The 115,343-nt window shown below is 40.8% G+C and carries 78 protein-coding genes (1 of these 78 running past the window's edge); 44 read left to right on the top strand and 34 right to left on the bottom strand.

Annotation, left to right across the window (positions count from 1 at the left end; genetic code table 11):
• On the bottom strand, positions 1-462 hold the 5' portion of the coding sequence (locus AACW45_RS09230) for a phosphoribosylanthranilate isomerase (RefSeq protein WP_190632754.1). The gene continues 177 nt to the left of window position 1, outside the view; only the first 462 of its 639 coding nucleotides appear in the window; the start codon lies at positions 460-462; its stop codon lies beyond the left edge, outside the window.
• A 128-nt stretch (positions 463-590) separates the two neighbouring features.
• On the opposite strand from AACW45_RS09230, the gene psaK reads away from it, so the two are divergent.
• A complete protein-coding gene (gene psaK / locus AACW45_RS09225; protein ID WP_096643669.1) occupies positions 591-845 on the top strand; it encodes a photosystem I reaction center subunit PsaK in 255 nt (84 codons plus the stop codon).
• Positions 846-1,035: 190 nt separating this feature from the next.
• Here psaK and AACW45_RS09220 read toward each other — a convergent pair whose 3' ends face one another.
• Complete coding sequence (locus tag AACW45_RS09220; RefSeq protein ID WP_190632707.1) at positions 1,036-1,323, bottom strand: hypothetical protein; 288 nt, start codon at positions 1,321-1,323, stop codon at positions 1,036-1,038.
• A gap of 523 nt (positions 1,324-1,846) precedes the next feature.
• On the opposite strand from AACW45_RS09220, the gene AACW45_RS09215 reads away from it, so the two are divergent.
• The 4 genes from AACW45_RS09215 to AACW45_RS09200 all read left to right on the top strand — a co-directional run bounded on the left by AACW45_RS09215 (position 1,847) and on the right by AACW45_RS09200 (position 7,574).
• Positions 1,847-3,043, top strand: coding sequence for a site-2 protease family protein (locus AACW45_RS09215; RefSeq protein WP_190632706.1), 1,197 nt, complete (start codon positions 1,847-1,849; stop codon positions 3,041-3,043).
• A 1,053-nt stretch (positions 3,044-4,096) separates the two neighbouring features.
• A complete protein-coding gene (locus AACW45_RS09210) occupies positions 4,097-5,545 on the top strand; it encodes a glycoside hydrolase 100 family protein (RefSeq protein WP_190632705.1) in 1,449 nt (482 codons plus the stop codon).
• A gap of 196 nt (positions 5,546-5,741) precedes the next feature.
• Positions 5,742-7,094 (top strand): 16S rRNA (cytosine(967)-C(5))-methyltransferase, encoded by a 1,353-nt coding sequence (locus tag AACW45_RS09205; protein ID WP_190632704.1) that lies wholly within the window; start codon positions 5,742-5,744, stop codon positions 7,092-7,094.
• A 57-nt stretch (positions 7,095-7,151) separates the two neighbouring features.
• The gene (locus AACW45_RS09200) at positions 7,152-7,574 is read left to right on the top strand and encodes a tellurite resistance TerB family protein (RefSeq protein WP_190632703.1); all 423 of its coding nucleotides are present in this window, start codon (positions 7,152-7,154) and stop codon (positions 7,572-7,574) included.
• Positions 7,575-7,667: 93 nt separating this feature from the next.
• On the opposite strand, the gene psb35 is transcribed toward AACW45_RS09200, so the two are convergent.
• Both psb35 and AACW45_RS09190 read right to left on the bottom strand, forming a co-directional pair.
• Entirely contained in the window at positions 7,668-7,892 is a 225-nt protein-coding gene (gene psb35, locus AACW45_RS09195; RefSeq protein WP_190632702.1) for a photosystem II assembly protein Psb35, read from the bottom strand.
• 253 nt (positions 7,893-8,145) lie between these two features.
• A complete protein-coding gene (locus AACW45_RS09190; protein WP_190632701.1) occupies positions 8,146-10,641 on the bottom strand; it encodes a transglycosylase domain-containing protein in 2,496 nt (831 codons plus the stop codon).
• A gap of 215 nt (positions 10,642-10,856) precedes the next feature.
• Between AACW45_RS09190 and folK the strand changes: the two genes are divergently transcribed.
• The 4 genes from folK (at position 10,857) to AACW45_RS09170 (ending at position 13,395) form a co-directional block, all read left to right on the top strand.
• Positions 10,857-11,402: a 2-amino-4-hydroxy-6-hydroxymethyldihydropteridine diphosphokinase gene (gene folK, locus AACW45_RS09185; protein WP_096643643.1), complete on the top strand. Its 546-nt coding sequence runs from the start codon at positions 10,857-10,859 to the stop codon at positions 11,400-11,402.
• An 82-nt stretch (positions 11,403-11,484) separates the two neighbouring features.
• Positions 11,485-12,033, top strand: coding sequence for an NUDIX hydrolase (locus AACW45_RS09180; protein WP_190547089.1), 549 nt, complete (start codon positions 11,485-11,487; stop codon positions 12,031-12,033).
• 9 nt (positions 12,034-12,042) lie between these two features.
• The gene (locus tag AACW45_RS09175; protein WP_190632700.1) at positions 12,043-12,885 is read left to right on the top strand and encodes an ADP-ribosylglycohydrolase family protein; all 843 of its coding nucleotides are present in this window, start codon (positions 12,043-12,045) and stop codon (positions 12,883-12,885) included.
• Positions 12,886-13,125: 240 nt separating this feature from the next.
• Positions 13,126-13,395 carry a hypothetical protein gene (locus tag AACW45_RS09170; protein WP_190632699.1) on the top strand — a complete coding sequence of 90 codons (270 nt, stop codon included), beginning with the start codon at positions 13,126-13,128 and terminating at the stop codon, positions 13,393-13,395.
• 274 nt (positions 13,396-13,669) lie between these two features.
• Here AACW45_RS09170 and AACW45_RS09165 read toward each other — a convergent pair whose 3' ends face one another.
• The 4 genes from AACW45_RS09165 to AACW45_RS09150 all read right to left on the bottom strand — a co-directional run bounded on the left by AACW45_RS09165 (position 13,670) and on the right by AACW45_RS09150 (position 17,673).
• A complete protein-coding gene (locus AACW45_RS09165) occupies positions 13,670-14,227 on the bottom strand; it encodes a DUF1634 domain-containing protein (RefSeq protein WP_190632698.1) in 558 nt (185 codons plus the stop codon).
• A 1-nt stretch (position 14,228) separates the two neighbouring features.
• A complete protein-coding gene (locus AACW45_RS09160) occupies positions 14,229-15,065 on the bottom strand; it encodes a sulfite exporter TauE/SafE family protein (protein WP_190632697.1) in 837 nt (278 codons plus the stop codon).
• A gap of 432 nt (positions 15,066-15,497) precedes the next feature.
• On the bottom strand, positions 15,498-16,139 hold the full coding sequence (locus AACW45_RS09155; protein ID WP_190632696.1) for a cadmium resistance transporter: 642 nt from the start codon (positions 16,137-16,139) through the stop codon (positions 15,498-15,500).
• Between the two features lie 79 nt (positions 16,140-16,218).
• Positions 16,219-17,673 carry an APC family permease gene (locus tag AACW45_RS09150; protein WP_190632695.1) on the bottom strand — a complete coding sequence of 485 codons (1,455 nt, stop codon included), beginning with the start codon at positions 17,671-17,673 and terminating at the stop codon, positions 16,219-16,221.
• Positions 17,674-18,313: 640 nt separating this feature from the next.
• Here AACW45_RS09150 and AACW45_RS09145 point away from each other — a divergent pair.
• Entirely contained in the window at positions 18,314-18,967 is a 654-nt protein-coding gene (locus AACW45_RS09145; RefSeq protein ID WP_190632694.1) for a hypothetical protein, read from the top strand.
• Between the two features lie 1,015 nt (positions 18,968-19,982).
• Here AACW45_RS09145 and AACW45_RS09140 read toward each other — a convergent pair.
• Positions 19,983-20,651 (bottom strand): hypothetical protein, encoded by a 669-nt coding sequence (locus tag AACW45_RS09140; protein ID WP_190632693.1) that lies wholly within the window; start codon positions 20,649-20,651, stop codon positions 19,983-19,985.
• A 2-nt stretch (positions 20,652-20,653) separates the two neighbouring features.
• Positions 20,654-22,351: a peptidoglycan-binding domain-containing protein gene (locus AACW45_RS09135; protein WP_190632692.1), complete on the bottom strand. Its 1,698-nt coding sequence runs from the start codon at positions 22,349-22,351 to the stop codon at positions 20,654-20,656.
• A 106-nt stretch (positions 22,352-22,457) separates the two neighbouring features.
• On the opposite strand from AACW45_RS09135, the gene AACW45_RS09130 reads away from it, so the two are divergent.
• From AACW45_RS09130 to AACW45_RS09100, 7 genes are all read left to right on the top strand, one after another.
• The gene (locus AACW45_RS09130) at positions 22,458-22,658 is read left to right on the top strand and encodes a hypothetical protein (protein ID WP_339381942.1); all 201 of its coding nucleotides are present in this window, start codon (positions 22,458-22,460) and stop codon (positions 22,656-22,658) included.
• A 446-nt stretch (positions 22,659-23,104) separates the two neighbouring features.
• On the top strand, positions 23,105-24,541 hold the full coding sequence (locus AACW45_RS09125; protein WP_190632691.1) for a hypothetical protein: 1,437 nt from the start codon (positions 23,105-23,107) through the stop codon (positions 24,539-24,541).
• A 114-nt stretch (positions 24,542-24,655) separates the two neighbouring features.
• Positions 24,656-25,957: a DUF1822 family protein gene (locus AACW45_RS09120; protein WP_190632690.1), complete on the top strand. Its 1,302-nt coding sequence runs from the start codon at positions 24,656-24,658 to the stop codon at positions 25,955-25,957.
• A gap of 58 nt (positions 25,958-26,015) precedes the next feature.
• Positions 26,016-28,433: a CHASE2 domain-containing protein gene (locus AACW45_RS09115; protein ID WP_190632689.1), complete on the top strand. Its 2,418-nt coding sequence runs from the start codon at positions 26,016-26,018 to the stop codon at positions 28,431-28,433.
• A complete protein-coding gene (locus tag AACW45_RS09110) occupies positions 28,426-29,151 on the top strand; it encodes a DUF928 domain-containing protein (RefSeq protein WP_190632688.1) in 726 nt (241 codons plus the stop codon). Before AACW45_RS09115 ends, AACW45_RS09110 begins: the two co-directional genes overlap by 8 nt.
• A gap of 114 nt (positions 29,152-29,265) precedes the next feature.
• Complete coding sequence (locus AACW45_RS09105; RefSeq protein ID WP_242045621.1) at positions 29,266-33,180, top strand: two-partner secretion domain-containing protein; 3,915 nt, start codon at positions 29,266-29,268, stop codon at positions 33,178-33,180.
• Positions 33,181-33,312: 132 nt separating this feature from the next.
• The gene (locus AACW45_RS09100; RefSeq protein WP_190632687.1) at positions 33,313-37,335 is read left to right on the top strand and encodes a two-partner secretion domain-containing protein; all 4,023 of its coding nucleotides are present in this window, start codon (positions 33,313-33,315) and stop codon (positions 37,333-37,335) included.
• Positions 37,336-37,395: 60 nt separating this feature from the next.
• Here AACW45_RS09100 and AACW45_RS09095 read toward each other — a convergent pair whose 3' ends face one another.
• Positions 37,396-37,701: a type II toxin-antitoxin system RelE/ParE family toxin gene (locus tag AACW45_RS09095; RefSeq protein WP_190632686.1), complete on the bottom strand. Its 306-nt coding sequence runs from the start codon at positions 37,699-37,701 to the stop codon at positions 37,396-37,398.
• A gap of 2 nt (positions 37,702-37,703) precedes the next feature.
• Complete coding sequence (locus tag AACW45_RS09090; protein ID WP_190632685.1) at positions 37,704-37,955, bottom strand: type II toxin-antitoxin system ParD family antitoxin; 252 nt, start codon at positions 37,953-37,955, stop codon at positions 37,704-37,706.
• 129 nt (positions 37,956-38,084) lie between these two features.
• Between AACW45_RS09090 and AACW45_RS09085 the strand changes: the two genes are divergently transcribed.
• From AACW45_RS09085 to AACW45_RS09070, 4 genes are all read left to right on the top strand, one after another.
• Positions 38,085-40,727 (top strand): CHAT domain-containing protein, encoded by a 2,643-nt coding sequence (locus tag AACW45_RS09085; protein WP_242045620.1) that lies wholly within the window; start codon positions 38,085-38,087, stop codon positions 40,725-40,727.
• Positions 40,728-41,002: 275 nt separating this feature from the next.
• On the top strand, positions 41,003-41,869 hold the full coding sequence (locus tag AACW45_RS09080) for a sensor histidine kinase (RefSeq protein ID WP_190632684.1): 867 nt from the start codon (positions 41,003-41,005) through the stop codon (positions 41,867-41,869).
• Positions 41,870-42,208: 339 nt separating this feature from the next.
• The gene (locus AACW45_RS09075; RefSeq protein WP_190632683.1) at positions 42,209-42,655 is read left to right on the top strand and encodes a histidine kinase dimerization/phosphoacceptor domain-containing protein; all 447 of its coding nucleotides are present in this window, start codon (positions 42,209-42,211) and stop codon (positions 42,653-42,655) included.
• Positions 42,652-43,302, top strand: coding sequence for a response regulator (locus tag AACW45_RS09070; RefSeq protein WP_190632682.1), 651 nt, complete (start codon positions 42,652-42,654; stop codon positions 43,300-43,302). The genes AACW45_RS09075 and AACW45_RS09070 overlap by 4 nt, the downstream gene beginning before the upstream one ends.
• 381 nt (positions 43,303-43,683) lie before the next feature.
• Here the strand turns inward: AACW45_RS09070 and AACW45_RS09065 are convergent, their stop codons facing one another.
• On the bottom strand, positions 43,684-49,176 hold the full coding sequence (locus tag AACW45_RS09065; protein WP_190632681.1) for a translocation/assembly module TamB domain-containing protein: 5,493 nt from the start codon (positions 49,174-49,176) through the stop codon (positions 43,684-43,686).
• Between the two features lie 468 nt (positions 49,177-49,644).
• Here AACW45_RS09065 and AACW45_RS09060 point away from each other — a divergent pair, with 468 nt between their 5' ends.
• The 7 genes from AACW45_RS09060 (at position 49,645) to AACW45_RS09030 (ending at position 62,654) form a co-directional block, all read left to right on the top strand.
• The gene (locus AACW45_RS09060) at positions 49,645-50,055 is read left to right on the top strand and encodes a DUF3110 domain-containing protein (protein ID WP_190632680.1); all 411 of its coding nucleotides are present in this window, start codon (positions 49,645-49,647) and stop codon (positions 50,053-50,055) included.
• A gap of 357 nt (positions 50,056-50,412) precedes the next feature.
• Positions 50,413-51,339 carry an N-acetylmuramic acid 6-phosphate etherase gene (gene murQ, locus AACW45_RS09055; protein ID WP_190632679.1) on the top strand — a complete coding sequence of 309 codons (927 nt, stop codon included), beginning with the start codon at positions 50,413-50,415 and terminating at the stop codon, positions 51,337-51,339.
• A gap of 871 nt (positions 51,340-52,210) precedes the next feature.
• Positions 52,211-53,407, top strand: coding sequence for a response regulator (locus AACW45_RS09050; protein WP_190632678.1), 1,197 nt, complete (start codon positions 52,211-52,213; stop codon positions 53,405-53,407).
• Positions 53,408-53,731: 324 nt separating this feature from the next.
• The gene (locus AACW45_RS09045) at positions 53,732-54,103 is read left to right on the top strand and encodes a response regulator transcription factor (RefSeq protein ID WP_190632677.1); all 372 of its coding nucleotides are present in this window, start codon (positions 53,732-53,734) and stop codon (positions 54,101-54,103) included.
• Between the two features lie 97 nt (positions 54,104-54,200).
• Positions 54,201-54,674: a chemotaxis protein CheW gene (locus AACW45_RS09040; RefSeq protein WP_190632676.1), complete on the top strand. Its 474-nt coding sequence runs from the start codon at positions 54,201-54,203 to the stop codon at positions 54,672-54,674.
• A gap of 103 nt (positions 54,675-54,777) precedes the next feature.
• Positions 54,778-58,680 (top strand): GAF domain-containing protein, encoded by a 3,903-nt coding sequence (locus AACW45_RS09035; RefSeq protein ID WP_190632675.1) that lies wholly within the window; start codon positions 54,778-54,780, stop codon positions 58,678-58,680.
• Between the two features lie 371 nt (positions 58,681-59,051).
• Positions 59,052-62,654, top strand: a complete 3,603-nt coding sequence (locus AACW45_RS09030) for a hybrid sensor histidine kinase/response regulator (RefSeq protein ID WP_190632674.1) — start codon at positions 59,052-59,054, stop codon at positions 62,652-62,654.
• A 230-nt stretch (positions 62,655-62,884) separates the two neighbouring features.
• On the opposite strand, the gene AACW45_RS09025 is transcribed toward AACW45_RS09030, so the two are convergent.
• The 4 genes from AACW45_RS09025 to AACW45_RS09010 all read right to left on the bottom strand — a co-directional run bounded on the left by AACW45_RS09025 (position 62,885) and on the right by AACW45_RS09010 (position 66,576).
• Positions 62,885-63,802, bottom strand: a complete 918-nt coding sequence (locus AACW45_RS09025) for an ABC transporter permease (RefSeq protein ID WP_190632673.1) — start codon at positions 63,800-63,802, stop codon at positions 62,885-62,887.
• Positions 63,803-63,836: 34 nt separating this feature from the next.
• On the bottom strand, positions 63,837-64,919 hold the full coding sequence (locus tag AACW45_RS09020) for a polyamine ABC transporter substrate-binding protein (RefSeq protein ID WP_190632672.1): 1,083 nt from the start codon (positions 64,917-64,919) through the stop codon (positions 63,837-63,839).
• 31 nt (positions 64,920-64,950) lie between these two features.
• Positions 64,951-65,325, bottom strand: coding sequence for a four helix bundle protein (locus tag AACW45_RS09015; protein ID WP_190632671.1), 375 nt, complete (start codon positions 65,323-65,325; stop codon positions 64,951-64,953).
• Between the two features lie 123 nt (positions 65,326-65,448).
• Positions 65,449-66,576, bottom strand: a complete 1,128-nt coding sequence (locus tag AACW45_RS09010) for an ABC transporter ATP-binding protein (protein WP_190632670.1) — start codon at positions 66,574-66,576, stop codon at positions 65,449-65,451.
• 441 nt (positions 66,577-67,017) lie between these two features.
• Between AACW45_RS09010 and mrdA the strand changes: the two genes are divergently transcribed.
• The 3 genes from mrdA to AACW45_RS08995 all read left to right on the top strand — a co-directional run bounded on the left by mrdA (position 67,018) and on the right by AACW45_RS08995 (position 71,612).
• A complete protein-coding gene (gene mrdA / locus AACW45_RS09005; protein WP_190632751.1) occupies positions 67,018-68,835 on the top strand; it encodes a penicillin-binding protein 2 in 1,818 nt (605 codons plus the stop codon).
• Positions 68,836-69,032: 197 nt separating this feature from the next.
• Positions 69,033-70,058, top strand: a complete 1,026-nt coding sequence (purM, locus tag AACW45_RS09000; protein ID WP_190632669.1) for a phosphoribosylformylglycinamidine cyclo-ligase — start codon at positions 69,033-69,035, stop codon at positions 70,056-70,058.
• Positions 70,059-70,925: 867 nt separating this feature from the next.
• The gene (locus AACW45_RS08995; RefSeq protein ID WP_190632668.1) at positions 70,926-71,612 is read left to right on the top strand and encodes a PHP domain-containing protein; all 687 of its coding nucleotides are present in this window, start codon (positions 70,926-70,928) and stop codon (positions 71,610-71,612) included.
• A 118-nt stretch (positions 71,613-71,730) separates the two neighbouring features.
• Here AACW45_RS08995 and AACW45_RS08990 read toward each other — a convergent pair whose 3' ends face one another.
• Together AACW45_RS08990 and AACW45_RS08985 are read right to left on the bottom strand one after the other, a co-directional pair.
• Positions 71,731-71,940: a hypothetical protein gene (locus AACW45_RS08990; RefSeq protein ID WP_199331101.1), complete on the bottom strand. Its 210-nt coding sequence runs from the start codon at positions 71,938-71,940 to the stop codon at positions 71,731-71,733.
• Positions 71,930-72,535, bottom strand: a complete 606-nt coding sequence (locus AACW45_RS08985; protein ID WP_190632667.1) for a TetR family transcriptional regulator — start codon at positions 72,533-72,535, stop codon at positions 71,930-71,932. The genes AACW45_RS08990 and AACW45_RS08985 overlap by 11 nt, the downstream gene beginning before the upstream one ends.
• Before the next feature lie 305 nt (positions 72,536-72,840).
• Here AACW45_RS08985 and AACW45_RS08980 point away from each other — a divergent pair, with 305 nt between their 5' ends.
• Entirely contained in the window at positions 72,841-74,781 is a 1,941-nt protein-coding gene (locus AACW45_RS08980) for an FAD-dependent oxidoreductase (protein ID WP_190632666.1), read from the top strand.
• 175 nt (positions 74,782-74,956) lie between these two features.
• Here the strand turns inward: AACW45_RS08980 and AACW45_RS08975 are convergent, their stop codons facing one another.
• Complete coding sequence (locus AACW45_RS08975) at positions 74,957-75,277, bottom strand: DMT family transporter (protein ID WP_190632665.1); 321 nt, start codon at positions 75,275-75,277, stop codon at positions 74,957-74,959.
• Between the two features lie 164 nt (positions 75,278-75,441).
• A complete protein-coding gene (locus tag AACW45_RS08970) occupies positions 75,442-75,675 on the bottom strand; it encodes a hypothetical protein (RefSeq protein ID WP_096643748.1) in 234 nt (77 codons plus the stop codon).
• A gap of 352 nt (positions 75,676-76,027) precedes the next feature.
• Between AACW45_RS08970 and AACW45_RS08965 the strand changes: the two genes are divergently transcribed.
• Together AACW45_RS08965 and AACW45_RS08960 are read left to right on the top strand one after the other, a co-directional pair.
• Complete coding sequence (locus tag AACW45_RS08965; RefSeq protein WP_190547161.1) at positions 76,028-76,615, top strand: Crp/Fnr family transcriptional regulator; 588 nt, start codon at positions 76,028-76,030, stop codon at positions 76,613-76,615.
• A 114-nt stretch (positions 76,616-76,729) separates the two neighbouring features.
• Positions 76,730-77,476 carry a DUF561 domain-containing protein gene (locus AACW45_RS08960; RefSeq protein WP_096643750.1) on the top strand — a complete coding sequence of 249 codons (747 nt, stop codon included), beginning with the start codon at positions 76,730-76,732 and terminating at the stop codon, positions 77,474-77,476.
• A 274-nt stretch (positions 77,477-77,750) separates the two neighbouring features.
• Here AACW45_RS08960 and AACW45_RS08955 read toward each other — a convergent pair whose 3' ends face one another.
• Positions 77,751-77,984 carry a hypothetical protein gene (locus AACW45_RS08955; protein WP_096643752.1) on the bottom strand — a complete coding sequence of 78 codons (234 nt, stop codon included), beginning with the start codon at positions 77,982-77,984 and terminating at the stop codon, positions 77,751-77,753.
• Positions 77,985-78,169: 185 nt separating this feature from the next.
• Positions 78,170-79,312 carry a DegT/DnrJ/EryC1/StrS family aminotransferase gene (locus AACW45_RS08950; protein ID WP_190632664.1) on the bottom strand — a complete coding sequence of 381 codons (1,143 nt, stop codon included), beginning with the start codon at positions 79,310-79,312 and terminating at the stop codon, positions 78,170-78,172.
• A 264-nt stretch (positions 79,313-79,576) separates the two neighbouring features.
• Here AACW45_RS08950 and AACW45_RS08945 point away from each other — a divergent pair, with 264 nt between their 5' ends.
• On the top strand, positions 79,577-80,353 hold the full coding sequence (locus tag AACW45_RS08945) for an ABC transporter permease (RefSeq protein ID WP_190632663.1): 777 nt from the start codon (positions 79,577-79,579) through the stop codon (positions 80,351-80,353).
• A gap of 336 nt (positions 80,354-80,689) precedes the next feature.
• Here AACW45_RS08945 and AACW45_RS08940 read toward each other — a convergent pair whose 3' ends face one another.
• Positions 80,690-81,115, bottom strand: a complete 426-nt coding sequence (locus tag AACW45_RS08940) for a hypothetical protein (protein ID WP_190632662.1) — start codon at positions 81,113-81,115, stop codon at positions 80,690-80,692.
• Positions 81,116-81,295: 180 nt separating this feature from the next.
• On the opposite strand from AACW45_RS08940, the gene AACW45_RS08935 reads away from it, so the two are divergent.
• The 3 genes from AACW45_RS08935 to AACW45_RS08925 all read left to right on the top strand — a co-directional run bounded on the left by AACW45_RS08935 (position 81,296) and on the right by AACW45_RS08925 (position 88,058).
• Entirely contained in the window at positions 81,296-81,649 is a 354-nt protein-coding gene (locus AACW45_RS08935; RefSeq protein WP_190632661.1) for a hypothetical protein, read from the top strand.
• 181 nt (positions 81,650-81,830) lie between these two features.
• Positions 81,831-83,132: a leucine-rich repeat domain-containing protein gene (locus tag AACW45_RS08930; protein ID WP_190632660.1), complete on the top strand. Its 1,302-nt coding sequence runs from the start codon at positions 81,831-81,833 to the stop codon at positions 83,130-83,132.
• Positions 83,133-84,029: 897 nt separating this feature from the next.
• Positions 84,030-88,058: a leucine-rich repeat domain-containing protein gene (locus AACW45_RS08925; protein ID WP_190632659.1), complete on the top strand. Its 4,029-nt coding sequence runs from the start codon at positions 84,030-84,032 to the stop codon at positions 88,056-88,058.
• Positions 88,059-88,683: 625 nt separating this feature from the next.
• On the opposite strand, the gene AACW45_RS08920 is transcribed toward AACW45_RS08925, so the two are convergent.
• Positions 88,684-89,571, bottom strand: a complete 888-nt coding sequence (locus tag AACW45_RS08920) for an alpha/beta fold hydrolase (RefSeq protein WP_190632658.1) — start codon at positions 89,569-89,571, stop codon at positions 88,684-88,686.
• Positions 89,572-89,723: 152 nt separating this feature from the next.
• Positions 89,724-90,215 (bottom strand): HugZ family pyridoxamine 5'-phosphate oxidase, encoded by a 492-nt coding sequence (locus tag AACW45_RS08915; protein WP_190632657.1) that lies wholly within the window; start codon positions 90,213-90,215, stop codon positions 89,724-89,726.
• A gap of 484 nt (positions 90,216-90,699) precedes the next feature.
• On the opposite strand from AACW45_RS08915, the gene AACW45_RS08910 reads away from it, so the two are divergent.
• From AACW45_RS08910 to AACW45_RS08900, 3 genes are all read left to right on the top strand, one after another.
• Complete coding sequence (locus tag AACW45_RS08910) at positions 90,700-91,536, top strand: hypothetical protein (protein WP_190632656.1); 837 nt, start codon at positions 90,700-90,702, stop codon at positions 91,534-91,536.
• Positions 91,537-91,747: 211 nt separating this feature from the next.
• Positions 91,748-92,272: a tetratricopeptide repeat protein gene (locus AACW45_RS08905; protein WP_190632655.1), complete on the top strand. Its 525-nt coding sequence runs from the start codon at positions 91,748-91,750 to the stop codon at positions 92,270-92,272.
• Positions 92,273-92,676: 404 nt separating this feature from the next.
• Entirely contained in the window at positions 92,677-93,006 is a 330-nt protein-coding gene (locus tag AACW45_RS08900; protein ID WP_190546634.1) for a hypothetical protein, read from the top strand.
• A 521-nt stretch (positions 93,007-93,527) separates the two neighbouring features.
• On the opposite strand, the gene AACW45_RS08895 is transcribed toward AACW45_RS08900, so the two are convergent.
• The 7 genes from AACW45_RS08895 to AACW45_RS08865 all read right to left on the bottom strand — a co-directional run bounded on the left by AACW45_RS08895 (position 93,528) and on the right by AACW45_RS08865 (position 109,114).
• Positions 93,528-94,049, bottom strand: coding sequence for a dihydrofolate reductase family protein (locus tag AACW45_RS08895; RefSeq protein WP_190632654.1), 522 nt, complete (start codon positions 94,047-94,049; stop codon positions 93,528-93,530).
• A gap of 528 nt (positions 94,050-94,577) precedes the next feature.
• Positions 94,578-97,565 carry an SdrD B-like domain-containing protein gene (locus tag AACW45_RS08890; protein WP_190632653.1) on the bottom strand — a complete coding sequence of 996 codons (2,988 nt, stop codon included), beginning with the start codon at positions 97,563-97,565 and terminating at the stop codon, positions 94,578-94,580.
• Between the two features lie 54 nt (positions 97,566-97,619).
• The gene (locus tag AACW45_RS08885; protein ID WP_190632652.1) at positions 97,620-99,869 is read right to left on the bottom strand and encodes an OmpA family protein; all 2,250 of its coding nucleotides are present in this window, start codon (positions 99,867-99,869) and stop codon (positions 97,620-97,622) included.
• Positions 99,870-99,901: 32 nt separating this feature from the next.
• Positions 99,902-103,615: a hypothetical protein gene (locus AACW45_RS08880; RefSeq protein WP_242045619.1), complete on the bottom strand. Its 3,714-nt coding sequence runs from the start codon at positions 103,613-103,615 to the stop codon at positions 99,902-99,904.
• Complete coding sequence (locus AACW45_RS08875) at positions 103,612-104,535, bottom strand: DUF11 domain-containing protein (protein WP_190632651.1); 924 nt, start codon at positions 104,533-104,535, stop codon at positions 103,612-103,614. Before AACW45_RS08875 ends, AACW45_RS08880 begins: the two co-directional genes overlap by 4 nt.
• A 1,612-nt stretch (positions 104,536-106,147) precedes the next feature.
• Entirely contained in the window at positions 106,148-107,545 is a 1,398-nt protein-coding gene (locus AACW45_RS08870) for an NF038122 family metalloprotease (protein WP_190632750.1), read from the bottom strand.
• A gap of 240 nt (positions 107,546-107,785) precedes the next feature.
• Positions 107,786-109,114 (bottom strand): NF038122 family metalloprotease, encoded by a 1,329-nt coding sequence (locus tag AACW45_RS08865; RefSeq protein ID WP_190632749.1) that lies wholly within the window; start codon positions 109,112-109,114, stop codon positions 107,786-107,788.
• 601 nt (positions 109,115-109,715) lie between these two features.
• Between AACW45_RS08865 and AACW45_RS08860 the strand changes: the two genes are divergently transcribed.
• The 3 genes from AACW45_RS08860 (at position 109,716) to AACW45_RS08850 (ending at position 111,085) form a co-directional block, all read left to right on the top strand.
• The gene (locus tag AACW45_RS08860) at positions 109,716-109,994 is read left to right on the top strand and encodes a hypothetical protein (protein WP_190632650.1); all 279 of its coding nucleotides are present in this window, start codon (positions 109,716-109,718) and stop codon (positions 109,992-109,994) included.
• Positions 109,995-110,074: 80 nt separating this feature from the next.
• The gene (locus AACW45_RS08855; RefSeq protein ID WP_190632649.1) at positions 110,075-110,887 is read left to right on the top strand and encodes a DUF1838 domain-containing protein; all 813 of its coding nucleotides are present in this window, start codon (positions 110,075-110,077) and stop codon (positions 110,885-110,887) included.
• A 72-nt stretch (positions 110,888-110,959) separates the two neighbouring features.
• Entirely contained in the window at positions 110,960-111,085 is a 126-nt protein-coding gene (locus tag AACW45_RS08850) for a hypothetical protein (protein ID WP_277880350.1), read from the top strand.
• Here the strand turns inward: AACW45_RS08850 and AACW45_RS08845 are convergent.
• Positions 111,082-114,318 (bottom strand): beta strand repeat-containing protein, encoded by a 3,237-nt coding sequence (locus tag AACW45_RS08845; protein WP_190632648.1) that lies wholly within the window; start codon positions 114,316-114,318, stop codon positions 111,082-111,084. The genes AACW45_RS08850 and AACW45_RS08845 overlap by 4 nt on opposite strands.
• Between the last annotated feature and the right edge of the window lie 1,025 nt (positions 114,319-115,343).

Genomic DNA, 115,343 nt, shown 5'->3' with positions numbered 1-115,343 from the left:
GGGGCTAAATTGTTGTAACATAGTCCAATCTAAAGTTTGACCAGTACCGCCCAATTGTTGGGGATGATAGGCATCTAGCAGTAATGTATCTATATAATTGCTATATTCTGCCACTTGCTGTAGATGCTCGCGGCTACGCACCCGAAAAGCTTTAATAATTTCTACTCCTGGTAAAGCTTGGCGCAGCTCTAAGCAAAATTCTGGTGATTCGTTCCCGTGCAACTGCACGCTAGTTAAACCAGACTCTAGAACTGTTTGCTCGATCAATGCAATACTGGTGTTAGCAAACACACCAATTTTGTCAATATTTTTTGGTAACGGTGCAATTGCGGCTTGAATTTGCGCTATGGTAACATAGCGCGGCGAAGTTGGCACACAAATAAATCCTAATGCCGTAGCACCAAGAGAAGCGATCGCTAAAGACTGCTGTGGTTGGGTAATACCGCAAATTTTCACTCGCATATTCATTGAGTTATCTCGGATAAATACCTACGGAAAGGTAGATCTTTTGTCCATATTTTTTAGTTTTTTCCTAATAAATTTTATAATCTTGATGGTTTATATGATTTTCCGATTTAGGAGATACAACCTTGAATCCATCAATTTTACTAGCTGCTGCTGCCTCTGTTCCTGCCACACCCGCTTGGAATCCTACCGTCGGAGCTATTATCAGCATCAGCAGCATTATCTCTGTGTTGCTGGCTACCAGAATTAAATATCCTAATGTCGGACCCAAATTTCCTGGTTTACCTATCAGTGCGACCACATTCATCGGTGCAATGGCTTTTGGTCATATTATCGGTGTGGGGATTGTTTTAGGATTGACTAATATTGGTCGCTTATAATTTTTAGGCATAAAAGCGGGACAATCCTGAAAATTTATTCAGGTTGTTTCTTACCTAAATTGATGCGTTGCTACCGTTTTCAGATTAACTTAACGCTAGATATATTCTGATTAACGGATTCTCTAGGCAGAAAACTAGGTGCTTAGAAGTGCTTAGTTTTCTGCCGATTGTGAATATTTAATATTATTCTTCAACTATTAAGTTTTCTGACAGCATCACAAACTATAAAAACTATTTTGTAACAAACCCAGCGAATTGGTTTGAGAATAAAAGTAAAGATAAAACCTTGAAAGGCTTCTTTCGCTGGTTCATAACAGTAATATAAAATCATCAGTAGCGGTAAAAATAGTGCATAAATACAAAAAGCCGGAAATACAGACATATTTCTAGCAATTTGACGCACTTGAATTTCACCGCGAGATAGATTTTCGCTGTCTATTTCATCTAGGCTTTCCATGTATAAAACTGGTAAAAGCATACTGTCTATCTCAAAAATATAGTATTACTAAATCCAGCGTTAACTTAACGCTAACATAATCTGTTTTATGTAAGAGTTCGGCTATTTACAAAAATGATAAAATGGGTAAATAAGCCGATACTTGAATTGTTAAAAGTCACAAAAAAGTACTGATTATTAAGTAGGGGATGCATTTATTTCAGCAGATTTGCCGAACAAGAGAGAAATTTGCTGTAATAAGTGCTGCAACAGTTTTAATAAATTTGATTAGTTTTACTGTCAGTCAAATTTGCAACTTGAGAAATTATGGTTGCTGACTGGGCACTTATCAGATTTATTGATTCTTGAGGAAGAATAAATTTATTTTCTCAAAGTGATTAAATATGATTAATTGTCTATTCTAGAAATGAGAGCATTACCCTCAAGACTTGGTATATCTGAGTTTTTAGCGATCGCTCGCCCATAGGCAAATATTGAGTATAAAAACGTACTTGTATTATTTATATCACTTGGAAATGTAAATATCTACTTTTAGGACAATGTCATGCAAACAAATTGGAAAATCGGATCTTTATTTGGCATTCCACTATTTTTAGATCCTTTGTGGTTCGTAATTTTAGGGTTAGCCACCCTCAACTTTGGGGTAGCTTATGAAGCATGGGGAAGCGTTTTAGCTTGGAGTGCGGGAATGGTAATGGCACTGCTGCTATTTGCTTCAGTGTTATTACACGAACTTGGTCATAGTTTAGCAGCGCGATCGCAAGGAATTCGAGTTAATTCCATTACCTTATTTTTATTCGGTGGAATTGCCGCGATAGAAGAAGAATCGAAAACTCCGTTTAAAGCATTTCAAGTAGCGATCGCGGGGCCTTTGGTAAGTATTGGGTTGTTTTTTATCCTGCGGGTGCTATCTTACGTCTTACCAGAAACTAGCCCCATTAGCGTCATGGTGAGCGATTTAGCGAGAATTAACTTAGTTGTCGCCTTATTTAACTTAATTCCCGGCTTACCCCTAGATGGCGGACAAGTCCTCAAAGCTGCATTATGGAAAATTACAGGCGATCGCTTTCAAGCGGTACACTTAGCAGCAAGGGCGGGACAAATTTTAGGTTATGGAGCGATCGCGTTAGGTTTTGCTATAGACTTTTTTACCAGAGAACTAGCCTTAGGTTTGTGGATTGTCTTGATAGGTTGGTTTGGAATTCGCAACGCCAACACCTACGACAGCGTCACCACATTACAAGAAACTCTGTTAAAAGTCCCAGCTAGCGATGCAATGACTCGCGATTTTCGCGTAGTTGACGCCGAGCAAACATTGCGTTCCTTTGCTGATTCCTATTTATTAGATAGTAATGCGCCACCAATTTATTTTGCAGCTGCTGATGGACGTTATCGCGGCATGGTTGCCATTGATGATTTACGCTTAGTAGAAAGAAGCTCCTGGGAAACCCAAACTCTTCAAAGTATCGTGCATCCTTTATCAGAAATACCTACAGTAGCCGAAGCTACTGTTTTAGCAGAAGTAATTAATAAAATGGAGAATGAACAGTTACCAAGGATTACCGTACTTTCTCCTGCTGGTGCAGTAGCTGGCGTCATCGATCGCGGAGATATTGTTAGAACAATAGCGCAAAAACTTAACTTGCGAATTGGTGATGCAGAAATTAAACGCATCAAAGAAGATGGTAATTATCCATCGGGTTTGCAATTAGGCGCAATTGCCAAATCAACTACAAATTAATCTCTGATACCAATTCTGGATGAATTTGCACTTCACTGATTACCTCTCTGTTTCTTGGCGCACTTGGCGTCTTCTCTGGGAGACGCTACGCTTTGGCGGAAGCCTCTCCCAGAGAAGGCGGTTCATTAATAAATATTAAGTGCATCTTTATCAAGGATTGGTATCAGTTGATGGAAAATATCTTTAGCCATTTGTAAAATTGACATTCAATAGACAATCAAAAGCAGTGCGATCGCAGGCAGTAGATAATTATATGGGTAACCCAACATCAAAGCGGCTTTGTTGGCTTACCCAACCTACAATTATCTTTCATTGAACTGTTTCAGTCTATAAGCGAAAGTTAACTAAAGTAAAATTGAATTTTTAAATTTTATTATTGTTACAATAAATACTTTAAATTTGCTGAATATCAGCTATTTTGGCTTTGTTAGCTACTATATATAGATTTGTGATTTCTAAGTCTAGTATAGATTGTCTTTTATCTACTGACTGCCAGTTGCTCGCCATTTTAGGGATAAGTAAGTTAAAATATATCATCCTGAAGATGGATGATTTTTGCAAAAATTTAATTATTTATATTGCACATTCTGAAAAAATATTATAAATTATTAACATATAGGGGAATAAAATAATTTTGTAGTTTCAAAAACTAAATCCTGCTTAATACAGATACTGTAACTAGTGAAATTTTTAAGTTAAATCTTAAACGTTACTAGGAATATATTTTTTATTGTCACATCAGGGTTTCGAGAAAGAAAAACTTGATTAACAATTGCCAAATATATTTTGCGTAACTGCCATAAAAGTAATATTATTGCTGGAGGTGAAAGATAAAAATTTGTCATTCACCAACACGATCGTTGCTGATAAAGCTTATTAACTGTCAGTCAATCTGCAAAACAAATTTGGCAGTTACAGATATTTTTTAAAGTTCATTATTTATTCCCAAATTCTATTTGCTATTAAAAAATCGTCTTTGTTACGATCGCAATAGCAGCATATATCAGAACGCATCTACCACAAATGTACAGTCCTTATGGAGTTATTCTGGCGATGCAACTAAACGAATTGGTAATATCTGAAAATATACAAGAAGAAGCTTGGCAAGCCTTAGAAAAGTCGATTATCTATTATCAAGGTCGTCCTGTTGGGACTTTGGCCGCATACGATTCTTCTGTAGAGGCGCTAAATTACGACCAATGCTTTATCCGAGATTTTGTATCTTCGGCGCTGATTTTTTTGATTAAGGGGAAAACAGAAATTGTCCGCAATTTTCTGGAAGAAACCTTAAAGTTACAGCCTAAAGAAAGGGCTTTAGATGCATATAAGCCAGGAAGAGGTTTAATTCCGGCTAGCTTTAAAGTTGTCTCTGTGAATGGAGAGGAATATTTAGAAGCAGATTTTGGCGAACACGCGATCGCCCGCGTCACACCTGTGGATTCCTGTCTCTGGTGGATTATTTTATTGCGTGCTTATGTTGTCGCTACCAAAGATTTTTCCCTAGCTTATCAACCTGAATTCCAAACCGGTATCAGGTTAATTATGGAAATCTGCTTGGCGAATCGCTTTGATATGTACCCAACGCTATTAGTTCCAGATGGCGCATGTATGATTGACCGTCGCTTGGGTATATATGGTCATCCCCTAGAAATTCAAGTTTTATTCTACACGGCTTTGCGTGCTGCTCGTGAATTACTAATTTGTCAAGGTAATCAAGATATTGTAGCCGCAATTGATAATCGCTTACCGCTTTTATGCGGTCATATTCGTCAACATTATTGGATAGATATTAATCGACTGAATGCAATTTACCGTTTTAAAAGTGAAGAGTATGGTAAAGGTGCAGTCAATTTATTCAATATATATGTAGACTCACTTCCTTATTATGAATTAGACAAATGGTTGCCAAGAAAAGGTGGTTATTTAGCTGGTAATGTAGGCCCTTCCCAACTAGATACGCGCTTCTTTTCTCTTGGTAATTTGATGGCGATTGTTTCTGACTTAGCAACTGACGAACAGTCCCAAGCAATTATGACTCTGATTACCGAACGTTGGGAAGATTTGGTTGGAGATATGCCAATGAAAATCTGTTTTCCAGCCTTAGAACATGAAGAGTATAGAATTGTCACAGGCTGCGATCCTAAAAATATTCCTTGGTCATATCATAATGCTGGTAGCTGGCCTGTGTTGATGTGGATGTTGGCTGCTGCTGCGGTAAAAACTAACAATCTAGAGTTAGGTAAAAAAGCGATTGAAATTGCTCAATCACGCTTGAGTGAAGATGAATGGCCAGAATATTACGATGGTAAAAAAGGTAGATTAATTGGTAAGCAAGCTAGGAAATATCAAACCTGGTCAATTACTGGTTTCTTATTAGCAAAAGAACTGATAGCTAACCCCAGCTATTTACGACTGGTGAGTTTTGATGAATTATCACCAGAATCAATTTCTCGTGCTTGTGAGTTTGAAATTAGCAGTATCGATCCATATCTTCCTAGATAGAAGTAAGGTTTTCTTGCTTAGGTAGAATAAATAAGCTTTTCAAAGCTCCTGTATATCAGGGGCTTTTATTTTAAAAAAACCGCCCAGACTGAGAGAGTAAAAATTTTGACGATCGCTTTGGGGTGATTTCTGCTCTTGGCGGCAATTCCTATGTCACGATGATTAATTGAATCGCTATCACATTTTTACTATTTCCATGATAAACCCGCGTCAAATAGCATTTTTAGCCCTGCGAGATGTTCACAAAGGGGCTTATGCTGATGTTGCTCTTGATAAAGTGCTGCAAAAAGTTAAGTTACAAGATAGCGATCGCCGTTTAGTTACAGAATTAGTTTATGGTAGCGTCAGAAGACAACGCACCCTTGACGCCTTAATTGACCAATTTGGCAAAAAGAAAGCCCATCAACAACCAAAAGACTTGCGCACGATTCTGCATCTTGGCTTTTACCAACTGTGCTATCAAGAACGTATTCCCGCTTCTGCGGCGGTAAATACTACAGTTCAACTAGCTAAGGAAAACGGCTTTCCCGGATTAACCGGTTTTGTCAATGGGATGTTGCGTCAATATATTAGACAAGCAGGGAAAAATGGGGAAATACCCTTACAATTACCAGAAAATCCGGCGGAACGTTTAGGGATTTTACACAGCTTTCCAGATTGGATAATTCAAGTTTGGCTAGAACAACTGAGTTTTACGGAAACAGAACAGTTATGTGAATGGATGAATCAATCACCCACCATTGATTTACGTATCAACCCGCTACGCACTTCGATTGATATGGTAGAACAGGCGTTAAAATCGGCCGATGTGTTAGTTAAGCGTCTGCCTCATTTACCCCAGGCTTTACGCTTAATTAGTAACAGTGGCGCGATTCAAAATTTACCCGGTTTTCGTGAGGGTTGGTGGGTTGTTCAAGATAGTAGCGCCCAATTAGTTAGTCATTTGCTTGACCCCCAACCAGGTGAGGTGATAATTGATGCTTGTGCTGCACCTGGGGGGAAAACTACTCACATTGCTGAATTGATGGGGGATAAAGGAAAAGTTTGGGCTTGCGATCGCACTGCTTCCCGATTGCGCAAACTCCAAGAAAATGCACGGCGCTTAAATTTACAATCGATAGAAATTTGTACTGGAGACAGTCGCGAGTTCTCACAATTTACTCATACCGCAGATCGGGTTTTACTCGATGCACCCTGTTCTGGCTTAGGAACTCTCCACCGTCATGCTGATGCGCGTTGGCGACAAACACCAGAAACAGTCCAGCAACTTTCTCAACTGCAAAAAGAATTAATATCACACACGGCAACTTTTGTCAAGACTGGCGGAGTTTTAGTCTACGCTACTTGTACTCTACACCCAGCAGAAAACGAAGCGGTAATTTCTCAGTTTTTAGCTGAGTCTCCCGACTGGAAAATAGAACCGCCGAGTGCAGAGTCACCAATATTTGCCTATTCTACCCCCCAAGGCTGGTGCAAAGTCTGGCCGCAGCGACATAATATGGATGGCTTTTTTCTGGCTCGCTTAAGAAAAACTAATGATTCCGGGTGATTACTGTAACGAGACTGTAGGATTTGATCGGGGTTAAAATCTCCCAGAGGATGCAGCATGGTTACTGATTCCAATGTGAAAAACTTAGTGAAAATCCTGATCGGTGCAGCCTGGATTGACGGTGTAATCCAGCCGGAAGAAAGACAATACCTGCGGGAAATAGCCCAAGCCAAAGGTTTAGCTACCGATCCGGAAATCAAGCCTTGGTTGTACGAATTAGTTCCGGTACAGCCAAAAGAGTGTTATAGCTGGGTGCAAGAATATTTAGGCGATCGCCCAAGTATTGAAGATTGCGTCAGCTTAATTGAAGCGATTAGTGGTTTAATTTACAGCGACGGCGATGTAGCGATCGAAGAAGCGCGACTACTGACAAAATTACAGGAGATTACCAAAGCTAGCGAGTCAACCCAAGCAGCCCACACTACTTTACTCAAACAAATTCAAAAGCTTTATCGGCGTTGGGTTGAAGTGCAAAACTAACTGAGATATATGATTGTTGAGTTAATCAGACGCGGTTGATCGCGCCTGTGGAAGAGTTTAAAATTTGCTAATTTAATTCAGCTTTTTCACTGCTTATGACTTCGGTTCGCCCAGACCCGGAGTTTCTTCTTTTTTCACTTGGGGAACAAAGTCAGGACGTTCTTTGCTTTCCCAACCGGGGGGACGCTTAGAATTATACCAAGCGATAGAACCGATGGTAACAGCAGCAATAAAACCAAATACATAAACAAAGGTAAAAGCAAACGGAAAATGGGGCCCCTTTACCGCCTGTGCTGCTGTCTGCATAAATAAAAGCATGAGTATATTCTCCTAGCTTAGGTAACGCTACTTAACAGACTATAAAATGAGCGTAACACCTAACATCCCCCATGAGTTTGAATCACTAGTCATTAGTCGTTAGTCATTGGTCATTAGTTATATTAATCCGCGTTTTGATACGTAATTAAGATTCTCGTAGGGGCGGGGTTTCCCCGCCCTTGTGTGAGTTTCAATGTTACGTTTTAGATTGCAGTTTAGTATCAACCGTCAACCGTCAACCGTCAAAAATTACTTACTGCGATGAAGATGGTCTAAGTCTTTCCCGCCAAGAAGGTTGTGATGGGGATGAATTACCCGAACTACCGGATGAACTACCACCGGATGAACTACCACTGGATGATGAAGACGATCGCCTAGATCTGCGAGGTGTGGAAGGCTCAGATGATTCTACGCGCCTGCGCCGTCTGGAGCGAGATTCGGAAGAATCGCTGTTATTGTTATTGCTAGATTCTTCGCTGCGATAGCGCCGCCGTCTCCGAGATGAAGATGAAGATGTGTCATTATCTTGCTGTTGGTAATAACGTCTGCGGCGTCTGGGCGTTTCTTGTTGTTGTTGGTCTTCTTGAGAATATCTGCGCCGTCTTCTTGATGAACTTTCTTCGTTATTATTGTCCTCGTCGTCATCTGAGGATATGGCTTTATTGACAATTCGTCCTGGTTTTATGGGTTTAGCTTTAATGGTAGCTTTACGACCTTCGAGTTTAGGACGTGCCGGAAACTTTTCTACTGGCATATCTTTGACAGCTTCTTCCATAAATTCGTGCCAGGTGTAAGCCGCACTACCACTACTACCCCAGGTAGGGCGATTGTTATCATTTCCTAACCAAACTCCAGTTACCAATTGGGGAATGTAACCAATAAACCATAAATCGCGGGCTTCGTCGGAGGTACCAGTTTTGCCTGCAACTTGTCTATTATTTAATTGGGCAGCAGCGCCCGTACCAGCTTCCACCACATTGCGGAGCATCCAAGTCATAATTGCGGCACTATCAGCATCAAGCACCCGCTTGGAGGCGAAATTTGCTGACCAAATTACTTCACCTTGGCGGTTGAGGATACGGCGAATACCATGTACTTCTGTGTGTAAGCCTTGGGTGGCAAAACTACCGTAGGCGCTAGTTATTTCTAGCAAATTTACTTCATTTGAGCCTAAAGCTAGGGAATATGTGGGCTTCAGTTGAGATTTAATGCCCATTTCTTGGGCAAGCTTAATTGTTGGCTCAAATCCCACATCAATTAAGGCTTTGACGGCAATGATATTAATAGAACTGGTGAGCGCATCGCGCATTGTCATCCAACCGCGAAATTTTTCGCTGTAGTTTTTGGGTTCGTAGCCATCGACTACAAGGGGTGCATCGAGGTAGCTTTGATAGGGACTTTTACCAGATGCGATCGCTGTTGCATAAACAAAGCTTTTAAAAGTCGAGCCTGGTTGGCGTTGGGCTTGTGTCACCCGGTTAAACTGGTTCTTACCAAAGTCTTTACCCCCAACCATCGCCTGAATTTCCCCATTGCGGGGATCGATGGCTACCATTGCGGCTTGTTTAAAGTTTTCCCAGCGTCCCTGATTTCTCAGTGTTTTGGCTACGGCTTCCTCTGCAAATTTCTGCCAAGTTGGGTTTAAAGTGGTTTCTACTACCAAACCCCCACCAGCTAACACATCAGCAGAAACATACTTAGGCAATTCTTGTTGAATAAAGGTAGTAAAGTAGGGAAATTCTACTTGCAGTCGCTTCGGTAAACTGCTGTTGAGGGTAAGGGTTTCTTGGCTGGCAGCTTCCCTTTCAGAGGCATTTATTATACCATCTTCCTGCATTCTTTGCAACACCAAATTCCGCCGAGCTTTGGCGGCTTGGGGATTTCTGTCTGGAGCATACAGGCTAGGGGCTGGCGCTAAACCGGCAATGGTCGCCATTTCTGGTAATGTCAGTTGATCTACGGATTTACTAAAGTAGACCCATGCAGCATCAGCTACACCATAAGCCCCAGATCCCAAATACACCAAATTCAAATAACGCTCAAGAATTTGGTCTTTTGTTAATTCTTGCTCCATCTTTTGCGCTAACCGCACTTCTTTAAGCTTGCGCCAGATAGTTTTTTCTTGTTTGATAAATAAAATCCGGGCTAGTTGTTGGGTAATGGTGCTACCGCCTTCTACAACATTTTGCGATCGCAAATTATTCCAAACAGCTCTAACTATACCTTGGGGATCGACGCCATTATGTTGCTGAAATCGCCGATCTTCGGAAGCAATGAAAGCTTGTTTTAACTTATCTGGTATTTGCTCTAGTTTGATCTGGTCTCTAGCAGCTTCCCCTTGCTGTTGTAAGATACTACCGTCTACCGCTTTAATTGTCAAAGTTTGTTCGCGGACAACAGCATTTAACTCTGATTTATCTGGTAGAGTCCGGTCTATGCTAGCAATTCCATAATTAAATGCAACGATCCCACCACCGATACTTAAGCTTCCCCAAAACCACAAGCGACGATAAAAGGGTTTTTCTTTGGTGGATAGTTTAGCAATTACTCCAGATGAGACTTTTTGCATCTGGCTAAGTACTTGCTTTCCTTTGTCCAGCTTTGTTGGTGGTAAGTTCTCATTTATAGATTCTTCTGGGACAGATTCTTCATTTTCGAGATGATTACCAGATGACAATTGTGGTTGCTCCTTGTCAGATGCACTTAAATCAGTTGTTCCTTGCTTGAACCAGGAGGTAAGTTTCCTCACGTTAGTTTCTCGCTCAAATGTAGTTGCTATCTAACCACCAGTATGGTTGGGGTTAGTGTATCGCCTTTGTGTTAGTATAATATCCCATAAATAAACAAGTGAATTTAGTAAAATACAATGTTTTTTTGGAATTCTTTAGATTTGATCCCGTAAATATTAATACAAAAATTTATGAATTTTCACAGCTAAAATACTGTGATTAGCAACTAAAAAATATGCCGCTAGGTATAAGCAAAAAGACAAGTAGCATATCTGAAACAGACAAACTCACCACAGATGCGATCGCAGCGATCGCCCTTGGGAGTAATATTGGCGATTCACAAGAAATCTTAGAAGCGGCGATCGCGACTTTAGCCAACACTCCAGGTATTTTTCTCCAGGCAAAATCACACTGGTATCAAACCGCAGCCATCGGCCCGCCACAACCAGATTACTTAAACGGCTGCGCCCTAATCAAAATATTCATGCTCCCGCATCTGTTATTAGAAACATTATTAGCAATCGAACAAAAATTTGGGCGTGTACGTCAAGAGCGGTGGGGCCCCCGTACCCTAGATTTAGATTTGCTGTTATATGATGACTTAATTATTGATACACCCACCCTGCAAATCCCCCATCCGCGAATGCGGGAGCGGGCGTTTGTTCTGGTTCCCTTGGCAGAAATTGCACCTAATTGGGTAGAGCCAGTATCCGGATGTGTTATTAAAGATTTGGTTAAAGAGGTTAACTGTTCTGATGTACATTTATTGATGGGCAGTTAAAATTACACCCCATAAACGCAGGAAACCTAGGCCTAACAAGCCTGAGAGTTGGCCTGTGTATCTAAAGACACTCAATTATACTATGCCACTAGGTAGAGAATTACCACAGCTGCTAAGACAACGTTTGTTCTATAAAGGACGCAAGTTTAACTTTGAAGTTAATCGCTTGCGCTTACCTAACAAAGCCGAGGGCGAATGGGAATGTATTCGTCACCCCGGTGGTGCGCTAGCTGTGCCTGTGACAGCCGATGGTAAGCTGATACTGCTGCGTCAGTACCGCTTTGCAATTCAAGGAAGAATCATCGAATTTCCCGCCGGTACTCTAGAACTCAATGAAGATCCCCTAGAAGCAGTACAGCGAGAACTTCAAGAAGAAACCGGTTATCGTGCCCAAAAGTGGGATAAATTAGGAGAGTTTTTCCTCGCTCCTGGATATTCTGACGAAATCCTCTATGCATTTCTGGCGCGAGATTTAGAAAAGTTAGAAACACCGCCAGCAAAAGAAGAAGACGAAGATATCGAAATTCTTTATTACACTCCCGAAGAACTGGAGAAAGCCTTTATCGATGGCGAACCAGTAGATGCGAAAACGATTTCTAGCTTTTTGTTAGCTCGTCCTTTCTTAACCTAAAGTGTTGATATGCTCATCGAATTAGCAATTGGCGACGCCTACGGTGCAGGCTTTGAATACGCTAATGAAGTGAGCGTCTATAACGATTTGAGTCGATACGTATCACATCCGCGTCATCGACTCATACCGGGTAGCTATACAGATGATACCCAAATGAGTATTGCGATCGCTGAAGTTATAGTATCCCTAGCACCGTGGACACCAGAAGTATTAGCACAGAGTTTCGTTACTTGCTTTAAACGCGATCGCCGAGAAGGTTACGCTAGTGGATTTTACCATTTTCTTCTCGAAATTCAAGATGGCAGCGAGTTTTTAGCCAAAATTCGCCCACATAGTGACAAAAGCGGTGCGGCAATGCGTGCAGGGCCAATTGGGATTTTCTCCACACCCGAAAAAGTCATCGAAGCCGCAACCATTCAAGCCGCTATTACCCACAATACACCAGATGGCATTAACGCCGCCGTTGCCGCCGCCTTAATGACGCACTATTTTATTTATAAACTCGGGCCGAAACGCAAATTAGGACAGTTTATTGAAAGCTATGTACTATCTGGCGAATGGTCAAAACCGTGGGAAGGTAAAGTTAAATCTAAAGGCTGGATGAGCGTCAGAGCAGCCATTACCGCAGTCATTCGCAACGATAGCATGAGCGAACTATTGCAAGATTGTATCGCCTTTACCGGCGATGTCGATACAGTTGCCACTATTGCCTTAGCGGCTGCTTCTTGCAGTCAAGAAATTGCTCAAGATATCCCTGCACATCTAGTTACAGGGTTAGAAAATGGAACCTACGGTAGAGATTATCTCATCGAATTAGACAAACAATTGATGAGTTTAGTAGGTAAAATATAAAGCCGATATCTATTGCGCTCTAACTCTTAAAACCCACATAACCAAGTAGACATTTCTCACCTAAAATCAAACATCTTAAGACAACATCTCATTAACTCATAGCTCATTCTCCGCGTACCTCCGCGCTTACCTTAGCGATACTTTGCGTTTAAATTTCAACTATCCATTCACAACGATTGAACCCTTATTAATAATTGCTATAATCACAATTACCAATGTTGCATTAATGTTGACAATAAAATGAACAGCTTACCGACAAATAACATATTTTTTATTTTAGGAATTATCTTTATCTTTATTGCTGTACTAGGACAAACTAAACTAGGTTTTGCCGAAATTAATCCCGGTTGTTTTGGCAGAATTTTAGCCTTATTTATAGGGTTATTCAGTTTAGCAATTGCGCTAGGTTTGGGAACCCCTTCTTTAGAAAGCCTAAATTTATTGATTCAATATCTCACTAATCAACTGCAAAACCTGGGCGGATTTGCTAATGATTTATTAGGCTCTTAAGCAAATAAGAGCAATTCAAAATTCAAAATTCAAAATTAAGAAACCAGACAGAATGAGAATTTGAAAAACCCAACAAACCCCTGGAAATGTTGGGTTTCACTTCGTACCCTTCGGGAAGCAAGCTACAACCCAACCTAAAATTATGCTTCACTGAACCTGATTGCATTCTAGAGGGTATGGCAGTGCCATACCCCTACAATTTTTCTCAAATTAATATACAGATGAAACCCCTTACTAATGACAAATGACTAATGACTAATGACAAAAAATTTTGTTAGTAATAAGCTCCTACCAAGCTATAAGTTAAACTAGCTAATACTATCAACGTGATAATTACATAAGCAAATTCTCTTCGCCAGATAAAAGTAAATAAAGAAATTACTACACGCAAAACAGGAATAGCTATTAATAACAGCAACCCTAGCTGAATAATACCGCGCCGGCTACCTGCTAAAACAGCATTAATCACACCTAATGGCGAACAAAACTCCGCAGGTTCTCCTTGAAAAAATTTATAGTTGACAGGTTCAGAACCATGCCGCATTAAGTAGAGAATTCCCCCTATAAATACCACAGTACTCGCTAGCAAAACGCCATATCTTAGCAAGTTGCTCAAGATGGTTTCTAGCGATAGTTCACCAAATGTTTTTGTAGAATTCTTTTTATGCTCAATTTCACTCACATGAGGTAACTTAACTACTATATTGGCTTGAGACTTTGGTAATTGTTCGATATCAGCATCTAAATCTTTTGATGGAAAAGCTATAGCTAATACTTCAGTATCGGGCTGTGGAGATGAGAGTGACTGAAAATTACCATCAAATTTATACATTTTACAGTCCTCCTATGACATTGTTGTAGACCATCTTCACAGCCATGATGACTAGTACTAGACTAAATACTAGGCGCAAAGTTTGCGTTTTAGTACCTAACAGCACTCTAGCACCCAAAAAAGCACCAGGTAATACTCCTAACATTACTGGCATTGATAATCCTGGATCGATGTAACCTCTGGCAAGGTAAACTCCAGCTGAAGCTGCTGCTGTGACACCAATCATAAAGTTGCTAGTGGTAGTAGAAACTTTAAAAGGTAAACGCATGGCTTGATCCATTGCTAATACCTTAAACCCCCCAGAACCAATACCCAGCAACCCAGAAAGCACTCCTGCTACTACCATGACGCTAAATCCTGCGGGAAGGGAATGAACTTGGTAAGACATCAACCCTTCTGAGGTGGGATAAGTGCTATTGAGTTGCAGATAATTAGCTAAAGGATCGGTTGGTTCGTTTTCAATTCTTTCAAGTCTTGGTCGTTGGGAAAGATATGCTGAATAAATTAGGACGATCGCTAATACAATAGTTAAGGCTTTGACAGACACAAAGGTAGCAATTAACGCCCCAACTATAGCGCCTATTGTTGTCGCAACTTCTAAAAACATGCCTAAACGTAAATTTGCATAGCCTTTTTTAATATAAGTAGACGCCGCACCCAAGGAAGTTGCGATTACAGATACTAGTGAAGCTCCAACAGCATAGCGAATATCAACACCAAAGACTGAAGTTAGTAAGGGAACTATGACAACACCCCCACCTAAACCAGTTAATGCACCAAGGAATCCGGCGATAAATGAACCTATCCAAACTAATAAGGAAAATTCCAGGATATTCAAATTTCATACCTCTTGCTTCGATATATATCAATGTACGATGAGATGTTTTTGTATATTGGTGAATTTACGTTGCATGTGAATTAAATCTGTTAACTCTTGTCATTTTGTCAATAATTAACTGGATGTGAATATTTATCCTTAATACAAGGCAAATAACAGAGAGAAAGAAGATTTTAGTAAACTTTACTTTTCGTAATATAGTTATTTAAAAATCTTAATTTTGCACATCTAAAAACTCTTAGATGAGCGGAGCTTTGTTAAATTCACATTAGACGTAATTTCAGCATTGGTTTATATAAATGATAATTGAACTATGGATTTCTGACAGGCTGATGCCAGATAAATATTATGCGGAGATAACATTTTAGTTTTCTGATACTTCTAGCAGCAGCCGATAAATTTTGAGCATCAGCTAAAAACAAGCGATCGCATTTAATTATTCAGTATATTTACCAGCTTTAGAGAGCCACTTTCTAACAAAATAAAAGCGCCTAATCCCATCAGGACAAAAGGCATAATATTATGTCCATAGCTGGCGAGAAGATCTGCGATCGCTCTATTATGAGTTAGTTTATACGCGGTATAGCACAAGCATCCCACCAGCAGAAAAAATACCGTTAAAATTACTAGTAAGCTTTCTGGGTTACTACTGGCAAATAAAGGAACATAAATGCTGATATTATCTGTACCATTAGCAAAAGTCACAGCCGCTACACTGTAAGTTTGGATGTTCAGAAATTTAGTTAAAAGTGAGTGGCGCGATTGTTGAATTTCTGTCTCTTCATCTTCATCATCATCTTCTGATTGTTTAATTAAAGCACGAATTCCTATCACTATTGGCACTATTCCAAATAGACCAATCCAAGGGCGGGGAATAATCAAACCGCCAAAGAAACCGGGAAGGCTAGCGATAATTAGGGCTGTAAAACCGAGATATTGACCAGCAATAATATGCCACCGTCGGAACGTCGCATTTGCTTGTGAGAAAAACAATGTCAGCATCAGCATATCATCAATATTGGTAGCACTGAAAGCAGCGATGCCGGTGTTAATTGCTGTGACTAAACCACTCATATCAATTTGGGATTTTGGATTTTAGATTTTGGATTTTGGATTGAAACTATAGAACCAAAGCAAGTCTGAAGAGATGTTGTTAAGGGACTTTTCTATCGTTAAATCTGGCGTGAATTTTTTCGACTTCTTGACGCATACCCACAATTAAGTTGGGAGAACGCAACCTTTTAATGTTGAACCATCCACAGGTAACAACTAGATACAGCAAGAAGATATAGGGAAAGGTATCATAAGGCGCTTCGGGAACCGGGAAAAGTGTGCTACCGGGAATTCCCACGCTTCCCAATACAGGAATCATCATGAATCCTATTCCCAAAATAGAAAAGACTATATCTCGCAGGCGCAATTGGCGAATGTGGTACAAGTAAACTGGCGCAGCAATGGAGATGAGAATATACACTGTTAAAAATCCATAGCTACAGATAGCACCCAAATAGCCCATACTCTCAAATAATTTGATTTGAAACACAGACATGACAGCAGGTACTAGAAATGTGAGTAAAGAACACATAGTCACTGCTACATGGGGTGTTTTGTTGGATGAATGCGCTGTACCTAAAGAAGAATGGAACAAACCATGACGCGCCATTAAAAAGAAGATTCTCGCTGCTGGGTTAATACTCCCCAGAATGCAAGCAAAGAAGCTAAGTAATGCACCTAAAGCTACTAATTCTCCTAAAAAACCCACTCCTACTTGTTGCGATAAAAAGCCTAGCGGTTCCTCCGTCGTGGTAATTGCAATTCCCGTATCTCTAAATCCCAGTACCTCTATATAGGTAGTTGCAATATAGAAAAGTCCTGCAAGTATCACGCTACCTTTGACAGCTTTGGGAATGGTTCCTAAGGGGTTTTTTGCTTCATCACCCAAGGATGTTGCACTTTCAAAGCCAGAAAAAGCAAACATCACTAAGACTAATCCTGTGGCTACGCTACCTGGAGTTGTTCCAGTTAAAGTCAATTGAGACATATCTAGCGCAAAGCCTTTATGTGCCCAGATGATGATGCATAAGATAGCAATTAATAAAATTGATAGAGCCTCTATCAATAGCATTGCTACGGCGGAAATTTGAATATCTTTATAAGCTGCATACCAGGAAATTCCTGCACCGATTGCTAAGAGGGTAATACTAGAGGGATGGATACCTAAATGGCCGATTAACATCCCACTAAAGTTAGCAAAACCGCAGAGTACTGACATCCCAGTCAATAAATAGGCTAAGACTAGACTCCAACCACAAATTACACCAGCCGTCGGGCCTAAACCTTTTGTGATGTACGAATAGAGGGAACCAGGAGACGCAGAACGGCTAGCAAATTGATTGATATTAATGCTGACAAATAATAGCCCAATTAGCCCAATTAAAAAGCTTAACCAAGTGCCATTCCCTGAAAGTGCAACTATCAAACCAATGTTAGATGCAGGTATGGTTGTAGGTGCAATGACAGCAAAAGATTGCGCTAAAACTTCTGTGAAAGAAAGACAATCTGGCTTTAAGCCATGAACACTGCGATGGGATGATATTTCCTGTTTCATATTGCTGCTTTGGCGAGGGAATAGTACATATTTCGGGGGGATTAGGGGTGTTTTTAATATTGCCTAAATCAAAATATCCCTATCAAGTAACCCCAAAGTTTGAGCATAATTTTCTGCTATATATCTCAACTCAACAACCTCTATCTTTGGTTGTATTTCTGACGATAGTGGTCATACTACCCCATGTATTTTCTGCAATCAAGTATCAGTAAAAAATAATTTTTAAATTTTGGTTAAAGAATGATTATTTACGATAACTTTATCGAGATTATGTAAATTATTTTTTTAGAAATAAATTATTAATTGATACATCAACTATTAAGATAAAACTAATACCCTATAAGATCGTGGGATTGTGGGGCAATTGATTGGCGACGATATTGGGATCAAGTAAATGTGGGAATTTAGCTGGCAATGGGCATTGTTACTACTTAAATATCAGAAGTATAAAACTCTATTAAAAGGCTAATGTTGTCAAGTAAGAGTTGAAATGGTAGGTTAAAATTAATCGATATTCTGAAAAAATCTGAGGTATTGTAGAAGGAGTTTTCAGAATAAATAAAATTGTTTTTTTGTTACAAAGATGACAATTTATTGAGATATACCTCAACAGCAATTTGTAAAAAGTAGGACATATAAGATGAAAACCTGCAAATATTTTTTGATGCTAGCGCTGTTACTAGTAAATTTAGTTATTGCGCCACCTTCATTTGCCGATCGCCCGAAATTTACGAAAAATCCTGATTATGTAGCGCTGACGAAAGAAATGGAGCGGTTGCAAACTGTGAAAAAGACACAATCTCAATTAGAGGGTTATACACCAGAACAAATTGATCAAGCTATTGATGAGTTAACTTTAGAAAAATATGTGTTTGAATCGGGAGTGGATTGGGGACAATGCACCAATGAAACAGGTAAAACTATTGGTGTATACGGGCCAGAACCAGGACTTGATGATGATGAATACTCCGAAGGATCTGCATTATATTTTTTAGCTAATGGACAAACAACTGAAGATCGATGGAATTGCAAGGGAATTTATCTACCAAATGATGTGAAGGTAACTGCTTTGAGTCAAGATGGACAAACTCAAGAAGTCGCTGGTGGTGTTGCAATTAAGATTCCAATTGGCGCTAACTTAGTTTTGAGAGCAAATCCCGATACTGGGGTGCTGGAATTTAATCAAGCTGGGACAAAAATTGTCAAGTCTGGTGATGTGAACTGGTTTATTCCCAATGTATCTCAAGCAATTGTAGATGCTAGGGTCACTAATGCACCTACTAACAAGGCGTGAAGTACCCACAGACAGGGAAGAGAAAGGGGACAAGGAAGACAAGGGAGACAAGGGGGATTAGTTTGTAGCGAGGTTATATTAACTGTAGACATCGTCTCGTTTAACAATATCATGGCATCGCCTGACAATACGATTGTAGGGGCATGGCAATACCCATTGGTGTCAACTTAATGCGAAACCCGCTTTGTAGCAAGGTTTTTGCCCTCACCCCCATCCCCTCTCCCAGTGGGAGAGGGGAGCAAGAGATTTAATTCCCCTTCTCCTGGGGGAGAAGGGGTTAGGGGATGAGGGCGAAAGTTTTTGTACAACACGCGCCGTATATAGCTTTTAGCTTAAGTTGACACGTATGGGCAATGCCATGCCCCCTTAGCGCATCCATAATTAACGCGAAATAGGCTGTATTTGGCATCAAAATGCGAAAATTGCGAAATAGCCTAAATTTTTTGCTGAAAATACGCCAGCTTTATCATTTACACATATTCAGTATTCATTTTTATATTTTTAGTAAACAAAAAAGCATTTCGCTTTCTCATGTATCTCAATCAAGTACTCATTTTCCTATTTTAAGTAAGCAAAAAGCCATTTCACCTTCTCGTTAAGCCTTAATGAGTTCTCATTATTGTGTTTTCCGCAAGTAAAATACTATTTCACCTACTCATTAAGCCTTTTCGCTTACTCGTTTCGGTAAATCACGCACTCATTTTAGTGTTTTCCGCAGATGAAAAAGTATACTGCTTACTCATTTAGGTAAATCGCGTACTTATTTTGGTGTTTTCCGCAGATAAAAAAGTATATTGCTGGCTCAAAATTGGCGATGTTTGACAATAAATTGCTGTGTAGCTAGGCTTTATTGTTTTTAGCAATCGCATTTGTTCTTAGGGAACTCCAAAAAATAAATTATCCCAAATTGTAGGGGCGGGAAAACCCCAACCCTACGAGTTGCAGGTGTGGTAAGTTAATAATTGGGATATTATGCCTAAAGCGCTTGGTGAGATTTTACAATAGAGCGATCGCTCTATGGTACGCGCAAAGGTCTAACTTGCTTCTGTAAGTGCGGGCGCAAATTACCCTCGTATTCTGATAAAGTTGTGGGTTGATACACAGCTATATGCAAGGCTTTATCAGCAGTGGTGTTAAGAAATACCGTAATCCCCCGTTCAGGATATACCCATTCACTAGTAGGAATGCTGAGAGTACCGTAATGCCAATCAAGGCGGGTGGCTGGTTCGCCTAAGTCTTGCTGTAGGGGCGCAAAACCGCCAGCTAAATCGGGATTCATGGCATCAAACATAATTAATTGATTATGGCGAAAGCTTGCCATTGGGCGATAATAACCTGGTAATTCTAATAAAACAAATGTTGCTTGGTTAAAATTGCTACCTAATGGTCTAACTGGGCGATCGCTTAAATCTGTGGGAATATTAGCAAATAAATCTTGGGCTGTGCATTCTGCTGGTAACCCACGCCAGCCGAGGAAATTTCTGGTTTCAATACTCTGGCGAATGCTTTCACAGTTGTTTGCCATAATTATCTTTCCTTTGGTTTGTGCAATCTGTGTATTGGCGATCGCGGGATTTAATATTTCCTGGCGTTGAGTTTCTTTGATTGCGCTGCTACAAGCAAAATTAATGGTATATACCAATATTAACCAAGCTATCCAGACCCAATATCCACGATAGCGCAAGGTTATTTGTCTCCTATTAATTTAACTTGGCCTTGGAAATAAGCAGCTTGGGCATTGCGAATCCCAACAATTGATACTACCTGTTCGGCTTGGGCAATGGATGGATAAACGCCAGGATTGATTGTGGGTGCAGTGGCTTTAGCATCATAATAAGGCCCTTCGACTTTCTGCCGCAGAGGATTTGTAATTTTCACTGTTTTGCGCACATTTTCTGTAAAGAAATCACAAAAGCCTTCGATTAAGGTGTTGTAGCGGACATCATCGCCTTTATTTTTAAACTTCTGGGCGTAATTTTGATAATCTTTATTTGCTAGGGAATGAATATACTCATGAATGCATGTATGGAATAATTCCCACAACTGCGCCCGATTCTTTTCATCTGTAGCTTGTTTATAGCGTTGGAGATAAACTACGCCTTCAAGTTGCGCACCTTCCCAACCGATATCTAAATCTAACATTGTCTGGACTTTAGCTGCGCTATCAACAAAGCTTTCGACTATCGGCTTGAGAATCGCTGATTCTTTGGTATCTGAGGGTACGGCTGAATGATCGGCGTTAATCTTGGAACAGTTGGAGACAATGAGATAGTTAACTTTGTCTGTAGCTTTTTGTTTTTTCTCTCCTGGTGATAAAGCACTATTACGGGCAACTTCATCTTCCCATTGGTCAACAAAGTTACCTGATGCTTGTGTCATTTTTGGCCCTGTAGCATAGGAACTGTAGAGATTATCGGTAACATCTTTCGATGCTTCTGCTGTGCTTTCTAACACATTCCAATCATGGAAGTTTTTCTTAGGATCGGCTCTGAGAGGTTCTTTATCTTCAAACAAGTCTTTATGTAAAAATTTAATCACCTTGGTTAGGCGATCGCGAATTTCATCGCCATATTTTTTCCCACCGACTTCTTCTTGAAAAGTTGCTGATTTACCGCCAACTCCTTGGGCGGGTTTCAGCGCATCATTCACAGCTTTGCGATCGCGGTTATTTAAGTTACGAATGCCTTTTTTGGGATCTGCTGGATCGAAGACAGCATTATCTATATAAGGTTGACGGGTATCGAATTTAGCATTCATCGCCGCGATCGTTGCTTGATCGAATACACCGGTTTCAGGAATTGCGGCATCATGCTGAAATTCTTTGAGGGCGGTTTGAGTTTCCTTCCCAAAGATGCCATCTACACCATATTTTGGCAGTTTATATCCCATGTCAATTAATGCTTGCTGCATTTTGACAACTTGAATATTATTACTACCTTTATTAATAGTTTCCGTGCCGTCGGAAATTTTTTCTAATTTGCGATCGCCTTCAAAGCGCGCGGAGTAATCTTTGTTAACTTTTTTGGTAGCATCATTATCCGTTGCGCGCTGAATTGTGGCAACATTACTCATCAGTGGATTTACTACCCCATTTGTCGCTTCGCCCTGGGGACGATGCAAAGGTATGCGACTGAAGTCGCGATTGAAAGTGCTTGGTTTAATAGTTGATAAAGATTCTTCCCCAGACGACTGCGCTTGTTGGTGATGGGAATCTGCAATTGCTGTTTGGATCGTGTTATTTGTCAGCGAACCAAAGCCACGCACCGGGTTTGCCAAAGTGGGAGTATGTGGCGAAACAAGAGATGGATTAGCAGAACTCGATGTATTTACTTTCTGAGCAGCAAACATCCGTCGCCTAGCGACTTTTCGATCGACATCACCCATCTTACCGTTCCTCCATCGATGGCTAAAGTCGTGGTTTATACTGAGATTTTTAGCATTCTCTGATATTAAATTTTATAATTTTTGCTGACGCGATCGCTACCGACCTTTGTCTAAATTTACAGAGTGGGGCATGGGGCATCCCTTCGGCTCCGCTCAGGGCGAGTGGGCATTGGGCATGGGGCATTGGGCATTGGGTGAGAATGCGATGGGATCGACTGCTGAAATTTACAACCTAAGGCTTTGCTGTCACGAATTAGCTTTTGTTTCAATCAAGGATTTCCAAATCAAAAAATATCCCAATCATTAACTTACCAAACCCGCAACTCGTAGGGGCGGGGTTACCCATTGGTGTCAACTTAACACCAAACCCGCTTTGTGCAAAGGTTTTGCCCTCACCCCCAGCCCCTCTCCCACAGGAGAGGGGAGCAAGAGATTTAATTCCCCTTCTCCCTGGGGGAGAAGGGGTTAGGGGATGAGGGCGAGAGTTTTTGTACTACACGCGCCGTGTATAGTTTTTAGCTTAAGTTAACACCAATGGGGGTAACCCCGCCCCTACAAGCGATCGCACTCCAAAAAAAATTGACATAACTAAATTGATTTTGCATAAGTTCCCCCTCGCCATAAATATAAAGAATTGTCGTCAAAAATCCCATGCCCAATGCCCCATGCCCCATGCCCCATACCCAACAAATTGCATTTCCCCAAAGGAGGTGAAAGAATAAAAAATGATTAGCTGAATTAAGTAAAAATACCGTGGTAGCAGCAAAATTCTGGGAATTTGTCAAGCTAGAGTCTACGAGTAAGCGCCGGGTGGAAATGATAGTTGCAGCTAAAAGTTATTTGCAAACACAATTAACAGATGGGGTTGAGCTTTCTGATGCTGCGATCGCTCGTCACTTGTGGCAACAATTACAACAGTCACATACCAGCGATACTGAATCAACTCACCTCGCAGAAATTTGTTTGCGCTGCTATATCTCCTACCAAGTCTACCAAGTTTGTCTTGATTTAGCGTTGCGCTTTGGCAGTCGTCACGGTTTTAGAGCAGAAGATTTGTTCCCTTTTGTTTTAGATGATGAAGTTATCTTAACTACATCCGAAAAACCAAGAGTCCGCAAATCAACTTATGAGTCTTTAGCAACCAAGCTGTTAAAAACATTCGATCCGACAAAAGGAACGCTGAATTCATGGGTAAATCGCTATGTCAAACAAAATCTAGAACTGAAGCGGTTTTTACTCCAGCATGGCGTGTTGTTAATTAGCGATTGGGCGCTGTTAAATAATACAAATCCCAAGCAATTACAACGAATTCTGGCAGAAATGTATCATTTAACGCCAGGGGAGATAGAGCAAATCTGTCAATTGTTGATAAGTTATCACGCAGTTTACCGTGAAGAACGCTTACAACAAAAATTGTCTGGGGTAAATGTTCGCTGTCAAATTCCCACATCGGAACAGTTAAGCGAGATTGCGCAAGACTTACAAAACCGAACTAATCGCAGACTTAGCGAAGAAGCAGTATTAAAACAACTGCAAGCAATAGCGCAAAAGCTCAGACAATACCGGATTGTAGCGCAAGGCGGACATATTTCCTCAGTAGCCTACGATCAACCAGAGATTCAACCAATTGTAGAGCGAAGCCTGCGGCAGGCTGCGCCAACGCAAATTACCCAAGATGACGAAACAGAAAAATTTGAATTTATTAACTTATATCAACAGCAATTTCTCGAAGCTTTAGATACAGCGATTTCTCAAGTTGTGGAAAGTTTTATTACTCAAATCCAACGCAAGCGCAGTGCAAATCAAGAAATTAGCCAATCATTTGTCACCGGATTACATCTTTTTCATTGTCAAGGTAAACCGATGAGCCAAATTGCTCCGGAACTCGGAATGAAAAAACAATATGAAGTGACAAGGTTATTAAAATTAAATGATTTGCGGGCAGATATACGCCAAAAACTGTTAATAATTTTACGCGATCGCGTTTTAGAAATAGCTGAACAATTTACAGATGCTCAACGCCTAGAAAATTTAGAAAACCAATTAGAAGTAATTTTAGACGAACAAATCACCACCATTATTGAAGAAGCCGAATCAGAAACCAGAAACCCCCAGCGAAATCAACCTTTATGTGGATTATTAGCCCGGAGATTGTGCCGTTATTTAGAAGCAAAAAGGGCAGACAAATAATTCAAAATTCAAAATTCAAAATTCAAAATTAAGAATTCTATTGTTCCAATGCCCAATGCCCAATGCCCAATGCCCAATCACAACTGACAACTGACAACTGACAACTGACCAACTATGATTAACAATCCTACACCAGATTTAGATTTGACTGATGATTTAGATTGGTATCCGCTAAATGAAACCCAAACGGAATTATTACCAGAACATTTAAATCAAGCCATCAGATTAAGCCAATCAATTCATCTCTCACAACAACGCTGGGAAGTTTACCTTTGTGCATTAGGAACTTTAGGATTTACCCAATGGTTAAAAGAACGCGCACCTGATTTAGAAATACATAGCGATGCTGCTTCAATTTGGCAACCAGCAACCGCGAATTTATTAGCCGCAGCTTGTAATATCCAAGTTGGTGCTTTTAAAATTTGTGTCATCACTGCCAGCGTTTTTAATGACAAACATAGCATTCCCCATGCAGTTTTGGAAATTCCCGATTTGGCGGCGCATTTTTATGTACTGATGCAAGTGCAGGAAGAAGAACAACAAGTTGCGATATCTGGATTTATGAACTACGAACAATACCGTAGTTACCAACAAACAGCTAGATTACAAATAGAGCGAGATTGGACATATACTTTACCTCAAAGTTGCTTTAATTCCAATCCTAACGCCTTATTATTAAATCTTCGCTGTCTCAATCCCGATGCAATTCACCTACCTGCAAGTATTCCTGTAGAAACTAACAAAGTTGTGGCTTTAAAACAAAAGTTAATTAGACTGAAACCACAACTAAAAAAACAATATCTCTGGGATTTACTTACAGTTAATGAAAGTATCACCTTATTTAGTAATCCCGATTTAATTAACTGGGTTTATCAAGCAGCGAAACCTTCACTCTTACAACCAATTATTAATGTTGGTGCATGGCTAAATAATCAAATAGATACAGTAACTCAAGAATTAGGTTGGCTATTAATGCCATTACCTGCATTTTCCGAAATGCGTTCATTGCGTTATATACAAGAAAGTTTTGACCCAATTCGCGCTAGTTTAGAACAGCAAGGAGTATATATTCCCGCATCAGCACGGGGGGCTTACCGCGATTTAGATAGCGAACATAGTAGCGTCAGAATGTATGCAATTACCTGGGAATTAACAGAAACACCAGATAATCCTGAATGGACATTATTAATTGTTTTAGGTTCTAAACCACAAGCAGCAATTCCCAACATATTAACATTAGAAGTCAGGGATGAAACACAACAATTATTCCAGCAATCTCTCACAGATACCAATCAAGGTATTCTCTACGCTCAAGTAATTGGCAATTTAAACGAACAATTTGCGGTAATAGTCACTGCTGATGATAATGTATTTGAAATTCCGCCTTTTGGCTTAGGGGTAGGGGCTAGAGGCTAGTATATCTTTGCATTCTTTCTTTGCGACTTGAAGACTTTGCGTGAATAAATAATTAACTATGAATAATAGCGACTATATTTTTAATTTAAAAGTTCAAAAAATTGACCAAATTTGTTTATTTGAACTCACTTGGGGAAAGGGACAAAGATTAAATACACAAATTAATTATCCCCCAGTATTAACTCAACTATATCAAGATTGGCGACGAGCATATTTAAACTTTTATCGTTCGGAAAATATGCGCGGGCGTACTGTTGATGGTGGTGTGGCTAAACTCACTGTTGATTTGCACGCAGAAATAGTGAAAGCCGAATCTAAATTTATGTATGAGTTTCATCGCTGGTTACGCAGTGCAGAATTATATGAGATTCGCGCCCAAATTGCCCAGACAAGTCAGCAATTTAGTAAAGATAATCCCGATACTAATATAGCTATCCAAATATTCCTTACCTGCGCCCCTTTAGAATTAGATCGTTTCCCTTGGGAAGCGTGGGAGTTAGGTAATGAATTTGCTACAAATGAAGCAATTCAAATTATCCGCACACCTTTAAATATTTCTACAGAATCTCAAGATAAACGGCAAGGTAAACCGCGAATTTTAGCAATTTTGGGTGATGATACTGGATTAAATTTTAAAGCAGAAAAAGAGGCTTTAAAATCACTCATGCGAATTGCTGATGTAGAATTTGTTGGTTGGCAACCACAATATACAGCTGCTCAAGTTATTCAAGAAATTACCGAAGCGATCGCCGACGATCGCGGTTGGGATGTATTATTTTTTGCAGGACATAGTAATGAAACAGAGCTAACAGGCGGCGAATTAGGGATTGCTCCTGATGTCTCCATCTCAATTAAAGAAATTGCCCCCCATCTCAGTGCTGCGAAAAAACGCGGATTGCAAGTAGCAATATTTAATTCATGTAGTGGTTTAAGTATCGCTGATGCCTTGATTGACTTGGGTTTTGGACAAGTGGTGGTGATGCGCGAACCTATTCATAATAGCGTCGCCCAAGGGTTTATGGTGCGCTTTCTGCAAGGATTAGCGAAACACTTGGATGTGTACGAATCTTTGACAGAGGCTAGACAATTTCTCAGGATGGATAAAAGCCACACCTACCCTTCATCCTATTTAGTACCTTCCTTATTTTGCCATCCGGGGGCGGAACTCTACCGCATCCCGGCTTTTCGCTGGCAACAACGCCTGCGTCAAAGTATACCCAATCGCTTAGAGGCGATCGCATTAGCCTTAAGTCTCAGTTTAGGTTTCCTCGTTCCCGTTCAAGAACTGCTGTTAGAAGCCAGAGTATTAACCCAGTCAGTTTACCGCAACGTCACAGCCCAAATCCCCACCGAACAAGCTCCCCCAGTCGCATTAGTGCAAATTGATAACCAATCGCTTTACCGTGCGCAAATGCCGAGTAACCAGCTTTTGCCAATGAACCGCAGTTATATCAGCAAATTGATAGATGGTACGCGCAAATTAAAAGCTTCAGTTGTCGGTTTAGACTTTATTTTTGATACACCACAAAAAGATCCAGCATCGGGAGATACAGATTTAAAAGCAGCAGTACATCAAGCAGTCGATGCAAATATGTGGTTAATGTTTGCAGCAAGTTTAGAACCTGACAGAGAAGTCGGCGTAAATGAAGCACTGGAGATTAATAAGTGGGATTGGACATTGCAAGGATACATCGATGCTTACCCCAACTTTGTGGAAATGCCAGATGCTAAACAAGATTGTCGCAAAACTTGTCCCTTTGCTTATTTGCTGTCGCTGGTATATTTAGCCAAAGACGAAATTGAGGGATTTCCCCAACCAAACACCAACCGACAGCAGAATTTACGGGCGGAAGTTCTCGATATTGTTCAAAAGCATAACAAACCCGGTAACTTATCTGCATTATCCCAATGGCGATCGCCTTTTGGTTTACAACCCATCTTAGATTATTCAATTCCACCAAAACAGGTGTATCAAACCATACCAGCTTGGCAATTAATCGAACAGCCAGATATTAACAAATTTCCTTTAATGTCCAAACAGGTAGTATTAATTGCAGTCGGTAGTGATGAACGTTTGGGGATTGCAGCAGGTAAACCAGATTTTTCACCCGCCCCAGCTGCCATCGGTTATTGGACGCAGCAAAAGCAAGCTTGGCTGACTGGCGGTGAAACATTAGCATACATGGTTCACCATTTCCTCACCAAACGCTTAGTGATTCCCATCCCGGATATTTGGATGATTGGGATTGCGATTATTCTCGGTAAAATCACGGTATTTATCATTAAAAATCAGTCGCGTTTAAGCCTCAGCCGACGCAGACAAATTATGGCAGGTTCCATAGGTGCAGTCACTCTCTACGGTATTGGCGGATTGCAACTATACATTTCCGGCGCGATTTTACTTCCCTGGTTTTTACCCTCAGCAGTGTTTTTAGCATACGTTTTACCAGCCACAAGGAGAAACAATCATGCGTAAATTATTGAGCTTGGCACTGATTCCCCTAGCGATCGCATCTGGCGACATGACTAGCGCCCAACAAATTCCCCAAACTGGAGACATCATCGCCCAAGCTACCAGTGGAATTAACTCGCTTTGGCAACGCCGCCCAAAAAGACGTCTAGCATCAAGAGGTTTTATGTGTCCAATTGCACCTGGGTTAGTCGAGACATATATTAGTTGGAGCGATCGCCCTTTATTTTTGTGGCAGTATTTCGGCACAGATCAAGAAGCAAAACTAGTGGTACGCGATCGCGAAACCGAAGAAATCATATGGGAAAAAACCGTCAAAGTTAGCGACAAACAAGCGGTTTACGACGCAGAAAAACCCTTAGAACCAGGCAAATCTTATCAATGGCAGTTATCAGTATCAAATAATTCTCCGTGGAACTGGTTTCAAGTCATGGAAAAAAGCGATCGCCAAAAAATTCAAACCGACTTACAAACATTAGAACAACAACTTAAAGCTAACAAAGCTTCATCAGAAGATATTGCCCTTGAAAAAGCCGATTACTTTCTCAATTACGAAATTAAACATCAAAGAGAACAAGGAAAATTTTACCTTTGGTCTGATGCTTTTCAGGCAATTCACCAAGTAGATAAACCCTCTCCATCCTTCGTTAAGCAACGCGAAGAATTTATTGCCAATATTTGTACAGCCAAGCCACCATCAGCCACCAATTCTCAAGTTCAATAAAGCATGTATTCATAAATTTTGTAGTAAGTACTTTAGTCCTTAATTTTTAAGCAATGAAGTGCTTACTACAAATTTATCAATTTTCTTTAAACCTAGTTTTTAGCATCAGCAGATATGAAAATACATAATGCGATGTCTTACGATAAGCCGCTACGCATCTACACCCGCATTCTTTCCTTCTGGCTACTGCCCTCTGCCCTCTTCGTTCTCTCACCAGCCCAAGCCCAAATCACCCCCGACAACACATTAGGCGCAGAAAGTTCTCGCCTGACACCCAACGTTTTAATTAATAATGCAAATGCCGACCAAATTGATGGCGGCGCTCAACGTGGTAGCAATCTTTTTCATAGTTTTAGTGACTTTAATATTAATAATGGGCAAAGAGTGTATTTTGGTAACCCCACTGGAGTGCAAAATATTCTCACGCGAGTAACAGGCGGACAAGCCTCAAATATTCTCGGCACATTAGGAGTTAATGGTAATGCCAATTTATTTTTAATTAATCCCAATGGCATTTTATTTGGGCAAAATGCGCGGTTAGATATTCGGGGCGCATTTACAGCGACTACAGCAAATAGCTTACTCTTTCCCAATGGAGTTGAGTTTAGCGCCACTAATCCCCAATCACCACCTTTATTAACTATTAATGTACCAATTGGCTTGCAGTTTGGTTCCCAAGCTGGAAGTATTACTAGTCAAGCTGTTAGTCGGGATGAGAACGGAAATTATGTTGATGGATTGGTTGCTGGCTCCGGTAGCACCTTAGCATTGATTGGCGGTGAAATTACCTTGGATGATAGTTTTTTGTTAGCTGAAAATGGACAAGTGAAATTGGGATCAGTTGGGGGAAATACAACTGTTGGGCTGGATGTCAATGGCTTCTCATTGGGTTTTAATTTCCCACAAAATATAGAAAGAGCAGCTATTAACTTAACAAATGGAAGTTTCATCGTCACAAGGGGGAATAGTGCAATTGAACTATTTGGGGGACAAATTTCGCTCAACGGTTCGTTTATAGCTGGTCGAAATGGCGGTTCAGTTGTCGTTGATGCGATTCAACTTAGTTTGAATGGTTCTGTAATTGAAAGTTTGACTAATAGTGCAACCAAGGGTGGTGATATTACTATAAATGCAACTCAACTTAGTTTGAATGGTTCTGTAATTGAAAGTTTGACTAATAGTACAAACAAGGGTGGTAATATTCAAATTCAAGCTAGAGATGCAGTAAATCTCACTAACAGCAGTAGGATTTCTTCCAAGAGCAATGCTTCAGCTACGGGTGCGAGTGGTGATATTACTATAGATGCAACTCAACTTAGTTTGAATGATTCTATAATTGCAAGTTCGACTAATATTGCAAGCAAGGGTGGTAATATTCAAATTCAAGTCAGCGATGCAGTAAATCTCACTGACAACAGCTTTATTGCCTCTGATAGCAGAGCTTCAGCTACGGGTGCGGGTGGTGATATTACTGGTGATATTACTATAGATGCGACTCAACTTAGTTTGAATAGTTCTGGAATTCTCAGCTTAACTAGAGGTGCGGCGAAGGGTGGTAATATTCAAATTCAAGTCAGCGATGCAGTAAATCTCACTAACAGCAGTAACATTTTTTCTAGGAGCCGTGATTCAGCTACGGGTGCAGGTGGTGATGTGACTATCAATGGCGGGAAAATCACAATAGAAAGTAGTAGTGGAATCTCGGCATGGACTGATAGTACTAATAGTAAAGGCAATGGGGGAAACCTCACCTTAAATGCAATCGAGTCTGTCAACATTAATGGTGGCATTATCTTTGTTGCCACTGAAAGTGTAAATAATGCAGGAAACTTGACAGTACGGGCAAAGGATGAAATTAATGTCACCAACCAAGGTACTTTATTAATTTCCAGCTCGAGTTCAGGTTCAACAGGTAACCTGCGGATTGAAACCGGCACTTTGCGAGTTCAAAATAACTTCCCAGGAGGAGGGGTGGCAGCAATTGCATTTGGTTCTGGGAGTGTTGGTTCTATTTCTATTCAAGCTCGCGATGCAGTAGAGGTAATTGATAGTCGTATTTTTACAAATGTTAGCCCAAAAAATATAAGTCCAGCAAAAGCGGGAGATATCACTATTGAAACCCAGCGACTCAATCTCAAAGATGGGGGTGATATCAGTACGATGACCTTTACCAGTGCAAATGCAGCTAATATCTTCATTAAAGCTAGTGAGTATGTAGAGATTAGTGGTGTCTCACCATTTGTTAATCTTAGTCGTGTGTCCAGTGCGACAAATAGCACAGCAAAGGGGAATGCAGGTAATGTAACGATAGAAACACCTCGACTCTCCCTAACTCAAGGAGGAAATATAAGCACCACATCTGTTAACAGCAATGGTAATGCTGGGAATATTACTATCCGTGCCAAAGATGTGGAATTGGATGGGTTTGTTTTCGTACCTAAAGAAAAGTTGAATCCACTAAATGACCCTGGTACGGCAGAATTGTTGTCTCAACCTTTACAACAAGAAATTCTGTCTCGGTTCGGGGGTTTTGATTATGCAAGTCGCATATTATCGGATGTGATTGGAAGTAATGCAGATGTGCGGGGGGGCACGATAACAATTGACACAGAACGATTGCGGTTGACTAATGGTGGAAATATATCAGCCTCAGTGTTAGTAGGACGAGGACAAGGTGGCAATTTGGTGGTTCGTGCCACTGATTCTATTAATATTACTGGGGTGGGTGAAGAACGACTAGATGGTTCATTTGCACCATCAGGTTTATTTGCTGAGTTGCAAACGGGAGGAATTGGTTCTGGGGGAAGCATTGATGTGACAACAGGAAGCTTAAACCTCAGCAATCAGGGAGAAATTTCTGCCTCCACATTAGGTCAAGGTAATGCAGGAAGTATTGGGATTAATGCCGCTCAAATTGATTTACGGGGAAATAGCAAGGTTAGAACTCAAGTTAACAAGGAAGCTACGGGTAACGCAGGCAATCTCAGCATCATAACTCAACTATTAAATGTACAAGAAGAATCACAGATAATATCAGGAACTTTCGGAAATGGAAATGCGAATAATTTAACGGTAAAAGCAGATAACATTATCTTGACAGGTTCAGACAGCGATCTCTTCACTGGAATCGCATCATCAGTTAGCGAAAGAGCTAATGGTAAAGGTGGTGATATAGATATTACTACCAATAATCTTCTCATACGTGATAGTGCTGCTATTGCCTCCAGCAGCGTAGGTACAGGTGAAGCAGGAGATATTAGACTTAATGCTAATTTTCTGGAAATTAATGGCAAAGGCAGTGGAATTGTTTCTTCAACAAATGCAGGTAATGGTGGTGACATCACTCTCGATATCGGTAATTTATTACTTTTGCGCCGTGGCGGTTTGATTTCCAGCACCGCAGGTAGAATACAAGCCGGCGGCGATGGCGGTAATATCACCATCAATTCACCCTTCATTGTCGCCATACCTAACGAAAACAGTGACATCAGGGCTAATGCCTTCACTGGTAAAGGTGGTAATGTTACCATCAGCACTCAGGCTATCTTTGGTATCGAAGCGCGTCCCCAGCAGACAAATCAAAGCGATATCACCGCAAGTTCTGACTTAGGCGTACAGGGACAAATCACCATCACTCAACCACAAGTCCAACCGCCGCAAAAACTCATCGAACTACCAACAGGATTGGTTGACGCTAGTACAAAATTTGCCCAAATTTGCCCTAGAGGCCGCTATGCTAAACCTTTAGGTTCCTTTGTCGTCACTGGACGCGGTAGTTTACCACTAAATACTTTAGAACCACTCACAGGTACAAATAACCTCAGTCCTTTAGCTACTTTGGATGGGGAAATTGTTAATAGTCAAAATGACGCGGGAACGCAAATAAAGCAAGACGCAGTGAATTATGCGCCAATTGTTGAGGCACAAGGTTTGGTGAAAACTGCTGACGGTAATATTATCCTGGTTGCACAAGCGCCAACAGCCACACCTGCGGCTACTAGTAGTTCTGCTGTATGTCCAGGATCTTAATCGCAGCGTCTGCTGTGCGATCGCAAAAACTAAAAATGTTCTGCAAATTATTGCGACTACTGCATAAGTTACACCTCCTCAGAAATACTGATAGTGTGAGTTCTATGTAGCCTATAATCCCAGCAATCAGCGATGAATCAGATACAGAACTGGCTCCAAGGTAATTGTGTCCTAGTGAAACGATGTAGAATAAAGCGATCTAAATGCGATCGCACTTCCTTTCATGAGGGCTTTTGGCGAATATTGGCAACAATCAGTCTGCAACCAAAGCTCATATTATGCAGCCTTATCTTCTTCAGCAGCGCCCCAGCCTACAGCCAAATCAACCCCGATAATACTCTAGGCGCAGAAAGTTCTCGCATCACACCCAATGTTTTAATTAACGGTGCAAATGCTGACCAAATTGATGGTGGCGCTGTACGTGGTAGCAATCTTTTTCATAGTTTTAGTGACTTTAATATTAATAATGGGCAAAGAGTGTATTTTGGCAACCCCGCCGGAGTGCAAAATATTCTCACGCGGGTAACAGGCGGACAAGCCTCAAATATTCTCGGCACATTAGGAGTTAATGGTAACGCCAATTTATTTTTAATTAATCCCAACGGCATTTTATTTGGGCAAAATGCGCGGTTAGATATACGCGGTTCATTTGTGGCGACTACCGCCAATGCTGTGCAATTGGGTAATCAAGGAATTTTCAGCGCCACCAATCCCGAAGCACCACCTTTATTAACTGTTAATCCTTCCGCGTTGTTGTTTAATCAAATTAATCCCAAACCAATTACCAACCGTTCCCGCTTCAGTGAGACTGATACTACAAATGCTGCCTTATTTTCGCCAGAACAGGGAAGCCGTTTTTTAGTAGGTGGAAATATCATCTTTGATGGTGGTCAAATAGGTGTGCTAAACAATCGCCTAGAATTGGGCGGACTAGCAGCAGTGGGATCTGTTGAACTGATTGGTAGCGGTAATGAGATGCAGTTAAGTTTCCCAGAAAATGTATCTAAAGCAGATATTACATTTCAAAATAATGCTGCTGCCGTCACAACTGGGGGTAGTCCAATTACTTTTAATGCTCACAACTTGAGCTTGTCTAATAATAGTTTAATTGGCGTAGGTCTTGCAGAAAGGCAGGGAACAGTAGGCATTGCATCAGATGACCTAACAATTAATGCGACAGGTACTGTTTCCATAGATGACAAAAGTTATCTTGTAAACTTTGGGTCACAAAATTCTTTGGGTGATACTGGAAATATTGCTATCAATGCTAAATCAATTCGTCTAAGTAATGATAGCCAAATCGCTACAGATGGTGAAAGAAATCGGGGCGATATTCGCTTAAATGTGCTTGACGATATCACACTCGATAGTAATAGCTTTATTAATACCTTTGGCAACAATGATTCTATTGGCAAATCTGGCGATATTACCTTTAATGCCAGAACGATCAACTTGAGCAACCGAGCAAGTATTAATTCTGGCAATATTGGGCAAGGACTAGGAGGGAAAATAACTCTGCAAGCCCAAGATTCTGTATCACTTTCAGGCAGTTCTAGTATTGCGAGTTCTTCTGCTGCATCTGCATTTGGCGGAGTGAATAACCAACCCAGTGGTGATATTGAAATTAAAGCGAGAACTCTTTCACTTGATGGACGAAATACTACAATTAGTTCTAGAAATTTTGATGAGGGTCAAGCTGGTAATATTCAAATTATTACTGATGATTTAATTTCGCTGAATGGGTTTGCTACTATTACCTCTTCTGTGACTGGTCAAGGAAATGGAGGTGATATTCAACTGCAAACGCGAGTATTAACACTCTCTAATGGCAGCAATATTGATACTTTGACACGAGGACAAGGTAAGAGTGGCAATTTATTAATTAACGCCTTAGATTCTGTTACTTTGACTGGGACAACAATGCTGGTTGACCCCCGAACTGGAGAAAACCTAATTTCTGGAAGTAGGCTAGGAACAAATGCTCAAGGTTCTGGAAACGGTGGAAAACTAACTATTAATACTGGACGATTGAGCATCCGCGACGGAGGAGATATTACTACAAACGCATTTGTGGGTCAGTCTGGTCGGGGAGGAGATTTAATAATTAATGCCAGAGAATCAGTAGAAGTCGTTGGCACTATACCCAATGGTCGTGCTAGTAGTGCTATTAGGAGTTCAACTTTTGGCTCTGGAGATGCTGGAAATATGACCATTACTACTCCCCGCTTGAGTGTGAGAGAAGGGGGAAGCATAAACACAGCAACAGAGAAAAGTGATAGCACTGGACGGGGTGGTAATTTAACCATTAATGCCTCAGACTTAGTTGAAGTTGTTGGAGTTTCACCTGATGGTCAAGTATTCAGCGATATCTTTGCTGGTACTACAGGGTCTGGGGATGCTGGAAATATGACTATTAACACAAGCCATCTGAGTATTCGTGGTGGGGCATTAGTAGGCACAAATACTCGTGTATCAAGTAAGGGGAAGGGCGGTAATTTGACCATAAATGCTTTAGATACAGTTGAGGTTGTAGGTACTAGCCCAGATAGTAAAATCATTAGTAGACTAACAACATCAACTGGTGGAACTGGCAATGCGGGTAACCTGACTATAAATACTCGCTTTCTCAGTATCCGGGATTTAGGACTTGTATCAGCAACTTCCAGCAGCACAGGAAACAGTGGTAATTTAACCGTCAATGCTTCCGACTCAGTAGATGTAATTGGTGCTTCTGCTGACGGGAAATCAGGTACTGTTCTCACAACTGCGACATCTGGAACTGGCAATGCTGGAAATTTAAATATCAATACTCGCCGCCTCAGTATTCTTGATGGGGGATTTGTCTCCACATCTGCTGCTGAAAAAACTACAGGTCAAGGAGGAAATTTGACAATTAATGCCTCAGATTTAGTGGAAATTGTTGGTCGATCTTCAGATGATTTATTTGGTAGCTTTCTAACAACTGGGACATCGGGATCTGGCAATGCTGGAAATTTAAGCATTACAACTCATCGCCTCAGCCTCAGCAATGGGGGATATATTAATACAACTACAGGTGGTGCAGGGCGAGGCGGTAATATTGATATCAACGCCACCAACTCTGTGGAAATCTTGGCAAACCCAGCAGACATAGATTTAGCTGATGGCATATTTACATCAACTGGTGGTGCTGGTAATGCTGGAGACGTAACAATTCGCACCCAAAGCCTCAGCATCCAAAATGGAGGGGTGGTTAGTGCAAGTACAGTCCCAGAAAGCACAGGGCAAGGTGGTAATGTTACTATTAACGCTTCTGATAGAGTTGAAGTTGTTGGAATTTCAAATAATGGTCTTCTTCCGAGCTTCATTTCCGTTCGTAGCCGAGGCGAAGGAAAAGCGGGAGATATCACTGTCAATTCACCATTAATCAAAGTTGAAAATCGCGGTGCAATTAATGCGGAATCTTTTGCCAATGATGGTGGTAATATTACGTTGAATAGTAATTTATTGTTGCTGCGCCGTGGTGGTAATGTTTCTGCTACTGCTGGTAATCAAAAAGCTGGTGGCAATGGCGGTAACATCAGCATCAATTCATCTTTCATTGTCGCTGTACCAAATGAAAACAGCGATATCTCTGCTGATGCTTTCACTGGTAAAGGTGGTAACGTTGACATCAAAGTGCAAAATATTTTTGGAACTGAAGCACGTTCCCAGCAGACAAGTCAAAGCGATATCACCGCTAGTTCTGACTTAGGGGTACAGGGAGAAATTACTATCTCGTCACCAGAAGTTCAAACTCCTCAAAAACTACTGGAACTACCTACAGGATTAATTGATGCTAGTACTCAATTTGCACAAACTTGTCCCAGAGGCCGCTATGCTAAACCCTTGGGTTCTTTTGTCGTCACTGGGCGCGGTGGTAGTTTACCGCCTAATACTTTAGAACCACTCACAGGTACAACTAACCTCAGTCCTTTAGCTACGTTGGATGGGGAAATTGTTAATAGTCAAACTGACGCGGGAATACAGGTAAAGGAAGACGCGGTGAATTCTGCACCAATTGTTGAGGCACAAGGTTTGGTGAAAACTGCTGACGGTAATATTATTCTGGTTGCGCAAGCGCCAACAGCAACACCTAATGCTACTAGTAGTTCTGCTATGTGTCCAGCATCTTAGTAGGGGCACGGCACCGATAATATATCTATTTTACCAAAAGTCTGTAGATGCCGTGCCCCTTCATTCATCATCTGAATCAGAAAATAATGATTCTAAATCTTGATAACCACTAACTACATGAACAACATCAATTCCATCTTCTCTAGGGTAATAAAATATCAAGTAGTCTTGAAAAACAATACCTCTTAAATTAGGTGCAAGCCTAGCATAACTTTTTCCCATATTGGGGAAATCAGCAACTAATTTACATTTTTGGCGAATTCGATCAAAAAGCTTGCTGGCTGATTTCGGGTTGTTGCGTCCAATATATTCACAAATTTCTTCTAAATCTTGAATTGCTTCATCAGAAAATGAATAATTACCCATGCTCAAGATTCCTCAGTCATAGCGCGAATCTTTTCTTGTAATCTCGCAAACACTATTTCACCATCTGTTACTTGTCCGTTAGCAATTTGTTCTGTACCTAATGCTATTTTTTGGCGTACTTTTTCTAGTCGATTAACTCGTAGTTCTAACAATTTAATTGCTTCATTAATGACTTCATCTACACTATTAAATTGTCCGTTAGCAATTTGCTCTTGAATAAATTTTTCATATTCTGGTTTTAAGTTAACGTTCATATTTCAACTGGAAATATAACTACAATGTCAATTTTATCAAAACTGATTTTTTTGTCTGCTATGTGTCCGGTAGTTCAGTGAACAGGATTTTTTTATATCACGCAGAGGCGCAGAGGCGCAGAGGGGAGTATGAAGAGAGTTAAAAGGTTTGTGGTGTTGATGGCGATCGCTCTTTTATTATCTATAACATCGCCGGGGTTAGCGCAAGTAACTAACATCGCTCAAGTTCCTGGTTTATCTGTGGAACAGCAAGCACGTAATTCCTACGCTAAGGGTGAGTTTACAGAGGCGGCGCAGTTATTTCAACAAGCAGCGCAAGCTTATAAAGCGGCGAATAAACCGATTCAGCAAGCGTTGAGTTTAAGTAATTTATCTTTGTGTTATCAACAGTTGGGAAAATGGGACGAGGCGCACCGTGCTATTACTGAAAGTGTTGCGCTATTAAATACTATTAAAGAAGCGAAATCAGATAAATCTTTGGCTTTAGCCCAAGCTCTGGATATTCAAGGCGGGTTACAATTGGCACGGGGTCAAGCGGAAGCTGCTTTGAAATCTTGGGAAGCGGCGACATCTATATATAATCAATTAAATAAACCAAATCGGGTACTGACTGCGCAAACTAACCAGGCGCTGGCTTTACAAAATTTAGGTTTGTATAAAAAAGCAATTTCTCTGTTAGAAACAGCGTTAAAGTTACCCCAGGTTGCAAATATAAACTCTGAACAACTCAAGCCTTTATTAGAAAAAGTTGCAGCGACACCAGAAACAGCTACGGCGTTAAGAACTTTGGGTGAATCGTTGCGGGTGGTGGGGAATTTTCCGCCAGCGACTTTAATTTTAGAGCGCAGTTTAGCGATCGCGAATCAATTACAATTACCTGAGGCGATCGCATTAACCCAACTTAGTCTCGGTAATCTTGCCCGTACTCAAATCAGCTTGACTAAAGCTAGCAAAAATCCGATTAATCCCCAAGTGGCGATCGCATTTTATCAACAAGCTGCTATCTCTGCACCCCTAAATTTAAAAGTACAAGCGCAAGTTAATCAACTTAGTTTACTGGTGGAGACTAATCAACTAGATGCAGCCAAGGCTTTACTACCACAGCTACAACAAAATATTGCAGCGCTACCACCTAGCCAAAGTGCGATCGCATCACGGGTAAATTTGGCGCAAACAATGATACAAATGCAAAAGCAACCAGACAGCCAAATTTCGGAAACAGATATCGCCAAACTTTTGTCAGTAGCGGTACAACAAGCCCAAGATTTAGGCGATATACGCATACAAGCTGATGCACTGGGTACTCTAGGTAACGTTTACGAACAAGCACAGCGCTGGCAAGATGCAGAGAAGTTAACTCAACAAGCCGTACAATTAGCACAACAAATCAACGCTGGCGATATTGCTTATCGTTGGCAATGGCAATTAGGTAGGGTATTAAAAGCGCAAGGTGAAACAAAAAGAAAAAGTGCGATCGCAGCTTATAAAGAAGCCGTAGGTACAATTAAATCATTGCGTGCAGACTTAGCCGCCGCCAATCCCGATGTGCAATTTTCCTTCCGCGAAGCAGTTGAACCAATTCACCGTCAACTCGTCGGCTTGTTAGTCGAATCCAATGAAAAAGATAATTTAAAAACCGCGCGAGATGTCATTGAAGGCTTACAGTTAGTTGAACTCGATAACTTCTTCCGCGAAGCTTGTCTCAATGGTAACCCGGAACAAATAGATAAAGTCGATCCCAAAGCCGCAGTTATTTATCCCATTATTCTCGAAGACCAACTAGCAATTATTGCCAGTTTACCAAACTCTCAAGCCAAAGACGACAAACAAGCAGAACGTGATTTTCGTTACTATAAAAAACCTATCAGTCGCCCAGCAATTGAAAAGCTAGCAAGCAGACTAGGAGAAGATTTAAAGCAATCAACAGCTTTTGATTTGACTCTGCCCCAACTGCAAGAAATGTATAATTTAGTTCTCAAAGATGCAGTCGCAGACTTAGAAACTAGTCAAGTAGAAACATTAGTCTTTGTCTTAGATGGCGTCTTGCGGAACATTCCAATGGCGGCGTTGCATGATGGTCAGCAATTCCTGGTAGAAAAATATAGTATTGCCCTCACACCCGGATTACAATTATTAGCACCGCGATCGCTCAAACAAGAACGCTTAGGAGCCTTAGTTGGTGGGTTAAGTGAAGCACGTTCCGGATTTACCGCCCTACCCAACGTTCAGCAAGAAGTAAACAAAATTCAATCAGAACTACCCTCTCAAGTTCTTTTCAACGATACATTTACAAATTCCGCCTTTCAAAACCAAATTTCTGCTGTTCCCTTCCCCATAGTCCACCTAGCCACCCACGGACAATTTAGTTCCCAAGCAGATGACACATTTATTCTCACCTGGGATGGCAAAATCAAAGTTAACGAACTCAGTGGAGTTTTAAAAACCGTCGAAGTCTCACAAGACAACTCCCTAGAACTCCTAGTTTTGAGTGCTTGCGAAACTGCCACCGGCGATAATCGTTCCGCCTTAGGATTAGCAGGCGTAGCCGTGCGTTCTGGTGCTAAGAGTACAGTAGCAACCCTGTGGCGAGTAGACGATGAAGCCACCGCAACACTCATGAGCCAATTTTACGAGCAACTAGTCAAAGCCAATCAAACAGGTATCACCAAAGCCGAAGCCCTACGCCGCGCCCAACTTAGCATCCTCAAGAATCCAGAATATCAAACCCCATATTACTGGGCACCTTACGTATTGTTAGGCAATTGGACTTAAGAAAGGGACAAGGAAGCAAAAGAGATATTTACAGCAGTTTTCACCTATTTAAACCACATCTGTCGTAGGGGCACGGCACCGACAATCTTTTGGTACATACAATAATTTTACTAGTGCCGTGCCCCTACAGCGTGGTCTATTTACCTGAAAATAGCTGTAATCAATGCCCAATGCCCAATGCCCAATGCCCAATACCCAATGCCCCATGCCCTATTGCATAAGTCCCCCCCACCCAGAACTATAGAGAGTCAGCTGGAAGTTACGGAGAGATTACCTTGGTAGAAGAACTATATACACCAGAACAACTCAATCACATGCATCAGCAGTTGTGGCAGTGCGTATTGGAATTTGCTAACCTTTCAGCCACACAAGAACGCAACCGCATTGCACGAGAGTTGCATGATTCGCTAGGACATGCACTAACGGCGTTAAATTTTCAATTACAGACAGCTAGTAAACTATGTAAACCCGATCCCAATCAAGCCCAAGAGTTTATTAATGAAGCACATCGGTTAGTTGCGATCGCAACTCAAGAAGTCCGTCAATCAGTCAAAGCCTTACGTAACGATCCATTAGCCACCCAGTCTTTAGAATCTTTGATTGAGTCTTTAGTGCGCGATTTTCATCAAACCACTGGTATTTTACCAGAAGTAGAAATTAATCTGCCCATAAGCTTATTACCCCACTTAACCGCCCAGCTTTACCGCATTATTCAAGAAGCCCTTAACAACATTCGTAAATATGCCCAAGCCACAGCCGTACAAATCCATCTCTGCACAACATCAACCGGACTGCATTTAACAATTCAAGATAACGGACGCGGATTTGAACCCGAAAACATCTCCGGTGGTTACGGATTGCAGGGAATGCAAGAGAGAATCGCCGTATTACAAGGTCATTTTCACTTAGAATCCCAACCCCAAGCAGGTTGTTGCATTAATATTTTCATTCCCATGCAAACATCTAATATAGCCGAAATACCAAAAATTCCTGAAATATCAAATATATCAATTATCTCTGAAATTTCCATTCCTCCCCAATCCATCATTATTACCCAAAACCAATCAGTAAAAATTGGCGAATGGCAACCCCTAAATTTAGATGAATGGCACAGCTTAGAATCATCAGAATATCTCTATTAAGTTGAACGCAGTTAATCGACTAACAGAAATACCATCATTACAACTAACAAATGATAAATGACCTATTAAACCTGTAGGGGCGGGTTCACAAATATCTTCACTGATTAATAATGATCTAAATAAACCCACCCCTACTGACAAATGACAACCAACAATTGTACAGATGCGATTCATCGCGTCTCTGACCAATGACTAATGACCAAAATACCTAAAACTTTCGATTGATGCGATAATTTTACTCACAACTAAAGTTGGTATTTTACCTTTATAGATAGTCAAATGCAAAAAATCAGGGTTTAATTATGGATGTAATATTTATTTCATCAAGTCGCCAAAACCATGATTACTGTTCTGTTGTTGATAATAGGAGGCTGCATACTAGTTTGGCAATTGCAGATTTTATATACATCTAGATGCAAAAATCAAGAATTGCTAGTGATACAAGAAAAAAATCATGAATTAATTGATGTGTATAAAACATTAGGACAGTCCATCATGGCTTTAAATATTCAACTACAAGCAGCGCAAAAATTATCGCATATTGACCCTAAACAATCACAACAATCAGTATCTCAAGCCTATCAATTGAGTAGCGAAGTAATGCAAGAATTACGCCAAATTCTCAGAAAAATGGATTCAGAATGTAGCCAAAGTACTAAGTTCCAAATTAGCCAGCAAAACTCAGATATTTTATATATATACCCTAATAAAATCACACCAATTGCTACAAACAAAGTTTCCTTAAAAACATCAACGCTGCAAAATATAAAATCTAAAATCCTATGATTCGCTTATTACTTGTAGACGACCAAAGTTTAGTTCGCCAAGGACTAAAAGCAATGCTAAATCTAGAATCAGATCTAGAAATTATTGGTATGGCAGAAAATGGAGAAGAAGCTATTACGCAAGTTGAACAATTACAACCAGATATTGTATTAATGGATTTGCGAATGCCAGTAATGAATGGTGCTACCGCTACTAAAATTATTTGTGAAAAATTTCCTCACATCAAAATATTAGTTTTAAGTACCTATGATGACGAGCGCGATGTAAGTGAAGCCATTCGCGCTGGTGCAAAAGGTTACCTTTTAAAAGATATGCCTTCCGAAGAATTAGTTAACGCCATTCGCAGCATTAATCGCGGATATGCACAACTCGCACCAGGCTTGTTAGAACGAGTTGTTAATCATCAATCCACACCAAAAACTCAAAGCGAATCTGTTTCCCCTGCATTAACTGGATTAACACCAAGAGAATTAGATGTTGCGCGTTTAGTAGCAATGGGAGCAAAAAATCAAGAAATTGCCCAGCAATTATTTATCTCAGAAAGCACAGTCAAAACCCATATTAACAGTATTTTTAATCGCCTCAATCTCAAAAATAGAGCGCAATTAGCAATTTATGCCAACTCTGTTTCTTTACCTAATACTTAATACTTATTCAATCTAAATATCCCATTTTTGTGGGGTGGGCGTCTCGCCCGCCCAATATATGCAAGATCATTGTAGGTTGGGTTCCATCTAGCTCCCATGCTCTGTGTGGGAGTGATGATTTGTGGGCTGCTGCCTCAATTTCTCAGCTTCCGAGGCAGAGCCTCGCAATACGCATTTCCAGCCGGAGGCTGGAAACAAGATAGAGAAAGGTTTTGAGCTTAACTTGACACCAATGGCGTCTCGCCCGCCCAACATTTTCAGGGGTTTGTTGGGTTTCACTTCGTTCAACCCAACCTACGCAGCTTATTCAATATGAATATTTATAAATAGGTCATAACCCAATGCCCAATGCCCAATGCCCAATGCCCAATGTCCATTTTATTAAAATCGCCGATCGTATTCAACTACAACACGACTATCATCAGTTAAATTAGTCGAACCGCGCAGGCGAAAAGTATCATTAATCCGGTAATTAATCCCCCACTGCAACGGGTCATTAGCTGTTAAAATTTTAATGCTAGAAACCGAAAACTTAGAAGAGATATCAACCCCAGCTTCTAGTGCTAATTCTAAAGTTGAATTACTCTTACCAGCTTCGGTATTATCAGAAATAATAGTTGGAAATAGCCGTAGTTCACTTAAACCAAAAGCACTACCAATTTGGTTAAATGTGCCTTGAAAATTGTTAAATACAGCAGAACCCGCAATATTAATCAACCCCAAAGTACTGTCACCACGCCCTTGAGTATCAATAAAACCACCGCCTAACAATGCTACAAGTTCCGTTTCACCACGCGCGGGACTACTAGTTAATAGCAAACTTTCATTTAATTTACTAGCAGGCCCTTTCACTGTCGCTTCAACGCGGATAGTTTCTAAGGTTGATAAACCTGTAGTATTTAGCTTACTAATATCACCAGTTAAATTACCATCCAATACTTTAGCATATAACTTAATATCTAAATTCGGGTCGCGTGGTTGGTCTTTTCTAAAAGTTGCTTTATGTTCATAACCACGAGCTAAATTAAACTGAGTAGTAAATAAATTTACGCCTCCGTTCTCTAACTTAATTGTACCATCTGGAACTGGTTGATTTAAGGAACCATTAACAGTAAGTGTACCCTTAGCTTGAAAATTCAAAATTGGCGGACGACTAATTTGCACATTGTTCCCCAATTCCAATTCTAAATTATTAAACCTTGTAGTTAAGTTCCTAGAATCATCTTTATTTTGTTTTTCATTTTTGATAAATGAAATATTAGCATCGCTATTATCAGATTTATTTGTATTAGCTGACTCTGCTAGTAACACCTGACCATTAAATAATTCGACTTTACCGCTCAGGATGGGACTCAGTGCTGAACCAGTAACTGTGACATTACCATTTGCATTACCTTGGTAAAGTCCTTTGAGATTTAAAGCTAATTGATTAAGGTTAACTTTTAGTATATCTTTAATGTCAACTTTTTTATTTTTATCAATATTGTTATCAATCGGAATTTCTCCCGATGCTGTTACCTGTCCTTGACTAAATTTTCCTTGCAAGCTTTCAACTATAATTTTTTTAACATCAAACTTGGCGCTTCCGCTAACTTCTGTCAGCTTTTCTGGTAAAGCTTGAGCCGAAAATGTAGCATTATTTAGTGTAGCAACTCCATTAATAACTAATTCTTTTTGGTTAGGAAAATATCCTCTAGCGCCTATTTGTATATCTAAATTTCCTTCGCCATTTTCAAAGGCAATTTGGTTAGTAAATAAGTTTAACAGCGCCAAGCCTTCGTTTTTAACTTTAATATCTAAGTTAATTTTATCGTCTTTGGGAGTAACAGCAGCAAAAGGTAGTTTATAAGGTAGGCTACCAGTAATAGTGACTGGTTCGGGGCCAGAAACTATAATATTACTACCAAAATTTAACCGCCCATCATCATAACTAAAACTAGCTGTAGCTGATTCTACTTTCTTCTGATTAATTGTACCTTCTAGAATTTGTATTTCTCCTCTAGCTTGGGGATTCTTAACGCTACCTGCAACAGCTACAGAAGTGTTGAGATTACCTGTCAATCCAATTGGCAGTTTGACAAAGTTATTTAATACTTGAATTGGGAAATTCCTGATTTGTAAATTACCAGATTGGTCATTACCACCAAGAGTACCTTTAAAAGCAATTAATTTATCTTTAGATGCAATGCGTAAAGGTAAGAATGTCACAATCCCATTTTCAAAACTACCTTTAGCAACTAACTGATCTGCACTATAAAAACGCCCTGGTTCGTCTTTTTCTTTCTCTTTACCCCAAGTCCAATTTTGACCAGCTAAGTTAAATTGTGCGGCAATGCCATTATTATTATTAAAAGCTACTTCCCCGTTAAAAGTGCCTTGGATGTCTGCTAAATCTGGTATAGGATTAGCCTCAATTCGTCGTTCTTGTTGCTCTGCTAATAAAGCATCAACTTGATATAAACGCTCGATTTGCGTTAATAATGGCTCATTGGGTAATCCTTGGGGAACCGTTACCAAATCTGCGGCTTTACCATAGGTTGGTTCTTGCAAACCACCACGCAAATCTTGTAATTCATATACCTGAATTGCTGCAAGAATATCTTGGACATTACCCTCATTGATGTTGAGTTTACCGAAGATTTGCGGCGTTTTTGTAGTTGTATTGATATTACCTGTAAAGGCGTAGCGGCTTTTACCTTTAACAAATGCACTCTCTGTAATGTTAGCCGTGCCATTACCATAGCCGAATTGAGCCGTTAACAGTTCTCCTTTAATCCGCCCGATCGCGGGATTTGCGATCGCCACATTTCCACTAGCTGCTAATTTATCCTGATTAACCAGTAAATTCCCGGTTAATGCCCCAGCTAAAGCAGTATTTCCCAGTCTAGTTTTCTCAGGCAAGGTTAAATTTAATACTTGCAATGGGAAATTATCTAATCTTAAAGCTAAATTCTCACCTTGGGTTTGACCTACAGCCGATGCTTCCTTCCACTTAACGAGGAAAGAGTTGGGGCGATTATTCGCATTGAGGTTAACAGTAATGCGATCGCTTGTGCCAGCAACGTCTAAATTAGTCCCTTGCCCTTGCACCGACTGAATATTACCACTTAACACAGGCTCAAAGGCAAACTTCTGCACCGTCAAATTCCGCAGCTTTAATTGTCCTTGGATATTTGGTAGAGGTAAGTTTCCGGCGATTTGTCCGGTAAAATCAGCTTTCCCCGCCAAATTCACAGCATTAGGTAGTTTAATTGGTAACTGTTGCAAGTCATAATTTTGCGCTTGCACATTCAGTTTTAAATCTGTAATTTGGGGTATGCCTGCGCCTTGGGCATTGGCTAAGATATAACCGCTAGCATTTAAATTTGCGCCTGTAGCCCGTTCAATATTCAGCCTTTGACCATCCCAAGCGATCGCCGCAGTTAACGGTTGCGCGATCGCCCCTATACCTTGGGAAAATTGTACCTGTCCCGCCGCCCGAATATCAGCTAATTTAGGCGATTGTACTGTCCCAGAAACTTGCAAATTCCCGCCAAACTGACCGCGCAACTGTTGATTTAACTGCTGTAACTTTACACCGGTCGCCGCCACCACAGCTTGATAGCTACCGTTAGCTAGTTGAATATTCGAGGCGGTAATTGTGCCATCAGCTACCTTCACCCGTGCCTGACCAGTGGCAACAATCGCCTCTGGTTTAAAGGAATTAACTGACCCAGCAACGTCAAAATTACCATTTAATCGTCCTGGAAATTGCTGAATATTCGGTGCTAATTGTTGCACAGCTAAATCATTAGCTTTGACTTGCGCTAAATACACGCCATCAGCGAGTTGAATATTTTTCGCCGTGACTGTTCCACCAGCCACAGCCAAGCTACCCTCACCAGTACCGCGCAGGGTTTGCAGGCTAAAATTATCGCGGTTACCTGCGATTTGAAAAGTACCAGCCACAGGCCCGGTAAAAGCTGCGGGAATATTCTTGAATATCCGTCCCAACCGCACATTATTGGCGACTAATTGGGCGGCGAAATTTTGGTCTTGCAGTTGAATATTGGATACTGCAACCGTACCGCCACCAATTTGCACTCCTGCGCCTTCAGTGCGGATCGAAGCGACTTTAAATGGTGCTGTGGTTCCCGCTAACAGTAAACGCCCGTTAAATTCTGCCCCAGTTAAGGAAACGTTTTGCAGTTTCTCTTTATCTACCAACCTTTCTACCTGAACACCTGAAACTTGGGCGACAGCTTGCCAACGTTGATTAGCGTAACTGCCCGCAGCCTGTACCTTACCGCCACTATAATTAGCAATGACATCGCGGAAGAAGACAGTTCTATCTGGGGCAATGGTAACTGTACCAGTTGCGGGATAGGTGGCGCTAGGTGCTTGCCATTTCACGACAGTTTGAACCTTACCAGCAACACCAGTTAACTGCCCTGTACCAGAGACATTACCGATTGTAAATGCTGGTTGAGAATTATAAACTTGAGCGATCGCATCCCCTGGTACATTCTCCGCCGTAAAATTAAAATCCAGTTGCGGCTGTTTCCCCAGTTGAATCTTCCCTGCACCCGTAACCTTACCGCCAACCGTCGGCGTACCTTGAATATCTTTGAGACTAATCAGGGAATTGCTCGTAGAAAACTCAAACTTACTGCTAAAATTCTGAAAATCAACCTTATCAACCCGCGCAGGCTTTAAAGTTGCTACTGTACCTGAAAGAATGGGTTTATTTGGTGCGCCGCCAAGCTCAATGTCAGCTTTCACTTCTCCCGCAGCCGGTAAAGGTAGTTTTACCTTGAGAGTCTCCAAGGCTGTATTCACATCTACCCGATTGATTTGTCCAGTCACCTTATAGCCAGTTTCTCTGTCAATAATCCCTGTAGCTACTACAGGAATTTTGCCGTAATTAGTCGCTATTTTCTCTAACTTAATTTCCGTGCCTTTAAAGCTGAGATTTCCTTGGGTATTGTTCAACAGTTGGGGTAAACGGGGTATTTGCAGTGCCACCCCTTGCAACAAAGCGCTACCATACAATAAAGTCTGCTGCTGTGGTATCAGTTGCACTTGCAAATCGCCATTAACCCGCCCTGCTTGTAATGTCAGAGGTAGCTGAATAATTTGCGTAATATCAGCAGCCAATAAATCTTGTGTGCGAATCTGTAAATTAGCAGCTTGTGTCTTTACACGTGTTTCGCCCTTTAGCGTCAAATTACCGCCATTATTCCCTTGGGCTGCAATATCAAACCACATCACCTGATTATTATCTAACAATTGGGCAGTCCCATTCAGGTGAGAAAATCCCACAGGTACGGTAGCAGGTTGAGGCGTGGGCGATTGTTGCTGGGCTTTGCGGGACAAGTCTAGTAAAACTAGTTTGCCATTGCGTAACCGCACTTTCTCCAAATCCGTTTTAATCGGCCCGCCTTTAGCACCAAGAGTGATGCGCGTAGTTAACCAGCGTCCTTGGTCATCCTTTTCAATATAAACATCCGGATTGACAAGAGTGACATCTAACTTGAGATTGCGGCTAAAAATTAACTTTAGCGGGTCAAAACCGACTTCTACCGCCTCCACTGTCACTTTATCGGGATCGGTGGCGGTAGCGGGAATCTCCGAAGCGCCAAACTTGACTCCCATTAACGAAAATTCTTTCACACCCCCAAGTTTGACTGGGCGGTTGATGGTGGTTGTGAGATTTTTTTCGGCTAAGGGTGCTAACTCTTTTTGAATAAAACTCTGTAATCGCCAAATACCCCCGCCGATTAACAGCAGCAATAGTCCGCCAAAAGCAATACCACCACGAGTCAACACCAGCAACCAGAAACGCTGACGATTTGAGGAATTGGAGCGATTAACTGAATCGGGACGTTTAGTCATTGGCTTTCACTCTTGATTTGGCGACTTTAGCTGACTTACTGTCGGCATCAATTAGTAATAGATTGCTCTGCCATTCTTAGAATACGTCAACTCAAGCTCTGGCAAAATCGCCAGAGTCGAGGAACTTGTTCTATTCAATAATATTGGCATTGTCAGGAATACCGTAATCAAGTAAACTACGCAAACTGTGCGAGCAAAAATTGCTCTACTAGCACTGTTTCTGTGCGCGTAGTTGAATATGCAAACTAGAGATAGCACCCTTGACTGGTTGAGGCTCGCCCAATAGCAACAACTTCTACCCCAGTGAGAATGCCCAACAGACAATTATTCAAGACGCCAGTATCTCGGCCAGGTTCCAGAAATATTTACTGTGAAAGAAAATCAATCAAAAGCTAGTCGATAGGTACAACCTAGAACTTTAATTAAGATAGACCAGAGAACCACCATTAAAAATAGACGATCACACCCATGCGCGTTTTTGTATTGATTTTCAATGCTGGAACTGAAAATGAGGGAATTCACACCGTGCGACTAGGCGATCGCAATAAAATTCTCATGTTTGAGTCCGAAGACGATGCCACCCGCTACGCTTTAATGTTAGAAGCTCAAGATTTCCCAGTACCTTCTGTAGAAGCGATCGATGCCGAAGAAATCAAAGAATTTTGTGCCAGCGCTAATTATGAATGGGAAATACTCACCGCCAACAGTAACGAACTAGTGACTCCCCCAGAGTTAAATGTCGAAGAAACCGACTGGAAACCAGAGGGTGAGCCAGAAATTCCCGAACCTTCCCGTTCTAATACAACAGAAGACACAGAACCAGATTTTTCTGATAGCGAACTAGAAAAGATTCGGCGCAAATTAGAAGGGCTATTGTAATTAGTCATTAGTCATTAGTCATTAGTCATTAGTTATACCAATCCACGTTCTAATACGTAATTAAGATTGTCGTAGGGGCGGGGTTTCCCCGCCCTGGTGAAGGTTTCAATGTTACGTTTTAGATTGCAGTTTAATACCATTAGGAGATTGTTCAATAACAGCTAACAACTAAGTAAGCCAGTAATTGCACCAAACTATATTACGAAACGTAAATAAACTTGAACTCCTTACCAATGACAAAGCGCAAAGTCTGATCGGAGGTTTCCTCCGATCAGAACTTTGTAAGAATGACAAATGACCAATGACCAATGACCAATGACCAATGACAACTGACAACTAAACAAAGGACAAAAATCAATGACAAATTTGCAGGAACGCGGCTATCTTCTCACCGAGCAAGTGAACTCTAATAGTCTGAATTTAGATCAGATAAGTTCTCTAGAGTTGGTAGAGTTGTTTAATAGCGAAGACCACAACGCAGTTGCTGCAGTAGCTGGAGCGAAAACGCAGCTAGCTGAGGCCATTGATAGTACAGCCGAACGTTTGCGCCAAGGGGGACGCTTATTTTATGTGGGTGCAGGGACAAGTGGCAGATTAGGAGTCTTAGATGCGGCGGAATGTCCCCCGACTTTTTGCACACCACCAGAATTGGTACAGGGAATTATCGCTGGTGGTGCTGGCGCATTAGTCCGCAGTTCCGAAGATTTAGAAGACCGATCGGAAGATGGAGAAGCCGCGATCGCTCAACGTCACATTACGCAGTTAGATGTGGTAGTCGGGATTACTGCTGGCGGCACTACTCCCTTTGTCCACGGAGCGCTGAACGCCGCCCGCCAACGAGGAGCCATCACAATTTTTATCGCTTGCGTACCGGAAGAACAGGTAAAATTTGATGCCGACATTGATATTCGCCTATTAACAGGGCCGGAAATTCTCGCTGGTTCCACGCGCCTGAAAGCCGGGACAGCTACAAAGCTGGCTTTAAATATTCTTTCTACCGGCGTGATGGTTAAACTAGGCAAAGTTTACGGCAATCGCATGGTAGATGTAGCTGTTACCAATCAAAAATTACGCGATCGCGCTTTGCGGATTTTGCAAGACCTCACAGACTTAAATCGAGAAGATGCAGGTATATTACTCGATCGTAGCGGTAATTGGGTGAAATTAGCCCTATTAATGCACTGGACTGGCTTAGAAAAACAACCCGGTAACCAACTTTTATCAGAACATCAAGGTAATTTGAAAGCCGCTATTGCTAGCTACAACAATCAGCATTCCTCATAAACCGTTCCCGCAGCGATTGTTGACTGTTGACTGTTGACTGTTGACTGTTAACCGTTGACCGTTGACTGTTAACTGTGAACCCTCAACAGTCAACGAGATAAAAAAATCAAACTATATTACGAAACGTAAATAGACTTGAAACTCTTACCAATGACAAATGACAAATGACAAATGACAAATGACAAATGACAAATGACAAATGACCAATGACAAATGACAAATGACCAATGACAGCCTTTACCAGCTATCTTTAATTGCACCACTCAAATTATTTAAAGTTTTATTTTATACAAAGACAGTTAAAATCTTAAACAAAGAGTCTTTTCACCACAAACACTCAAGCAAGCGTGAAAAACTGAATCATATTTTTTCACTACAATATCTTTTTTCGAGATAAATCAGTATAAATTCGGATCGTCATCAAACAAAAAATGAATAAGATCGTCTAATCACAACTACATACACTAGCCTTTTGGAATATCTAGTACAGGTTGGCGTCAATAAACATACCATGCCCAATAGCGCAAAAGCCTAGAACATAAGTCTATTGACTATTGACTATTGACTATTGACTTACTCGCCAAGCAGTACCAGCTTCCAAATGATTAGTTTTTGTTGGTAAAGGTAGAGTTAACAGCAGAGTAATGATTTTCTAGATTGCTCTGACAGAGATACTACTTTTGCCATTCTTTAGTATTTGTGATCGTCAGATTTGACTTAGCATCTCTATATCTAAGTTATACAGAAGCAATAGCAAACACCCGGACAATTTTGCCAAATATATGGGCAAGGTAGAATTTTTTGCTGGCTACGCTACTAAAGAATGAGGATAGCTTTGCCAAGGGCAAACTTGTTAGTAACAACATAATGTATGACTCAGGAAGAACTGATGTTATCAAATAATTTACTCAATGAGTTTAAAACTTGTACTCAATTACAATACAGTGGCAACTTAAATATTAAAAGTTCCAAAGGCAATCAATGGAATTTTTATTACCGACTTGGCAGAATAGTTTGGGCAACAGGAGGAATTCACCCCTTTCGCCGTTGGCGCAGACAAATGGCGCAACATTGTCCGCAATTTGATGCAGATAAAATTCGATTAAGTGCTAAAGAATTAGAGCTTGATTATTGGGATTACCGACTCCTAGAAATCTTATATAAAAAGCAAAAAATTCAGCGCGAGCAAATCAACATAATTGTAGAGAACACAATAGCAGAATTATTTTTCGATCTTGCACAAGAAGCACATTTTACTTCTGTCACTTGTCATCGCAGCCAACAAGCGATTTTAGAAATGCCAATGAGCTTTACCAGTGCAGATATTTTTTTAACACAGATGCAAGAATCTTGGAAATTTTGGTCAGAAGCGGGTTTAGCAAATCTATATCCCGATTTAGCACCAATTCTGCGCAAACCAGAACAACTCAAGCAGTTAGTCAATGCATCTGTCTACAATAATTTTGTGAATTTTATTAATGGCAATTATACCCTGCGAGATTTAGCCATAAAAATGAAGCAAAATGTCCTACCGGTTGGGCGTTCATTATTACCATATATCCTCAAAGGAATTATTGAATTAGTAGAAGTTCCCGATTTACCTTTAGCAGTTCTTGATACCACTCAAAATCACACAGTAGCAAAATCAAAATCTGCCTCTATCCCCTTGATAGCTTGTATAGATGATAGCCCCCAAGTTTGTAAAATTATGGAGGAAATTGTTACTTCCAATGGCTTGAGATTTATCAAGATTCAAGATGCAGTTCAAGCCTTACCAATTCTCATTCAAAATCAGCCAGATTTAATCTTTTTAGATTTGATTATGCCTGTAGCTAGCGGTTATGAAATTTGCACTCAGGTACGCAGAATTTCTAGTTTTGCTCAGACTCCTGTAATTATTTTAACAGGTAATGATAGCCTTTTAGATAGAGTTCGTGCTAAGGTAACTGGTTCTACAGATTTTCTCACTAAACCAGTAGCCAGCGATAAAGTCATGAGTATGATCCGGAGATATTTACAGACACCAACCTCATCAGTTAAATTGAGTGCTTCTGCAGTGGAGAAGTGATATTTTAAACTTCACTGCTTAACTATGTAATTCAGCATCTTACATAAAATCAAACTCAGAGATTTCTCGATTAATTTCATAGTCTCACTCAACTATTTTCTCCCAGGAACTAGGTAGAAAATACGGACAATAAAACCACAGAAGATACATCAGAATCAGCATGGCGGAAAGTTCTAATATTAGTCTTACCTAATTCAAACTTTCTTAAGAATGTATTAAATTTCTCCAAAGACACTTTTCTAAGTGCTTTTCCCGATGTTAAAACACAATCGATCCATCAGGATGATAATAGTAAACTTTGCTTAAATTTACTGGGAAACTATTATGACTACTGTTTTAGTTGTTGAAGATGGTTTGACCGATCTAGAAATTCTTACCAGATATTTGCAACAGGCTGGATACTCTGTCATCTGCGCTAAAAGTAGTGAAGAAGCTCAGGATAAAATCGTCAATTCTAGACCAGATTTGATTTTTCTGGATGTAATTTTACCTGGTAAAAGCGGCTATGAAATTTGTCGAGAATTAAAGAGCGATCCGACTACTAGTAAAATTCCTGTAGTTTTTTGTTCCACAAAAAATAGCGATGTAGATAAAATTTGGGGAAATATGCTCGGTGCAGAAGCTTATATTTCCAAACCAATTGATAAAGATGAATTGGCAGTAACTCTGCAACAAATAGTGAAACCTTCAAATTAGCATTTATGGCTAGAAAAATATAGTTAAAATTTGGTATTTCAATATGCAACTAAAGAGAGTAACTAGCGAAAAAATTAATTGATAAAGGATAAATACTTTGGAGACTAAGCATAAATTTTTAAGCTTTAATTTAGGCAGCAATGACTTAGCTGTAATTAATTTACAGCACATTGCAGAAGTATTACAAATTTCATTAACAGAAATTTGTGGTGTACCACAGATGCCAAATTGTGTCTTAGGTATTTACAATTGGCGTGGCGAAATGCTGTGGTTAGTTGATTTAGAAGAAATGCTAGGTTATCCACCATTATTGCAAGGTAATAATATAGCTGCAAAAATGATGGCAATTATCCTAGAACATGATGGTAAATATTTAGGATTATTAGTACGCCATCTCACAGATATTGAATCCCTAGATACTACAAAAATGAAATCTCCATCTGCGGAAATATTTTATTCAGCGATTTCTCCGTTTGTAGAAGGGTATTTTATCAATGCTGAAGAAGCAATGGTGTTTAATTTAAATGCACTGTCAATTCTCCAATCTCCGATGTGGGGACACAATAATTAAAGATGCAACCGCTAGCAACAACAGCTATTTGCGGTATTTATCATCTTTCTAAGTTATCAACCTCAAATTTTTCTTTAACCAAACAAGTTATCAGGGGTATAAAATGACCATTTCCTATAATAAGTCTCCGAAAGCTACGCAAGTAATTGGCAATATAGAAAATGAAAATGGCAGTGCTAATGTAGCCAATATTGTCACAGATCAATTATCTACATTAAATGCTATAGAAGAAGAATTTAGAAACTGGCGACAGCAGTTGCAATGCATTACTGCATCTCTACGTCAAGCCCCAGATATGGAAGCACTGCTGAAATTAGCTGTGGTACAAATTAGAGAAAAAGTTTCGAGCGATCGCGTTTTAATTTATCAATTTAAAACTGCTGATAGTGGTACTGTTTTAGCCGAGTCTATTGCTCTAGGCTGGACACCCACTATTGAAGAAACTCTGCCAATTCTTACCTTTGGTGCCTATACCAGCCAAGATTATTTAGAACCCTTAGTTATTAACGATATTACGGAAATAAAAGTCACACCTTATCAACAACAATTACTAGACAAGTTTCAAGTTAAAGCTAGTTTAAGTTTACCGATTATCGTTGAAGAACAAATTTGGGGCTTGTTGGTAGTCAATAATTGTGCTGCTCCTAGACAGTGGCAGGAATTAGAAATTACTTTAATATCTCAAATTACCACAGAAATAGCCTACAGAATACAGAACGTTGTTTCCCAAACACAAAACCAACAAGAACTCATAGCCCAGAAAACAATTACCAAAGTTATCGATAGAATTCTTCACCTTTCATCTATTGATAAAGTATTTCAAATTACAACTCAAGAAGTTAGGCAATTTATTCGCTGCGATCGCGTGTCTTTGTACCGCTTCCTTCCTAATTGGAGTGGAGAATTTATTGCCGAGTCAGTGGGTAATACTTGGGGAAAATTAGTAGACGCTAATGTCAAAACTGTCTGGGAAGATACACATCTACAAGACACTAAAGGCGGACGTTATGCCAAAGGCGAAACTTTAGCTATTAATGATGTCACTCGGGCAGGTCATTCTCAATGCCACGTTGATATTTTAGACCAGTTTGGCATCAAAGCTTATATTGTCGTGCCTGTATTATCCGGGCAAAAATTATGGGGTTTACTAGCAGCTTATCAACATTCAGGAACCCGTGAGTGGCAACCTTGGGAAATTAACTTTCTCAAAGATATTGGCGCACAATTTGGTGTTGCTATCTCCCATGCAGATAATTTGCAGCAGGCAGCAATCAAAAATAAGCAACTAGCGCAAATACTAGAACAAGAAAAAACCGTATCGAAAATAGCCAACCGCATTCGTAATTTCTCAGCTAAAGAAGATACCGACAGCCTGTTTAGAATCACAACTCAAGAAGTTCGCCAAGCTATACAATGCGATCGCGTCGCTATTTATCAATTTAATGATGACTGGGGTGGTGAATTTATTGCTGAATCTGTAATTTCTGGTTTAAATAGGTTTGTTAGCCCAGAAATGAAATTAGCTTGGCACGATACCTATTTGCAAGAAACCAAAGGCGGGAGATACGCTACAGGCGAAAACTCGATCATTAATGATGTCGAGCAAGTGAGCATTTTAGTCCAGAACGATATTTCCCAGAGTTTGTTTGCTCCTTGTCATCTGGAAATGTATCACCAGTTAGAAATTAAAGGCTTCATTATCGTTCCCATCTTTGTTAGAGAAAAACTCTGGGGCTTATTAGCAGCATATCAACATTCAGCAGTTCGGGAATGGCAGCCTTGGGAAGGAAATTTTTTGCGAGAACTTGGCTGGCAAATTGGCTATGCTATTTCTAAAGCCGATTCTCTAGTCCAAGCGCAAGTCCAAAATCAGCAGCTCACGCAAATAGTCGAAAAAGAAAAAACCGTCACCAAAATAGCCAACCGCATTTACCAATCCTTAGATGCAGAAAATATCTTGAGAATCACAACTCAAGAAGTGCGTCAAGCTCTACAATGCGATCGCGTGGTTGTCTATGAATTCAATTCTCACTGGGGTGGTGAGTTTATTGCTGAATCTGTAGTTTTTGGTTTGACTAAGTTTGTCACCCCAGAGACGAAATTAACTTGGTACGATACCTGTTTGCAAGAAACCCAGGGTGGTAGATATCAGAAAGGCGAACATTCAGTAGCTAATGATGTATCCAAAGCTGGGTTTAGTGCTTGTCACGTGGAGATGTATGAAGAGCTAGAAATTAAAGCCTTCATCATCGTTCCCATCTTCTTTAGAGACAAACTTTGGGGTTTATTAGCAGCTTATCAACAGTCAGCACCTCGGGAATGGCACAGCTGGGAAATTAACTTTTTAACCCAAGTTGGCTTGCAATTAAGTATCACTAAATCACAAATAGAATACTTCGACCAAGTAAAAGTTAAATCAGAAACACTAGCCCGGATAACCGAGCAAGAAAAAGCTTTTTCAAGGCTAGTAGATCGTATTCGTCAATCTTTAGATATGAGGGAAATATTTGAAACCTCAACTCTAGATCTACGACAATTACTCAAATGCGATCGCACGGTAATCTATCGCTTCAAGCCCGATTGGAGTGGCGAATTTATCGCTGAATCTGTAGATCGTGGTTGGGTGACTTTAGTAGGCCCCGATAAAAAAACTGTCTGGAAAGATACCAGAGTTCAAGAATGTGCTTACATTGGTAAATATCAAAAAGGTGACATTTTTTACACTCATGATATTTACACTGCCGGACATTCTCCCTGCCATATTGAAACCCTAGAGAAATATAATGTCCGCGCTTACGCCACAGTACCAATATTCTTTGGTGACCAACTTTGGGGATTGCTGGCAGTTTATCAAAACTCCGGGCCTCGTGTATGGGAAGAATCGGAAATTAGCTTGTTAAAGCGTATTACCGATCAGTTAGGGTTAGCACTCAAACAAACTGATTATTTGCAACAAGCCCAAACCAAGTCAACAGAATTAGCCGAAGTCGCTGCTAGAGAAAAAGCTGCTAAAGAATTATTACAACAGCGTTCTATTCAACTGCTAACAGCCCTCAGACCCGCCCTGAATGGTAACTTGACAGTAAGGGCACCGATTACAGAAGATGAACTCGGTACAATTGCGGATGCTTACAATAATACTCTGCAAGCGTTGCGACAAATCGTCATCCAAGTACAAACAGCAGCTCAACAAGTTGCTCACACTTCTGATACTAGCGAAGCTTCATTAGCTGGACTTACCAACTTAGCCAGTAAACAAACTCAAGAAATGGCTATAGCTTTAAATGATATTCAACAAATGGTTGACTCTACTAAAGCTGTGGTATCTAACGCTGAATTGGTGCAACTAGCAGTTAAACAAGCCAACCAAACCGTTGAGTCTGGGGATAGCGCCATGAACTTAACAGTACATGCTATCCAAGGAATCCGCGAAACTGTAGCCCAAACCAGTAAGAAGATTAAACGCCTGAGTGAATCTTCGCAAAAAATCTCTAAAGTGGTGAACTTAATTAGTAACTTTGCCACTCAAACAAACGTCCTAGCGCTGAACGCAGCGATTGAAGCCACTCGTGCTGGTGAATATGGTAAAGGTTTTGCTGTGGTAGCGGATGAAGTTAGATCTTTATCTCGCCAGTCAGCCGCCGCAACTATCGAAATTGAAAAATTAGTCCAAGAAATTCAAGCAGATACTGGAGAAGTAGCCGTAGCTATGGACATCGGTATCCAACAGGTAGTGGAAGGGACAAATCTAGTAAATGATGCACGACAAAATTTGAATGCTATTGTCAGCGCCACCGCAGAAATTAGTCAGTTAATTGAGCGCATTACCGCAGCTACCCAAAAACAAATGGATCAGTCTGTGAAGGTAACTACGAGCATGAAAGATGTTGCGCAAATTTCTCACCAAACTGTCGATGAATCTAATGAAATTGCTGTTGTCTTTCAAAAGCTATCAGCAATGGCAAAAGAACTATTAGCAACGGCGAGTAAGTTCAAAGTGAATTAAGAACCACAAACTAGTAGTCTGTCAGGGTTGAAATGAGGGACAGTAGTGTGAGCGTCTCGCTCACGCGGGCAAGACTTCGGCGTGAGCGCTCAGTCGAACGCTGCCCGCACTACCAAAAACCCCTCAAAACAAAATTGCCAGACTACTAGTAATAGTTGCTAATAAAGGGATGAGGGAATGAGGATGATAATACTCAGTATTACTTCTCATAATTCCTGATTCCCTATTCCCTTTAAAACATGAATAATAATCAATTCAACCTGTACGGGCAAGTTAACAGATATCCTCAATAATAAATAAAGCTCTCAATAAATCCGCCCCTACTAACAAATGACAAATGACCAATGACAAATGACCAATAACTAAAAAATATGACTTTAGATAATGATATTCGCGAACAGGGTTACATTTATTTTTTAGCTGAAGCTCCAGAATTACTGCAAACTATTGAAGAAGAATTGTTTAGTTTGTCAGAGGATTTTAGTACAGCTAAAGTGCATAATTTAATGCGCTCGACTCATACAATTAAAGGTGGATCTGCTAATGTTGGGCTAGAGACAATTAGCTCTATTGCCCATTCTTTAGAAGATGTATTTAATGCTTTACATAACCCCAGTGTAGTTGTTGACGATCGCCTACAATCACTGATACTACAAGCTTATGAATGCTTGCGGTTAGCACTCACCGCAGAACTAACAGGTAGTACGGTGAATGGTGAAGAGATCCTGCAAAGAGCGGCTGCGGTTTTTGCTCAGGTGCAAGAAAAACTGGGTGATGCTTTTGGTGGTGAAGCTTATATCCCAACTTCGGAAGAATTGGGTTTTGATATTGTGCAATCTATTTTTGAAGTTGGAGTACAGCAAAGAATAGAAAGTATTGCTGATGGACTGAAGAATATAATAGAGCCAACACAATTGACTGAGTTATTAACTTCTGAAGCGGAAGTATTTATTGGTTTAAGTGAGTCTTTAAATTTACCTGGATTTGGAGCGATCGCGCACACAATTCTTGCTGCCATTCAAGCTCAACCTAACCAAGTACAGGAAATTGCGGAAGCTGCTCTGCATAATTTACAACAAGCTCAAGCCTCTGTATTCGCAGGCGATCGCACTTCTGGCGGCGAACCTTCACCAGAATTGCTGCGTTTCACACAAATAGTTACAGATGAATTACCCCTAGAACCAAAAGAATCTGAAATTCCTCTGGTTTTAGACAATGAACTTCAGGCATTATATAAATTTTTAACTACATCTAGTGATAGCCAAGCACAGGTACTTAATCCGGCTAGAGCGCAGTTTTATCTCAAGATAGTTCGGTTTATTCTTGGCTGGTTTAATCACCATCGCCAAATTAACAAAGAAAACCTCAATTTGGCGCTCATGGTAACAGCTAACGGGGAAGATACTGTTAGTTATATTGAAACTTGGTTTAAGGAATTTTTAGAATTTATCCAAGTAGCAGCAGATAGCCCCAGCTTGCGTTTATATCGCCAAGGCGTAATTTTGACAATCATTGTAGCTGTTGTCAAATTTTATTATACAAATGAGCCGCTCAATCGAGATGTATTTGTTATTCAAGTACTGCAACAGAAAATTAAAGAACTAGCTCAAGAATATAAAAACTTTGCGCCAATTACAGAAGCAGAGAAAAATTGGTCAGAGCATCCTCAATTACAAGAATTGTTAGTTTTTCAAGAACATGTTTTAGATGAAGCTAATTATCTTTTAGAGTCAATTTGGGGAGGAGAAACTAACGATAATCATATCCATCAGATTGCAGAACCTCCAGCGATCGCAGAAAATACAGAATCATTAACCTTTAGCGAGTCGGCGTTAACAGATATTGCTACTACACCTAATATGGCAATTGCTGAATCAGCTATTCCAAACAACGAGCAAATTACAGAACAATTATCATCTTCCTCGGCAAAAAATGCTCGTACTGCTTCATTTGTGCGTGTAGAAACAGAAGGATTACACCGTCTGAACTACCTAGCTGGTGAACTACTGATTAAGCAAAAACAGCGCATGTTATATGATGAACAACTTAAAGGCATCATTGAGCAATTAAACGACAGACTAAATAAACAACAAACGATTTTAAATCAGTTAAATGATTTACCCATGCAAACCCAGAGTCATGCTTTACAGCAGAACCAAAATTTTGCATCTGTAAAATTTGACTCTTTAGAAATGGATGCATATACAGAATTTCAAACAAAGTTACATGAAGCTGTAGCTGAAAGTTTGCAAATCCAAGAAATCATTGAATCCCTAGATTTATCCTTAACACAAGCGATTCAGCTAAGTGATAAAACACAGCGATTAACCCTAAATATTATTGATAATTTAGTCGAAGCCAGGATGACTCCTTTAGGAAACATCCTCAATCGTTTTCCCCCAATGCTGAAAAAAATGGCGAGCGTTCATGCCAAAGTTGTAGAATTGCAACTATTTGGTACTGATGTACTGGTAGATAAAGCGATCGCCGAAAAAGTCTATGAACCTCTGCTACATTTAGTCCGGAATGCTTTCGATCATGGGATTGAAACGCCGCAAGTTCGTCAATCGCTAGGGAAGCCAGAACAAGCTTTAATTGAAATTCGGGCTTATAACCAAGGTAGCCAAACTATTATTGAAGTGCGCGATGATGGACAAGGTTTGAATTTAGAAAAAATTCGCAAAAAAGCCATTGAACAAAATCTGATCTCAGCAGAAGAATCAGTTAGAGGTAATAATTATCAAGCCACAGAAGCGAAACTTTTAGAGTTAATGTTTTCCCCAGGATTTACCACTACCGATAAAGTCAGTGAAATTTCTGGACGCGGTATGGGCTTAGATATCGTCCGTGCGCAAATCCAAGCGCTCAATGGTTCTTTATCTGTAAAATCCTTGCCTAATCAAGGTACAACATTTATACTCAAGATTCCTTTTTCTATGACTACTGATAAGTTAATGTTAGTCCAAGCAGGTGGTTTTGTTTACGCCTTGTTATTGGATAATTTGGAAAAAATATTAGTGCCCTCAGAACAGCAAATTAAACAATTTAAGGGCAAGAAAGTATTATACTATCAAATTGATGAAGATGAACGGATAGTCAGCCTTCGCCATATTTCTGAGTTAATGGATTATAACGGTTCATCTTTCAATTGCATTAGTTATAATAATCAACTCTCTGCCCATGAAACAGGAATTATGAAAAATCCTGTGTTATTACTACGACGGAATCAAGAAATTTATGGTTTAGAAGTCGATCAAATTATTGGCGAACAAGAATTAGTAATTAGGCCTTTAGGAAATGCGATCGCTCCCCCAAGATATATTTATGGTTGTAGTAATTTAGCTAGTGGTAATCTCATCTTAGTTATCGATCCCATGCTGTTGCTATATTATGAGGAGATGCAAGCCACACTGGAAACAGCTGTAATATCAGCAGATTATGCCACAAATCAACCAGCTTTAAATGCATCAGGCGTAATATCTAATTCTACACCTCTACTGGCTCCCGCTAATCCTACAAATAAAACTTCCAGCCAGCAAAGTCACTCTTCATCCGCAAATCACAATTCATCTAAAGTGCTGTTAGTTGTAGATGATGCTCTGAGTTTGCGTCAAACTCTCTCGTTAACATTACAGAAGCATGGCTATCAAGTATTACAAGCACAAAATGGTGTAGAAGCTCTAGAAAAATTGCAGGCTTATCCAGAAATTAAAGTAGTAGTTTCTGACTTAGAAATGCCAAGAATGAACGGTTTTGAACTGTTATCTCATGTACGTAAAAGCTCAAACTTGGCAGATAAGCCTGTAGTAATTCTGACTTCTCGGAGTGCTGATAAACATCGCCAGCTAGCTGAATCTTTAGGTGCAACAGCTTATTTAACTAAGCCATATTTAGAAGATAAATTAGTCACGACAATTGGGGATTTGGTTAAAGAACAAAATCAGGAATCTACTAATTTGGTGATGAGTAATTAATCTATAAATCATCAATAAAGGGAATAGGGAACAGGGAACAGTTTTCCCTGTTCCCCGTTCCCTGTTCCCTCTTTAATGATGAACTGTAGGGTGGGTAATAAATACCCGCCCTATTTTATGAAAATACAGAACATTTTACGTAAATGAGTACGCGCTTGGGGGCATGGCAGTGCCAGTGCCCCTACAATCAACAATCGTTTCTACCTCACCAACTGGAAATCTGCTTTAAATTAACGTTGAGGTGCGCCTTCACCAAACTTAATTACAAGTGCGATCGCAATACTCACCAGGGTAATTAATGCCATACTCAAAGCGGAACCAAAACCCCAATTTTGAGTAGCACCAAGAAACTGGTTATAGACTAATCTCGCTGCTGTCATGCTAGAAGCACCACCTAGTAATTCTGGGTTGACAAAATCGCCTAAAGCGGTAATAAAAACAAGCATTGAACCAGCAGTTAATCCTGGTAGAGTTTGTGGTATTGTAACTTGCCAAAAAGCCTGTGTAGGATTTGCGCCTAAATCGGCTGCTGCTTCTAGTAAACGCATATCTAACTTTTCTAGAGAAGCATATAAAATTAATACCATATAAGGCAATAAACTGTAGCTCATGGCAATTAATACAGCCGGAGTATGGTTGAGTAATTCTAAAGGTTGTAAATGTAAAGTTTTTAATAAAGTATTTAATAAACCAGTCGGACGGAGAATGCTAATCCAAGCGTAGGAACGTAGTAAAGAAGAAGTCCATAAGGGTAAAATAAAGACTAATAATAATAAATTACGCCAGCGTTTAGGGACGATTTGTGCAATCCAGTAAGCTACAGGAAAGCTGAGAATTAAACATATAATTGTAGTTGTTACGGCTAAACCTATTGAACGCAAAATTACATGTAAATACAGTGTATCGAAGATTCGTAGATAGTTTTCTATGCCACTAGGATTAACTAAATCCCCAGGGCGAATATTGGGTACTAAGCTTAACTGAAAAATAATCAATGTGGGTAGTACCAGCAAGAGTACTAACCAAATGCCTGATGGTGCAAGTAATATTAAAGGTTGCAGCCAAGATAGATTTAGATACTTATTTTTGCCAATTTTATCAATATTATTGGCTGGATATAATTCAGGTTCAGAACTATGATTATGCATAATATTTAGTTTGAATAATTAAAAACTGAAATTTTTAACTACTAGTTAATTGTGTCCAATAGCGATCGTAAATTTCATCAAATTTTCCTACCGGCGTAATACGTTCGCATTTTTCTATAATTGACTCTGGTGGAAATAGACTCGTATTTTGCTGTAAGCTGATAGGTAATTGCTCAAACCCAGCCAGATTAGGTGTAGCAATATTTAGACGTTGGCTGATTTGGGCTGCTACTTCTGGCTGTAAAATAAAGTTAATCCAAGCATAGGCTCCATCTGGGTTAACAGCTGTTTTGGGAATTACGATTGTATCAGTCCATAATGAAGAACCACTCCGAGGAATTACATACTTTAATTTCGGATTTTCTTTGGTAACTCGGATAGCATCAGCCGAGTAACACATAGCTAATAATAAATCTCCAGCAAGGATTTGATTTTGCCAAGCTTCGGTATCAAATGCGGTGATATTGGGTTTAAGTGCTTTCAATTTTTCGTAAGCTTGTTTCACTTCATTTTCGTTTTGCGAATTGTATGAGTAACCCAGCATCCGCAAAACTGCACCCATAACTTCACGCACATCATTGAGCAAAGTCATGCGTTTTTTAAGTTTGTCTTGATTTTGCCAAAGGTAATCCCAATCTTCTGGTGCTTCTAGAACTTCAGAATTATAAACTAGACCTGTTGTACCCCAATTAAAGGGGATACTATAGCGGTTTTTCTGGTCATAGGTAGGATTTTGAAACCGGGGAGATAAATTTTCTAATCCTATGAGACGATTGTGATTTATTTCTGTTAATAAATCTTTTTCTACCATCTTTTGTACCATATAATCAGATGGATAGATAATGCTGTAATTACCACCACCGCCTGCTTGTAATTTAGCTAGCATGACATCATTAGATTCATAGACATCTGCTAGAATTTTCATTCCGGTTTGAGTACTAAAAGCTTTGAGTAATTGATTATCAGTATATTGCGTCCAAGTATATATATATAGTTGGTCGCGTTGTCCTGAGGTTTTAGCACTAGCACGAACATCTGCTAGTCGCCAACCACATCCAGCTAAAGATAAGCTAGAAAGTGCTGTGATTTGTTGAATAAATTTGCGTCTGGTAGTCATTTGTTATTTGTCATTTGTCATTTGTCATTTGTCATTTGTCATTGGGTGGTTGACCTATTGAGGTAAGATATGAATTTAATTTTGGTGCTAGTTCATTAATGATAGTTTGAATAGATTTTATTTGTTCAGAGGTTAATAGGTTACGAGTATACGCTCTTCTTAGCCAATGTTGAGTTTCATTTAATGAGCCTCTGGCTATTTTGACAAAACGTTTATTTTCTTTATAGCTACCTCTGCCAAACCCCTCTGCTATATTGGCTCCTATACTATCTGCTGAACGGACAATTTGTTGACCAATTGTATTTTTGGCAAATATGTCCCATACGTTGACTATTTTCCAAATGTCATCTGCTAATCTTTCTGATAATCGATAAACTTGTAACTCTTGGAAACGTTTCGTTGCCATTGATTAATTGCCAATATATTCTATATTGTCGATCAATTGTGTTTGATATTTGTTGCTTTGTCAGTAGCTAAACACAAATGACAAATGACAAATGACCAATGACTATTGACTATTGACTATTGACTATTGACAAATCGTCAAACAATCATTTTCCGCCCACCAAGCATAAATTGGTGTATTGGGGTCTGGTAAGCTACCAAAGGTGTTAGGTTGTAAGACATTAATAGTAATGCCGTTGAGTAATTCCACGACGTAATTAACATGAGTACCTAAATACATAATGTTAATTAGTCGCCCTTCAAAGCAGTTATAAGGGAAATTAGGTGGATAAAGTGAAAGTTGAATTTTTTCGGGACGGACGCTAACTACTACTGGTTGGGTAATTTCTGTAGGCGTTTCTTCACGACGGTTAACGACAATTGTTAGTCCTGTTTTAGTCTCAATTTGGACTGTAGAAGCTTCTACGCCAATAATTTCACCGCTAAATAAATTAGTATCGCCAATAAAATCCGCGACAAAAGATGTCCGAGGAAATTCGTAGATTTGGCTGGGAGTCCCAATTTGCTCTATTTTCCCTTGATTGATCACAGCAATGCGATCGCTCAATGATAAGGCTTCTTCTTGGTCGTGGGTGACCATAATAAAGGTTAATTGCAATTCTTTATGGAGATTGATTAACTCCACTTGCATTTCTTTACGGAGCTTTAAATCTAATGCTCCCAGGGGTTCATCGAGTAACAGCACTGAGGGACGGTTGACTAAAGCCCTCGCTAAGGCTACTCTTTGCTGTTGTCCTCCAGAAAGTTGATTAGGAAAGCGCGATCGCAAACTTTCCATTTTCACCAGTTTTAAAGCTTCTTTAACTCGGCGATCGATTTCTGGTTTGCGCAATTTTTTCAAGCGCAGTCCAAAAGCGATGTTATCCCATACATTTAAGTGATTGAACAATGCATAGCTTTGAAATACAGTATTGACAGGTCGGCGATAAGGCGGGACATTAGTCATAAACTGTCCTTGAATCAATACCCTACCAGCGTCCGCTTCTTCAAACCCTGCAATTAAACGTAATAATGTGGTCTTGCCACAACCCGAAGGGCCTAAGATACTAAAAAATTCTCCTTGCCTAACGTCCAAGTCTACGCCATTAACAGCCGGTTCTTGGTTAAAAAACTTGAACACGTTACGCAGCTCAACATCTAGCGGCTGCAAAGCCATCATTTCCCCCCGATCCTGCGTCACAGTTTGAGCCATAATCCTCAGTAGAATGCCGTGAGCCTACGCGATCGTGCCACATTCAGGTAGTCTATTAACCAGCTGACCTCTGGCACTTTGGTTCATTGTATCCGTCAAAAACTATTGATTGGGAAGATGTTCTCGGAATTATTTGCCGATTCATACTGAGTACCGTGCTAGAGGATTGTGTATATCAATTAATACTAAATTTCTCAATCTTGGTTATCGTATTTTTTTATGGCTTTATCGTACATTCAAGGGTTTAATACCTACACTTCTTGTAACTTTCAGTACGGCGCAGTCAACCGTCAACAGTCAACCGTCAACAGTCAACAGATAATTGACTAATCAACCATCATTGTTGTTGATACTCATCTTTGAGCGATCTATTGCGATCGCTGGTGAAAGAATCCACATAATTGTATAAATTATATTAATTTGGCAGTCATTACTCGTGCTATGGCCTTAATAGAACCTACTCCACTGGGAAGACCAAAAAATACCCGTACTGTTGGTAAAAGTTTTCAGCCAACATTCCTGATTATATTTACGCTGTTAATGACAAGTGCCATAGGTGCGCGTTTGGCATATTTACAAATAGTTGAAGGTGCAAATCATCGCAAACGCGCTGAATCTAACCGCATTAGAATGATCCCCAAACAGCCAGAAAGGGGTAATATTTTTGACCGTTATGGCAAACTTTTAGCTAGTACTCGCTATCCGCGCTCGGTATATTTATGGCCGATGGCTCACACCAAGCCTTCCTGGCCTGTGGTAGGGGCACGACTATCACAAATTCTCGATATACCGCAAAAGGATATTGAAAAAAAGCTAGAAGAAGCTGGTAGGAATTCTTCAACACTAGTAAGAATTGCCAGGGATTTAGATGAAGCTGAAGTTACTGCCTTAAAAGAATATCAAAACGAATTAACAGATGTAGAAATCCATTTGGAAGCAGTACGTTACTATCCCCACGGCAGACCAATGGCGCATGTACTTGGTTATACTCGCGAACTGACTGCCGAGCAGTTAAAAAAGAAGCGCCAAGAAGGCTATCGCTTAGGAGATGTGATTGGTCAGATGGGGGTAGAAAAAGCCTATGAAAAGCAACTTAGAGGTGAATGGGGCGGTCAACAAGTAGAAGTGGATGGTGCTGGTAGACCGCTCAGGGTTTTGGGGGAGAAACAAGCTAAGGCTGGTAACGATTTGCACTTAACCATTGATTTGGAAATGCAAAAGACAGCAGAAAAAGCCTTAGGTACCCGCAATGGCGCGATCGTTGCCCTCAATCCCAAAAATGGTGCGGTTTTGGCACTGGTATCTCACCCTACCTTCGATCCCAATATTTTCTCGAAGCAGAGACTTTCGCAAAAAGACTGGGACACCGTTCAAGGCGAAGAACATCCTTTGGTGAATCGTGCCTTAAGTGTCTTTCCTCCTGCTAGTACCTTTAAAATTGTTACTACAACTGCTGGTTTAGAATCGGGTAAATTTTCTCCTAGTACCGTGCTGCAAACCTACGGTTCCTTAACGGTTGGTGGTACTACTTTTGGCGAATGGAACCACGCCGGATTTGGGCCTTTAGGCTTTGTTGGTGCATTACAGTGGAGTAGCGATACATTCTTTTATCAAATTGGTAGAGGAGTTGGCGGCCCGACTTTGATTGAGTGGACGCGCAAGTATGGATTCGGGGAAAAAACCGGCTTTGAGTTTGCTTCTGAAGAAGCGAAAGGTTTAGTTCCCGATGAGACATGGAAGCAGAAAGTCTGGAAAATGCCCTGGACTGTAGGCGACAGCATTAATATGTCCATTGGTCAAGGTGCTTTACAAACTACGCCGCTACAAGTAGCAATTATGTTTGCTGTACCTGCTAATGGTGGCGATCGCGTCCAGCCCCATTTACTTAAAGATAATGAAGATGCAAAAAGCTGGCGTTCATCATTAAATATGAAACCGTCAACCATTAAGGTACTGCAAGAAGGACTGCGAAAAGTTATATCTGAAGGTACAGGTAAGGTTTTAAATACACCCACAATTCCCCCAGTAGCAGGTAAAAGCGGTACAGCTGAAGCTTGGAAGCGCGGTGTGAAGCAAAATCACGCTTGGTTTGGTGCTTACGCGCCAGCCGATAAACCAGAGGTATTAATAGTAGCCTTCGCCGAACATTCTGGAGGCGGTGGCGGTAGTGTCGCTGCGCCAATGATTTTAGAAATCATGGAAGAGTATTTTCACCGGAAGTATCCGGGTAAGTATCAAAAGCCAGAAGCGAAGAAATAAGGGTGCAGGGGGCAGGGAAGGGGGACAAGGAATTTTAGATTTTAGATTTGCGATTTTGGATTCCAATCTAAAATCTAAAATCCAAAATCCAAAATTGTTTCAATGCCCAATGCCCAATTACAAATTAGTAAAGATTATGTGATGATGTTGTAAGTGTGTAAAGAATTAATAACAGAGCAGTCAGGAAGCGGTTAGGAATGGATTATCGGGATGCTGGGGTTGATGTTGAGGCTGGGCGAGCCTTTGTAGACCAAATTCGCAATTTGGTTCACAGTACTTTTAGAAAGGAAGTACTTGGTGGATTGGGCGGTTTTGGTGGTTGCTTCCAGCTTCCTAGTGGTTATCAGGAACCTGTGTTGGTTTCTGGTACTGATGGTGTCGGTACAAAGCTGAAAATCGCTCAAGTTCTCAATCGTCACGATACTGTAGGTATTGATTTGGTGGCGATGTGTGTGAACGATGTGCTGACATCTGGGGCAGAACCGTTGTTTTTTTTGGACTATTTAGCCACAGGGAAGCTGGAGAAGGAACAATTAACTGAGGTTGTGGCGGGTATAGCCTCTGGATGTAAGCAAGCTGGTTGTGCTTTGCTGGGTGGAGAAACAGCAGAAATGCCCGGTTTTTACCAAGTGGGTGAGTATGATTTGGCAGGATTCTGTGTGGGAATCGTGGAAAAAAGCCAAATGTTAGATGGTTCTCAGGTAAAAGTGGGAGATATTGCGATCGCACTTGCTAGCGCCGGTGTTCATAGTAATGGGTTAAGTTTAGTTCGTAAGGTTGTTAGCGATCGCGGATTTGCTTGGGATCAACGTCCAGAATTATTAGGCGGGCAAACTATCGCCGAAACTTTTCTCACCCCTACCAGAATTTATGTCAAACCCGTACTCGCTGCACGTAAAGCAGGTTTAGAAATTCACGGGATGGCGCATATTACTGGTGGCGGTTTACCAGAAAATTTACCTAGATGTTTAGGCACAAATCAAGCAATTAAAATTAACCCTAATAGTTGGCAAATTCCGCCGATTTTTCAATGGCTAGCCCAAGCAGGTAATGTAAATCCTGAGGCTATGTACAATACTTTTAATATGGGTATTGGTTTTGTGCTTTTAGTACCTCCAACGCAAGTAGAACAAACAATTAACTACTTTCAATCAGAAGAAATACCTGCTTTTGCCATTGGTGAAGTAATTACTGGCAATAATTCATTAGTGGGATTACTTTGATAAATCAAAAAATTGATGCAGGTTATACCAATTTTTTATGAGGCTGCATAGAATTCGATCCCCCCTAGGGACTGTTTTCAAACTCCAAAAGTAGGTTGGGTTAAGCCAAGCGCAACCCAACGAAGTGACGTAAATGTTGGGTTTCGTTCCTCAACCCAACCTACAATTAAGTCTAATTTAGAGTTTGAAAACACGCCCTATCCCCCCTCAAAAAAAGGGGGAAAAGAATCAAAGTGCACGCCACTTGCTTCAAGTCGGCAAAGCCGCCCAACGCAGTGGCTCCCCTTTTTAAGGGGGATTTAGGGGGATCTGGATATATGCAACTTCATATTAAATTGGTATTATGCATAATTATTGAGGTTTGCTCTGTCTCATCACCTCAATAACCGCATAATTACGCTATTTTCGCTATGAATAGTACCAAGCAAAAACTGAATGCGGCAGTATGGCAATGTTATTAGCGTTACCATAGAAAGAACTTATGTTAGCAAACGTTATTTGCCCAGGTATAAATTAATTAGGGTGCTAAAAAATACATAATTTGTAGGGGCGGTTTTCTGAGATATGCACTCTCAAAAAAGTTCTGTAGATGAAACCCGCCTGTACAAATGTCTCCAGTAGAAAGGTTTCTCAAGCATTGACTAAGCAGATGGCAGTAATTGTTACCTATTCTGATTGATTCAATTGAAAATACTCATCGCCGTCAGTGTTGAGATTTGCTAACGTAGTCTTAATATATTGAAAACTTTGCTGTCAAAGTCAAAAAAATCACTAAAACACTAATTCAAAGTGTTGGGTGTTTATTATCTAAAAATGTGTGGCGTGTTCTTGTGTGATTAACAATGTATTTTTATCTTAGAGGGGGTTATGGTTGTAAATTTAGCTCGGACTTCTGCTTCCACGGAAATTTTAAAGCAAGTATTCCAGAATATTGATGCTCAAAGTTGTCCGAGGTTATTTAACTTTCACATGCATACTGTCTATTCTGATGGCAAATTGCAGCCCAATATATTGATGGAGCAAGCGATCGCTATCGGATTAAAAGGACTAGCAATTACCGATCATCATACTATTGGCGGTTATCAAGCAGCAAAAGCTTGGTTAGAAGATTGGAAGTGGAATAATCCTCACAGCAGCATTCCTGAATTATGGAGTGGAGTAGAGATTGACGCCGAACTTTTGGATGCTAAAGTGCATATTTTGGCTTATTCATTCCAAATAGAACACAGCAGCATGAAACCTTATTTACAAAGGAGAATTACTACAGGTAAAGAATATCAAGCAAATAACGTCATTGATGCAATTCATGAAGCTGGCGGATTAGCTGTACTGGCGCATCCAGCACGTTACAGGCGATCGCATTTTGATTTAATTCCGGCTGCTGCTGCACTAGAAATTGATGGTGTAGAAAGTTTCTACGCTTACGCTAACCCAAACCCTTGGAAACCCAGTGATTTGGAATCAGCACAAGCACAGCAATTGGCTGGGGAATATGGTCTTTTCAATACATGCGGTACTGATAGTCACGGTTTAAGCATACTACAGCGTTTATAGTTTTTGGGCATTGGGCATTGGGCATTGGGCATTGGGCATTGGGCAAATAGAATTCTTAATTTTGAATTTTGAATTTTGAATTTTGAATTATTTGTCCTCCTTGTCCCCTGTCTAACCTCTAGCCCCCAGAGAGATATCTTGACAATACAATCCCGAAAATAAAGCAGGCTAAGGCAATCGCTATTGCTAATAATATCGGCACGCTGGGGCGCTCTGTTGGTAGTTCCATCAGTATCCGCACCGAAGTCAAATCAGTTTCGCAATTAGGGCAAATATTACCTTCAATATCGGTGCGATCGCATACGGGACAATTTAACTTAGCGTTCAATTCTCAACCCCTCCCATAAAACCAAAATCATTTCATTGACAATCGCTTCTTTTGGTACATCATCCACAAAAGTACTGGCGAGGGGAAGACTCTCAATTACAGACAGAAAAAATCCGGCTAGCAGTTGGGGACGCACTTGTCGAATTTCTCCTCGCTGTTGTGCTTGGGTAAATATTTGACAAATAGGGTTAAATATGCATTCAGACGAGTAAGCGGTTAATCTCGCTGTATTTTCCGCATCCAATAAAGGCATATCTGTATGTACCATGCTTAAAAAGTGGATGGGAGGCTGAGATAGGAACCATCTAGCAATTGCATGGAGTTGCGATCGCAAATTCTCTTCATTTTCCCGAATTACTTGCTCTATACCTAAACGATGACGTTCAAACATCCGTTCGTTGACGGAGACAAACAGCTGCTCTTTACTAGGAAAATGGTAATACAAAGAAGCCTGCCGAATTCCTACTGCATCAGCAATTTCCCTCATTGTCACTGTATTATAGCCCCGGCTGCGGAATAGCTCTTGTGCTTGCTCAAGAATTCTTTCTCTACCGCCAGATGAGACTTGTTTTGGAGAGTTGCGATCGTCTGGCACTCTCAAACCTACCTAACGTTTAGTAGTCAACTTTCAAATATTATATTACACTGGCAAATAATCTGCTTATTTGTGAACCTAAATTAGTAGATTTATCGTCTAGTGCATAAATAACCTGATCTAGCAATTTTGAGGGTAAAGTATTTAAAAATACAACAACCAGCTATTGATAATTGCTCCCGTTCTTCCGCCCAAAATCTGCTGAGGACGATTGCTGAAATGGGAAAAATATTCCGAAAAAAAGGCTAATTTATAGCCATGATTTCACACCAGTAATTCATGATGAAGAGTTAATTCTGTAACCAATGAACCAATTATCGAATTCACCAGAATCATCTACTATTTCCCGCCGCACACTGCTTAAGTGGTTCGGTATTGGTAGTATAGCTGGAGTAACTGGATACTCTCGTTTCAGTAAACCACAACCAACGTTTTTTCAAAGAGAAACCTTACAACTACCAAGGATGTTAAGTCAAAATAAATCTGTAGTAGTTATTGGGGCTGGATTAGCAGGTTTAGCTTGCGCTTATGAATTGAGTCAGAGGGGATTTGCGGTAACACTATTAGAAAAATCTCCGCAACTTGGCGGTAAAATTGCTAGTTGGCAAATTGAAGCCGTAGGTGAAACCTTTATGATGGAACACGGGTTCCACGGCTTTTTTCCGCAGTACTATAATTTGAATGGTTTAGTTAGCGAATTAGGGATAAAAGATAATTTTCAATCATTAAATTTTTATGCGGTTATGTACCGCGATCGCAAATATCAACCAGAGATATTTCGCCCTAGTAATTCCGCCTTTCCTTGGAATATTGTAGATTTAGCGATCGCCTCGCCCAATCGCTTACAATGGGGTATTAATTTAATTAACTTAAAACACTTACAAGTCTTTCAAGCAATTACTGGATTTCAACGAGAAAGAAATTACCAACGCTTCGATAATATCTCCGTTGCCGATTGGGTAGCAACAGAATTTCCTAGAGGTTTATATGATTTATATTTCCTCCCGTTTGCAAAATCGAGTTTGAATGCACCAGATATGATGAGTGTGGGGGAATTGATGCAATTCTTCCATTTTTATTTTTTTGGAAATCCAGAAGGATTGGCTTTTAATGGTACGAAAGATGATATGGGGACGAGTTTAGTCCAACCTATCGCCAAATCGATTTTGCATAATGGTGGTAAAATTATTACCGATGCAACAGTGAGTGAAATTCTTGCTCAAGAAAATGAGATTAGCTCACTCAAATATTTTGTTGGTAGTAATAAAAATAATGTGCCTTTTTGGGTAAAGCATAACTCAGTTGTAAAAGATAAAGAAATTGAATATTTTGGTGCTGCTGATGAAGTATTCGCCGCATCAAAAGAAAGCGAAACCGCAATTTCTCTTACTTGTACTCATCAAGGTTGTACAGTGAAAAAAGCCGATGATGGAAAATTCCATTGTCCTTGTCATGGTGCAGTATTTGCTGCTGATGGTAAAGTTTTAAAAGGGCCTGCAAAACGCGATTTAGCTAAGTTTAAAATAGCTAAACGCCAAGATGCAGAAATTCAACTAGTAGCAGCTAATCCAGAATCATCATCGCCCCAGACAATTGCAGCCGATTATTTTGTATTTGCAACTGACGTACCGGGAGTAAAGCAACTATTTAAGCAGATTAACGGTGAAGTAGATCAAAAAGTGCGATCGCAAGTTGCAGCTTTAAATATTGCCGATCCCTTTGCTGTCTGTCGCTTTTGGTTTAATCGCGATTTTCAATGGGAACAAAGTAATTTTACTTCTCTATCTGGCTACCAGTTAACTGATAGCATAACTCTTTATCATCGCATTCAAGAACAATTCATTGATTGGGCACAACGCACAGGTGGTAGTGTCGTAGAATTACACGCTTATTGCTATAAAGAAAAAGAATTTCCCACCCAAGAAGCTTTATTAGCGAAATTTGAGGAAGAATTGTATGAAATCGTCCCCGAATTAAAGCAAGCACAGATATTACATCGAGAATTAGTCAATCAACATAACTTTTCTGGCTACCCGCCAAACAGTTATGCACAACGCCCAGAAACTAGCACTGGTATTTCTAATTTAATTTTTGCAGGCGATTGGGTAAAAATGCCCTTCCCTTGTGGGTTAATGGAAAGAGCCGTTAGCAGTGGCTTATTAGCCGCCAATGATATCTTATATCGTGAGGGTTTGCAGAAGCGATCGCTTTTCTCGGTGAATCCTGAAGGAATGTTACAAATTTAATTTGTCATTTGTCATTTGTCAGCAGAGACGCGATGAATCGCGTCTGTACAATTGTCTTTTGTGCGCCAAATACTTATACCAATCCGCGTTCTAATAAGTAATTCAGATTTTGGTAGGGGCGGGGTTTCCCCGCCCTTGTATGGGTTTATACGCGACAACACACCCTACACTTTTGTTATTTTGCGGAGTTTAAACCAATTACACCAATCACAATTAAAAAGATAGATACCAGCTTTACGGTAGTAATAGATTCACGGAACCAAAAAATACCAATGAGGGCTATTAATGTAGTTCCTAAACCAGCCCAAAAAGAATAAGCTACGCTAACTTCAATTGTCTTGAGAGAAAGTGTTAAAAAAGTCAAACAAAGCCCGTAAAAGATAAATATAAATACTGTAGGTAATCCTTGAGTAAATCCTTGTGACAACTTCATACATGTTGTACCTAAAACCTCAAAAATTACCGCAGCAACTAAGTAAAGCCAACTGATTTGCATTTTGCTGATAAATAATTGAATTTTTAATTTTCTACAATCGAACAATAAAAATCAATAAGTATTTCTAGGGTGGGCATTACCTATATTTTTAAACAAACTACCAGTACCTAATCGTTGGAAAAAGACAAATTTTGAGCGCAATTACGCAAAATTTTGGCAGTTAATTATAAATCAATATATTCTTGTAATTTTTTATAGCGTTTGTGATTGATCAACCACTGTTGACATACTTGTGTCACTAATCTTTTTTCCTCTTCAGTCCAAAATTCTTCTGCTTTTCCCGCAGCTAATATTTTCGCAGCTTTTGCTGCTTTGTCGTGTCTCACACCATATTTGACAAAATCTGTGTGAAATATCTTCTCTTTCTCCTCTTTTGAAACTTTAAAGTTGTATTGCATGGTTTCACTGGGCTAATGAACAAGGAACACAACTTAATCTTTACAAAGCTTAACGTTGATTAACTTCTCTCCCAAGTGTGATGATGTGATGCGCTTAAGAATTTCTTTATTTTTTAGCGGATAATACAATGAAACATGAACACAACTACTTGGGGATAAGCGGTAAGGGTTCATTTTGCTCAAACAGCATCGAGTTAAGATGCGATCGCTCTCTACCATCAAGCTAAGGTTTATAATCCTGAGACTGCGATCGCCAATATTTTACGGTTAAGCGATAAAAATACCGTAGACTCAGATAGCCGAATATCTATATACTACTGTTAGTTTATCGAGAAAGAGTATTATATATCTAATGGCTCTATACTCTGTTGTTACTAGTAAAGTAAGTAAAAATACTAAGCAGATTTTTACACGTAGGGCGTTCTTACCAGAACATCAAAGCCTTCTGTGGCAGATTGATTCAGGCTTTGTGCGAACTTTTACATATTTAGAGGATGGTACCACAGTCGCTTTAGGATTGTGGGGGCCAGATGACATTGTTGGGAGCAGCTTGTCTCGGTTACAACCATATCAAATGGAGTGCTTGACTAAAGTAGAAGCGAGAATCTTACCGATAGAAGAATGGGAGCAACCAACACAGACTTTGTTAAATCACATTCAACAAGCTGAAGAGTTGATGGTGATTCGCAGCTACAAAAAGGTAGATACCATGTTACTCAAATTATTGGCATGGTTATCGACAAAGTTTGGTTTACAAGTCGAAAAAGGACGCTTAATCGATATGCGTCTAACTCATGAAGACTTAGCAGAAATTTTAGGTTCCACTCGCGTCACCATCACGCGGATTTTGGGACAGTTTGAGCAGGAAGGCTTAATCGATCGCCTTTCCTTACATCGCATTGTGTTAAAAGAAGAAGACATTTGGTATTACGAAATATAAATTGTTGACCGTTGACTGTTGACTGTTGACTTATTGACAACTGACAACTGACAACTAACTACTGACTACTGACTAAAGGTAGAATATACCTAATTTCGTAGCTTCAAACGAAGTATGACAATGCATTCTTCTCTTCAACGTGCTTTTGCTAATCGCTGTGTCTTAAAGGCAATCAGTGGTTTAAATAACTTTGACAGCGATCGCGTCGCTGCTACTATCAAAGCTGCCGATTTGGGCGGTGCTACTTTTGTTGATATCGCTGCCGATGCTGCTTTAGTAAAATTAGCAAAAAGTTTGACCAATCTGCCAATCTGTGTATCAGCAGTAGAGCCAGAAAAATTCGTGCAAGCTGTGGCGGCTGGTGCAGATTTAATTGAAATCGGTAATTTCGATTCTTTTTATGCGCAAGGACGGAGATTTGAGGCTGAGGAAGTTCTCGCCTTAACTCACCAAACTCGTGCTTTGTTGCCAGAAATCACTTTATCTGTGACTGTGCCTCACATTCTCACATTAGATCAACAGGTACAACTAGCAGAAGAACTAGTCAAAGCTGGTGCTGATATTATCCAAACTGAAGGCGGTACCAGCAGCAGCCCCACCCACCCCGGAACTTTGGGCTTAATTGAAAAAGCCGCTCCTACTTTAGCAGCCGCTTTTGAAATTTCTCGCGCAGTTTCCGTACCCGTATTGTGTGCTTCCGGCATTTCTAGCGTGACAGCACCACTAGCGATCGCATCTGGCGCGGCTGGCGTGGGTGTCGGTTCAGCTATTAACCAACTCAACAGCGAAGTAGCCATGATTGCTGCTGTTCGTAGCATTGTTGAAGCTTTAGCATCTGCGAAAGTAGGGGCTAGAGGCTAGAGGTTAGGGAATAGGGAATGGGGAATGGGGAATGGGGATATGTAATTATTCTCTTCTCCCTACCCCTTGTTGTCTTACAGCATCTTCCTGTAAATAGGCCACGTTGTAGGGGCACGGCACCGACAATCTTCTGGTACATACAATAATTTTACTGGTGCCGTGCCCCTACGACAGATGTGGTTAAAATAGGTGAAAACTGCTGTAATCAAATAATCTTTCAGCAAGCCCTAATTAATGATGGTGCGTTGCGCTGCGCGACAACACACCCTACTATTTATTCTTCTCGATGCTCATCTGCAAACTTTCGAGTCCGCGAAACCCATTCTTGAGCATCTTCACCTAATAGCGGATAGGGAGCCATACTTTTTAAATCGCTCCACTTGCGTTTTGGTTGCACTTGGGTGATATGTTTTTTTACACGTTCTACCAAATGCCCCATCACTGTTAATTGCTCTTCTGGAGTTAGTTGCTCAATCTCACTTAAAATTTTCTCCAGTGATGGACTCATTCATCTAACTATGATTAACTGCTATTAATTTTAGCGTCTTTGGGCAGAACTCTCAGCACAGATTGAAGCATCTAAAGTAGGGGCTAGGGGCTAGGGGCTAGGGGCTAGAATATATTCCCCCTGCCCCCTGCGCACTGAGCGAAGTCGTTCGACGAAGTCGTTCCCGAAGGGTAGTGCTGCCTCTCTTACAAACAATCCTTCAGGGCGTAAATCACCTTGTCTTGCTGTTCCGGTGTCAATTCTGGGAACATGGGCAAAGAGATGACTTCATGACAGGCTTGCTCGGCAACTGGTAAGGAACCGGGTTGATAACCGAGATTTTGATAAATTGGTTGCAAATGTAAGGGTAAGGGATAGTAAACCATTGAACTTACACCCTTTTCTTGCAATTGCTGGCGCACTGAGTCGCGATATTTGGCGCTAGCACCGTTTTTCTCTGCACCAGAAACGCGAATTGTATATTGATTCCAGACACCAGCGCCGCCGGTTAACTCTTGGGGGACGATGATACCAGGAACTTGGCTGAGGAATTGGTGATAATAAGCGGCGATCGCTTTTCTGCTTTCGTTCCAATTATCTAAATAACGCAGTTTAATTTCTAAAATCGCGGCTTGGATGGCATCTAAGCGGCTATTTACACCAATTTCTTCATGGATGTAGCGCACCTTACTGCCATGATCCCGCAATACCCGCAGTTTATTGGCGATTTCTGGGTCATTAGTAGTAATTGCACCGCCATCACCGCAGCCGCCCAGGTTTTTTGTTGGGTAAAAACTAAAACAGCCAATGTGACCAATACTACCGACTTTTTGATTGTTCCAGCTTGCGCCTGTAGCTTGGGCGCAGTCTTCAATTACTGCTATATTGTGAGCTTGAGCGATCGCCATTAGCGCCGTCATATCTACAGGTTGCCCAAATAGGTGAACGGGGATAATAGCTTTAGTCTGGGGCGTAATTGCCGCTTCTACCTGTTTTAAATCAATATTAAAAGTATCATCAATATCAACAAAAACTGGCTTGGCACCTACAGCGCTAATAACTTCAGCCGTTGCAATAAAAGTAAAAGTTGTTGTAATTACTTCATCACCTGCACCAATATTTAAAGCACGTAGCGAGAGAAACAGTGCATCAGTACCGGAATTACAAGCTATGCATTCACTTACATGATGATAAGCAGCAAATTGTTTTTCAAAACCTTCTACTAAAGGCCCGCCAATATAACGACCAGAAGCCAGAACTTCCAACACAGCCGCACTCACCTCTGCTTCCAGGGTCGCATATTGCTGTTTAATATCAAAAGCAGGAACAGGATTTACACTTTGGATCATGAGTTTTTATTGATCTGGAAATACAAAAGATGCACTTCTACGCTCAATTGTTGCTATTAATGGTCAATGGTCAATGGTCAATAGTCAATAGGCATTGGGTATTGGGCATTGGGCATTGAAACAATTTTGGATTTTGGATTTTGGATTTTAGATTTAGATTAGAATCCAAAATCGCAAATCTAAAATCTAAAATTCCTTGTCTCCCTTGTCTCCCTGCCCCCTGCCCCCTGCCCGCCTGCCTACCTATCCGCGGAGTAATGAGCAATGCAAGATTTAATCAAGCTGGATTTAGCTGATTTGGCGATCGCAATTGGGTTAATGGCGATCGCGGTTGGTTTATCTGCTTGGGAAAGGTTAGGACTAGAATTTAATTTCGTTGTCGCTACTGGGAGAACTCTTCTCCAATTAGCTGTTCTGGGATATGTTTTAGACTTCATCTTTGCTGTAAACAATGTTTGGGCAGTTGTGGGGATTGTAGTAATTATGCTGACGATTACGGCGATTGTCTCACGAAACCGCATCAGCCAAAAACTGCCCCGGTTATTACCTTGGGTGTGGGGGTCAATTTTTGTTAGTACAGCATTGACTGTGCTTTATAGCATTTTTTTGATTATTGAACCAGATAGATGGTACGAACCCAGATATCTCATTCCCTTGGCTGGGGTAGTTTTAGGTAATGCGATGAATGCAGCTGCGATCGCCGGGGAACGGCTGGTAAATACTATCAACTTATCTCACATAGAAATCGAAACTCATTTAAGTTTAGGTGCAACACCAGAGCAAGCTATTAGCCAATATCGCCGGGAAGCCATTCGCGCCGGCGTACTTCCTACCTTAAATCAAATGACGCTTATAGGGATGGTTGCACTCCCAGGAATCACCACCGGACAGTTACTAGCAGGAGTCAATGCGCCCGATGCTGTTTCCTACGAAATTTTGCTGATGTTTATGGTTGCTTTTGCTAACTTACTAACTACTGTTTTAATTACGCGCGGATTATCCCGTCAGTTCTTTAACTCTACCGCGCAGTTAATTAGATGAAATTTACTATGATTACAATTTGAAAAAATAATGTAACAAATAGGTAGGGGCATGACACATTGGTGTCAACTTAGGGAACTCCAAAAAATAAATTATGCCAAATTGTAGGGGCGGGGAAACCCCGCCCCTACTGTAGACTCAAAATTTTGAGGATATTTAGTCATCTTGAGATGACTTTGGCTATGAGACTAGGAATTCATTCCTAGTCGGGCTATGGGTTTCGCGTTAAGTTGACAAGTGCAATGCCATGCCTTCTAAAATATATTTATGTATTGCGGCGATCGCTCTATTTGCACCAAAGAAAAGAGCGATCGCCAGTATTATGCAATTAACCGATTAAGGTAAAACAACAGGGTTGTGCTTACCATTTTTATTTGCACCATTTAAAGGTGTAGTTACCATAATCTCAGCAGGAGATGGCGCTGTTTGAGAACGGCGTGATGAACTCTTGCGCCGCTTACCTCCCGCCTGGGCATATTCCGCGCTATCTTTACCATAATTGCTGCCTACACTCATTAACATCTTTTCTGAATAAGTGCTTAAATCTTCTTCAATTTCAGCGATACGAATTGCCATTTCATCTAGGCTAGAGAGTAAATTATTGTAATTTGATAGTTCGGTTTGCAAATTTTGAATCCGACTGTCGTATTCTGTTAAATTCAATCCCCTGCCAAAGTCTAGTGTCGGACTAATCCAGCGCATTCCGGCTACTCGCCGTAAAGCTTTTTCCAGAATAGGTGAACTGCGTGTTGGTCTTACCATGAAGATGCGCTCCTGAAGATAATCAGAGAATTACTGCGTATAATCTAGCCAAGGCAACTCTAAATCTCCATGAGAAATTATTCGGAAAATTCATCGCTAATTATCATCAATCTGATTGTTTTTACTGATTAATACGGAAATTTTTCTCAGTATCGGCTGCAAAATATTGTCGTCAATGTTGTGTTGATTGCAATCAAAGTTGTGTTGATTCGCGTCAACGTTGTGTTGATTGCAATTAAAGTTGTGTTGATTCGCGTCAATGTTGTATTGATTGCTTTCAAAGTTGTGTTGATTCGCGTCAATGTTGTATTGATTGCTTTCAAAGTTGTGTTGATTCGCGTCAACGTTGTATTGATTGCTTTCAATGTTGTGTTGATCGGCTTCAATATCGTAGCCAGGGAATTTATTTCCTGGCAGAATAATACCAATTTGGCAAAATATCACAAATGGGTAGGGGCATTGGCACTGCCATGCCCTCTAGAATATATCGATGCACTAACATTTGAATTGCTATCACAAGGAAGCCAGAGATAAAAAATATACAGTAGATTGCAAGCTGGTGAAGTATAGATAATTATCGGGGCACAGCAGTGCTGATGCCCCTACATGTCTATTTTATTTGCCAACGCCATCATGGCAATTCGCAAAAATATCACAAATCGCGCAATTGAGAATACCTTGATATTATTTGGCTAATAGTTGAGTAATTTCCCTTATGAACGAGCAAGAATTACTACAGGTAATTGCACAAGCCGCTAAAAATAGTGTAACGGAACTCGACCTCTCTGGTAACAATTTGACGGCTTTACCACCGGAAATTGGACAACTGCTCAACTTGCGATCGCTCGGACTCAGCAGTAATCAACTGAGCAGTTTGCCAGCAGAATTGGGACAACTGCTCAACTTGGAATATCTCAACCTCAACATTAATGAACTGAGCAGTCTGCCAGTGGAAATTGGACAACTGCTCAACTTGCAAAACCTTGATCTTGAACATAATCAACTGAGCAGTTTGCCAGCAGAATTGGGACAACTGCTCAACTTGCAATCCCTCGACCTCTACAGTAATCAACTGAGCAGTCTGCCAAGTGAAATTGGACAACTGCTCAACTTGCGATCGCTTCACCTCAGCAATAATCCACTGAGCAGTCTGCCAGTGGAAATTGGACAACTGCTCAACTTGCAAACGCTCCACATCGCCAATAATCAACTGAGCAGTCTGCCAAGTGAAATTGGACAATTGCTCAACTTGGAATCCCTCTACCTCTACGAAAATCAACTGAGCAGTCTGCCAAGTGAAATTGGACAACTGCTCAACTTGGAACTTCTCTGCCTCGACGATAATCAACTGAGCAGTCTGCCAAGTGAAATCGGACAACTGCTCAACTTGCGATCGCTCTATCTCAACAATAATCAACTTAGTAGTCTGCCAGCAGAATTTGGTCAACTGCTCAACTTGCAATCCCTCTACCTCAGCGATAATCAACTGAGCAGTCTGCCAGTGGAATTTGTCCAACTGCTCAACTTGCGATCGCTCTATCTCAACAATAATCAACTTAGTAGTCTGCCACCGGAATTTGTCCAACTGCTCAACTTGCAATCCCTCTACCTCAGCTTCAATCAACTGAGCAGTCTGCCAGCGGAATTCGGACAACTGCTCAACTTGCAAACGCTCGGACTCAGCTTCAATCAACTGAGCAGTCTGCCAGCAGAATTTGGTCAACTGCTCAACTTGCAAACGCTCCACCTCGACAATAATCAACTGAGCAGTCTGCCAGCGGAATTTGGTCAACTAATCAACTTGCAGAAGCTCTACCTCGACGAGAATCAACTGAACAGTCTGCCACCGGAAATTGGTCAACTGCTCAACTTGCAAACGCTCTTCCTCGACAATAATCAACTGAGCAGTCTGCCACCGGAAATTGGTCAACTGCTCAACTTGCAGAAGCTCTACCTCGACAATAATCAACTGAGCAGTCTGCCACCGGAATTTGGTCAAGGGACTTCCAGAGAATAAAGTACTCAATTTATACCAATTTGAAAAAAGAATGCGACACATGGACAAAACCCCTCCCCAACCCTCCCCTTGGCAAGGGGAGGGTGCCGTTAGGCGGGTGGGGTATCTGTCGCAAACATTTTTTGAATCGGTATTATTTAAGGAGATTTTTCTTTACTCCCCCTGCTCCCTGCCCCTCTGCCTGCATAGCGATTGGTTATTTTATTAATTGGAAGTCTCCAAATGGGTAGGGGCATGGCAGTGCCCATTGGTGTCAACTTAAGTTCTCTCACTTACCCGACGTACCGCCCGCAGGCTGTAAGCCTGGGGCTAACGTTACAAAGCCCACCTGCGTGGGCTAAATTTTCTTAGCCCACGCAGGTAAGCTCATGTTCAATTAGCCGCACCCTTCGAGGGTGACGGCGGTTGATTGGGTAAGCGAGGGGTTGGGGGTGAGGGCAAAAACCTTGCTACAAAGCGAGTTTCACGTTAAGTTGACACCAATGGGCACTGCCATGCCCTCTAGAATATATCGATGTGCCAACATTATTTAAATTGCTATCACAACAAAGCGAAAGATAAAAAATCTACAGCAAATTGCAAACTGGTGAGGTACAGATAATTATCAGGGCACAGCAGTGCTTATGCCCCTACATGTGTATGTTATTTACCGGAAATACCTGTATGTGGGTAATAACAAGGGCGAGAAAGCGATGTCTAAGATGGTCACTGAGCTTGCCGAAGTGCGGGCTACGCCTACGCACTTTTGCTTTAAATTGAGAAACTGTGTTAGCAGAGTTTAACAAAGCGCGCATTACCTGTGGAGAAATGGAGCCTTTTGTACTATTATTTACATATAAATTGCCGTGATTTAGAATATTTTGCTACTATTTGGCTAATAGTTCAGCGATTTCGCTAATGACCGAGGAAGAACTGCTACAGGTAATTGAAAAAGCTGTAATAGAAGGTGCAACAGAACTAGACCTCTCTGGTAATAATTTGACGGCTTTACCGCCTGAAATTGGCAAGCTGACTCAACTAAAAAAGCTAATTCTCGGCAAATACCGATATAACAAAGATGGTGATATTGTCGATACTATCCGGAACAAACTGAGCTATTTACCTGCGGAAATTGGATTGCTCAATCAACTTGAAGAACTTCAGGTTGTTGGTAATCGCTTAACTAGTCTGCCACCGGAAATTGGAAAACTGGTCAATTTGCAATCCCTCAACCTCAGCTTTAATAAACTTAGCAGTCTACCACCGGAAATTGGAAAACTGGTCAATTTGCAATCCCTCAACCTGGACAGTAATAAACTGAGCAGTCTGCCACCGGAAATTGGAAAACTGGTCAACTTGCAATCCCTCAACCTGGACAGTAATAAACTGAGCAGTCTGCCACAGGAAATTGGAAAACTGGTCAACTTGCAATCCCTCAACCTCAGCAGTAATCGCTTAACTAGTCTGCCACAGGAAATTGGAAAACTGGTCAACTTGCAATCCCTCAACCTGGACAGAAATCAACTGAGCAGTCTGCCACAGGAAATTGGAAAACTGGTCAATTTGCAATCCCTCTACCTGGGCAGTAATCAACTGAGCAGTCTGCCACCGGAAATTGGAAAACTGGTCAACTTGCAATCCCTCAAACTCTGGGATAATCAACTGAGCAGTCTGCCACCGGAAATTGGAAAACTGGTCAATTTGCAATCCCTCAACCTGGACAGAAATCAACTGAGCAGTCTGCCACCGGAAATTGGACAACTGGTCAACTTACAATCCCTCAACCTGGACAGAAATCAACTGAGCAGTCTGCCACCGGAAATTGTCCAACTGGTCAACTTGCAATCCCTCTACCTCAGCTTTAATCAACTGAGCAGTCTGCCACCGGAAATTGGAAACCTGGTCAACTTGCAATCCCTCTACCTCAGCAGTAATCAACTGAGCAGTCTGCCACCGGAAATTGGACAACTGGTCAACTTGCAATCCCTCAAACTCTGGGATAATCAACTGAGCAGTCTGCCACCGGAAATTGGACAACTGGTCAACTTGCAATCCCTCAAACTCTGGGATAATCAACTGAGCAGTCTGCCACCGGAATTTGGACAACTGGTCAACTTGCAATCCCTCAACCTGGGCAGTAATCAACTGAGCAGTCTGCCACCGGAAATTGGACAACTGGTCAACTTGCAAACCCTCAACCTGGAAGATAATCAACTGAGCAGTCTGCCACCGGAATTTGGACAACTGGTCAATTTACAATCGCTTGAACTCAAAGGCAACGAATTAATCACACTTCCGCCAGAAATCCGAAAAAATGGATTAAGAGCTATTCTTAACTTTTATAAGCAACAACTAGAACAAGAAAGTGAAGACCTATACGAAGCTAAATTCTTAATTGTTGGCGAAGGGGGAGCAGGTAAAACTTCTTTAGCTAATAAAATTCAAAATGAGAATTACACACTCCAGCCAGATGAGAAATCAACTGAAGGTATTGAAGTAATCCGGTGGCACTTCACCCAAACCAATGGCAAAGATTTTCGCGTTAATATCTGGGATTTTGGTGGTCAAGAAATCTACCATCAAACACACCAATTTTTTCTCACTAAACGTTCTCTCTATGCTTTAGTTGCTGATACTCGCAAAGAAAATACAGACTTTTACTGGTGGTTGAAGGTCGTTGAACTCTTAAGTGAAAATAGCCCAGTTATCATTATTAAAAACGAAAAACAAGACCGTCAATGCGAAGTTAATGAACGAGAATTACGGGGAGAATTTACTAATCTAGAGAAAGTCCTAGCAACTAACCTAGCTACTAATCGCGGGTTACCAGATATTAAACAAGCTATTCAAAACTACATTACTAGACTTCCCCATGTCGGCACACCTTTGCCAAAACTCTGGTTAAGAGTCCGTTCTGCTCTAGAAAATGACTCCCGCAACTATATTAGCTTTTACGAATACAAGGACTTTTGCCGAGTTAATAATTTAACTGACGATAAATATCAGCTGGATCTGAGTCGCTATCTGCACGACCTCGGCGTTTGCTTACACTTTCAAGATGATTCTACACTGAAACATTATGTAATTCTCAAACCAGAATGGGGAACGACTGCCGTCTACAAAGTGTTAGACAATAAAAACGTCAAGGACAATCTGGGACGTTTCACCAAGGATAATCTTCAAGATATTTGGCAAGATAGCGAATATGCTGATATGCGAGATGAGCTGCTGCAACTAATGATGCGGTTCAAACTTTGCTACCCAATTCCTAATAGTCCTAACAATTATATTGCACCGCAATTACTCGATATCGACAAACCTGAATATACTTGGAAAGAAACAAATAACCTGATTTGGCGCTACGAATACAAGTTTATGCCCAAGGGTATTATCACTCGCTTCATTGTGGAAACACACCCTTGGATTGAACAACAAAAACTCGTTTGGCGAAGTGGTGTTGTTCTCAACAAAGACCAAACTCGTGCGGAAGTTATTGAAAATTACAATTTAAAAGAAATCAAAATCCGTGTAACCGGAAACCGCAAGAAAGAATTGCTAGCAGTCGTAACTCACGAACTAGAAAAAATTCATAATTCTTTTGAGCGTTTGCAATATAACACTCTTGTTCCTTGTAATTGCAAAGAATGTGAAGGAAGCCTAACACCTCATTCCTATCCATTGGAAAATTTGTATAAACGCTTAAAAGCTGGACGCTATCAAATTGAGTGTGAAAAAAGCTATGAAATGGTAGATGTCCGCAGGTTAATTGATGATGTTAATTTGCCATCTGTGGAAGTAGAACGGAAACTAAATCCCGACATTTCACCACTACAAAACGAATTATCTCAAGAAAGAAATAAGTCATTTCAAAACAAAGCAATGATAAATTACCACGATTTCCAAATATTAGTTACAGCAGACCGCAAAATTCGCGCTTCCTCAGAACAAGGCGACGAATGGGGCGAATTGCAGTTGGATATGAAAAGAACTAAGCAAACATTAAAACTGATTGAGTATCTGGTGAAGCATGAGGAGAAAGATGCTGATTTACTCAAAGGATTAGGTGGCGAACTTTACCAAGCGCTTTTCCCTACAAGAATTCACGGAAGATTACAAGCGACAATTGCAGGCGCACATGCTGATGGTTACGAGGTACGCTTGCGCCTAGTGTTTGAATCTCCCGAATTAGCCGCCCTTCCTTGGGAATTTCTCTATGATGAGGCTACTAATACTTTTCTAGGAAACAACACTCAAACAGTACTCTCGCGTTATGTTGACATTCCCCTACAAAAGCGCGACATTAAAGACGCTAGTCTACCGCTAAAAGTGCTGTTAGTCATCTCTACCCCCAGTAACTTACCTCAATTAGATGTTGCTGAGGAAGAAAAACTAATCCGCGATGCTCTGAAAAAATACATAGATTCAGGCAAAATTGAGTTAGATGTGCTACCAGAAGCTACTATTCGCAACATCAATCAAAAGCTACGAGAAAAGCATTACAATGTTTTTCACTTTATCGGTCACAGTGAATTTGAGAACAATAAAGGCTGTATAGCTTTAGTAGATACCGATGGCAAATATAAATTATTAGATGATGAGGGTTTCGCCAATTTCTTTTTAGGTAACCGTAGCTTAGGGTTAGCTGTGCTAAATTCCTGTCAAGGTGCGACAGTGTCTAACAACCAAGCTTTTGCAGGTATCGCACCTAACTTAGTACGTCGGGGAATTCCCGCAGTAGTCGCTATGCAATATCCTATTCATGATACTACCGCCAAAGTATTTGCTGATGAATTTTACCGCACTCTTGCCTTGGGCTATCCTGTAGACGCAGCTATGCAAACCACCCGCAACGCGATTTCGATGGAAGTTGGTTTAGATAAGCCTGATTTTGCAACACCTGTGCTTTATATGCGGGCGAGGGATGGAATTATTTTGAGTGGGTTGTGAAGGTAATTATCTGGTTTACCCGATATACCGCCCGCAGGCTAGAAGCCTGGGGCTAACGCTACGAAGCCCACCTTCGTAAGCTCATGTACGATTAGCCGCACCCTTGAGGGTGACGGCGGAATTTGGGGATAAGCGATGGAATTATTTTGAGTGGGTTGTGAAAGGTAATTATCTGGCTTACCCGACATACCGCCCACAGGCTAGAAGCCTGGGGCTAACGCTACGAAGCCCACCTTCGTAAGCTCATGTACGATTAGCCGCACCCTTGAGGGTGACGGCGGGATTTGGGGATAAGCGATGGAATTATTTTGAGTGGGTTGTGAAAGGTAATTATCTGGCTTACCCGACATACCGCCCACAGGCTAGAAGCCTGGGGCTAACACTACGAAGCCCACCTTCGTAAGCTCATGTACGATTAGCCGCACCCTTGAGGGTGACGGCGGGATTTCGGGATAAGCGATGGAATTATTTTGAGTGGGTTATCTCGTTTCCAGCCTCCGGCTGGAAATGCGTATTGCGAGGCTCTGCCTCTTCTTCTGAATAAATTGAGGCAGAGCCTCAGGATCATCGCTCCCACGCAGAGCATGGGAGCCAGTTAGGAATTATCCTCAAAAACAGCGATGGCTCATTTTAAATGTCGCTGTAACAAACCAATAAATACCTCTGGCATTTCCAAATGGGGTAATATGCCCGTATCCGCAATTTCATAAAATTTGCGAATTGCCCCATAATTTAAATTAGCTAATCTTCTACCTAATTTAATATTGGTAAATTGTGCCTTTTCTCCCCAAAAAAACGTTGTGGGAGTTTTCAATTGCTGAATATATAAGCTTAAATCAAAATACAAGTCACCCCGCAAAAATGCCAAGGCGGAAAACTTAGCATTTGGCTGTTGGGCAGAGGCTAAATAAGCTTGTACCATTTCTGGCGTAACTCGTTCTGGCTTGGAAAACAGAAAATTTTGCAGAAAATTCCGCACAGCAAATTCATTTTCTGCACCAATGGCATAAATTAAATTATCCAATAATGGTGTATTGATAACTGATAAAGGCAATCTTCGTCCTGAACCTTGTCCAAAGTCATCAAAACCGGAAGGACAAACTAAAAATAAAGAATCGAATAAATCTGGTTGAGTAATAGCCAAGCGGAGAGTCAAAGCGGCTGTTAAGGATGAGGCGACAACTTTGACAGGTTGACGACAAGTTTTAGCGATAAATTCCGCGATCGCATTCAGATAATCTTTAATTTGATAATCCCATACAGGATGGGCAGAATCTCCCCACCCAAGTAAATCTGGCGCTAATATGCGGTAACTAGAAGCAAAGGACGGATATACTTTAGACCATTCGTAAGCTGACGCACCCCCGCCAAAGTTATGCAGAAACAGCAAAGGGGGTAAATCCACTGTATCAGCGATCGCCCAAGGTGCAGTTGTTTGAGTGTAGTAAACCATTGCACCCAATGAAGTATGAATAACTTTGTGTCCAAAGCCAGTAGGTTGGAACTGAAGCATAAAATTAATTATGAATTATGAATTATGAATTAAGTAGAGTGGCGCAATTAAAGATAGCTCATTTGTTAGAGACGCGATTAATCGCGTCTGTACAATTGTCATTTGTCATTTGTCATTACTCACCCTTCCCTTGTCTCCCTTGTCCTCTTTCCCTAGCCCCTAGTAATCTGCACAAGTTGTTGCAGGTTATCGCCACTGATATGATAAGCTGCGCCAAACCCGACGACGAAACGTCCTTCACTTGGGGTTAACTGGAAAATCCGAAAGTCATTTAAGCTCCGCAACACTTCAATAATTTCCCCAAATCGCTGTTGAAATTGCTCAACAATGTGATTCCATTGATCGGTATCCCGTTCAATTAAACTGGCTTTGCAATCAAAACTTAAACGCCGACGAGTAAAAATTTGATGAGTCTGGCTTTCATCCTCAATAAATAAAACACAAACATGAGGATTGGCATAAATATTTTTCGTGTGCGTCGCCAAACCGCTAACGTAAATATAAATATTGTGAGCATTATCCATGACAAAGGGCGCATAACTAGCGTTAGGTATTCCCGCTTCGCTCACGGTGCTAATAATGACACTTTCAAATTGTGCGGTAAAATTTTCGTACTCAGCTTGAACTTTCTCCAGTTGGCTCATAAGCTAATTCCTATTGAATAAGTAGCAATTCAATAAGTATCCTAACGTTGTTTCTTAACTGTGGGTATTAGACAAGATTTCTCCCGCATACCCGAAAAAACGCCCGCAGGCTAAAAGCCTGGGGCTAATTGTACCAAGCCTGCAAAAGCAGGCTTGGTACAATTAGCCGCACCCTTATAGGGTGACGGCGGATTTCGATCTCGGCAACATGTCAGCTAAATCTGCCTTAATTACAGTCACCCGTCAAAAATTCCTTCAATTGTACAGACGCGATGAATCGCGTCTCTAACCAATAACCAATTTTTTAAACTTGGACACACTTACCACTAATTAAACGTCTAAATACGAGGCGATGGTATGAGCAGAAATTACCTGCTTCGTTGCGTAAAAATTAAGAAAGATTGCAGATTTATATCTGAGGAGGTTTGACTTTCAATAACCTTTTAAGATTGCCATTCTACTTCGATTGAGGAGAAAAATCTTGATGTCTAAAAATAATTTATTACATTCTTTAATAGCAATTACACAGAGTTTATTACCTAATTCCGGCATTACCAGAGATATTGGAATTCAGTCATTAAAAAATAACACCAAAAAAGCTTCCGTAGTTAAGTTTTGTTTACTATTACTCACTGCTAGCAGCATGGTAACTTTTCCGGCGGTGGTGATTTCTCCACAAACAGCATTGAGTAGTGAAGTGGTGCAAACAACGTCTTGGCGAGAAGTGTTGAATATTAATAATTTATTTCAGCGAAGGCGCAGACGTACAGCTGCTAGGGGGAATTTTTGCCCAATTTCGCCAGGGGTACAGGGAGAGATAACGCAAACTTGGAGCGATCGCCCTTTATTCATTTGGCAAGGTAATATTCAAACTATCGGCTTACGCAGTCGTGGTAGCGACACAGATAATTTATGGAGTCAATCTGTAGAAGCGCAGCAGAGTGTAAATTATACAGGCGAAAAACTGCAACCAGGGAAAATTTATGAATGGACGGTGTATAGGGGTACGAATCCGACGATGTTTGTCTCATTTCAGTTGATGGATAGCCAAAAACGCGATCGCATTACCAAAGAATTACAGACTCTCGAAACTGAACTGCAAACTAAAAAAGCCAACAAAGAAGCGATCGCTTTAGCCAAAGCTAAGTATTTTGCCCATCAACAGTTATGGTCAGATGTCTTACAACAAGCTTACTCTGTATCGGAACCATCTGATGAACTCAAGCAGATTCGCCAAGATATCGCCCAACAATTATGTAACGCCGCGCCAGTAGATAACAATAGTGCGGCGACACCAGAAAGAAAGCTAGGGGATAATTAAAAGTGACGCGCAAGTAAATTCACTTGGGGACTTACAAAAAATCAATTACCTATATTCCGTAGTGCGAGCAGCGTTCGACTGAGCGCTCACGCCGAAGTCTTGCTCGCTGTTGTTCTAATGCGAGCGAGACGCTCACACGACAAATTGATTGGGTATTTAAAAAATTGGATGTCCCTTGCAGTAAGGTATTTATAGTTGAGGAGATTTAACGATGAAAGGTTTAAAATTAGCAGTTGCAATTTTAACATTCGGAACATGCGGAACATTCGCGATCGCTTCCCAAGCTGAAGCCAACAATTTATCCCCCACACAACCAACACAAACCATTATTGCCCAAACTCCCACCACACCACCTGCAAGTAACAGCACAGTCGCCAGCTACTTGAAACGGGGGATTGATAAATTCCAAGCCAAAAACTTTTCCGGTGCGATTGAAGATTTTAACCAAGCGCTGAAGCTAGAACCAAAAAATACCTCAGCTTATGTAGGAAGAGGTGCAGCTAGGTTCTTATTAGAGCAATTTCCAGCAGCTAAGACAGATTTTGACACAGCACTAGAAATTTCCCCGAATATTGCCTACGCTCATTATTTTCGCGGTCTTACCAATTATGCCTTAAAAAATAAACCAGCCGCGATCGCTGATTTACGCAAAGCATCCACACTATTTCAACAAGAAGGAAACCAAGAGTTAGCGCAAAAAGCCGAAAACGCCGTCAAACAGATAGAAGCTAATTAATTAGTCATTTGTCAGAGACGCGATGAACCCTTGTCTGTACAATTATCATTTGTCATTTGTCAAACCAATCCACATTTCCATACGTAATTAACATTGTTTTTCGTAGGGGCGGGGAAACCCTGCCCTTATTTGCGGTTTCCCCGCCCTTATTTTTGAATTTTGAATTTTGAATTTTTAATTGTTAAGTGCGTTTCTTGTGCAAAACATCAAGAGGTTATTTCTCAAGAAATGTACAACTATTTCTACAGCCAGACGAGTTTATTTAAAGATTGAATCAATATCTAACCTCAGACATCCACCTATTTATTGATAATTAGAAACTCTCTCCAGAGAAAGAACTCTTTAGGACTTTTATTTTCTAAATTGATGTTAGTAAATGCAAGATTTAAATTCCCACAATAGCTATGACTAACGAACCTAAAGAGCAAATTAACCAACCAGTAAGTAAAGATTGGCATAGTCAAGACGAACCCAACGTTAAAGAAAGAAAATTAACCGCCAATCCTGGAGATAGAATAGCTGACGAACCCCAATCAGTTGAAGAGAAAGCTAAACAAATAGCTGTAGATTCACCAGACATTACCGGAGATCATATTACAGTTCCCACTTATTTTGTGGTTGACTACCCCGATGGTGAACAGAAAGCGCTTCACCACGTTAAAGACGCTGAAGAAATTTCTGATGTAATTCGTCAAGCCAGAGTTGACGAAAACGGTAATCGGATTTGGTGGTAATTTGATAATCTGATCCCAATTTAAAAAACAGATTGGTAGGGGTATGGCATTACCCATACATGTCAACTTAATGTTAAACCCTGATTCCATCTAGCTCCCATGCTCTGCGTGGGAGCTTAGATTTATGAGGCTCTGCCTCAATTTATCAGCAGACGAGGCAAGCAGCACAAGAATCCGTATTTCAAAAGGAGACTGGAAACGAGATATAGAAAAAACAATGTAACAAATGGGTAGGGGCATGGTATTGCCCATTGGTGTCAACTTAACGTGAAACCTGATTACCGCAAGGAACTGAAGTTCCTTGCTAATAGTAAAAGTCATCTTTAGATGACTAAATATTCTCAAAATCTTGAGTCTACTTTAGTAGACTTGAGCTATTAGCCTGAGAATTCATTCTCAGGCGGGTGGCAAAGCTAAGACAGAGGCTATTTTTAGCTTAAGTTGACACCTATGGGTATTGCCATGCCCTATTATTGTACGGACAGCGATACCCACCTAAATAATTATTTAATTTTTAACAATTATTTAGCTTTAAAATTATAAAAAACTTGCAATAACCCAGATTCATAAGTTTTGACATTTGTTAACTCTAATAAAGTTTCCAAACTAGAATCTTTTTCAATCAGAGGAATACCATCACCCAAGATAATCGGATGAATTGAGAGAATTAACTCATCAATTAAACCGTGATATAGGAAATATTTAATTATCTCTCCTCCCCCAACTAACCAAATATCATTGCCGCTAGCTTGACGCAAATTGTTGATAAATTCCTGCAAATCACCACCAACAAATTCTACATTGTCGTCAGCTGTACCTTGCAATTTATGGGAAAAAACAAAAGCTTTTTTACCTGGGTATGGATATTCACCAAAACTCTGGATTGTTTGATAAGTTTTATTCCCCATCAAGACTGTATCAATTTGGTTAAAAAACTCGGTGTAGCCGTAATCCCCATCTGTAAATAGCCAATCAATATCTCCTGATTTTCTGGCAATATATCCATCAAGACTAGCGGCGATAAATAACCTTATTTTTCGCATAATCCCTTAATTTACTAACAAGGTGAATCAATTTTGGATTTTGGATTTTGGATTTTGGATTTTAGATTTACCCCATGCACGCCACTTGCTTTAATCCGGGAAACCCGTCCACCGCAGTGGCTTATGAATGCAGGGGCTTCAATTAAAATTTTTTGATTTTGGATTTTATACCAATTCAAATAATGTTTGCGACACATCAATATATTCTAGAGGGCATGGCAGTGCCATGCCCCTACCATCTGTCGCATTCTTTTTTCAAATTGGTATTAGATTTATTCCACGAATAAATTCGGGGGCTACCCTGCGGGAACGCTACGCGAACAGACCAGTTTAGATTTTAAATTTTGAATCTTCAATCCAAAATTTAAAATCTAAAATCTAAAATTCGGTGAGACCAATTCAAGTATTCCCGAATTTACATCTGTGGCTGAATTTTTGAGAATTGGTATAACAGACAAATCCCCTTATATCAGCAGTCGGTAGTCAGTCACCAAAACAACTGACAACTGACAACTGACTACTAACATTTTAATTAATTCTGACGCGGAAGCGCACAAATCCCGATTGGGTGGTAGGAATATTGCCTAATTTGACAATTACTGTCCCATTAGGATTATTGCGATTTTCGCACACATTACTTTCGGGAATCTGTTCTATCGGTGTTAATGCGGGGAAAAATCTTCCCTGATCTGCACCTACTCCGCCACCTGTAACAGAAATACTGTTAGGTACATAGGTAGTACCTGTAGGAATCAAGTCACACAAATTAATATTTTCTAATGACTGTTCGGTGCGGAAATAAATTGTATACTCTACTTCGTCACCACTTTGGACTATTCCACCGCCATTTTGCCCATTTGGTGATACGTCAAATACACCAACCGCAGTTGAGTTGAATGTATTATCATTGCTATCATTGGGGTCATCAACAAAAGTATTGAATTGAGTAGTGGGAGCATTTGCTCTGGCGATCGCGGTAATTCGCTTCACCAAAAAGATATTACCATCGCCACCCGCACCAGTACCAGGACGGCGGAAACCAAAATCTACATCTGTCCTTGATTGATTTGCTTGTAGCGTCACATCTACTTGTGGATTCCCAGTGGTAATTTGCGGAAATTCCTCAGGCTCAATTACTGTAACTCTGTAGTTACCAGCTGGCAACTCGTTGAAGTTGTAATTTCCGCTACCATTAGTATTGGTTGTTTGCGTAGTATCATCAGCATTACCCAAAATACCATCATTCCCAGGAAATCTCAAGTTCACAGTAACATTAGCAATCCCTGGTTCGTTGGCATCTTGTTGAGCATTGCCATTAAGATCATTGTATACAGTATCACCAATCGAACCATTACCAGCAACCGGATTCCGCAAACCAAAATCTACGTCTGTCCTTGATTGATTTGCCTGTAGCGTCACATCCACTTGGGGATTCCCGGTAGTAATTTCGCTAAAATCGTCTGGTGTAATCAGTGAAACTCTGAAGTTACCCGCCGGGAGATTATTAAAGATATAATTCCCGGTGCCATTGGTAGTAGTAGTTCGGGTAGTATCATCATCATTACCCAAAATACCATCATTCCCCGGCAGCGTCAGGTTAAGCGTAACATTAGGAATCCCTGGTTCGTTGCTATCTTGTTGTCTATTACCGTTGATATCGTTGTATACTGTATCGCCAACCGAACTATTACCGGTTACCGGACGCCGTAAACCAAAGTCTACGTCTGTCCTGGATTGATTTACTGGCAAATTCACATCTATTTGCGCATTACCAGTAGTAATTTCGGTAAATTCCGTAGGTGGGGTAAGTGTAACTCTGTAGTTTCCTGCTGGCAGATTATTAAAGTTATAGATTCCGTTAGCATTAGTAGTGGTGGTTTGGGTAGTATCATCATCATTACCCAAAATCCCATCATTCCCCGGCTGCGTTAAGGTCAGGGTGACATTAGAAATCCCTGGTTCGTTGGCATCTTGTTGACCGTCGCCATCGATATCATTGTATACAGTATCGCCAATCGAACCGGGAACGCCAGTAGTTGGACGCCGCAAACCAAAGTCTACATCTGTCCTGGATTGATTCGCTGGTAAATTCACATCTATTTGGGCATTACCAGTAGTAATTTCGGTAAATTCCGTAGGTGGATTAAGTGTAACTCTGTAGTTTCCTGCTGGCAAACTACTGAAATTGTAGTTTCCGTTGGCATTGGTAGTGGTGGTTTGGGTAGTATCATCAGCATTACCCAAAATCCCATCATTTCCTGGTTGCGTTAGGGTAAGAGTGACATTAGGAAGCCCTGGTTCGTTGCTGTCTTGTTGTTGGTTACCATTAATATCGTTGTATACTGTATCACCAATAGAACTATTAGCAGGTGGACGGAAACCAAAGTCAGCTGAATCGATATTCTGCCCAGCCGTTAAAGTAATGGGATTAGGCTGAGTCAGAGTAGGAGTAAATCCATTAGGTGTTTGGGGTACTGAGGCTGTGTATTGACCTGCTAGTAAATTAGAAACTCGGTATTGACCGTTATTATCAGTTGTAGCTGTGCTAACTTCATTGCTATTAATATTTCTGATTTCCACTCCAACGCCGGGAATTCCTGGTTCACCAGGGTCTTGAGCATTATTACCATTATTATCATTAAAAACAGTATCGCCAATCGAACCTGTGGGAACACAAATATTGATTTTAGCTAGACCTATAGTCTCATCTTGGAGTGGTTCACCATATTCTTTTCCTGGTTCGTAGAACACGCTAATTTGTGTAACAGCACCAGACGGCGCGATCTCAACGTTGGCACTGTTAGTATTAGGGAAAGCATTTTCGTTAATGCCCTCTGCTACTACGCTATTACCATTGTTAGTAACTCTAGTATTTGTACCGATTGCCCTACCAGTTAAGGAAACAGGTGCAGATCCATTGAATGCTGTCACTACAATCCGATCTTGAAATGTTTCCCCCTGATCTCGCGCACCATCTCGGTCAACATCCATAAAGGTCAAGGGTTTTGCTAAGGTAACTGGTTGATCGAAGGTAATGATCATTGTGGAATTACCTTGCGCGGGGTTTTTGTCCACACCAATATTCCAGCGTAGATTTGGCCCAGCGATCCCGCCGTAAATTTCTCCGGTTCCGTCAATCCTTGTCACTTGATTGTCTTCAATGACGCCTATGTTTCCAGTGTCGGTGACTGTTCCCAGGGGGGGAGGATTATCAATAAACTGAAAAGTCGCCCTAATTCCGCCATCATTCAGGTTTTGACTTAAAAAGTCTGTCAGATTATTGGTGGGAGTCCAGTCAACAGTTGCCGATCTTGTATTAGCCGGACAGGTAGGGTTCTGTGTCTGTGCTACAGCTTTTTGCTGGGAAAAACTGCCGAAAGGAATTTGCGGTGCGGTTAACAGTAGGGTGAGAAATGTACTTCTCAGGGGTGGAACTAGATTTTTCAATAAAGGTTTCATTACTGGCTTCCTAAAACAAGATGTAAATTTTTTAACTGGGCATGGGGCATGGGGCATTGGGCATTGGGTGGAGACGCGATTAATCGCGTCTCTACAAGAGTCGCCTCTGCCTTATCTCCTTCGCGGTGGTTCTAATTGCAAGTCTTGTTCTTGGCCTTCAATGATGATGTCTATACCTCGGACATCTTTGTAGATAATTTCGGCACGGCGATCGCGTGCGTAATCTACGCGGCTACTACCTTCACTGACTCTCTGAGTTTCCCCTAAGGTGCGGATTGTCATCCGTTCTGGGGCTACACCTTGGCGTAATAAGTAATTTCTCACAGATAATGCCCTTCTTCTACCCAAGGCGAGGTTATATTCATTGCTGGCGCGGGGATCGGTATGTCCTTGGATTTCGATGACGATCTCTGGGTATTGTCGCAATACTTGGGCTACCCGATCCAAAACGATCGCACTCGCTGGACTAATAAAGGATTTATCTAAGGCAAAGTGAACGTTTCTCGGTGCGCGAATTCTTAATGGTGTGGGTGGAATTAAGGTAGGTGGTGGTGTGGGTGTGGGTGGTGTCGGTGGTGGCGGTGGTACTGGTCTAGAGGTACATTGGGGAATGGGATTTTGCCGACTTGCGGGTGGTAAGCTTGGTGTATTTGTTCTGGGGCCGATAAAAGCCGCGATCGCAGGTTCGGATGTGCCATATTTGGGATCGGTGGCGATCGCACTAACTATATCCCCAATTTTCACATTAGCTACTGTAATGCTAAATCGCCCTTTCTCATCCACTGGGGCGCTAGCTAAAGGTTGACTTAATGCACCGTAACCAGTTTCATATATTGCTTGCTTACCTTGTTGATAATCTCCCAGGCGATAAATTGTCACCTCTGAACCCGGATCGGCTTTCCCTGCTAAGGTGACGCTGTTACCATTGGGCAAAAATTCCCGTGTGGTAAATTCTGGGGCATTAATTGCAGCGTTACCTGTATCTAAGCGACGATTCCCCGAATTCCGTTTAGGATTTGGCCCGTCACCTCTTTGAAAATCGCTGACATCTAAATTTCTTTGGGCATTTAAGTCAATACTTAAACCTTCCAACGCTACGAAAGAGTTATTTTGAATAATATTGCGTTCAGTTTGGGGAAAAGCTGATACCACTACCCCCGGCCCGGTTTGGTAGGAAATTTCGTTACCTGTAACTTGATGTTCGCTACCCATCAAATATACTGCTGCCCGGCGCAATCTTCTGCCATTGTAGGTAATGCGGTTATCGCGGATTTGGATATCACCTTGAGGTTTAAATAAATACACACCTGCGCCATCATTGGCACAAATTAAGTTACTGGTAATGCGGGATTTATTCACTACACCTTCTATTCTCAAGGCATCTGGCATCCCGGCAATCCCATTACCGACAATGATATTTTCTTGAACTAAAGTATTTTCACCCCGCACCGAGGTAATAATTGCACTACCATCATGATAGTAAATGCGGTTGCGGCGAATGGTTGTGCCTTGGGAATTAAATACGTAAACTCCGAAAGCTGATGTCGTTTCCGGCATTTTCTCTTCTGTCGTCAACCCCAACCAATTATTTTCAATCACCACATTTTTCGGCGGTACATCTCTGTCATAGAAAGGAAACGCGCTGTTAGGCGGTTGCTGCTGGGTGGTATTGGGTGGAGGTAAACGGTGAGAAATTACTATATTCCCTGGAGGCGTGGTCAAAGTTACCGGCTTGGGCACGCCATCGTAAATTAAAATATTGCCTAACTGCTGCTTAATGGCACTGGCATTAAATCCGTAAAGACTCAAGCCGCGAATTGTCACACCATCAGCTACGACAGTTAAACCGCGAAAAATTTCTTTATCTGGTGCAGGTGCGATCGCAACTACTGGAATGGGAATGGCAATTTCTGCTGTCGCTGAACCAGTAGCATCATATCCCGGTTGCGTCCCCCCATCAATCACTAACCCCGGACTCGCCAAATCTGGTAATTGAGACTGTAATAAAATTGTCGTAGCATTTGCAGGCAAACTAAACTCAATTCGCGAACCGCCCTCAGTTAAAGGTTGAATTAATGCCTTTTCTGCACTGCTAAGTTGAGCAACTGTTAGGGTACCATTGACTAATTCAATGGCTTCCCGCAAAGTTAGCTGTTCGTCAGGCTGAATATTGCCATCTTGATTGCTGTTAACTACTATCCGTAATGCCACGGGTGCAATAGGTACTGTTTGACTCACAGCCACCCCAGAACCGACAAGGCAAAAAGTTAACGGTAAAATGCCCGAAAATCTCAAAAACCTCTCCTGTCTCCGCGTCCTCTGCGTCCTCTGCGGTTGATTTTTCCCTTGCTTTTTGTACATCACTCACTCCTATACACCTTGAATCTGGGCTGCTACTTCATCGCGCGTGACTGCTTGAGACGGTTAATAAGTTGACTTTGAGATGTCCCTTGGGCGATCGGTTCTACCTTCGATTCCTCTTGCTGCTTGGGTACAGGTTTTTGCAAGCCAAAGCCACCCAAAAGTTCATTCAGTTTCAAAGTAATGTTGACGTAAAAACCACCTTGGGAACGGTAGCCAGTAAAATCTTGGTCATCAACACTACCGAAGCTGTAGCCCAAACCCACACGCAGATCGGGAGTTAAGTAATACCCAGATTCTACAGCTATGCCAAATTCGTTGTAATTTGTGCCGCTATTAGAAGTTTGTCCAATCCAGCGCCCTTCTACGGCTAAATCGGTACGATAACCTAACCTGTAAGTCGTTCGTAACTGCGCTAAATTCACATCCGCATCAAAGCGATCGCCATCTAAGAAAGTTACCCCATTTCTAAAGGCGTATTTGCCGTAAAATTCCCAACGCCAGTTAGGTGCATAAATCGCTTCCGCAGAAAAAATCTGCCCGGTAGCTGTACTTCCTGTTAACTGAGTTTGGGGAATTGAATCATAATTTTGTCGCCACTCATATTTAAGTAAGGCGTTGAATTTATCGTTACTCGGATCGCGATAGGCTAAACCCAATTTCAGGTTGGCGGTGTCTCCTAATTCTTGAAATCTCACGCCTTCAGAAATTACACCCACTGTCGAGGGGAGAAAAACGTTAGCTTCCCCCGCTTGTTGATAGCGAACTAAAGCGGTTAACGCTGGCGACAGTTTCCCCGCAGCAGCAGCAGAGATTACCAAATTATTGCTTTCATCCCCATCGCGATACTCAAACCTAGTACTAGCTTGGAATTGGGGGTTATCGGTGTACTCAAATCCCACGCTATAAACGGAACCGGAATATAGTCCTAACGAAGACGCTGTTTGTCCGACTGCATAATATTGACCGAATTGAGAACCAGCAGCAGTTCCGTTAAAGATGTTTTTAAATATGTATTCGTAACCAACATTCACCCGCAATCCTGGCGCGATCGCCCAGCGATGATTTAAACCCACCGCACCTTGTCCTTGCAAGCCGTTAAAGGCTGATAGCACCGAGTAACGCCCAGTCAAACTTGTATCCTCTGACAATTTGCGATCGAGGATTGTATCTAGGGTAGTGATGGAGTTACCAGGTATTAAGCTGCTGTCATCATAAAATTGGTGCGCTAGTCGCAATGTCACCCCTGGATAGGCTTTCCAATCTAATCCTAAGGTGGTGCGGTTGGGGTAAAGAGGATCGCTATTACCTAAATTGAGTTCGTTTTGTCCTTGAAAGGTTAAGGATTCAGTTAAAGGAATTTTCAGCCGCGAAACTAATTGATCTGCATCGCCACTAAAGCGGTTACTAACTCTATCTTCGCGGGAACGGTTGACATATTCTAAACTGACATCCGCCGCCCCAATTCTTTGTAAAATACCAGCGCGGAAGGTTTTTAGAGTATTGTTAACAGCTTCTCCCGGACGCGCTTGGGGTTGGGGATCGAATAAATCAAAAAAGCCTAAAGTGCTATTGATTCCCGTTGCCGCAGTTCCATAATTTTCTTCAAAATCGTAACCCACAGTAAAGCTGGTGGTTTCAGTGATTTTGGCGAGAACTGATGCACCGTAGCGTGTTTGTCCGGGGGTAAAGCTAAAGGTGGAGTTGTTATTAAAATTAGGTTCGACGGCGCGATAGTAAGCTTGACCGAGGAAACTCTCGCCAATTTTACCAAAGGCTTCTAAACGATATGCAGAACCGTTAAAATTTCGACCATCCACGAGGTTACCGTTAGAACGGGCATATTCCCCGACAATTTTACCAGCATCGCCTAAAGAAAGCAGAAAATCAGCGCCAAATAAGCGAAATTCTTGACTTCCTTGGTCTTCTTGTAGGTAACTGGCTCCAAAAAAAGATTTTCTTTCTAAATCTTGGGAAATATTATATTGCAGTCGTCCACCATAGAGTTTGGAATCTTGTCCGCCTTCGTTTTGGTAGGTAACCACAATCCGCCTCACTAAGGTAGCGCCAAAGGGATTGAGTTCTGTAGCGAGGATGGGACGACGGAATAACAGCGTACCGCGATCGTAATCTATTTCATAATCGGGGCCGCGATATAGTTGCTGACGCTGAACTACTGTCCCCGGACGATTAATTTCCTCGGCTTCTAAATAAACTGTTTCACTTCCGGGAACTAACAACCGCCGAGAAAGGAAGTAATTACCGCTAACTCCATTGGGGACAATCGTATCTCGTTGGAAGCCTTCAATATTATTGGCGTATAACCCGGTGATTTGTAAGGGGCCGAAGTTGTAATTAGCTTTAAAACCGTGGAGTTGACGAGCTGTAGCTGTATAAAGTTGGGATGGTCGGGAAAACTCTTCGGTGTTGTAGTCCCCCCACATGAAATAATCGGGATCGGCACCGGGAATTAAGGGACTACGCTCGATGCGAGCATAAAAGCTATCTATAGAGGGGGTGGTGGCTGTAAATGTAGAACTATCGCCATAGACGGGATATTGTTGTTCGCAAAATTGCACCCCCCCAAATAAGCGGTTTCTGCCTTCGCAGTCTTGGTTGATGGGACGTTCGCTATTAAAAGCGCCTGTAAATAACCAATCTCCAACTTTCCCAGTGGTAAAGACAGCCGCACTCAAGTCTACTTCTGTTCCCCCGGTTCTGTCGGGGTTGAGAAAGTCACGGAAACTCCCCCAATAATTAGTACCACCAGGGCCTATGCGCAGATTAACTATCCCGGTGGTGAGTGAAGGACGGAGATAGGTAGTAAATTCAACTTGGGTAAAAGCTTCAATTGGTACTTCCCCGACTTTATCGATTAATGAAGTGTCGGTTTGTTGGGGAAAGCTGGATTCGCCTGGTGTTATTTGGGGCGATAGCGAAGCGCTGCTGCCTACGGCAGATCGCGTTTTAATATTCTCTACAGCTGCCCTAATTCTAACTTGTTGGGGTTTAATATCCGATTGCAGAGTTGCGCTAAATTCCCCATCAATGGCGCGTACCTGAAAGCCACCTTGGTCTTTATCCTGATCAGCACCGACAAATTTACCAGCACTAGTAGTTAAAGTTACTAATACATCTTCGGGAATTATTTGCCCTTGTTCGTCGGTAATTTGCCCTTGTAGCTTGATTGTCGAGCGTCCATCAGCTTGGACTCTAGGGTCACCTACTGGTAAAATTTCAATCTTTAATTTCCGGTTCGGATTCTGGGGTGTAGATACCGGTGTTAGCTCTGTGGGAATAGTTTCTGGTTGAGCGATGGGAGCCGGATTTTGGGGAATTGGGCTAGCTGGTTCTGTTGTCGTCGGTGTAGTCGCTGGTGTTGCGGGAGAAGTTACACTCGGCTCTGTTGTCGTCGGTGTCGTAGTTGATGTTTGAGGAGATGTCGCACCCGGCTCTGTTGTCGTCGGTGTGGTAGCTGGAGAAATAGCTTGAGCAATCAACCGCTCAATTTCTGCTTGTCCTTCAGGGATCAGATTTTGCGGCTGACTGTTTTCTGGTTCTGTCGCCAACACTTGATTATTGCTGGCTTTGATCCCAAAAAAGGTAGGGGCGATAAATGCCAAAAACGCCAGAAACATCACTCTTTTACCCTTGGTATGTCCAGCCAAGCGCAACAGCGATAATTGCTGTTTTTCCATCCCCACTCTGTTTTTGCTCGCTCTACCTAAATCTTTGTGAGATATCATCGTTTACCCCCTGGAAATGCAGGTGTAACCCCAAAATTGACACGAGCCAAACTACTCGGAGCTAATTTCACCATCCGTGATTGGCTATTTCTTTCGATAAAATAATTGTTTGGTGCTAATGCATATCCTGGTAAACTAGTCAAGTCTAGTGTCGCTGACCGATAACCGGATATAACATTGGCTAAAGAAAATAACCCATTAGCATCCGTGACAATGCGATTGCCATCATCCATGTAAATTACGGCGTTGGGTACACCGGGTTCATTGGGTTGTTGTTCGCCGTCAAAGTTTTTATCCACAAACACCCGCCCAATAATCGTGCCACAATCAGAGAGAATCCCCGGACGAATGCGCAATACATGACTAGCTTGGTTACTCGTCAAATTTCCTGCTTGGGCTTGGGCTAGGTTTCTTCCCGTTCCCCTGACTGCATCTGGCGTTACTTCCACTGCATAAGCAACATTTAAGACTCCCTGGGGCGGTAATTCGGTAGCAGAGTTAAGGGATATTGTCACCGCCCGATTATTAGCAGCACTAGCAGTTACAGATACAGCTGCATTACCAACAGAACCTTTGAGGGATTTGGGGATAAATCGCAATCCTAAAGGTAGCCTATCTGTAATTGTGATATTTCTCGCCGGTGCTTGCCCTGTATTTCTAATTGTTAGGCGATAAATAACTGTATCTCCTGGTTCTGCGGCTGCTCTATCGCCTGTTTTAATAATCTCTAAAGCAGCTTGAGAAGCAGTTATTCTGACTTCGTTTGAGCGCTGATTTGGCAAACCATTTGCACCTCCACCAGCCGTATTTCTAATTACAGTTTGGGCAATAGTTGGAATGGTTTGATAAGCCACCACACCCAAAGAAAAAAATGCACACAAGAGGCTATTATGCCTCAACCATGAAATTTTAGATGTCATCGGAAGGCATCAAGCAACAACAAAGATTTTTGGCAAATTTAAGGTTTTCGATCAACCCAAGCAGAATTATTTAGGCATGATATTTCTCCTAATTACAAACATGATGTGACTACAACCTCTATTTTTAAGTGATTTTCTAATTTTTAGAACTCAAAGCATAATGGTTAATAAATTTTCTGCCATTTAGGCTTTCATTAATCTCTAGTAGATACTAGTTTAGTTACAAAAATTTTCAGTACTTGGTTATTAAAGCATCTTATCAGAAGATGTAACGTTTCAAAAATAGATAGTGTTTTTATGACAATTTGCTCATCGGTGAATATAGATATCGAGTTAGCATGATTTACCGCCAACAGCTAATGCATTGAGGGATTTTTAGTCAATAATCTTAGTTGGTAGATACCAATATACACAATCATGTAAACAAATATGGATAAAGCGCAGGAGCTTATCCAATAAAACTTATAGCTTCTCTAAACTATCAGTATTACCACACACTTCTTGAGACAATCCAATTTTTCAGACAAATAAAGTATGCAAATTTAAAACTAAACTGCATACATTATTTCTGAATCAATACAATAGTCATGTGCCTGTGACTTACTTACTTAAGCTGTGTAAGTAATATTAATCACAGGTTATTAATCGCTAGAGTCTTTAGTCTTTCAATAAAGAATTTTATTGTTGGCGACCAGACCCTATTGCGCGATTGAAATTAAGTTCACTTTTTTGCTGCCTATTTCCTTAGATTACATTAATTTACTACTTAATGGTCAACAAATTGTAATTTTGCTATAAAAGCATCAACTCAAATTTATGGCAACAATTTAGGAATTCCAATTAGAAAAATTTGCGATCGCTGTGTAGCAGTTGGCTTTGCTTACCCTCAAGGAGCATAATCTCATAGTTGCTATTTTGGAGTTACCGAAACACACATGCTTCCCTGTTCACTGCAACAGTATCATCATCAGATATAGATAAAATACAGATGTTGCTACTTGCTGTCATAAAGATTGACACCAGTTGTTAAACTGTCATATTGCAATAACAGCAATCTGCACAATAATGCTTTCAGTAGTAAGAATCTAGAGGTTTGATAGCTGCTGTTTATTAGCTAGCATTTAACTATTGTAATAAGTTACGTCTTCTTCTTATATGACTTTAGGAAGATGAAATTTTGCTTCAAAGATTGCAGTTAAACCACATTTATTTTGAGAACCATAGTTTTAAAAGTAGTGGGAGCATCTTGCTCCCTGGTTGTAGTAGCGGGCTTTCCGGCCCGCACTACTCCTGGTTTCAAAATGGACGAGGCTTAATTTTGATATGATTGTACATGGCTCCCGATCAAAACAGATGCAGAGATTGATATTGAGCAACAATTGTAGATATATATCCCACTGTGGGGTGATTGTTAATGGTTGACGGTTGACGGTTGACGGTTGACTGTTGACTGTTGACTGTTGACGGTGGGAGTTGTCACAAATTGAGTTAGCTGCGATCTAGTGAAGATTGGCGATCGCTTTTCTCAATATGTTGAGTCAATATAAAATTATACAAAAACCCTGCGAGCATTAGCAGGGTTTCTATTTTACCTGAAAAATAGTAATTTAGTCTAATTAAACTTTTTTTGACGATGCATAGCCAAACCTAACAAACCTAATGCAAATAACCCCGCAGTTGTAGTAGGTTCGGGTACAGAAGCCGATTCTACTGGTAAATGCGACCAAAAAGTACCCTGTTGAAAAAATCCCTGTTGCGCCAGAAAATCAGCTAACTCTGTAGTTTGATTGAAAGTTGTCGTTGTTGTCGTACCACCCCAACGCGATTGGTTAAACATATTATTCAAGCTAACAGTCTGGTCAATATTTCCCTTGTTTAGGGCGATACTATATGCCAAATTTTGCAGAGTCGAATCGCTAGTTGTTTTATTTCTAGTATCCCAGCCAATAGCATCAAGAAAAGTTATTTCTCGGCTGGTGACATTTCTTCTCATCCCTGCACTCAAGGCAGGATTCATGATTGCATCTGTATAGGTGCTTTTAAAGTGACTAGCTTGCCAACCATCGCCACCCTGATTATAACCCAAGGCTAAATCAGTATCTGCACCTGTTGACCAATAGCCCAAGTTAGTCCTACCCCCATCAATAGTAAAGATGGATGAAGCACCATAGATTAATGTGCCATCTGTGTTAAAAAATCCATCTCTACTGAATAAATTCAAAGGAGTGGCATATTTTCCTAAGTTACTACTAGTTTGATTGCTATTGGTATCATTAACAGCATCAACACCACTCACAAAACCCAGAATATGACCCATTTCATGAATTAACACAGTAGTCAGGTCAAATTCATTAGCACTAACGCCAGAGGTACGAAGAGTTTCCCACAAATAGTTAGTATTAGCCAGGTTGTTCAACACAATAGTGCCATCTAAACTAGTTGCGTGTTTATTAATAAGTCCTAAAGCTTTAGCATTAGCAGTTGTGAGTGTAATATCACTTTTAACCACTGCATGATTAATGTTGAGTGCAGAATTGGCTACTCCTAATGCCCAATGAGTGTTATTACTGTATGTGCCGTTATTTATGCCGTTAGCAACAAAATCCAAATAGTTATAATTACTGACTCCAGGCAAATTAGCGACAGCTGTAAAATCATTACTAGAACGGCGATCGTTAGTTAAAGCTGTTCTAAAACTACTGTAACTAGCATTATTCAGAAAAGCTGGGATAGCTCCACCTAAAACCCCTTGAGGTAACTTACTACTACTGGCTACATCTAAGTGAATATTGATAGTAGCATCATCTCTGAGTATATCTTGCCAATATAATGCTGCGGTTTCTGCTGCCCATTTGTACTCAAAAGAAACTCCCGGATCGTAGGTAAAGTTAAAGCTAACAGCTTGAGCGGGAATGGTGCTACAGAGCAAAGTAGCCAATGTGAGAGTTACTTTTCCTAGTGGTTGGCTAACATGATTAACTAAGCGCAATAGCCACTTTTTCTGGTTCATACTCTTACCAGGAATATATCGAATTTTATGTTATCAATTTATTTTCCTGAATATACGGGTTTAATAGGTGTTCAAGTCATGAATCTTCTGTGTATATAACCTAAATATTGTCAGGTTTCTGATCATGGAATTTACGTATTAATACTTGATTGTGGCATAAATACAGATTTGAAAAGCGCGAATTCAAAATTCAAAACTTGTACTGAGCTTGTTGAAGTATTCGCGCATTAAAGACATTGTTTAATTAAACTTTTTTTGCCGACCCATAGCCAAACCTAACAAGCCTAATGTAAATAGCCCCGCCATTGTCGTAGGTTCAGGTACAGAAGTCGATTCTGCCGGCATATGCGACCAAAAAGTACCTTTTTGGAACAATCCTTCTTGTGCCAGAAAATCAGTTAACTTCATATTTTGGTTGAAAGTAGTCGTAGTAGTAGTACCACCCCAACGGCTTTGCTTAAACATCTGATCCAGAGAGACAGTATTCGCTGTATTACCAATTGTACTAGCATTAGTAGTACCTTGAGATACAAGATAACTAGTAGACCAATCTGGGGTAGAATCTATATCCCAACCGATGACATCAAGAACTGTAATATCTCGCGAAACTGCATCTCTTCTAACCCCTGGTGCTAGGGCGGGATTCATCAAAGCATTAATATTAGACTTCCAATGACTAGCCTGCCAACCATCTCCTTGACCCCAAGGAGTTACTATACTGGTATCTTGTCCAGTAGATAAAAAACCAAGATTAGTTTTACCATTGTCAATGGTAAAAAAGTTGTCAGTGCCATAATCTATGGTTGCCATTGTAGGAGCATACTGAGCATTTATAGTATCTCTACTAAACAAACTGATGGGAGTAACGTACTTTTTCAGATAATTTTGGTCGCCCAGGTTTGTAGATTTTACTGCATCTAAAGCAGTAACAAAACCTAAAATGTGCCCTATTTCATGTAGAAGAACACTAGTAAAATCAAACTCATTAGTTCCTACAGCAGCTGTGCGTGTCTTTTCCCAGCTAAAAGAACTATTACTCAAATTGCTCATCACAATCACACCATCTAAACTGGTGCTATGTGCGTCAATTAATTTTAATGCTTTAGCATTAGCCCGCGTCAGGTTAATCGTAGTAGAAGATGCATATTCTCCCTCGATAAAACCTTCCCAATAAGATTGACCCTTGCTAGGTAGATTGTTGACAGCAGTGGAATCGTTTGTAGAAAGAGAGTCATTTGTCAGAGCATTCTGAAAATTGAAGTGACTAATATTATTCACAAAAGCTGGTAATGCTCCTCCTAAGACACCTTTAGGTAAGCCACTCGCATCAGGCATTTCTAAATGGATATTAATAGTAGCATCATCTGTGAGACGATCTTCCCAGTAAAGTGCGGCTGCTTCCGCCGCAGATTTGTATTCTTGAGTTACTCCTAAACCATAGGTAAATTTGAGATTTGCAGCATGAGCAGGAATGGTGCTAGACAGCAAAGTAGCTATTGTGAAAATTATTTTTCCTAGTGGCTGGCTCACTTGATTCACTAAGCCAGATACCAATTTTTTTTGCTTCATACTATTACCAGGAATGAATTGAATTTCGTTAGATTAATTTATTTTCCTGGATATGCTGTTTGAATAGGTGATGATGTGATAAATTTTTTGTGTCCATAACCTAAAAATTACCGTTTATTTGATGTTTATATTTAAGTATTAATACTGGAAATTTCCATATATTAAGAGTTATAGAAGAACAACAAAACATCACTTTAACTTAATTTCACCTTAATTTAATGTTGCATGATTGGTAGTGTTTTGGTATTTTTTCACAATCGTCATCTTTATTTAAATACTTTTATAAATTTTAGAATCAGCATCATTTATGGCATGAGTAAAAAACACTCTTTATGATAATAAATTTCCATGTTTTTGCTCATATTTACGGACATTAATTTTTGTACTTCGTCCAAGTTTATAAAATTAATATTTAGTTATGTGATTTTGGCAAAAACTCAGTCAATATCTATCTTGGTGATTTTCTATTCCCTGTTTTGAATCTAAACAAGTATATTTCAGCGATCAAATTGGAATCGAATAGCACGTTAGAGGGAAAAATCAAGTATCATGCAAGCAACCTACCCTAGTAGTAGAGTGACTTGTGCAAAGGGAGACCAAGATGAGAGTTTGGCTAGCTTGCTTTTTTGTGTTGTTTGCTTTGGCAGAACTGTTTGACTGGGTAAAGGAATTTAGCCTACCATTACCTATTTATATTTTGGGTGGGGCTTTTTTAGCTGTGGCTTCTAACTACGACAAGATTGTCGGATCTTACCTCAGCGATGAGGCGATCGCGCGATCGCCTGAACCAACACCCTTAGAAACATCACCTCAAACCCTAAACTCGATATCTTTAACAATGTCCAATCCTGTGGAAGATGAACAAGCTTCACAACTGTGATTACCTTTGAGGTGCAGCCAGCGCTAACCTACCCAGAAGATGGGTTTATTTTCATGATTAATTAATATAGGATGCTATCTATGGTGACCAACACTCAAGAATTAGATGCTCTACATTGGGTGAAAACCCGTTCATCTCTTGATTCTAACCAATCTACATACCTGATTTGGGCAGGTAAAATTTACGCCTTTATTCCCGGAGAAAGACGTAAACTTTTATTTAAAATACTGGGCATGAGTGTCAGTAGATGCATTGCTACTGAAGCGGGGAAATGGGATTTTACTTCTAGGGAACTAACCTACTACCTTGACCCAGAAACCGGTGAAAAATTGCATAAATGGGAAAATCCCTGGACTGGGGAGACAGTACCAGTGATGCATGTCGCCAATAATCCCGTACAAGGTGAATTTAAGGGAAAGTTTCCGGCGCAAGTAGAAGGAGAAAATACAACCTTTGTATTTGATATTTTTCCCACTTACCCCAACCCCTTAGCCGCAGATCCAAAATTTGCCGAATACAGTCCCCAAGCAACTTACCAAGCCGCAGAATTATTTAAACTGACTGTACCCACCGCAGATTTATTAAATCCAGAAATTTTAGAAGTTAGCGATCTCAAACTCAGTTGGGATCGAATTGGTCAGTGGCTACCTTGGATGAAAATGGGCGATCGCACTGGTCAGCTGATTTATAGTGCAATTGGGAGTAAAGTCCATAATTTCACTGACTTACCCCAATTATTGCAAGATGAAATTAATACTCGCGTGCCTTTATACAGAGATGCCCCCAAATCATATTTAGAGGGGGAAGATATGACTTCTTGGCTAAATTTCCAAGCAAATTTTGACGCTTACCTAGCTGGAGAAATTTTCCCTATACCAGCCGCAGAATCATAAATAGCGAATTACCCAGCCTAGCGAGTGAATCCACCGGCTGGGTTTTTGTTAAGTTAATCGGGATTGCTAGTTATGGGAGAAAATGCGATCGCATTTACCTGCACAATCCTGATAAGGCTGTTAACAGTCAACAGTCAACAGTCAACAGTCAACAGTCAACAGTCACCACGAGTAATTATGCAATTTAGATGTGCTTAAACAACCACAATATTGCTATTACTCAACGCAGCAGCACCAGAGAGAATCGCTATTTGTGTAGTTGCAAAAGAACTGCCATTACCATCAGCATCAAAGAACAAAGAACCATTGGTACTGTTGTAAATAAATCGTTGAGAAGCATTGGTAGCTGCTGATACTCCTGCACCAGAGATAAATAGCGCTGCCGATAACGTACCTACAGCTAAACCACCACCAAAACCAACGGCGGAAATCTGAATTACGTCACCATTCACAGTGGAAAAGTCCTTAATCGTATCAATACCTTCACTAATTGCATTGAAACGGAAACTATCAACACCAGTACCACCAGTCAGGGTATCATTGCCAGTACCGCCAATTAGGATATCGTTACCGCCACCGCCAGTGAGGCTATCGTTACCGCTACCACCAGTGAGGCTATTATTGCCACTATTACCAGTGATGGTATTGTTGAGGCTGTTGCCAGTACCATTAATAGCGGCTGAACCTGTTAAGGTCAACTTCTCTAAATTCGCACCCAAAGTATAAGAAATTGAGGCGTTAACTGTGTCAATTTCAGTAGACAAAGTAGATGTTTCTTGAATTACATCCCCCACACTATCTACAACATAGATATCGTTACCAGTGCCGCCTATCAAGGTATCGTTACCAGTACCACCGTTGAGGCTGTCATTGCCAGTACCGCCAATTAGGCTATCATTGCCACTACCGCCCTCAATGCTATCGTTACCAGCGCCACCATTAACAGTGTCGTTACCAGCACCGCCTTTAACATTGTTGTTCTCTACAGTTGTAGAAGTATAGCTGATATTGTCATTGCCGCTACCAGCAGTGATATTGCGCAAGAACTCAAATCCTTGATAAGTGTTACTTCCAGTCACAATAGTGGCTTGGGTGCTGCCGTCAATTGTCAGCACTCGCCCTATAGTATCTGCTGATAAGTCAGCATCGATCAAGGTGTCAATACCAACTCCACCATCAACTGTATCTGCTCCAGATCCTTGTGTGATAATGTCATTACCAGCACCACCATTGATACTGTCATTACCAGCACCACCAATGAGGGTATCGTTACCAATACCGCCACTGATGCTGTCAGCAAAGTTTGTACCTGTAACGTTAAAGCGTTCAATCTGCTCAAAGTTGACTTGGTCATAGCCACCCGCATCATTTTTGTATGCGTAGAAGTAGCCTGTACCACCAACAGAGACATAGCTGGTAATTCCGGGCTTTTGAGTACCACCTGCATAGGTGTTGCTCGAATAGTTAACTACCAAAACGTCATCGCCATCGCCACCGTTGACCCTATCTCGACCGCGTCCAGCATTAATGATGTCATTGCCAGCACCACCATTGATGTTATTATCCCGCTCTTGGCTGAAGCTAATAGTGTCATTACCAGCACCAGTGGTGATATCCAAGAAGTATTCAATACCACTGACGCTAGTACCATCGCTGAGGGTGACTGTGGCTTGGGCAGAACCTTTATCGTTAAAACTTAAACCTTTGGTAGCAGCAGAAAAGTTGGCATCGGTTAAGACATCAATTCCTGCACCGCCATTGATGACATTAGCGCCAGTACCGCCAGTAATGGTGTCATTGCCATCTCCGCCATTAATAGTGTCATTACCTGCGCCACCACTGAGGTTATCATTGCCGCCACCACCATTGAGGGTATCGTTACCAATACCGCCACTGATGCTGTCAGCAAAGTTTGTACCTGTAACGTTAAAGCGTTCAATTTGTTCAAAGTTGACTTGGTCATAGCCACTGGCATCATTTTTGTAGGCATAAAAGTAGCCTGTACCGCCAACAGAGACATAGCTGGTAATTCCGGGCTTTTGAGTACCACCTGCATAGGTGTTACTCGAATAGTCAACTACTAACACATCATCGCCATCGCCACCGTTGACCCTATCTCGACCGCGTCCAGCATTAAGTATGTCATTGCCGGCACCACCGTTGATGTTATTATCTCGCTCTTGGCTAAAGCTAATGGTGTCATTACCAGCACCAGTGGTGATATCCAAGAAGTATTCAATACCACTGACGCTAGTGCCATCGCTGAGGGTGACTGTGGCTTGGGTAGAACCGTTATCGTTAAAACTTAAACCTGTGGTAGCAGCAGAAAAGTTAGCATCGGTTAAGACATCAATTCCCGCACCGCCATTGACAACATTAGCACCAGTACCACCAGTGATGGTGTCATTGCCATCTCCACCATTAATGCTGTCATTACCAGCAGCGCCATTGAGGTTATCATTGCCGCCACCACCATTGAGGGTATCGTTACCAATACCGCCACTGATGCTGTCAGCGAAGTTTGTACCTGTAACGTTAAAGCGTTCAATCTGCTCGAAGTTGACTTGGTCATAGCCACCGGCATCATTTTTGTAGGCATAAAAGTAGCCTGTACCGCCAACAGAGACATAGCTGGTAATTCCAGCAGTCCGAGTACCACCTGCATAAGTGTTGCTTGAATAGTCAACTACCAACACATCATCGCCATCGCCACCTTTGACATCATCTCGACCGCGTCCAGCATTAATAATGTCATTGCCGGCACCACCGTTGATCCTATTATCCCGCTCTTGGCTGAAGCTAATGGTGTCATCACCAGCACCAGTGGTGATATCCAAGAAGTACTCAATACCACTGACGCTAGTACCGTCGCTGAGGGTGACTGTTGCTTGGGCAGAACCGTTATCGTTAAAACTTAAACCAGTGGTAGCAGCAGAAAAGTTGGCATCGGTTAAGACATCAATTCCCGCACCGCCATTGACAACATTAGCACCAGTACCACCAGTGATGGTGTCATTGCCATCTCCACCATTAATGCTGTCATTACCAGCAGCGCCATTGAGGTTATCATTGCCGCCACCACCATTGAGAGTATCGTTACCACTACCGCCACTAATGCTGTCACCAAAGTTAGTACCTGTGACATTGAGACGTTCAATTTGCTCGAAGTTGACTTGATCATATTCACCCGCATCATTTTCGTAGGCATAGAGGTAGCCAGAACCACCAACAGATGTATAGCTGGTAATTCCGGCATTTCGAGTACCACCTGCATAGGTGTTGCTTGAATAATCAACTACCAAAACATCATCGCCAGCGCCACCTTTGACAACATCTTTGCCGCGTCCTGGGTAAAAAATATCGTTGCCACTATTATCTGCCCCACTTGGTGGCAGATTATTATCAGAATCATTGCCGATAAATGTTGCCATAATTTAGATAAGATTGGAAATTGTTTGCAGAATTTGAACATCCAATCAGATATTGTGGTTGTTCATCACAAAATACTCTGATTGATTGATTGTCGATAGACAATAAATATTTAATCAATGCCATTCCGTATCTTTACGCAAAAAAATATTTTTTATCAAATATTTTTTAAGTGCAATTCTGACGTATTTATCTGTAAAAAGGTTCACATCTTAATTAATCAATTAAGGCGATCGCTGATTTTTATTGGTCTAGATTAGACTGCTTGAATAAATTAAATATTTTATGATATTTATTATGCCTGAACCGCTTGCATAGAAAGGATTATTTGAATTAACCGTATTCTAGCATACTAGTTAATATCGTCATAAAAACGCCAAATTATAGGTAAAAATTAGGAATTTGAATAAAGTTTATTGAAGTATATATCTAATATATATAATTAGCAATCTTCGATTTTTAATATTTATATATATACAAAAATATTAAGTTATTTTTAAATTCAGGAATAACCTAATATTTAAGGTTTACCTAAACTTTTATTTACAGCATATTTTAGGTAAATGAGGTACGCGCTTCGGGGCATGGCAGTGCCAGTGCCCCTACAATCAACGATAATCTTTACCTTACTAACTAGCAATCTGCTTTAAATATTTTTATGCGGAAAATTTATGGCAAATTTGAATTTAGTAGAAATAATCTCAAGTTGGTTCTACAAATATATTATTATTTGCAGTTGAGATTTATTAGTGAATTTAGCACTTTATAAAGTATACAAATCATTTTATAAACTTTTCATAAAGGATCGCTGTTAATTTATAAATTTTCAGTAAATTTACTAAGTCAAGAATTAATTAAGTATACAAAAATTTTTACCGTGGAAGTATTTATCAGGTAAGCCTGTCCTTGAACTAAATTGTATAGTTAGTAGGTAGGCACGAAAAAACCAAACTATGTAAAGATAAGTAAATACGGAGAATGCATCTACCGAGGTGACTTAATATATGGGCGCTCGTTTAAGGATATT

The sequence above is a fragment of the Calothrix sp. FACHB-168 genome (genome assembly GCF_963889195.1).
In the GTDB taxonomy this organism is placed as follows: domain Bacteria; phylum Cyanobacteriota; class Cyanobacteriia; order Cyanobacteriales; family Nostocaceae; genus Aulosira; species Aulosira anomala_A.
This window is presented reverse-complemented; position numbering and strand designations above follow the sequence as displayed.

Coding starts and splice junctions, on each gene's coding strand:
- AACW45_RS09210 (WP_190632705.1), top strand. CDS start 4,097: ATGCAACTAAACGAATTGGTAATATCTGAAAATATACAAGAAGAAGCT.
- AACW45_RS08945 (WP_190632663.1), top strand. CDS start 79,577: ATGCAAGATTTAATCAAGCTGGATTTAGCTGATTTGGCGATCGCAATT.
- AACW45_RS09120 (WP_190632690.1), top strand. CDS start 24,656: ATGATTAACAATCCTACACCAGATTTAGATTTGACTGATGATTTAGAT.
- AACW45_RS09170 (WP_190632699.1), top strand. CDS start 13,126: ATGAACAGCTTACCGACAAATAACATATTTTTTATTTTAGGAATTATC.
- AACW45_RS09045 (WP_190632677.1), top strand. CDS start 53,732: ATGACTACTGTTTTAGTTGTTGAAGATGGTTTGACCGATCTAGAAATT.
- AACW45_RS08960 (WP_096643750.1), top strand. CDS start 76,730: ATGACAATGCATTCTTCTCTTCAACGTGCTTTTGCTAATCGCTGTGTC.
- AACW45_RS09145 (WP_190632694.1), top strand. CDS start 18,314: ATGAAAACCTGCAAATATTTTTTGATGCTAGCGCTGTTACTAGTAAAT.
- AACW45_RS08850 (WP_277880350.1), top strand. CDS start 110,960: ATGGGAGAAAATGCGATCGCATTTACCTGCACAATCCTGATAAGGCTG.
- AACW45_RS08845 (WP_190632648.1), bottom strand. CDS start 114,318: ATGGCAACATTTATCGGCAATGATTCTGATAATAATCTGCCACCAAGT.
- purM (WP_190632669.1), top strand. CDS start 69,033: ATGGATTATCGGGATGCTGGGGTTGATGTTGAGGCTGGGCGAGCCTTT.
- AACW45_RS08900 (WP_190546634.1), top strand. CDS start 92,677: ATGACTAACGAACCTAAAGAGCAAATTAACCAACCAGTAAGTAAAGAT.
- AACW45_RS09065 (WP_190632681.1), bottom strand. CDS start 49,176: ATGACTAAACGTCCCGATTCAGTTAATCGCTCCAATTCCTCAAATCGT.
- AACW45_RS09110 (WP_190632688.1), top strand. CDS start 28,426: ATGCGTAAATTATTGAGCTTGGCACTGATTCCCCTAGCGATCGCATCT.
- AACW45_RS09070 (WP_190632682.1), top strand. CDS start 42,652: ATGATTCGCTTATTACTTGTAGACGACCAAAGTTTAGTTCGCCAAGGA.
- AACW45_RS08920 (WP_190632658.1), bottom strand. CDS start 89,571: ATGCTTCAGTTCCAACCTACTGGCTTTGGACACAAAGTTATTCATACT.
- AACW45_RS08965 (WP_190547161.1), top strand. CDS start 76,028: ATGGCTCTATACTCTGTTGTTACTAGTAAAGTAAGTAAAAATACTAAG.
- AACW45_RS08915 (WP_190632657.1), bottom strand. CDS start 90,215: ATGAGCCAACTGGAGAAAGTTCAAGCTGAGTACGAAAATTTTACCGCA.
- AACW45_RS09175 (WP_190632700.1), top strand. CDS start 12,043: ATGCTCATCGAATTAGCAATTGGCGACGCCTACGGTGCAGGCTTTGAA.
- AACW45_RS08980 (WP_190632666.1), top strand. CDS start 72,841: ATGAACCAATTATCGAATTCACCAGAATCATCTACTATTTCCCGCCGC.
- mrdA (WP_190632751.1), top strand. CDS start 67,018: ATGGCCTTAATAGAACCTACTCCACTGGGAAGACCAAAAAATACCCGT.
- AACW45_RS09150 (WP_190632695.1), bottom strand. CDS start 17,673: ATGAAACAGGAAATATCATCCCATCGCAGTGTTCATGGCTTAAAGCCA.
- AACW45_RS08975 (WP_190632665.1), bottom strand. CDS start 75,277: ATGCAAATCAGTTGGCTTTACTTAGTTGCTGCGGTAATTTTTGAGGTT.
- AACW45_RS09020 (WP_190632672.1), bottom strand. CDS start 64,919: ATGACTACCAGACGCAAATTTATTCAACAAATCACAGCACTTTCTAGC.
- AACW45_RS08950 (WP_190632664.1), bottom strand. CDS start 79,312: ATGATCCAAAGTGTAAATCCTGTTCCTGCTTTTGATATTAAACAGCAA.
- AACW45_RS09035 (WP_190632675.1), top strand. CDS start 54,778: ATGACCATTTCCTATAATAAGTCTCCGAAAGCTACGCAAGTAATTGGC.
- AACW45_RS09165 (WP_190632698.1), bottom strand. CDS start 14,227: ATGTATAAATTTGATGGTAATTTTCAGTCACTCTCATCTCCACAGCCC.
- AACW45_RS09015 (WP_190632671.1), bottom strand. CDS start 65,325: ATGGCAACGAAACGTTTCCAAGAGTTACAAGTTTATCGATTATCAGAA.
- AACW45_RS09100 (WP_190632687.1), top strand. CDS start 33,313: ATGAATCAGATACAGAACTGGCTCCAAGGTAATTGTGTCCTAGTGAAA.
- psb35 (WP_190632702.1), bottom strand. CDS start 7,892: ATGCTTTTATTTATGCAGACAGCAGCACAGGCGGTAAAGGGGCCCCAT.
- AACW45_RS09025 (WP_190632673.1), bottom strand. CDS start 63,802: ATGCATAATCATAGTTCTGAACCTGAATTATATCCAGCCAATAATATT.
- AACW45_RS09205 (WP_190632704.1), top strand. CDS start 5,742: ATGATAAACCCGCGTCAAATAGCATTTTTAGCCCTGCGAGATGTTCAC.
- AACW45_RS09115 (WP_190632689.1), top strand. CDS start 26,016: ATGAATAATAGCGACTATATTTTTAATTTAAAAGTTCAAAAAATTGAC.
- AACW45_RS08940 (WP_190632662.1), bottom strand. CDS start 81,115: ATGGTAAGACCAACACGCAGTTCACCTATTCTGGAAAAAGCTTTACGG.
- AACW45_RS09105 (WP_242045621.1), top strand. CDS start 29,266: ATGAAAATACATAATGCGATGTCTTACGATAAGCCGCTACGCATCTAC.
- AACW45_RS08880 (WP_242045619.1), bottom strand. CDS start 103,615: ATGATATCTCACAAAGATTTAGGTAGAGCGAGCAAAAACAGAGTGGGG.
- AACW45_RS09060 (WP_190632680.1), top strand. CDS start 49,645: ATGCGCGTTTTTGTATTGATTTTCAATGCTGGAACTGAAAATGAGGGA.
- AACW45_RS08930 (WP_190632660.1), top strand. CDS start 81,831: ATGAACGAGCAAGAATTACTACAGGTAATTGCACAAGCCGCTAAAAAT.
- AACW45_RS08855 (WP_190632649.1), top strand. CDS start 110,075: ATGGTGACCAACACTCAAGAATTAGATGCTCTACATTGGGTGAAAACC.
- AACW45_RS09220 (WP_190632707.1), bottom strand. CDS start 1,323: ATGCTTTTACCAGTTTTATACATGGAAAGCCTAGATGAAATAGACAGC.
- AACW45_RS08885 (WP_190632652.1), bottom strand. CDS start 99,869: ATGTACAAAAAGCAAGGGAAAAATCAACCGCAGAGGACGCAGAGGACG.
- AACW45_RS08875 (WP_190632651.1), bottom strand. CDS start 104,535: ATGACATCTAAAATTTCATGGTTGAGGCATAATAGCCTCTTGTGTGCA.
- AACW45_RS09180 (WP_190547089.1), top strand. CDS start 11,485: ATGCCACTAGGTAGAGAATTACCACAGCTGCTAAGACAACGTTTGTTC.
- AACW45_RS09135 (WP_190632692.1), bottom strand. CDS start 22,351: ATGGGTGATGTCGATCGAAAAGTCGCTAGGCGACGGATGTTTGCTGCT.
- AACW45_RS09010 (WP_190632670.1), bottom strand. CDS start 66,576: ATGGCTCAAACTGTGACGCAGGATCGGGGGGAAATGATGGCTTTGCAG.
- AACW45_RS09090 (WP_190632685.1), bottom strand. CDS start 37,955: ATGAACGTTAACTTAAAACCAGAATATGAAAAATTTATTCAAGAGCAA.
- AACW45_RS09095 (WP_190632686.1), bottom strand. CDS start 37,701: ATGGGTAATTATTCATTTTCTGATGAAGCAATTCAAGATTTAGAAGAA.
- AACW45_RS08870 (WP_190632750.1), bottom strand. CDS start 107,545: ATGAACCAGAAAAAGTGGCTATTGCGCTTAGTTAATCATGTTAGCCAA.
- AACW45_RS09200 (WP_190632703.1), top strand. CDS start 7,152: ATGGTTACTGATTCCAATGTGAAAAACTTAGTGAAAATCCTGATCGGT.
- AACW45_RS09075 (WP_190632683.1), top strand. CDS start 42,209: ATGATTACTGTTCTGTTGTTGATAATAGGAGGCTGCATACTAGTTTGG.
- AACW45_RS08860 (WP_190632650.1), top strand. CDS start 109,716: ATGAGAGTTTGGCTAGCTTGCTTTTTTGTGTTGTTTGCTTTGGCAGAA.
- AACW45_RS09215 (WP_190632706.1), top strand. CDS start 1,847: ATGCAAACAAATTGGAAAATCGGATCTTTATTTGGCATTCCACTATTT.
- AACW45_RS09155 (WP_190632696.1), bottom strand. CDS start 16,139: ATGAGTGGTTTAGTCACAGCAATTAACACCGGCATCGCTGCTTTCAGT.
- AACW45_RS08970 (WP_096643748.1), bottom strand. CDS start 75,675: ATGCAATACAACTTTAAAGTTTCAAAAGAGGAGAAAGAGAAGATATTT.
- murQ (WP_190632679.1), top strand. CDS start 50,413: ATGACAAATTTGCAGGAACGCGGCTATCTTCTCACCGAGCAAGTGAAC.
- AACW45_RS08905 (WP_190632655.1), top strand. CDS start 91,748: ATGAAAGGTTTAAAATTAGCAGTTGCAATTTTAACATTCGGAACATGC.
- AACW45_RS09030 (WP_190632674.1), top strand. CDS start 59,052: ATGACTTTAGATAATGATATTCGCGAACAGGGTTACATTTATTTTTTA.
- AACW45_RS08995 (WP_190632668.1), top strand. CDS start 70,926: ATGGTTGTAAATTTAGCTCGGACTTCTGCTTCCACGGAAATTTTAAAG.
- AACW45_RS08865 (WP_190632749.1), bottom strand. CDS start 109,114: ATGAAGCAAAAAAAATTGGTATCTGGCTTAGTGAATCAAGTGAGCCAG.
- folK (WP_096643643.1), top strand. CDS start 10,857: ATGCCGCTAGGTATAAGCAAAAAGACAAGTAGCATATCTGAAACAGAC.
- AACW45_RS08955 (WP_096643752.1), bottom strand. CDS start 77,984: ATGAGTCCATCACTGGAGAAAATTTTAAGTGAGATTGAGCAACTAACT.
- AACW45_RS09085 (WP_242045620.1), top strand. CDS start 38,085: ATGAAGAGAGTTAAAAGGTTTGTGGTGTTGATGGCGATCGCTCTTTTA.
- AACW45_RS08910 (WP_190632656.1), top strand. CDS start 90,700: ATGTCTAAAAATAATTTATTACATTCTTTAATAGCAATTACACAGAGT.
- AACW45_RS09050 (WP_190632678.1), top strand. CDS start 52,211: ATGACTCAGGAAGAACTGATGTTATCAAATAATTTACTCAATGAGTTT.
- AACW45_RS08925 (WP_190632659.1), top strand. CDS start 84,030: ATGACCGAGGAAGAACTGCTACAGGTAATTGAAAAAGCTGTAATAGAA.
- AACW45_RS08895 (WP_190632654.1), bottom strand. CDS start 94,049: ATGCGAAAAATAAGGTTATTTATCGCCGCTAGTCTTGATGGATATATT.
- AACW45_RS08890 (WP_190632653.1), bottom strand. CDS start 97,565: ATGCCCCATGCCCCATGCCCAGTTAAAAAATTTACATCTTGTTTTAGG.